Source organism: Arthrobacter sp. SLBN-112, from assembly GCF_006715225.1.
Taxonomy (GTDB): domain Bacteria; phylum Actinomycetota; class Actinomycetes; order Actinomycetales; family Micrococcaceae; genus Arthrobacter.
In genome coordinates, this window is record NZ_VFMU01000001.1 from 3,149,631 (window position 1) to 3,264,599 (window position 114,969).

The following is a 114,969-nucleotide window of genomic DNA, read 5'->3' on the forward strand; positions in this document are numbered from 1 at the left end:
TCATCGTCTCCACGGATCTTGCCGAGTCGTCCCTCACTGTGCCCGGTGTCCGGTTGGTCATTGACTCCGGTTTGGCCCGGGAACCGCGGCGGGACGCGGGCCGGGGCATGAGCGGCCTGGTTACCGTCTCCTGTTCAAGGGCCTCCGCGGACCAACGGGCAGGGCGCGCAGCACGGCAGGGCCCGGGGACAGTGGTCCGCTGCTACTCCCAGCAGGCCTACGGTGCGGCTTCCGCCCACGTGACGCCGGAAATCAACGTGGCGGACCTGACCGGCGCTGCCCTGGTCCTTGCCTGTTGGGGCGCGCCCGGTGGAAAGGGGATCGTTTTACCGGACCCGCCGCCCCGGCAGGCCATGGACGACGCCGTCGAGGTGCTCCGGGAGCTGGGCGCCGTCTCCGATGAAGGCTTGGTGACGGCAGCCGGCCTGGCCCTCGCCCGCGTCCCCGCCGATCCACGGCTTGCGCGGGCTTTGCTCGACGGCGGCAGCTCCACCGGCCACCAGTTTGCTGCCGACGTGGTGGCCGCACTCTCCGGGGACCACCGCGCGCCCGGAGCGGACCTGCCCCGCCTGCTGGCCCAGCTCCGTACCGACACAGGCCCGGCCGGAAGGCGGTGGGCGGAGGAGTCCAGACGGCTGGCCGCACTGGCACGGCGGCAACAGGACGGCGCGGCGGTGGTTCCCGCCATTCCCGCCGCTGGAGGCGAAGCTGTTGGGGCCGTCGTCGCGCTCGCCTTTCCTGACCGCGTGGCCCGCCGGGTGCCCGGCAGCGACGGCGCTGGCCAATACCTGCTGACCTCCGGCACCAGGGCAGGCCTGCCGGCCGGCAGCACCCTGTCAGGCCACGAGTGGATCGCCGTTGCCGACGTGACCCGCGCCGAAGGCAGGGACGCGGCCGGCACCGGCGCCGTCATCCGTGCCGCTGCCCCCCTTTCCCTCGGCGTTGCAGAGACAGCGGCGTCACATTTGCTGGCCGACACCGTGGAAGCGGAATTCACCGGGGGCCGCCTCAGCGCACGCAGGACCAGGCGGCTGGGATCGATCGTGCTCTCCACAACACCGGTGCGCGCCACCGCTGAACAGGGCAGGAGGGCGGTGGCGGCCGCGCTGCAGTCCGGCGGGCTTGCAGCCCTGTCATGGTCGACGGCGGCGGCGTCCTTCCGGCGCCGCCTCGCGTTCCTGCACCGGGAGTTGGGAGCGCCTTGGCCTGATGTGTCGGACGGGTCACTGCTGGACCGGATCGAAGAGTGGCTGGGACCCGAACTGGGGGACCTTGCCGCCGGGAAACCGGTCACCTCGGTTGACCTGTCGCACCCTTTGCACCGGCTGCTGCCCTGGCCCGAGGCTGCGCGGCTGGACGAGCTTGCGCCGGAGAACCTTGAGGTCCCCAGCGGGTCCCGGGTCAGGATCGACTATCCGGAACCAGGAGACGACCCCGCAGCGCCCGTGGTGGCGGTGAAACTGCAGGAGTGCTTCGGGCTGGCTGAGTCCCCAAGACTGGTGGGCGGCCGTGTTCCGGTCCTGCTCCACCTGCTGTCCCCGGCGCGCCGGCCCCTCGCCGTGACAGATGACCTGACCTCGTTCTGGTCCGGCCCGTACCTGCAGGTGCGCGCGGAGATGCGGGGCCGCTATCCCAAGCATCCGTGGCCGGAGGACCCTTGGTCGGCCCCCGCCACCGCACACACCAAGCAGCGCAGGTAGGCGTCCTTCCCGCGCCTGGAACCGAGCGTGAAAAGTCCGATACACGGCCGAAACCTCCTGTCGACGTGCTGAAACATCGCTGGCCTAGGCTCAGTCCAACGCGGACGACGCAGTCCGCAACCACCTACGGAAGGACGCACGCCATGTTTCTCTTGAACAGCCTCAACCTCCTGCTGGACGGCCGCCGCAGCGACGCCGGTGCTTTCCGCAACAGCGACACGGGCTCATTTCCCGAAGGCAAGCTCACCTCGGCCGCCTGGGAAGGCTGGTGGCACGAGGACGCTGCCTAGCCGCCTGATCCCTGCGCTGCGATGAAGGCTGCTACGGCGGCTGCCAGGGACGCACCCACCTCATCGGTGGCCCGCTTCTTCCCCGCCACCGCGAACGAGTGGTCCCCGCCCTCCACCCACTGCAGCACGGCGTTGGACCCGATCCGGGCCACGACGTCCGCCAGGATGCCGGGCGTTGCAAAATTGTCGCGGGTTCCCTGCAGGAACAGCATCGGTGTGGTCATCCCGTACAGGTGCTCATCACGCAGTTTCTCCGGCTTTCCGGGGGCATGCAGGGGGTAGCCCAGATACACCAGGCCGGAGGCCTCCATCCCCTCGGCGACAGCCATGGAGGCCATCCTGCCGCCGAACGACTTGCCCGCCGCCCAGACCGGGCCGCTGTCACCGTTGGCATCCGCCCGGGCGCGGGCAGTATCCATGGCGGCCCGCCAGGCGGCGATGGCGGCAGGCGGGCGGTCAGGGAACTTCCGCCCTGCCTCACGGTACGGGAAGTTGAAGCGGAGGGTGGCCAGGCCCAGGCCGTTCAGGGCGTCGGTGAATCCACGGAGGAACGGGTGGTCCATCCCTGCACCCGCACCGTGTGCCACCACCACAGTGGCGGTGGGATCTGCGGGGCGGAGATAGGCTGCAGAAAACGTGGTGTCACTAACCGTAACGGTGAGCTGTTGATCGGCTGCGGGCATGGATCCATCATGCCGGAGTGCTGCCCGATCCGCCCGAGCCATGCATGATGTTCCGGTTCCTGCCCATGGCGGGGTGTACGTTGTCCCCATGGCGAGTGAACAGACCACCATCACCGTGCAGGGTCCCAACGGGCCGCGCGAGATGCGCATCTCCAGTCCCAGCCGCGTCCTCTGGCCGGATCTGGGCCTTACCAAGCTGGACCTGGTCAACTACATCTGCGACGTGGGGGAGGCGTTCATCGCCGCCAACGGCGACCGGCCCGTGGCGCTGCAGCGGTTCTCCGGCACCATCGACGGCGAGCAATTCTTCTCCAAGAATCCACCCAAGGGCACACCGGATTTCATCCGCTCCGTCAAAGTGGTGTACCCCAGCGCACGGTCCCACCCGCAACTTGTCTTCGACGAGCCCGCGGCAGCCGTTTGGGCCGCGCAGATGAACACGGTGGTGTTCCACCCCTGGCCGTCCCGGGCGGAAAACACTGACAACCCGGACCAGTTGCGCATCGATCTTGACCCGCAGCCGGGAACCGACTTCGACGACGCCGTCCCCGCCGCGCTGGTGCTCAAGGACGTCCTGGCCGAGGCGGGCCTGACCTGCTTCATCAAGACCTCCGGAAACCGCGGACTGCATGTCTACGCACCCATCGAAGCAACCCACGAGTTCCTGGACGTGCGGCATGCCGTCATTGCGGCGGCCCGGGAAGTGGAGCGCCGCATCCCGGACAAGGTGACCACGGCCTGGTGGAAGGAAGAACGCGGCCGGCGGGTGTTCCTGGACTTCAACCAGGCCAACCGCGACCGCACCATCGCCGGCGCCTACAGCCCCCGCGCCCTGCCCCACGCTCCCGTATCCTGCCCCGTCACCTGGGCGGAGCTGGAGAACGCGGATCCCAAGAACTTCACCATCCTGACGGTTCCCGACCGGTTGAAGACGGTGGGGGATCCCTGGGCGGATTTCAGCGCCCACCCGGGCACCATCGACACCCTGCTGGAGTGGTGGGACCGGGACTGCAAAGCCGGCCTGGGGGAGATGCCCTTCCCGCCGGACTACCCCAAGATGCCGGGCGAGCCGCCCCGGGTCCAGCCCAGCCGCGCCCGCAAGCAGGACTGACCCCAACAACGCTGAGCCAGCCAGGACCCACCATTGCGCTCCCAAGAAGGGGCACTTTGGCGCGGACACGCCCGGCGTCGTCGGAAATTACGACGGCGGCGCCGCCAAAGTGCCCCGGGACCGCAGGTGCGGCCCGGGTTTGCTCGAAGCAGGGTTACTCGAACCGGGATGGATCGCCCATGCCGCGCCGGACAACCTCGGCCACCCCGCTGGAGAAATCGACCACGGTGGTGGGCTCGGCGCCGCAGTCCCCGGCGTCGATCACGGCGTCCACCTGGTGGTCCAGCCGCTCCTTGATCTCCCAGCCAACGGTCAGCGGCTCTTCCTCATCCGGCAGCAGCAGCGTGCTGGACAGCAGCGGCTCGCCCAGTTCGGCCAGCAGCGCCTGGACAACGCGGTTGTCCGGGATCCGCACCCCGACAGTCTTCTTTTTGGGGTGGAGCAGGCGCTTGGGGACCTCCCTGGTGGCGGGCAGGATGAAGGTGTAGCTGCCCGGGGTGACGGCCTTGATGCTGCGGAAGACATCATTGCCGATGTTCACGAACTGGCCCAGCTGCGCGAAATCCCGGCAGACCAGGGTGAAGTGGTGCTTGTCGTCCAGGTGCCGGATGCTCCTGATTCTGTCCAGGGCCTCCCGGTTGCCCATCTGCGCCCCCAGCGCGTAGCAGGAATCCGTTGGGTAGGCGATCAGGCCGCCGTCCCGGATGATGTTCACCGCCTGCGAGATGGCGCGCGGCTGGGGGTCCTGGGGATGAACGTCAAAGAATCTGGCCATGTCCCCGAGCCTACGTTCCCGCGCGACCCGCCGCACCATATGCCGCGGGCGGGCGTCTTGAAATACGGGGTGAACAGGGGAGGCTTCCCCTACCGGGTTGCCGCAGGATGGGGCAGGATGTTGTCTGCCCACGTTCCGGCCGGCGCAGTTCCGGCCCCTGTGAAGGAGAGCTCCCGATGCCAACAATCCTCAACCCCTACATCAGTTTCAGGGACAATGCCCGTGAGGCGATGAACTTCTACCAGTCGGTGTTCGGCGGCGAGCTGACACTCAGTACTTTTGGTGACTTCCAGGCCAGCGAGGATCCGGCGGAAGCGGAAAAGATCATGCACGGCATGCTGACCACCACCCAGGGCCTGGTGATCATGGGCGCTGACACCCCCAACACTATGGAGTACCGCCCGGGTTCCGCCATTTCCATCTCCGTCAGCGGCGACGACGAGGTGGAGCTGCGCGGCTACTACCAGAAGTTGAGCGCTGATGGGGGAGCGGTGACTGTTCCCATGGAACAGTCGCCGTGGGGTGATGTCTTTGGCATGTGCACCGACCGGTACGGAGTCGCCTGGCTGGTCAACGTCAACGCAGCCCAGCCCGCGCCGGCACAGTAACCGGCACAGTAAGCGGAGGGGGCTTTGACGGCGAGTCCGGTGAGTGCCTCCCGGCCGCCCGCCTGGATCTGTGCTTTGCCTTGAGGCCGGGCCTCCGGGCTGGGAGGATTAATGCGTGAGGTTCCTCATGGAGTTCCTGTCCGACAAATGGTGGATGGTGTTTCCACTGATGGCGCTGGCCGGCCGCTGGGCGGGCGGCTGGCGGCGCGGCGCCGGGCGCCGGTACCGGCGCAGGGCTGAACTGTACAACCTCCGGAACCAGGCACGTGAAGCCGAAAGGGCGTCCGTGGCCGAGGTGCAGTTGCTGATGGACACCCACGACGCCACGAACCGGCGATGGCTTGAATATGAGCTCGACGTGGGCAAGCTCATCGATTTTCCCATGATGACGGACGTGCGGGAACCGCTCACGGTGGCCTTCCTGCGCGCCAAGCGGGAAGCCGACGGCCAGCGGCCCCCTTCCGCCGAACACCTCACATCACTGTCCGGCCTTGACGCCTACCGGCAGGCAGTGAACAACTTCGCGGTGGCCCTGGACGTGGCCGAACGTGAAGCCAGGCGGGTCAGGGACAGCAAGTTCAGCGGACCCGAACGTGAACGGCTGGCCACGGCACGGAAACTGCTGATGATCGCGGAGAACCACGCGGCCACCCCGGCCGAACGGCAGGCAGCGTACAAACGGGCACGCCGCGAACTGGACGGGCTCATCGTCCTGCCGGACGTCACCCTTGCGGCCCTTGAGGAAAAAATTGCCCCGCAACTGGATGCCGGCTCCAGGCCGCCCCAGTTCCACCAGGGCTGAAGTCCTTTTAGGTGCAGCGTGGGGCGAATGCTTTACCTGGATGTCGACGGCGTCGTTTGTCCATTCGGCCCGGATGGAACCACCGGCTGGGGGTCCGCCTGGCAGCACGCCGACGCCGGACTGCTGCCCGTCACATTCGCCGCCGAACTCGTGGCCGGGCTCAACGCCCTTGCCCTGACGCCCGGGCTGCGTTGTGTCTGGCTTACCAGCTGGGAGGAGCTGGCGCCCCAATACCTTTGCCCCGCCGTCGGACTTAACGGCAGCAGCTGGCCTTATCTTGCCGGGGACGGGGCAGCGGGCGGGACCGGCTGGTGGAAGCTTCGGGCCATCCAGGAGGACGTCGAGAAGACCGGACCCGACGCCGTCGCATGGGTGGACGACCAGCTGGGCTTCGAGGCTGAGGCGCAGTCATGGGCACGCTTCCTGGGCAGGCGCATCGTCACGGTGTCACCGCATCCGCGGCAGGGAATCACACCCGCGGAACTGGACCTGCTCCGCTCTTTCCTGTCCCGGTCCGTGTTTTGACCTCATGCCCGGGACGCGTACGATCGATAAGGTTTCCCGCCGGTTGTGCCAGTACCGCAAGTCATTCCTAAGCAAACAGCTGGTGAACTATGCTGTGCAAGGCAGCCTGGTAAGAGAAACTGCTGAACGTCGACTCTGCAGATTGGGCAACAGGTGGATATCACCTTCATGGTGGCGCTGGTCATCGCACTGGCACTATTTTTCGACTTCACGAACGGCTTCCACGACACCGCGAACGCCATGGCAACGCCCATCGCAACGGGTGCCATCAAACCGAAAACCGCGGTTGCCCTGGCAGCCGTCCTGAACCTGGTGGGCGCCTTCCTTTCCACCGAGGTGGCCAAGACGGTATCCGGCGGCATCATCCGTGAGGGGTCCGGCGGTGTCCAGATCACCCCGGACATCATCTTCGCCGGCCTGATGGGAGCCGTCCTGTGGAACATGGTCACGTGGCTGAAGGGGTTGCCATCCAGCTCGTCCCATGCGCTGTTCGGCGGATTGATCGGGGCCGCAATCGTCGGTGCGGGATTCAGCTCCGTCAATCTTGAGACGCTGCTGCAGAAGGTCATTCTGCCGGCCGTTTTCGCGCCGTTGATTGCAGGACTTGCCGCATACGTGTGCACACGCCTTGCCTACGCCCTCACCTCACGCCACGATCCCGAGACGGGAACCAAGCTCACCCAGAAGCGCGGTGGTTTCCGCACCGGCCAGATCTTCACGTCCAGCCTGGTGGCGCTGGCGCACGGAACCAATGACGCCCAGAAGACCATGGGTATCATCACGCTGGTCCTGATCGCCGCCGGAACCCAGACGCCCGGATCCGGTCCGCAGCTCTGGGTGATCACCGCCTGCGCCCTGGCCATCGCCATCGGTACTTATGCCGGCGGCTGGCGGATCATCCGCACCATGGGTTCCGGCCTGACCGAGGTCAAGCCGGCCCAGGGTTTCGCGGCCGAGTCCAGCACAGCCTCAGCCATCCTCGCCTCGTCCCACCTGGGCTTCGCCCTGTCCACCACGCAGGTGGCGTCGGGTTCCGTCATCGGTTCCGGGATGGGACGCCGCGGAACCACCGTCCGCTGGAACATGGTGGGCAAGATCGCCCTGGGCTGGCTCTTTACCCTTCCTGCCGCCGGGATCGTCGGTGCTCTAACCGCCCTGCTGGTCAAGACCGGCGTCGTGGGCGTACTCATTGCCGCCATCGCCGGCACCGGCGCAGTGCTCTTCATGTTCTTCTACTCACGCAAGTCCTCCGTGAGCCACCAGAATGCCGTCGAGGTGGAGGAAGCCGGCCAGGCCGTCCGGTTCGCCAAGAAAAAGGCCATGGCCCGCGCCCGGGCCGAAGCCAAGGCAAAAGCCAAGGCCGACGCCAAAGCCAACAACCCCAAGGAGAATCGGCGATGAAGTGGTTGGAACTCCTGGCCGTTGCCGGCTCTACCCTGGTAGCTTCCGCAACAGTGGTAACCCTCTACTCGCTCGGCGTCCGGCTGACGGCCATCGCCGCTGACGCGGAACAGACCTCTCCGGGCCTGAAGCGCTCCTTCGCCTACGTCTGCTTCGGCCTCTGCGGCCTGGCTGTCATGGTGGGGCTGTACCTGATCATTCCGTACTTCTCGAAGTAGCAAATCCGGGCCGCTTGCCGGGCAGGTGCAGGGTTGTTGACTGGGATTGGCCCCTTGGCTGGGCCGGGGCGCTTGTCTAGGCTGGGGCCATGCCGCGCATCCAATACTTTGTGGCCGCGTCCCTGGATGGGTTCATCGCCACCTCCACCGACGACCTCGGCTGGCTCCTGCAGTTCGACGGCTTCGAGGGCGGTGCAGAGAGTTACAACGGGTTCATGGCCGGTGTCGGATGCATCGTCATGGGCGGGGAAACCTACGCCTGGCTGATGGAACATGAGCCAGGCAAGTGGCCCTACACCGGGACGCCCAGCTACGTCTTCACGCACCACGAATACCGTGCCCCGGACGGGGCCGACATCACGTTCGTCCGCGGTGACATCCAGGAATTCGTCATGGACTTCCGCAGTGCTGCCGGGGACAGGAACATCTGGGTGGTGGGCGGCGGCAACCTGGCCGCCCAGTTCGCGGACGCCGGGCTGCTGGATGAGATCATCCTCTCCGTCATCCCGGTGGTGCTGGGCAGCGGGAAGCGGCTGCTGCCGATGAAGGGTCCGACGCCGCCCCTTGAGCTGGCAGCCTCCAGCACCCTGGGCAGGGGAATCGTCGAGCTGCGCTACCTGATGCCCGGAAGGACAGGCCCGCAGCCCTGACGCCGCTGCCTCAGCCGGCGTTGTCCCTGAGCATGTTGGTGATCCGTGCCGTTGACAGGCGCCGTCCCTGGCCGTCGGTCATGACAATTTCATGGGTGGCCAGCGTGCGCCCCAGATGGATCGCCGTGCAGGTACCCGTGACCAGGCCCTTCGCGATGGACCGGTGGTGGGTCGCGTTGACCTCAATGCCTACGGCGTGCCGGCCCGGGCCCGCATGCATTCCCGCCGCGAACGAGCCCAGCGTTTCTGCCAGCACCACATGCGCCCCGCCATGCAGGATCCCTGCCACCTGCGTGTTCCCCTCCACGGGCATGGTGGCAACGGTGCGTTCCGGGCTCATCTCCAGGAAATGGATGCCCATCTTGACCACCAGGGCGCCGACGCCAAACCTCCCCAGCCAGCCGTGCATGTGGTCGGGAATTCCGGCGGCTGCGAGCTCTTCAGCGAAAGCACCCGGCGTGAAATTGTCTGTCATGGCAACTAGGCTGGCACCTGTGAGTGAAACAACCAAACCGGCCCCTTTCCCGACTTCGGCCATCGAAGAGGAGGCTGCCCTGCAGCTTTCGTCCTCCACGCTCCGGCCTGCCGCAAAGGCTGCCGCCCCCGCTGCCGGCGGTTCTGTTTCAGCCACGGAAGCACCCGTCATTCCCATCACCGGCCAGCCGCGGCTGCTGGTCCTTGACGGCCACTCCATGGCCTTCCGCGCCTTCTTCGCCCTGCCCGCGGACAAGTTCTCCACCTCCAACGGCCAGCACACCAACGCCATCCACGGCTTCACCTCCATGCTGATCAACCTCATCAAGGAGCAGCAGCCCACCCACATCGCGGTGGCTTTCGACGTTTCGGACGAATCCACCCACCGGAAGACCCAGTACAGCGAGTACAAGGGCGGCCGGAACGAAACCCCCCGCGAAATGAGCGGCCAGATTGACCTCATCGGGCAGGTCATGGAGGCCTGGGGCATCAAGACCATCAAAATGCCCGGCTACGAGGCTGATGACATCCTGGCCACCCTGGCCACCATGGGTGACAAAGCCGGGTTCGAAGTGCTGCTCGTCTCCGGCGACCGGGATGCCTTCCAGCTCATCACGGACAACGTCTTTGTGCTTTACCCCCGGAAGGGCGTCAGCGACATCCCCCGGATGGACGCCGCCGCCATTGAAGCAAAGTACTTCGTCAGCCCGTCCCGCTATTCGGACCTCGCCGCCCTGGTGGGGGAGACCGCGGACAACCTCCCCGGCGTGCCGGGCGTCGGGCCCAAGACTGCTGCGAAATGGATCAACCAGTACGGCGGCCTGGAAGGCGTCCTGGAACACCTTGACTCCATCGGCGGCAAGGTAGGGGACGCCCTGCGGGAGAACGTCGACGCCGTCAAGCGCAACCGCCGGCTGAACCAGCTCCACACCGATCTTGATCTTCCCGTCACCCTGGACGACCTCTACCAGCCCCGCCCGGACCAGGCGGCCATCGAAGACCTCTTCGACCAGCTCGAGTTCAAAGCCATCCGCGGGCGGCTGTTTGCCCTTTACGGCGAGGCTGACGCGCCCGCCGCCGAGCGCGAAAGCATCGAAACCCCGGATTACACCACCCCGGCCGGCGCCGACGAGTTGGCCGCCTTCCTGGCAGCCGGTGCCGGTCAGCGGGCCGCCCTCGCCGTGGACCTCGTGCCCGGCCGGATCGGTGAGGACGCCGCCGCGCTGGCCATTGTGCGCGGCGACGCCGCAGTGTACGTCGACCTCGCCGGCCAGGACGCAGAGACCGAGAATGCGCTGGCCGCCTGGCTGCGCGACCCCGAAGCACCCAAAGTGATGCACGGCTTCAAAGCTGCGCTTAAGGCACTTACGGCCCGTGGCCTGGAGCTGGAGGGCGTAGTGGATGACACCTCCATCTCCGGCTACCTCATCCAGCCGGACCGCCGCACTTACGAACTCGCAGAACTCGCCCAGCACCACCTCAATGTGGGAATCCCGGCAGCCACCGCCAAAGCCGGGCAGCTGGAACTGTCGTTCGACGGCGACGACAACGCGGCCGCCGACGCCCTGGTCCAGGCAGGCGCAGTGGTGCTGGCCCTGAGCCGCTACTTCGAGGACGAGCTCAAGGAACGCCGGGCGGAGGAACTGCTGTCCACCCTCGAATTGCCGGTCAGCCGCGTCCTTGCGGACATGGAGCTCGCCGGCATCGCGATCGACATGGACAAAATGGACGAGCAACTTGCCGACCTGGCGCGGGTCATCGACCAGGCGCAGGAACAGGCGTTCGCGGCCATCGGCCACGAGGTCAACCTGGGCTCGCCCAAGCAGCTGCAGACCGTCCTGTTCGATGAACTGCAGCTCCCCAAGACCAAGAAGATCAAGTCCGGCTACACCACGGATGCTGCGTCCCTGAAGAACCTTTTGGAAAAGACCGGGCACGAGTTCCTGGTGCAGCTCATGGCGCACCGGGAGGCCGCCAAGCTGCGGCAGATGCTCGAGTCGCTCAAGAAGTCCGTGGCGGAAGACGGCCGGATCCACACCACCTATGCACAGAACGTGGCAGCCACGGGCCGGATCTCGTCCAACAACCCCAACCTGCAGAACATCCCCATCCGCAGCGAGGAGGGCCGGCGCGTCCGCGGCATCTTCGTGGTCAGCGATGGCTACGAATGCCTCTTGTCCGCCGACTACTCCCAGATCGAGATGCGCATCATGGCGCACCTCTCCGGGGACGCCGGCCTGATCCAGGCGTACAAGGACGGCGAGGACCTGCACCGCTTCGTCGGCTCCAATATCTTCCACGTCCCCACGGACCAGGTCACCAGCGCCATGCGCTCAAAGGTAAAGGCCATGTCCTACGGCCTTGCCTACGGATTGACCTCATTCGGCCTGTCCAAGCAGCTGGAGATCTCCGTTGACGAGGCCCGCAGCCTCATGAAGGACTACTTCGACCGCTTCGGCGCCGTCCGCGACTACCTCCGGGGCGTGGTGGACCAGGCCAGGGTGGACGGCTATACCGCAACCATCGAGGGACGCCGCCGCTACCTTCCGGACCTCACCAGCACCGACCGCCAGCTGCGCGAGAACGCAGAGCGCATTGCCCTCAACAGCCCCATCCAGGGCTCCGCAGCGGACATCATCAAGCGCGCCATGCTGGGTGTCCACGCCGAACTGCAGGCCCAGGGCCTGAAATCCCGGATGCTGCTCCAGGTCCACGACGAACTGGTCCTGGAAGTTGCCGCCGGGGAGCGGGCCGCGGTGGAGAAACTCGTCACCGAACAGATGGCCGCAGCTGCCGACCTGAGCGTGCCCCTGGAAGTCCAGATCGGCGTCGGACCCAGCTGGTACGACGCCGGGCACTAGGCTCGGCGGCGCACTCTCCCAAGAGGGGATGTTTGTGCTGGTCAGTGGCGGGATCCATTGACTAGGCTCGGGTAAATGGGTGATCTGAGCGGAAACTATGAAATCCGGCGCTTCGAACCGGCCGCCAAAGACGATCCTGCGTACGCACAAACGGTTGCCTGGATGCGGGCCGTAGCGTTCGGTTTCCACGACGCGCGCCGCACGGACGAACGGGTGGACAGGGGCATCGGAATGCAGCGTGCCGACCGGCGCGTGCTGAGCGGGGCCTACCAAACCGGGCCGGTCGCCGGGTATGCCCTGGGTGCCGACGTTCCGGTCGCGACCTTCGCTGCCTTCGATAAGACACTGAACATCGGCTTTGGGCGGATGCTTGATACCCGGCTTGTCACCGCCGTGACGGTGCGCACCTCACACCGCCGCCGGGGACTGCTGCGCCGCATGATGGTCGAGGAACTCGCGCTGGCGCGCCGGGAAGGCCTGGCGATGGCGGCGCTGACTGCCTCCGAGGCCTCGATCTATCGCCGGTTCGGATACGGGGTGGCGACGCGGGAACAGTCCATCAAGGTCGACACCACCCGGCGCTTCGTGCTGAACCACGCAGCCACGGGGTGTACCGAGGTGGCCGACCCCAAGGTTCTCCTTGAGCTGGCCCCCAAGGTCTTTGAAAAGCTGCACCGCCAAACCCCCGGTTCGGTCGGCCGGCACGAGTTCTACCGCCAGCTCGCCTCCGGATCCATCAGCCGTGCCGAGGACGACGATCCAAAGGTGAAGGTTGCGCTGCACTACGGCACCGACGGCGAGGTGGACGGCTACGTCTCCTACAAGTTCGCCGGCTGGGACACCGCCCCGTACACCATGGAGGTTGTCGACTTGGTGGCCGCCTCCCGGGAGGCCTATCTCGAACTGTGGCAGTACCTTGGCGCCATCGACCTTGTTGAGCGTGTCACGTGGGAAGAAGCGCCGGTGGATGACCCGCTGCCGTGGGCACTTGAGGACCCCCGCTGCGTGGAAGCCTCCGAACCCCGCGACATGCTGTGGCTTCGGATCCTGGATGTCCCGCAGGCCTTGTCGGCGCGGCACTACCCGGCCGACGGCCGGCTGGTCCTCGACGTGGCGGACCCGCTGGGCCTCACGGCAGGAACTTTCGCCTTGGATGTCAAAGGCGGCCAGGCCGCCGTCGAACCTGTGGCCGCGGGGGAGAAGGCCGACCTGGCTCTGGACGTCTCGGCGCTGTCCTCGATCTACCTCGGCGGAATCAGCCCCGTAACGCTCAAGGCGGCAGGCAAGGTCGGCGAGGCAACTCCCGGCGCAGCGTTCAAGGCGCAGCAGATGTTCACGGTGGAACGGGCAACACACTGCCTGACCCACTTCTGATCTCCCCACGCGTCCCTGACACCCGCTTTGACCCGAATTGCGGGCAGCGACTAGAATAAACGGGCGTGTACCACGTGCACGCACTTGCGGTCCCTTGAGGGCTGCATTGAAAGCAATCCACAAAATCAGGATGACCCGGAGGATCCGTCGGATCCACCGCGAATCGCGCCTGCGTTCCATAACGCGGGCGTGCCGGTTTGCCTGACCGACTAACTATCCACAACGGAGCCCCTACTACATGACCATCACCTCCACCGAGAAGCCCGGTACCCCCGTAGTCGCGATTAACGACATCGGTACCGCTGAGGACTTCCTCGCAGCTGTCGACGCCACCATCAAGTACTTCAACGACGGAGACCTCGTCGAAGGTACCGTCGTCAAGGTCGACCGCGACGAAGTCCTGCTCGACATCGGTTACAAGACCGAAGGTGTCATCCCCTCCCGCGAGCTTTCCATCAAGCACGACGTTGACCCCGGGGACGTTGTCTCCGTTGGCGATCAGGTCGAAGCCCTGGTGCTCACCAAGGAAGACAAAGAAGGCCGTCTGATCCTCTCCAAGAAGCGCGCGCAGTACGAGCGTGCCTGGGGCGACATCGAGAAGGTCAAGGAAGAAGACGGTGTCGTCACCGGTACCGTCATCGAGGTTGTCAAGGGTGGTCTTATCCTCGACATCGGCCTGCGCGGCTTCCTGCCCGCATCCCTCGTCGAGATGCGCCGTGTGCGCGACCTGGCTCCGTACATCGGTCAGCAGATCGAAGCCAAGATCATCGAGCTGGACAAGAACCGCAACAACGTGGTCCTGTCCCGCCGTGCATGGCTCGAGCAGACCCAGTCCGAGGTCCGCTCCACCTTCCTCAACAAGCTGGAAAAGGGCCAGGTCCGTCCCGGCGTTGTTTCCTCCATCGTCAACTTCGGTGCATTCGTGGACCTGGGCGGCGTAGACGGCCTGGTTCACGTTTCCGAGCTGTCCTGGAAGCACATCGACCACCCCTCCGAGGTTGTCGAAGTTGGCCAGGAAGTCACCGTCGAGGTTCTCGAGGTCGACCTGGACCGCGAGCGTGTTTCCCTGTCGCTCAAGGCTACGCAGGAAGATCCGTGGCAGACCTTCGCCCGCACCCACGCCCTCGGCCAGGTTGTTCCGGGTAAGGTCACCAAGCTGGTTCCGTTCGGCGCATTCGTTCGCGTTGAAGACGGCATCGAAGGCCTGGTCCACATCTCCGAGCTGGCAGTCCGCCACGTGGAGCTGGCCGAGCAGGTTGTCTCCGTTGGCGACGAACTGTTCGTCAAGGTCATCGACATCGACCTGGAACGCCGCCGCATCTCGCTGTCCCTCAAGCAGGCCAACGAGGGCGTCGACGCAGACAGCACCGAATTCGATCCGGCTCTGTACGGCATGGCCGCAGAGTACGACGAAGAGGGCAACTACAAGTACCCCGAGGGCTTCGATCCCGAGTCCAACGAGTGGCTTGAAGGCTACGAGAACCAGCGCGCGGCCTGGGAGCAGCAGTACGCTGACGCCCAGACCCGCTGGGAAGCCCACAAGAAGCAGGTTGCCCAGCACGCTGCCGACGACGCTGCTGCTGCAACGTCCGGTGACAGCGATTCCGGCACCACCAGCTACTCCTCGGAGCCTGCTGCCACCGACACCGGTGCCGGCACCCTGGCTTCGGACGAGGCACTTGCTGCCCTGCGCGAGAAGCTGACCGGCAACTAATTGCCGCCGGCCCGGATTCCGGGCCAACGCAACAGACCCCCTGCCAACGGCAGGGGGTCTGTTGCGTTTAATGCGGTGCGCCGGCTTCCTGTTGCAGCCAGCCTGTCCTTAGAGTTCGACGACGGCGCGAACTGTCCCGTCGCCGTCGAACATAAGGTGGGCGCCGGCTGAGGCAAGAAGGCGCCGGGCACCGGCATTGCCCGCCAAAGTGCGGGCGGTCACCCGGGACAGGCCAGCCCTGCGGGCCTCTTCGAGCACCAGATGCAAGGCTGCACCTCCGATCCCCTGCGACCGGAAACTCCGGCCAAGCCAGATGCCCGTCTCGGCCGACGGGGTGCCCGCACTGGTGTCGCGCTTGAGGCGCACCGAGCCGGCAATCCGGTCGCCGCTGAAGACGGCCCAGGATTTCTCCGCGGCGGGTCCATCCAGCCCGCCGGCGGCGGCGTGATGGTAGCTGTAGAACCAGGCGGTGCGCTCCAGGTTCCAGCTGGGACCGCCCAGCGGGGGCGCCACCTCATCCGGGGAGGCGTCGCGTTTGGCCAGCCGAAGCAGCTGGTCCGCTACAGTTTCGTCAACGTCCACCAGGGTCACATCAGGTGAGGGGTTCATCGATCCATTCCGTTCCATCGGCAGTGAGGCCGGCGGAGCCCGCCGTCAGCTGCAGGATGCGGTCGCTTGCGGCGGCAATCGCGTCAGCATGGTCCGGCACGGCAATGCGCAGCACCGTGTGCCGGTCCTGGTAACTGGTCTCGGCCATGACGGTGCCGGCGTCGCGCAGTTCGTTCTCCAGCCGGCCCGCGGCCGCGTGTGGTACGGCGGCGGAACAGATCCGGAGCCTGCTGCGGCGCACCAGGGGTGCCAGGTCCAGGGCTGCGGAGACCGACTCGGAATAGGCCCGGACCAGGCCTCCGGCGCCGAGCAGGACACCGCCGAAATAACGCACGACGACGGCACTGACGTCACTGAGGTCGCTCACCCCGGGCGTCGTTTCACGCTTCAGCAGGGCCTCGAGCATGGGGATGCCGGCGGTCCCGGCGGGTTCCCCGTCATCGCTGGAACGCTGGATGCTGCGGTCCGGCCCGATGACGAACGCCGAGCAGTGATGGCGGGCATCGTGGAACCCGCGGCGGAGGACCGCCACCAGGTCACGGGCCTCCTCCTCGGTCCCGGCCCTGCGCAGGACGGTGATGAACCGGGAGCGCTTAATTTCGAGTTCGTGCCGGAAGTCCCCGCCGGACGCCAGCGTGGTGTACGAGGTGGCCCGGCTGTCTTGCTCTTGCATCCGCCCCAGTCTAGGCCCACCCGCACACTGTCCCTCCTTCACTGAACACGGCTGCCCGGGCTAGTAGGCTGGCGGCGTGCTGAAAATTGGACTGACGGGCGGGATCGCATCAGGTAAATCGGTGGTGGCCGCGCGGCTGCGGGAACGCGGCGCCGTGCTGGTGGACGCGGATGCCCTGGCACGGGAAGTGGTTGAGCCCGGAACCGAAGGGCTGCGCCGGATCGTGGAGGAGTTTGGCGCGGACATGCTCGACGGCGCCGGGCGGCTTGACCGGGCACGGCTCGGCGCGGCGGTGTTCGGCAACCAGGAGCGGCTGTCTGCGCTGAACGCCATCGTCCACCCCCTGGTCCGCGCCCGCGCAGCGGCCATCACGGCAGCAGCGCCGGACGATGCGATCGTGGTCCAGGACATCCCCCTGCTGGTGGAGACGGGGCAGGGGAGTGCCTTCCACCTGGTGCTGGTGGTGGATGCCCCGGATGACGTGCGGCTGCAGCGCATGCAGGAGCTGCGCGGCATGACCGCGGACGCGGCGCGTTCACGGATGGCCGCACAGGCCACGCGCGAGGCACGGCTGGCCGCTGCCGACGTCGTCCTGGACAACTCAGGGACAGTGCAGCAGCTGCTTGACCAGGTGGACAGGCTTTGGGACGGGCGGCTGGTGCCTTTTGCCCGCAACCTGGCGGCAGGGACCCGCGCCCCGCGGAACGGGGGACCGGTGCTGGAGCCGTACCGTGCGGAATGGGCTCAGCAGGCCGCGAGGATCGCGGCCCGGCTGGCGGCGTCCGCACCCGGACTCATCCTGGCCGTGGACCACATCGGCTCCACCTCCGTTCCCGGCCTGGCGGCCAAGGATGTCATTGACCTGCAGGTGGCGGTGCCGGACCTGGAGGCAGCGGCCAGGATCGCACCGCACCTGGCTGCTGCCGGTTTCCCGGCGGTGCGGGGGATCGAAGCCGACACTCCGAAACCCAGCGCGGCAGATCAGTCCGAATGGCTGAAGCGGTTCCACGCCAACGCGGACCCGTGCCGTGCCGTGAACGTGCATGTCCGGGCGGCCGGCTCGGCCGGATGGCGTTACGCCCTGATGTTCCGGGACTGGCTGCGGAGCGATCCCTCCGCGCTCAAGCTTTACGCGGCACACAAGGCCGGGCTGGCAGCGCGCTTTGCCGGCGCGGACACCACCAGCGGATACGCCGAAGCCAAGGAACCCTGGTTCTCGGACGTGGCGTGGCCGCGGATGTCGGCCTGGGCGGAGGCAACGGGGTGGGTGCCGCCGTCGTACGCCTCGTGAGGCAGGAACCCGGACGGGCGGCTGTTCGCCTGTAACGGACGGGCCCACCCACTGTCGGTGCCCGGTTGTAGATTAGATCCATGAGCCTTGCGCAGGAGATCAACCGTGTTGTCGCGCCCTTTGAAGTCATCAGCGAATTCAAGCCCGCGGGCGATCAGCCGGCCGCCATCGCCGAGCTGACGGAGCGCATCAACAACGGTGAGAAGGACGTGGTCCTGCTCGGTGCCACGGGTACCGGCAAGAGTGCCACCACCGCCTGGCTCATCGAACAGGTGCAGCGCCCCACCCTGGTGATGGTCCAGAACAAGACCCTCGCCGCCCAGCTGGCCAACGAGTTCCGCGAGCTCATGCCCAACAACGCCGTGGAATACTTCGTCTCCTACTACGACTACTACCAGCCCGAAGCGTACGTGGCACAGACGGACACCTTCATCGAGAAGGACTCCTCCATCAACGAGGAAGTCGAACGGCTCCGCCACTCTGCCACCAACGCGCTGCTGACGCGCCGCGACGTGATCGTGGTGGCCACCGTTTCCTGCATCTACGGCCTGGGAACCCCCGAGGAATACATCGCGGGAATGGTGACCCTGCGAAAAGGCGCCGAGATGAACCGGGACCACCTCCTCCGCAAGTTCGTCGCCATGCAGTATGCCCGCAATGACATGGACTTCCACCGCGGTACCTTCCGGGTCCGCGGCGACACCGTGGAAATCATTCCCATGTATGAGGAACTGGCTATCCGGATTGAGTTCTTCGGGGACGAAATCGAGAACATCCAGACCCTCCATCCGCTGACTGGCGAAGTCATCCGGGATGAAGAGGAGATGTACGTGTTCCCGGCCTCGCACTACGTCGCCGGGCCGGAACGGATGGCACGGGCCATCAAGCGGATTGAGGATGAACTGGCCGACCGGCTGAAGGTGCTGGAAAGCCAGAACAAGCTGGTGGAGGCCCAGCGGCTGCGCATGCGCACCACCTACGACCTCGAGATGATGCAGCAGATGGGTTTCTGCAACGGCATCGAGAACTACTCGTCCCACATTGATGGCCGCGGGCCTGGCACCGCGCCCCATTGCCTCCTGGACTACTTCCCGGACGACTTCCTGCTGGTGGTGGACGAGTCCCACGTGACCATCCCCCAGATCGGCGCCATGTACGAAGGCGACATGTCCCGCAAGCGGAACCTGGTGGACTTTGGTTTCCGCCTGCCGTCCGCCATGGACAACCGGCCGCTGAAGTGGGACGAGTTCCTGGAACGGGTGGGACAGACCGTCTACCTTTCCGCCACGCCCGGCAAGTACGAGTTGGGCAAGGCGGACGGGTTTGTCCAGCAGATCATCCGCCCCACCGGCCTGGTCGATCCGGAGGTGGTGGTGAAGCCCACCAAGGGCCAGATCGACGATTTGCTCGGTGAAATCAAGATCCGGGTGGAGAAGGATGAGCGGGTCCTGGTGACCACGCTGACCAAACGCATGGCCGAGGACCTCACGGACTACCTGCTGGGCCACGGCGTCAAGGTTGAATACCTGCACTCGGACGTGGACACGCTGCGGCGGGTGGAGCTCCTGCGCGAACTGCGCATGGGTTCCTTCGACGTCTTGGTAGGCATCAACCTTCTCCGCGAGGGCCTCGATCTTCCTGAGGTGTCCCTGGTCAGCATCCTGGACGCGGACAAGGAAGGCTTCCTGCGCTCGTCCACGTCGCTCATCCAGACCATCGGGCGTGCCGCCCGCAACGTGTCCGGCCAGGTGCACATGTATGCGGACCGCATTACCGACTCCATGGCCAACGCCATCGACGAGACCAACCGGCGGCGCGCCATCCAGGTGGCATACAACAAGGAACACGGAGTGGACCCCCAGCCGCTGCGGAAGAAGATCGCGGACATCACGGACCAGCTGGCCAAGGAAGACGCCGACACCCAGGAACTGCTGAAAAACAACCGCCTGGCCAAGGGTGCCAAACGCGCCAAGTCCGGCGCGAAGGGCGGCGCGCAGGTACGTGCGGACGGCCTCGCCGCTGCACCGGCCGAGGACCTGGTGGGCCTGATCGAGCAGCTGACGGAACAGATGCATGGCGCCGCGGCGGAACTGCAGTTTGAGGTGGCAGCCCGGATCCGCGACGAAGTCAGCGACTTGAAGAAAGAGCTGCGCCAGATGCAGGCCGCAGGCCACGCGTAGGGGCGGTGCCCTTTCCACGCAAGCTCCGCCTGGCAAAACGGCGGGCACCCACCCGGGTGCCCGCCGTCATGCTATTCCCTACTCTGCTGCGGCCTTTACTTCCTGGCCGAATCGATCATTCCCTTTGCTTCCTGCATCAGGCCCTTGGCTGCCTCAGCGGGGGATTTACGGTCGAACAGGACATCAGTGCTGTACCGCTGGATCAGCGCCTGCACCCCGGAGGAACCGGTGGGAGGCACCGGCGGACCGCTCTTCAGGTCCGGCTTGATGTCCTTCAGGAACGCCGCTGCCGCCTTGTCCGCGGGTGTAAGCAGCGGGTCAATTGCGGTCTGGACTTCAGAGTTGGTGGGGAAACCGCGCTCGGTCAGGATGGTCTTGGCCGCATCCAGGTTGTTGAGCATGTAGTTGACCACTTCGGCAGCTTCCTTCGGGTGCTTGCTGCGCGAGGATACTGACCAGAACATGGACGGCTTGTAGGACATGCCGTTCTCCTTGGCGCTGCCGGTGGAGCTGGGGGCGCGGAGGATCTTTACGTCCGTCTTCAATGCTGACTGGAGGGCATTCACCTGGTTGGTCCACCACCAGGACATGGCCGTCTTGCCGGTGGCGAACAGGGTCTGTTCCACGGGGGCGCTGATGTCCTCGGTGGCAATGTTGGCCGGAGGGGCCGCACTTTGGTTGCGCAGGTTCAGCACGTTCTGGAAGAAGGACGTGGCGGTGTCTTCCTTGAAGCCCAGTCCTCCGTCTTCCGAGTACAGCGACTCGCCGTGCTGCATGGCCCAGGTGTTCAGGTCGGAGTCGGTCAGAGAGTAGGAACTGCCGTAATTTGTCTGTCCGGCCTTGCCCGCGGCCGCTGCGATCTGGGCGGCGGTCTTTGTGTAGTCGTCCCAGGTCCAGGTCATGTCGTCCGGGATGGGAACTCCGTAGTCCTGGAACATCTTGGTGTTGACCATTACGGCCTTGGCGTTCTGGCCGGTGCTCAGGCCGTACTGTTTGCCGCTGACCTGACCGGATTTGAGGGCGTCCTGGTCAATTTTGGACGTGTCGATGTTTTCCTGCTTGGACAGGTCCAGCAGTGCGCCGCGGCCACCATACTCGGCGATGTAGGCCTGGTCCATCTGGATCACGTCGGGCGAATCGTTGGCCGCCGTGGTGGTGGCCAGTTTGTCCCAGTAGCTGGTCCACACGCCAGGCTCAGCCTGGATCTTGATGTTGGGGTGCGACGCCTGGAATGCATCGATCACCTGTTGTGTCTGTTTGTTCCGCAGGTCGTTCCCCCACCAGGTGAAGCGGACGGTGACGTTTCCTCCGCTGTCGCCCGAGGGCGACGGGGAGGATGAGCAGCCGCTGGCCAGCATGGCCAGCGCGGCGGCGGTGGCGAGGGCTTTGACCACCATGCCAGTGCGATGAGGAGTCTTCATTGACCAACCTTGACTTTCTGGGACGGACACCGGGGAGGGTGAGAAAGCGTTTTCTCACCCGGAAGAGATTATTTCAACCGCTTGTGCGGGCGTCAACGGTTTGGCGGAAAACGTTATCCAAGCGATCCGGGTCGGCTGTCTGCCGGGCCTCCAGGCGCGCGCCGTCACCTGGCTGGGGTACAGTTATAGGCACGTAGGGGAGTATCCCAAGCGCTACGATCGTCAACACGCAGGGCATAGTTGCCCCGCCGGGCGTAGCGGGCCGCCACATCAGCACCAAGTGCACAGGCTGGCCGGAGAGACTTACACCATTCTTGTGTACCCTGCGAAAGGCTGCCCTGTGCTTGATTTGCCCGTTTGGTTCGAGGTTGGCTCGTTTGTCGTCCTCGGCCTGATTCTCCTGATCGATCTCCTCCTGGTGGTCCGGCGGCCGCACGAACCGTCCATGAAGGAAGCCGGTTTGTGGGTGGCCTTCTACGTCACCTTGGCCCTGGCCTTCGCCGGTGCCATGTTTGCTTTCACCGGTCCGGAGTTCGGCAGCCAGTTCGTGGCCGGCTGGGTGACGGAATACAGCCTCAGCATCGACAACCTGTTCGTATTCATCATCATCATGGCCAGGTTCTCGGTCCCGCGGAAATACCAGCAGGAAGTGCTGATGGTGGGAATCATCATCGCCCTGATCCTGCGCGGCATCTTCATCATGCTCGGCGCCATCGTCATCGAACAGTTCAGCTGGGTGTTCTACATCTTCGGTGCGTTCCTGCTGTGGACGGCCTGGAAGCAGGCCCAGGACGAAGGCGAGGAGGAAGAGGACCGGGAGAACCCGCTGATCGCCAAGATCCGCAAGGTCATCCCCATGTCGGAGAAGTTCGACGGCGGCAAGCTGCGTACAACGGTCAACGGCAAGAAGGTCTTCACCCCGATGGTGATCGTCTTCATCACCATCGGCCTTACGGACCTGCTGTTCGCGGTTGACTCCATTCCCGCCATCTTCGGCCTGACCCAGAGCCCCTTCATTGTCTTCACGGCCAACCTGTTCGCCCTGATGGGCCTGCGGCAGCTGTACTTCCTGCTCGGCGGCCTGATGAACCGGCTGATCTACCTGAAACACGCGCTGTCCTTCATCCTCGCGTTCATCGGCGTCAAGCTTGTCCTGCACGCAATGCACGTCAACGAACTGCCCTTCATCAACGGCGGACAGCACATCGAATGGGCTCCGGAGATCCCCACCTTTGTCTCCCTGGCCGTGATCGTGGGCACCATCATCATTGCCGTGGTCGCCAGCCTGCTCAGCTCCAAGGCCCAGGTTGCCATGATCGATCCCCGGCTTGAGGAAGACGCGCGCAAGAGCCACAGCGACGCCGAGTAGCGCCCGCCCACTCATTCAATCCGGGGGATCCCGGCCGCCTGCGCGGCCGGGATCCTGCCTCTTAAACCCCTCCTGGAGGAAGCGGACCAAAACCCCTGTGGCGCCCGCCGCCACGGGACTATGCTCTGAACATGGCCCGCACCCTTGTGATGGAGCAGGACGTGCGCCACGTGCAGCGGCGCACTGTCGTGCTTTTGAGCGTGGCCCAGGTCTTCAGTGGACTCGGGACTGGATCAACCGTGTCCATCGGCTCAATCCTGGCCGTAGAGCTTTCCGGTTCCAGTGCGTGGGCCGGTGCCGTGGCGACGGTCATGACCCTTGGGGCCTCCGCCGCGGCGCTGCCCCTGGCATCGCTTGCGGAGCGGCGTGGACGCCGGGCCGGGCAGGTGGCCGGTCTCTCGGCGGCTTTGGCAGGCGCCGTGCTGATGGTGCTGGCCGTTGTCTCCGGCCTCTTCGTCCTGTTGCTCCTGGGATCCGCGGGCATCGGCGTGGGCACGGCCGCCAGCCTGCAGGCAAGGTTTGCCGCCGTCGACCTTGCCGCCGCCGAGCACCGCGGGCGGGCATTGTCCACCGTCGTCTGGGCGGTAACTGTGGGCGCGGTGGCCGGGCCCAACCTGATCCAGCCGGGTGCAGCCGTGGGAGCAGCGCTGGGGCTGCCGCCGGTCGCGGGCCCGTTCGTGATTTCGGGCGCCGGACTCCTCATTGCCACGGTGATCCTGTTCACGGGCCTTCGCCCGGACCCGCTGCTGCTGGCCCGTCAACGTGCCGCCGCCAACGCTGCCGGAGTTTTCCCGCTTGCAGGAGGAGCCCCGGCAGGAGGAGCGCCCGCCGGGGCCGCCCCTGCCACTGACGCCGTGCCCGCAGTGGCGGCTGCCCGGGGCTCGCTCAGCCGCGGGTTGCGCGCCATCCGGGGCTCACGGACAGCCCTGCTGGCGGTGGCCGGCGTCGTGGCCGCGCATGCGGTGATGGTCGGCGTGATGTCGATGACGCCGCTGCACCTCCAGCACCTGGTGGAAGGACCCGGACCACATGCAGGGCATGTTGCCGAGGGGGACGTGCTGGTCATCATCGGCTTCACCATCTCGCTGCACATCGCCGGGATGTTTGCGCTCTCCCCGGTCATGGGCTGGCTGACCGACTGGGCCGGCAGGATGGAGACCATCATGATTGGTTTCGCGGTGCTGATCGCGGCCGTAGCTGTTGCCGGGTTCGGCCAGTCCTCCACCGCGGCAGTGGCCGTGGGGCTGGTCCTGCTGGGCATGGGCTGGTCCGCGGCGACGATCTCGGGCTCCACACTGCTGGCGGAGAGCGTGGGGCAGGAAGCCCGGGTGGCGGTCCAGGGTGTCTCCGACATGCTGATGGGCGCCGCCGGTGCCGTGGGCGGTGCCCTGTCCGGGCTGGTCCTGGGCTTCGCCGGCTATCTTGGCCTGAACCTGTTGGGCGGAGCCATCGGGGCGGCAGTCCTGGCCGCGGCGGTCGTCACCCGGCTGTCAGACCGGCAGTCAGCGCCCGCCTGACCGCACCATGCCCAGCAGGCGCGCGAAGATCCTTTCGCCGTCGTCGGCGATTCCGTCGTGATGGAAGTCGGCCGTCTCCCAGACCTGCAGCCCGCGCACCGCTGCTGCAGTCCGCAGGGAAAGGTCCCGGTCCACGTAGATGTCGTCTGAGTACACCGCCGCTGCCACGGGAACTGTGTTCGCGGCCAATGCCCCAGCGCTGTACAGCGGCGTCCAGTCCTGCTTGGCGGCCAGCAGTTCCGCCACGTCCCGCAGCGGCCGGAGGGCGGGGTCCTGCTCGAAGTACCACGGGTAGACCATCTCGCCGGTAAGCAGCAGGGGATCGGCGTCCGGCCGGAACCACGGGTTCTCGCCGAGCATCCGCCAGGCGGACCAATTGGTTGCCTCCCCCTGGCCGTAGATGGATTCGTGCATCAACGCGTACAGCGGGTTGGAGCGGCGGGAAACCACGCTTTGGAGCTGTTCCAGGAACGCATCGGAGAGCCGGGGTCCGGCGGCGGTTTCCACAAAGGCGTCCTCGAGCAGGTAGTGGAGGCCGTCCACGCGTGTGTTGCCGCCCAGGAACGCCCCGGCCATCTGGAACCGCTCCACGGTGAGGGGCCCGCCGTCGGGCAGGAATTCCGGTGTGGAGCGCAGGTGGCGGGCGATTCGCTCCACAACCTCCCTGTCCTCCGGATACCAGCGGAAGTACTCGTCGTTGCGGGCAGCCACCCGCTGGTACGTGGCCCGGTACACGTCATCCGCGCTGCCGGTGAGCGGGGCAAGCCCGCCCGTGATCAGGACTTCGCGCAGGCCCTCAGGTGCGAAGGACAGGTAGGTGAGCGCACAGAAGCCCCCGTAGCTCTGGCCGTAGATGGTCCAGGGCGGTGAGTCCAGCACCTGGCGGATCAGTTCCGCGTCCGCCACGATCGAGTCGGCCCTGAAGTGCTGCAGGTAGGCGGCCTGCTCCACTGCGGTTCCGCGGGCGGGCAGGGTGGTCCGGTCAAGGGGTGTGGAGAGCCCGGTGCCGCGCTGGTCAAGCATCAGGATGCGGAAGTCCTGTGCTGCGGCCTTGCCCCATCCGCCCAGGGAACCCCATCTGTTGCCGCGGCCGCCGGGGCCGCCCTGCAGGAAGAGGAGCCACGGCAGCTGCGACGCGGCCTCCTCGCTGTGCGCGGCTGAGACATACTCCCGGGCAAAAACGGTGATGGTTTCCGCGGAGCCGTCCATTGAAGCGAAATGGTCCAGGGGGACCGTGAAGTAGTGCTCCACGGTGCGCATGCCACGGAACTCATGCCGGGCCCTGATCTCATGCCCGGCCGCGATGGCCTGGCCCTGCCGCGCGTCAGCCACGGGAGGAAGCGGGAAGGGACGTGCGGGACGGTGCCCGGCCGAACTGGTCCAGCGCTTCTCCAGTCAGCCTGAAGGTGGACCAGCCCTCCATGGGACGGGCTCCGAGGCGGCGGTAGAAATTGATGGAAGGCTCGTTCCAGTCCAGCACGCTCCATTCCACCCGTGCGTAGCCGTTTTCGACGGCGATGGCTGCAAGGTGCTGGAGCAGGGCCTTGCCGTGTCCTTCGCCGCGGGCTTCAGGACTGACGTACAGGTCTTCGAGGTAGATCCCGTGCACGCCCTCCCAGGTGGAGTAGTTCAGGAACCACAGTGCGAAGCCCTGCACCTCGCCCGCCGCGTTCTCGGCCATGGCCGCGAAGACGCGGGGGTTCCCGCCGAAGAGCACCTGCTCCAGCCGTTCGGGGGTGTTCCGGACGGCATCGGGTTCCTTCTCGTAATGGGCCAGTTCATGGATCATTCGGAGGATGGCGGGCACGTCATAAGGGGTTGCGGGGCGGATTACACTCATTGTTCGAGCTTACCGCCGGCGTCAGAGCCGGTTGACGTCCGTCACCCTGACCACCGCTGTTCCGGTGGCATCGGACGCGGCAAGATCCACCTCCGCCGAGATGCCCCAGTCATGGTTGGCCGCCGGGTCGTCGAAAATCTGGCGGACCTTCCAGGTGCCGGGTTCTTCGGTGATGATAAGCAGGCCCGGCCCGCGGGCATCCGGCCCTGTCCCAATGTCATCGTGTTCGTCGAAGTAGTCGTCCAACGCGTCTTCCCAGCGTTCTGCACCCCAGCCGGAACCGGCGTCGAGCTCTCCCAGCGCGGCGGCGTCCTCATCCGCGAAAAGTTCCACGCGCCGGAACATCTCGTTGCGTACCATCACCCGGAACGCGCGGATATTGGAGGTGAGCGACGGCGGTGGAGGCGGCGGTGCGTCGTGCGGCGTCGGCGCCGCCCCGGATGCCAGTTCCTCCCATTCGTCCAGGAGGCTGGAGTCCACCTGCCGCACCAGCTCACCCAGCCAGGCCGTCAGGTCCGCCAGGTCCTCGCGGAGCATGTCCTGCGGAACTGTCTGTCGCAGCGCCTTGAAGGCATCGGCCAGGTACCGCAGCACGATTCCTTCGGACCGGGCCAGGCCGTAGAACTGGACGAATTCACCAAAGTTCATGGCCCGCTCGTACATGTCCCGGACCACCGACTTGGGTGCCAGCTCGAAGTCTCCCACCCACGGCGCGGCCTTCCGGTACACCTCGAACGCTTCGCCCAGGATCTCGGCGAGCGGCTGGGGGTAGGTGACCTCGTCCAGCATGGCCATCCGCTGGTCGTAGTCGATGCCGTCGGCCTTCATGGCCGCTACCGCCTCGCCGCGCGCCTTCTTCTGCTGGGCGGACAGGATCTGCCGCGGTTTCTCCAGGGTCGCCTCGATCACGGAGACCACGTCCAGGGCGTACGACGGCGACTCCGGGTCAAGGAGTTCCAGTGCGGCAAGTGCGAAGGGGGAGAGCGGCTGGTTCAGGGCGAAGTTCGGCTGCAGGTGGACGGTCAGCCGGACGGAGCGGCCATCGGCGCCCTGTTCCTCCGGCGGGATCCGTTCGATGACCTCGGCGGCCAGCAGTTCCCGGTAAATGCCCAGGGCCTTCTTCATCAGCCGCAGCTGGGAGGAACGCGGCTCGTGGTTTTCGGTGAGCAGCCGCCGGGCCGCCGCGAACGGGTCGCCCGGCCGTTCCATCAGATTCATCAGCATGGCGTGCGTCACCGTGAAGCTGGACGTCAACGGGTCCGGCACCGATTCCACCAGTCGCTTGAATGTCGGCTCTCCCCAGGAAACAAAACCCTCGGGCGGCTTCTTCTTCACCACCTGGCGCAGCTTCTTTTGATCGTCCCCGAACTTGGCGGTGGCCTTGGCCATCGCCTTGACGTTCTCGATCACATGCTCGGGTGCCTGAACCACCACGGTCCCGGCGGTGTCGTAGCCCGCCCGCCCGGCCCGGCCCGCAATCTGGTGGAATTCGCGTGAGTTGAGCAGGCGGGTGCGGACGCCGTCGTACTTGCTCAACGCCGTGAGCAGCACAGTGCGGATGGGGACGTTGATGCCAACCCCCAGCGTGTCCGTGCCGCAGATAACCTTCAGCAGCCCCGCCTGCGCCAGCTGCTCCACCAGCCGGCGGTACTTGGGCAGCATTCCCGCGTGGTGCACGCCGATCCCGTGGCGCACCAGCCGGTTCAGCGTCTTCCCGAACCCGGCAGCGAAGCGGAAGTTGGCAATCAGCTCCGCGATCTTGTCCTTTTCCTCCCGGGTACAGACGTTGATGCTCATCAGGTTCTGGGCGCGGTCGATGGCTTCGAGCTGGCTGAAATGCACCACGTAGACGGGCACCTGCCGGGTGGACAACAACTCCTCCAGCGTCTCGTGGACGGGAGTCTGGTGGTAGTAGTAGTGCAGCGGAATGGGCCGTTCGGCGGAGCTGACGGTGGTGGTGGCGCGGCCGGTCAGGTCTGTGAGCCCCGTTTCAAACCGGGTGACATCGCCCAGGGTGGCGGACATCAGCAGGAACTGCGCCTGTGGAAGCTCCAGCAGGGGGACCTGCCAGGCCCAGCCCCGCTGCGGGTCGGAGTAGAAGTGGAACTCGTCCATGATCACGGCGCCGAGTTCGGCTGCCGAACCTTCGCGCAGCGCGATGTTGGCCAGGATCTCTGCGGTGCAGCAGATGATGGGGGCATCCTGGTTCACCCCGGAGTCACCGGTGATCATGCCGACGTTCTCTGCGCCGAAGATCTCACAGAGCGCGAAGAATTTTTCGGACACCAGGGCTTTGATCGGAGCTGTGTAGTAGCTTCGCCGGCCTTGGGCCATTGCCTGGAAGTGCGCCGCAATGGCCACCAGGGATTTCCCGGACCCGGTGGGTGTGGCCAGAATGACGTTCGCCCCCGTTGCCAGCTCCATGATGGCCTCGTCCTGCGCCGGGTAGAGCGACAGGCCGCGGCTTTCCGTCCACTCCACAAACCGGGTGTAAAGGGCGTCGGGGTCCACGGCGGCGGATTGGACGGGGGCGGACAGATCGCTCAGCTGGTCAACGAGTTTCATTGACTTCAACCTTAGTGCCACGTTGCGGGCGGATCGGGAGTCCGTTGGGGGTTAGGCTACGCCTTGCCCGTGTGTGCGTCAGAACCTGGAGAATTTCATGAAATGGGACCCCGCAAAGTACGTCCAGTTCGGCGACTACCGGAACCGGCCGTTCTTCGATCTCACAGCCCGGATCCAGGCCGACGGGCCCGCCCGGGTGGCCGACCTTGGCTGCGGACCGGGGAACCTCACGGCCACCCTGGCTGAACGCTGGCCCGGCGCCATGGTCCTGGGCGTGGATTCCTCCGCGGAAATGCTGGCAAAGGCGGCACCCCTGGTGGAGGAAGGTTCCTCCCTTCAGTTCGAGCAGGCGGACATCGCCGACTGGATGCCGGCTCCGGATACGGACGTTGTGGTCACCAATGCAGCCCTGCAGTGGGTTCCGGGCCACCAGGACATGATGCGGAAATGGCTGGAGGTTCTCCGGCCGGGGGCCTGGTTCGCCATGCAGGTGCCCGGAAACTTCGATGCCCCCTCGCACTCGCTCATGCGGGAGCTCGCGGGGTCGGACCGGTGGGCGGCGAAGCTGGACGGGGTGCTGCGGGGCGGCGAGTCAGTGGGGGAACCGGGGGACTACCTGGGGATCCTGCTCGAGGCCGGCTGTGCGGCGGACGCGTGGGAAACCACCTACCAGCAGGTCCTGCCCGGGCCGGACCCGGTGTTGGAATGGGTCCGGGGCACGGCACTGCGGCCGGTCCTGGCCGTCCTCGATGATGACGACGCCGTGCGTTTCGAAGCCGAATACGCGGCCGCCCTGCGGGATGCCTACCCCGGCGGTGTCCATGGCACCATATTCCCGTTCCGCCGGATCTTCGCCGTGGGCCGCAAAGCGGGCTGACTCCGCGCCCGCCGGATGGTTTTCCGCCCGGTCACAGGCTGTGACAGCAGTGGAAAGTGATCTGGCTTACAATGACGACTGTGGTGTAGGGGTCAAGCCGCCGGCCCCCTCTCGGCCCAGGCATTTACAGGGGGTATTTTGCTGGTCGGACTCATGAGGCGGCAGCTTGCCGGTCAATACGCGTACGTTGGGGCGATCGTTCTCCTCCAGCTGGTCCAGGCAGCGGCAAACCTGCTGCTTCCCACGGTGAACGCGGCCATCATCGACGATGGGATCGTTGCGGGCAAACCGGAGGTGATCTCGCGCCTTGGCGTGCTCATGGCCGCCATTGCCGTAGTGCAGGCGGCATCCGCCATTGCGGCGGGCTACCTTGGTGCGGTGGTGGCCATGCGGACGGGGCACCGCCTGCGGGCCGAGGTTTTCACCCGGATCCAGTCACTGTCCTCCCAGGACGTGGCCCTGTTCGGAACACAAAGCCTGACCACCCGGGCCACCAACGATGTCCAGCAGATCCAGGCTTTCGCTGTACTTGTCTTCACCATGCTCTTTGCCGGGCCTGCCATGGGCATCGGCGGCATCGTCCTTGCCGTGCAGCAGGATGTGGTGTTGTCCCTGGTGGTAATCGTCATTGTGCCCCTGCTCTTGCTGATCATGTACCTGATCGTCCGGCGCCTGATTCCGCTCTACCGTGAGGGCCAGGACCTGCTGGACCGGTCGGGTGGGATCCTGCGCGAGCAGATCATCGGTGTGGACGTCATCCGCGCCTTTGTCCGCCAGGGCCATGAGGTCCGGCGGTTCGCGGAGACCAACGCGGGATTGACCGCCAACAACCTGCAGTCTGCGCTCCTGGTGGCGGGGATGCTGCCCATGATCATGCTGGTGGTCAATACCAGCTCTGTTGCCGTCGTATGGTTCGGCGGGCACCGGATCCAGGCTGGGCTGATGAACCTTGGCGCACTGACGGCGTTCATTGCCTACATCATGCAGATCCTGCTGGCGATCATGATGTCCATGTACGTCCTGATGACGGCGCCGCGTGCCGCAGTCTGCGCCGAACGCATCCAGGCGGTCCTGGAGACCGAGCCGTCAGTCCCCAATCCGGCCGGCCACAGCACGGCCGCGCCGGTGCAGCCCGGGACCGGCCTGCCAAAGCAGCCGGCAACGCTGGCGTTCCAAGGTGTTGCCTTCTCCTATCCGGGAGCAGAAGCGCCCGTGTTGGCGGATATCACCTTCACCGCGGCTCCCGGCACCACCACCGCAATCGTTGGCGCTACCGGAAGCGGCAAGACCACGCTGCTGAACCTGATTCCACGTTTCCTCGAGGCGACCAAAGGCAGCATCACCCTGGCCGGCCACGACATCCGGGACCTGCCCCTGGACCAACTCCGCGCTGCCATGGCCATCGTGCCCCAGCACTCCCACCTGTTTACCGGAACCATCGCAGACAACCTGAGGATGGCGGCTCCTGACGCCACGGATGAGGAACTCTGGGCCGTCCTGGAGGCGGCCCAGACCATGCGGTTCATGCGCGACCTCCCGCTTGGGCTCGCAACCCCCGTTGGCCAGGGCGGTGCCAGCCTCTCTGGCGGGCAGCGGCAGCGGCTCTGCATCGCCAGGGCCCTGTTGCGCAAGGCGCCCCTGTACCTCTTTGACGACAGCTTCTCCGCACTGGACTACGACACCGATACAAGGCTGCGGCAGGCCCTGGACCAGGCGCTCGCCGGCGCAACGGTCATCATTGTTGCCGAGCGCCTTTCCGCCGTGGAGGACGCGGACCGCATCCTGGTGCTCGACGACGGCCGGCTGGTTGCGCAGGGAACGCACCAGGAGCTGCTGGAAACGTCCGCCACCTACCGGGAAATCGCCGAATCCCAGCTCGCGCTGGACGGCACGCCGTGACGGCGGTGGAAGAAGCCGGGGAGACGGCGCACAGTTTCTGGCCGACGGCTGGCAGGCTCCTTGGCCTGCTGCGCCCCTTCCGGCTGCAGATGATGGGTGCGGTGGCGGCAACCTGCGCCTTCGCAGGACTCAACGTTGCCGCCCCGAAGTACCTGGGCGATGCCACTGACGTGGTGGTGGATGGCATCTTCCAGGGAAGCCTTGACCAGCGCCTCGGAATCCTGCTCGGCGCCGTGGCCGTCATGTACGTCTTTGCCTCCCTGTTTAACTGGATCCAGGGTGCGCTGACCGCACGCGCAGTGCAGGGACTCATGTACGGCCTGCGTGCAGCGGTCGAGGACAAGCTGCACCGCCTCCCTTCGACCTATTTCCGGCAACGCTCCCGTGGTGACGTCCTGAGCAGGGCCACCAATGACATCGACAACATTGCGCAGGCCCTGAACCAGGTCCTGACCCAGCTCATCGTGTCGGTTCTGATGCTGTGCGGTTCCCTGGCCATGATGCTGTGGATCTCGCCGTTGCTGGCGGCCATTGCCATTGCCAGCGTTCCGGTTTCCACCTGGATCACCGTCCTGGTGGCCAGGCGGTCCCAGGAGCATTTCGCCAGGCAGTGGAAGGAAACGGGCGAGCTCAACGCATACGTGGAGGAATTCATCAGCGGGCATGAAGTCATCAAAGCTTTTGGCCGGCAGGCAGAGGCGGCGGAGGTGTTCAGGCGCAGCAACGGCCGCCTTGCCCGGGCAGCCGCCAAAGCCCAATACTCAGCCGGTGTGGTCCAGCCACTGATGGTGCTGATGTCCAACCTTAACTACATTGTTGTTGCCGTGGTGGGGGCGCTGCAGGTCATCGCCGGAACCATGACCATTGGCGGCGTCCAGGCATTCATTCAGTTCAGCCGGTTGTTCACCCAGCCGGTGGGACAGATCGGCGGGCTGCTGAACGTGATGCAGTCCTGCGCCGCATCCGCAGCACGGGTTTTCGTGCTCCTGGACGCCGGCGAAGACCCGCAGGAGCCCCCGGGCAAGGCAACCGGCGGTGCTGCAGCGGGCCGCATAGCCTTTCATGACGTCACGTTCGGCTATCCGGGCTCCGTGCCGGCGGTCCGCAACCTCACCTTCATGGTGGAGCCCGGCCAGGCAGTGGCCATCGTGGGACACACCGGCGCGGGCAAGAGCACTGTGGTGAACCTGCTTATGCGGTTCCTGGAACCTTCCTCGGGGCGGATCACCATGGGCGGAAGGGACATCTCGGGCATTCCCCGCGACCAGCTGCGGGCCCGGTTCGGCGTCGTGCTTCAGGATTCCTGGCTCTTTGCGGGGACTATCAGGGAAAACATTGCCTATGGCCTGCCCGGTGCCACGGATGCTGCCATCGTTGCCGCCGCCGAAGCCACCTACGCGGACCGTTTCATCAGGTCCCTGCCGCACGGCTACGGAACACTGCTGGAGAACGGCGGGGAGCCGCTCAGCCAGGGGCAGCGCCAGCTCATCACCATCGCCAGGGCCCAGCTTGCCGGGCGCAGCGTGCTGGTCCTGGATGAAGCCACCAGCTCCGTGGATTCCAGGACGGAGCTGCTCATCAGGCAGGCGATGCAGCGGCTACGCCAGGGACGGACCAGTTTCGTGATTGCCCACCGTTTGTCCACCATCCGGAACGCTGATCTAATTCTCGTCATGGACCACGGACGCATCGTCGAGCAGGGCATGCATGGAAGCCTCCTTGCCGCCAACAGCTACTACGCCACGCTGTACAACGCGCAGTTCGCCGAACGCGACGGCCGCGCCGGCGTTCTGGAGGGCGGCCTGTGAGCGCAGATGCCGGCTTCCCCGGATCCTGGCGGCCCAACCCCGCCAGCAGCGTTGCGCTGTTTGAGCAGCTGCGGCTCCAGGTCATCCACCTGGCGGACAGCGGGGCGCTGGCACCGGGCACCAGGCTGCCTGCCGTGCGGGCCCTTGCGGAGAAGCTCGATGTCGCCCCGCACACCGTGGCCAGGGCGTACAAGGAACTGGAAGCTGCCGGCATCGTTACCACCCGCGGCCGCAACGGGACGGTGATTGCCGCACGGGATGAGCGGCTGGGAGGCCTGTCCGCCGCGGCTTCCGCCTACGCCGCCGTCGCCAAATCCCAAGGTGCCAGTTTCGCCGAGGCAGTGAAGATCCTGGCGGCCGCCTACGATGTTCCCTGACGGCGGAACCGTAAGTGTTCGAAAAAGTTTTCGATTAGCATAATGGGGTGCCTAAAGCCGTAGCTGAAGAAACCCCTGCCCCCTCCGCTTCCCCCGCTGTCCCCTCCGCTGCCGCACCGCAGCGCCCGGACCTCTCCCGCCTTGTGGTGAAGGGCGCGCGGGAGCACAACCTGCGCAACGTGGACCTCGACCTGCCGCGTGATGCCATGATCGTCTTCACGGGCCTGTCCGGATCCGGCAAGTCCTCGCTCGCGTTCGACACGATCTTCGCCGAAGGCCAGCGCCGGTATGTCGAATCGCTGTCCGCCTATGCACGGCAGTTCCTTGGCCAGGTGGACAAGCCCGACGTCGACTTCATCGAGGGCCTCTCCCCGGCGGTCTCCATCGACCAGAAATCCACCAGCAAAAACCCGCGGTCCACCGTAGGCACCATTACCGAGATCTACGACTACATGCGCCTGCTGTGGGCCCGTGTCGGCAGGCCGCACTGCCCCGTCTGTGGCGAACCAGTGTCCAAGCAGACGCCGCAGCAGATTGTGGACCAGCTCCTTGAACTCGACGAGGGCACGCGCTTCCAGGTCCTGGCGCCGGTGGTGCGCGGACGCAAGGGCGAGTTCGTTGACCTCTTCAAGGAACTCAGCGCAAAGGGATACTCCAGGGCGCGGGTGGACGGCAACCTGGTCCAGTTGAGCGATCCCCCCAAGCTGGGCAAGCAGTTCAAGCACACCATCGAAGTGGTGGTGGACCGCCTGGTGGTCAAGGAAGGCATCAGCCAGCGGCTCACCGATTCCATCGAGACAGCCCTGGGACTGGCCGAGGGCCGGGTACTGGCGGAGTTCGTCGACCTTGAGGCCGACGACCCCGGAAGGATCCGGGCGTTCTCCGAGAACCTCGCATGCCCCAACGAGCACCCGCTCGCCATCGACGAAATCGAGCCCCGGTCCTTCTCGTTCAACAACCCCTTCGGCGCCTGCGCCGCCTGCAGCGGCATCGGCACCCGCCTCGAGGTGGACGAGGAACTCATCGTTCCCAACCCGGAACTGTCCCTGTCGGAGGGCGCCATCGCCCCCTGGTCCATGGGCACCGCCACCACCGAATACTGGAACCGGCTCCTCGAAGGCCTGGCAAAGGAAATCGGCTTCTCCATGACCACGCCATGGGAGAAGCTGGGCAAGGACGTGCGCCAGACCATCCTGCACGGCAAGGACCACAAGGTAGTGGTGCAGTACCGCAACCGCTTCGGCCGCGAACGCAAATACAGCACGGGTTTTGAAGGTGCCATCCAGTACGTCCACCGCAAGCATGGCGAGACTGATTCCGACTGGGCCCGCGACCGCTACGAGGAATACATGCGGCAGGTTCCCTGCCCCGCCTGCAACGGCGCGCGGCTCAACCCGGCATCCCTGTCGGTGCTGATCAACGGCAAGTCCATCGCCGAGGTTGCGGCCCTGCCAATGCGGGACTGCGCAGAGTTCCTGAACAACCTGGTCCTGACCGGGCGTGAAGCACAGATCGCCCACCAGGTCCTCAAGGAGATCCAGGCCCGCCTGACCTTCCTGCTGGACGTGGGCCTTGAATACCTCAACCTTGAGCGCCCCTCCGCCACCCTTTCCGGCGGTGAAGCCCAGCGTATCCGGCTTGCCACCCAGATCGGTTCCGGCCTGGTGGGCGTCCTCTACGTCCTCGACGAACCCTCCATTGGCCTGCACCAGCGCGACAACCGCCGGCTCATTGAAACCCTCACCCGGCTCCGCGACATGGGCAACACCCTTATCGTGGTCGAGCACGACGAGGACACCATCCACGTGGCCGACTGGATCGTGGACATCGGGCCCGGTGCCGGCGAGCACGGCGGGCAGGTGGTCCACTCGGGGACGTACAAGGAACTGCTGGACAACAGGGAATCGCTGACCGGCGACTACCTGTCCGGCCGCAAGGCCATCGAGGTGCCCAAGAAGCGCCGCAAGTACGACAAGAAGCGCGAGATCAAAGTGGTTGGGGCGCGGGAGAACAACCTCGTGAACGTCGACGCCGCCTTCCCGCTGGGGCTCTTCACCGCGGTGACCGGCGTGAGTGGTTCGGGCAAGTCGACACTCGTCAACGAAATCCTCTACAAGGTGCTGGCGAACAAGCTCAACGGCGCCAAGCAGGTGGCCGGGCGGCACAAGACGGTACAGGGCCTGGAGCACCTGGACAAGGTGGTCCATGTGGACCAGAGCCCCATCGGCCGGACCCCCCGCTCCAACCCGGCCACCTACACGGGGGTCTTCGACAACATCCGCAAGCTTTTCGCCGAGACCACAGAGGCCAAGGTCCGCGGCTACCTTCCCGGCCGCTTCTCGTTCAACGTCAAAGGCGGCCGCTGCGAGGCATGCTCCGGCGACGGCACGCTGAAGATCGAAATGAACTTCCTGCCTGACGTCTACGTCCCCTGCGAGGTGTGCCACGGTGCCCGCTACAACCGGGAGACCCTTGAGGTGCACTACAAGGGCAAGACCATCGCCGACGTCCTCAACATGCCCATCGAAGAGGGCGCCGAGTTCTTCGCGGCGTTCTCACCCATCGCACGGCACCTGAACACCCTGGTTGACGTGGGACTCGGATATGTCCGCCTGGGACAGCCTGCAACCACCCTCTCCGGCGGTGAAGCCCAGCGCGTCAAGCTCGCGGCGGAACTCCAGAAGCGGTCCAACGGACGCAGCATCTATGTCCTGGACGAGCCCACCACGGGCCTGCACTTCGAGGACATCCGCAAGCTGCTCATGGTCCTGCAGGGGCTGGTAGACAAGGGCAATACGGTGATCACCATCGAGCACAACCTCGACGTCATCAAGAGTGCCGACTGGCTGGTTGACCTCGGGCCCGACGGCGGTTCGGGCGGCGGCCAGGTTGTCGCCGCCGGAACCCCGGAGCAGGTGGCAAAGTCCACCACCAGCCACACGGGGAAGTTCCTCGCCGAAATACTTGGCTGAGTGGGGGAAATTCCTGCGAAGTATTCCTCCGCGGGAATGCGAGTTTCAGGCACTCCTGCTGTCGTGAGAAACTAACCCGGTGACTTCAACAACAGTGCCCGTGATCTTTGACCTGGACGGCACTCTTGTCGACCCTGCAGGTGGAATAACCGAGGGGATTGCCTCAGCCCTCCGCGGACTGGGACTCCCGGTTCCCGGCCAGGACCTGCTTGATGCGATGATCGGCCCCAAGCTGAGCGATTCCCTGCTCAACGTGGCAAAGGTGCCGGCGGACCGCCTGGAAGAGGTGGTCCGCCGGTACCGCGAACACTATGTGTCCACGGGGATAGCCCAAAGCCGGCTGTACCCGGGCATCCGCGACATCCTTGAATCCTTCGCCGCAGCGGGACAGCCCGTGGCAGTAGCCACCCAAAAGCCCCAGCGGCTGGCGCATAAAGTGCTGGCACACCATGGCATCGACGCCCTCTTCCACGGCATCCACGGTTCCGCCGATGATGAAGCGGCAGTGGAAGGCGTCCCGCTGGGCAAGACCCAGATCATCGCCGCGGCCCTGCGGGACCTGGACACGCGACACGCCATCATGGTGGGGGACCGCGCGCAGGATGTGTCCGGCGCGATCGCCAACGGACTGGACTGCATCGGTGTCGCCTGGGGGTTCGCCCCGGACGGTGAACTGGAAGATGCCGGCTCTGTGGCCGTCGTCAGCACCCACGGGGAACTGGTGGCGGTCATCGAGCGGCTGCAGGCTCTCCACGCTGCGGCAATGAGCGGGGTGAGCCACGATGGAAATGTTTGATGCCGTCCGCTGGACCACACGCAACCTGATTTCCGGCACCTGCCGGCCCACCGTCGTCGGCCTGGAAAACGTCCCCTCCGACGGCCCCTTCATCGTGGCTCCCAACCACCTGTCCTTCTTCGACAGCGTGATTGTGCAGGCACTCATGCCCAGGCCGGTCGCGTTTTTTGCCAAAGCCGAATATTTCACCACCGGCGGCGTCAAGGGCAAGGTCATGAAGGCCTTCTTCGAATCCGTGGGCTCCATCCCGGTAGAGCGCGGCGAACAGGCCGCCAGTGTCCAGGCGCTCAAAACGCTCCTGGACATCCTTGAGGCAGGCCGCGGCATCGGGATCTACCCGGAGGGAACCCGTTCCCGTGACGGCATCCTCTACCGGGGACGCACCGGCGTCGGCTGGCTGGCGCTCACCACCGGGGCGCCGGTGATTCCTGTGGGCCTGATCGGCACCGAGAAGCTCCAGCGTGCCGGCGAAAAGGGAGTCAGGCCACAGCACTTCACCATGAAAGTGGGGGAGCCGCTGTACTTCGACAAGACCGGGCCCGACCATTCCCTCCCCGCCCGTAGGGAAGTCACGGACCGGATCATGGATGCGATTGCCGAGCTCAGCGGCCAGCAACGCTCCACCAGCTACAACCAGAGCAAGATCGCAGAATAGCCCCATGGCAAGCAGACCGGGTGCGACTCAGTAGACTTGATAGGTGGCAAATCCAGCAAGTTACCGGCCCAAAACCGGTGAAATCCCCACCAACCCGGGCGTTTACCGTTTCCGTGATCCGCACGGCCGGGTCATCTATGTCGGCAAAGCGAAAAGCCTCCGGTCCCGGCTGAACTCCTATTTCGCCAACCCGGCCGGACTGCTGCCCAAGACCTACGCCATGGTCCACGCGGCCAGCAGCGTCGAGTGGACCGTGGTTGGCAGCGAGCTGGAGTCGCTGCAGCTCGAATACACCTGGATCAAGGAATTCAAACCCCGTTTCAACGTGGTGTTCCGGGATGACAAAACCTATCCCTACCTTGCCGTGACCATGAGCGAGAAATACCCCCGGGTACAGGTCATGCGGGGGGACAAGCGCAAAGGGACCCGCTACTTCGGCCCCTACACTGCCGGTGCCATCCGCGAAACCATGGATACCCTGCTCCGCGTCTTCCCCGTCCGGAGCTGCAGCGCCGGCGTCTTCAAGCGCGCGGAGGCCAGCGGACGGCCCTGCCTGCTGGGATACATCGACAAGTGCTCCGCCCCGTGTGTCGGGCGGATCTCGCCGGAAGACCACCGGGCGCTGGCTGAGGATTTCTGTGCCTTCATGGGCGGCGAGGCCAAGCGTTTCATCACCAAGCTGGAAAAGCAGATGGCCGACGCCGTGGGGAAACTCGATTACGAGCACGCCGCCCGGTTGCGGGACGACATCACCGCCCTGCGCAAGGTCTTCGAGCGGAACGCAGTGGTGCTGGCCGAGGACACCGACGCCGACGTTTTTGCCCTGCATGAAGACGAACTGGAAGCCGCCGTGCAGGTATTCCATGTCCGCGGCGGCAGGATCCGGGGCCAGCGCGGCTGGGTGGTGGAAAAGGTGGAGGACTTCAGCACTCCGGATCTGGTGGAGCATCTGCTGCAGCAGGTCTACGGCGAGGACGGCGACACCCATGGCCGGCTGCCCCGCGAAGTCCTGGTCCCCGTGGCGCCCAGCAATGCGGAGGACCTTGCCCAGTGGCTGGGCGGCATCCGTGGTGCCAAGGTGGACATCCGGGTGCCGCAGCGCGGAGACAAGGCGGCGCTGATGTCCACGGTCCGCGAGAACGCCGAGCACGCGCTGAAACTCCACAAGACGCGGCGCGCCGGGGACATCACCGTCAGGTCCCAGGCCCTCCAGGAACTCCAGGAAGCGCTGGACCTGCCAGTGCCCCTGCTCCGGATTGAATGCTTCGACGTCTCCCATGTCCAGGGCACCAACGTGGTGGCATCCATGGTGGTGGTGGAGGACGGGCTGCCCAAGAAGTCCGATTACCGCAAGTTCTCCATCACCGGCCCCGCGGCGGCCGATGACACCGCGGCCATGCATGACGTCCTGACGCGGCGGTTCCGCCATTACCTGCAGGACAAGTCTGCCCAGGTGGACGAATCCGTCCTGGCCTCCGACGGCCAGGAGGCGGCACCGGGTGCGGCCGTGCTGGACACCACCACGCCTGCCCCCAAGGCAAAATTCGCCTACCCGCCCAACCTTGTGGTGGTGGACGGCGGGCAGCCGCAGGTGAACGCTGCGGCCCGTGCCCTAAGGGACCTGGGCATCGACGACGTCTATGTCGTGGGCCTGGCCAAGCGGCTGGAGGAAGTGTGGCTTCCGGACAGCGACTTCCCCGTCATCCTGCCCCGCACGTCCCAGGGGCTGTACCTGCTGCAGCGGATCCGTGACGAGGCGCACCGCTTCGCCATCACCTTCCACCGGCAAAAGCGGGGCAAGGCCATGACGGTGTCGGCACTCGACGCCGTTCCGGGCCTCGGCGCCTCCAAGCGGAAAGCCCTGCTGGCCCACTTTGGCTCGGTCAAGGGCGTCAAGGCCGCCACCGTGGAAGAGCTGGCGCAGGCAAAGGGGATTGGTCCGGCACTGGCCACTGCCATCGTGAACCACTTCGCGTCCGACGGACCCGAGGCCGTTACCGTGCCGGCGATCAACATGACCACCGGCGAAATCATCGAGACTTAGCGCCTGTCCCCGAAACTTAGCTAGGGTAAAGGACGGGCAGCGCCATCGCGGTGCCGGCGGACAACGAGGAAACGGGGCAGGCTTCATGGCAGACACGACGGCGGGATCCGGAGCGGATCAGGACGGGCTGGAGCCCGTCAAACCGCTCGAAGCGGAGCTGCTGGTGGTCACCGGAATGTCCGGCGCCGGGCGGAGCACCGCCGCGGACGCCCTGGAAGACCACGGCTGGTATGTCGTGGAAAACCTCCCGCCCCAGATGCTGGGCACGCTGGCGGAGCTCGTCTCACACGCCCCGCAATCGATTCCCCGGCTCGCAGTAGTGATCGATGTCCGCAGCAAGGGCCTCTTCGCGGACATCCGCGCGGCCCTGGGGGCTCTCGCCGCGAGCGGGGTCACCTTCCGTGTCCTGTTCCTTGATGCCAGCGACAACGTCCTGGTCCGGAGATTCGAACAGGGGCGCCGGCCGCACCCGCTGCAGGGCGGTGGACGCATCCTGGACGGCATCGCTGCTGAACGCGAGCTGCTGCAGGAACTGCGCGACAGCTCCGACGTCGTCCTGGACACCTCCAACTACAACGTCCACGGCCTGGCCACCGCCATCACTGAACTGTTCAGCGAAACCGGTCCGGTGGCCCTGCGGCTGAACGTCATGAGCTTTGGCTTCAAATACGGACTGCCGGTGGACGCGAACTACGTTGCCGACGTCAGGTTCATTCCCAACCCGCACTGGGTGCCGCAGCTGCGTCCGCAGACCGGCCTGGACAAGGACGTCAGCGACTACGTGCTGGAGGCCGAGGGCGTCAAGAACTTCGTGGACCGCTACGTCCTGGCCCTGGAACCCGTCCTGGAGGGGTACCGCCGGGAGAACAAGCACTACGCCACGATCGCCGTCGGCTGCACGGGCGGCAAACATCGCTCCGTGGCCGTTGCAGTGGAGCTGTCCAAGAAACTTGCGCAGTACCCGCGGGTCACGGTGACCACCGCGCACCGGGATCTGGGCCGCGAATAATGGCCCTGTTCACCGGAGCCCTGCCCCTGGTGCCGCCCGCCACCGGCAAGGGCTCGGGCCAGCAGGACAAGGGCCCCAACGTGGTGGCTTTGGGCGGCGGGCACGGCCTGGCGGCCTCGCTGTCCGCGCTGCGCCTGCTAACCTCCGAACTCACCGCGGTGGTCACGGTGGCGGACGACGGCGGCTCCTCCGGGCGTCTGCGCGAGGAGTACGGCGTCCTTCCGCCGGGAGACCTCCGGATGGCCCTGTCCGCGCTCTGCGACGACACCGACTGGGGCCGCACCTGGCGCGACGTCATGCAGCACCGGTTCCGCGCAGGGAAGGGACCCGGCGGTTCGCTGGACGAGCACGCCATGGGGAACCTGCTGATCGTCACCCTGTGGGAGCTGCTGGGCGATACCGTTGCCGGGCTCAAATGGGCGGGCGCCCTGCTCGGCGCCCGCGGCCAGGTCCTGCCGATGTCCACCGTCCCGCTCACCATTGAAGGTGATGTGCGGGTGACCGCCCCGGACGGCGGAACGGCACTGCAGACCATCCACGGCCAGGCGCGGTGCGCGGTGGCCGGTTCGCTCGAGGAAGTCCGGCTCCTGCCCAAAGCGGCGCCGGCCTGCACGGACGCCTTGACCGCCATTGAGCTGGCGGACTGGGTGGTCCTTGGCCCTGGGTCCTGGTACACCTCAGTCCTGCCGCACCTGCTCCTGCCGGAGATGCGCCAGGCCCTCTGCAGCACGCCCGCCAAGCGCTGCCTGACCATGAACCTCGCCACGGACACCAAGGAAACCACCGGCATGACGGCGGCGGACCACCTCCACGTCCTTCGTCGCTACGCCCCGGAGTTCAGCGTGGACGTGGTCCTGGCCGACCCCACGTCCGTACCGGACCGGCAGGAGTTCGAGAAGGCAGCCGGCATGATCGGGGCAGAGGTGGTCTTGGGTAAAGTAGGGGCGTCGGGACGCCGCCCTGTCCACGAGCCGCTGCGGCTGGCGACGGCGTACCAGGACATTTTTGGGAACAGTTAGGAAGGTGCCATGGCACTGACAGCATCAGTCAAGGAAGAACTGTCCCGTCTGGACATCAAGAAGTCATCAGTGCGCAAGGCCGAAGTCTCCGCCATGCTCCGGTTCGCCGGGGGACTGCACATTATTTCCGGCCGGATCGTGATCGAGGCGGAAGTCGACCTCGCCTCGACGGCCCGCAGGCTCCGGGCCGCGATCGCCGAGGTCTACGGACACCAGAGCGAGATCATCGTGGTGTCGGCCGGCGGACTCCGGCGCGCCAGCCGCTACGTGGTCCGCGTGGTCCGGGACGGCGAGGCGCTTGCCCGCCAGACCGGTCTCCTGGACGGCCGGGGACGCCCCGTGCGCGGCCTGCCGTCCGCCGTCGTCAACGGGTCCGCGGCAGATGCCGAAGCCGTATGGCGCGGAGCCTTCTTGGCCCACGGCTCACTCACGGAGCCTGGCCGGTCATCTTCGCTTGAGGTCACCTGCCCGGGGCCGGAATCGGCGCTGGCCCTGGTGGGCGCGGCCCGCCGGCTGGACATCCAGGCCAAGGCCCGGGAAGTCAGGGGAGTGGACCGCGTGGTCATCCGTGACGGCGACACCATTGCCGCGCTCCTGACCCGCATGGGAGCGCACGACGCGCTGATGGTGTGGGAGGAACGCCGTATGCGCAAGGAGGTCAGGGCCACCGCCAACCGGCTCGCCAACTTCGACGACGCCAACCTACGGCGTTCCGCGCAGGCAGCAGTGGCCGCAGGGGCAAGGGTGGACCGGGCGCTGGAGATCCTGGGCGATGACGTTCCGGACCACCTCAAGTACGCGGGCGAACTGCGGGTGGCGCACAAACAGGCAAGCCTGGACGAGCTGGGCCGCCTTGCCGATCCGGTCATGACCAAGGACGCAATTGCCGGCAGGATCCGCCGCTTGCTGGCCATGGCGGACAAACGCGCGCTTGACCTGGGCATTCCCGGAACGGACGCCAATGTGACGCCCGAAATGCTGGACGAGTAACCGCCCCATAGAATCAAAAATAATTCCGGGCACCAGCTGTCCGGATGCACAATCCGAGAGTTACCAACCGGGCCTGCGGGTCCACGATATTGGAGGATTTTGTGACCGAGTACGTTTTGCCGGAACTCAGCTACGACTACGCCGCCCTCGAACCGCACATCTCTGCGCGGATCATGGAACTGCACCACAGCAAGCACCACGCCACCTACGTGGCCGGCGCCAACAACGCCCTGGCCCAGCTGGCCGAGGCGCGCGAAAAGGGCGACTTCGCCAACATCAACCGCCTCTCCAAGGACCTCGCGTTCCACACCGGCGGCCACATCAACCACTCTGTGTTCTGGAAGAACCTCTCCCCGGACGGCGGCGACAAGCCCGAGGGCGAGCTCGCGGCCGCCATCGACGACGCCTTCGGCTCCTTCGATGCCTTCCGTGCACAGTTCTCCGCCGCGGCACTTGGCCTGCAGGGCTCCGGCTGGGGCTTCCTGGCCTACGAACCCATCGGCGGCAACCTGGTCATCGAGCAGCTCTACGACCAGCAGGGCAACACGGCACTGGGCACCACCCCGCTGCTGATGCTGGACATGTGGGAGCACGCCTTCTACCTGGACTACGTGAACGTGAAGGCCGACTACGTCAAGGCGTTCTGGAACATCGTCAACTGGGCGGACGTCGCCCAGCGCTTCGAGGCAGCACGCACCAACGCCACGGGCCTCATCACCCTCCCGTAGTGACCGGCGTTATGCCCCGCTGTAACAAACTTCACATTCGGACTTAAATCGGCCGGGATGTGGACGGTCCGCCCCCGCACTTGCGGGGGCGGACCCAGTTAAACGTAAGATAGGTCACGGAAGGCGGTTAGCCTTCAGCAATGAGGCTGGTCGCCCTCCGTGTTAATCATCTCTGCCCAATGGCGTGCGGGATCTGTTAGTTGGCTTGATAGCCCGCTCAACTAGTTGTGCTTCTGAAAGCACCAAGGAGACTGAAAAAGTGACGACCCGTATTGGTATCAACGGCTTTGGCCGTATTGGCCGCAACTACTTCCGCGCAGCACTCGCTCAGGGCGCGGACCTCGAGATCGTTGCAGTCAACGACCTCACCAGCCCCGAAGCTCTGGCGCACCTGTTCAAGTACGACTCCGTCGGCGGCCGCCTGAAGGAAACCATCGAGGTCAAGGACGGCAACATCGTCGTCAACGGCAACGTTGTGAAGGTCCTCGCCGAGCGGGATCCCGCCAACCTCCCGTGGGGCGAGCTCGGCGTGGACATCGTCATCGAATCCACCGGTTTCTTCACCAAGGCAGCCGACGCCCAGAAGCACATCCAGGCCGGTGCCAAGAAGGTCCTGATCTCCGCTCCGGCCTCGGACGAGGACATCACCATCGTCATGGGTGTGAACCACAACCTCTACGACAACGCCAAGCACAACATCATTTCCAACGCATCCTGCACCACCAACTGCCTCGGCCCGCTGGCCAAGGTTGTCAACGACGAATTCGGCATCGAACGCGGCCTGATGACCACCGTTCACGCCTACACCGCTGACCAGAACCTGCAGGACGGCCCGCACAAGGACCTGCGCCGCGCCCGCGCTGCCGCCATCAACATGGTCCCCACCTCCACCGGTGCCGCCAAGGCCATTGGCCTGGTCCTGCCGGAGCTCAAGGGCAAGCTGGACGGCTACGCCATCCGCGTCCCCGTGCCCACCGGCTCGGCCACCGACCTCACCGTCACGGTCTCCCGCGAGACCACCGTCGAGGAAGTCAACGCCGCCCTCAAGCGTGCGGCCGAATCCGAGGAGCTGCAGGGCTTCCTGACCTACACGGACGAGCCCATCGTGTCCTCCGACATTGTTGGTGACCCCGCGTCCTCCATCTTCGACTCCGGCCTGACCAAGGTCATCGGCAACCAGGTCAAGGTTGTTTCCTGGTATGACAACGAATGGGGCTACTCCAACCGCCTCGTAGACCTCACGGAGCTTGTGGCATCCAAGCTGGGCTAGGGTTAGACACATGACATCTCACACCCTCAACGAACTGATCGCTGAAGGTGTCCGCGGGCGGTACATTCTGGTTCGAAGTGACCTGAATGTGCCGCTCGACGGCTCTACAGTCACTGATGATGGCCGTATCAAGGCCTCCCTGCCAGTGCTGCAAAAGCTCACGGACGCCGGTGCCCGCGTGCTGGTTACAGCCCACCTCGGACGCCCCAAGGGCGCCCCGGAAGACAAGTACTCCCTCCGCCCCGCAGTGGACCGCCTCGCCGAACTGGCGGGCTTCAAGGTCACCCTGGCTGCCGACACCGTCGGCGATGCCGCCAAGGCGGCCGCCGCAACCCTGCAGGACGGCGAGGCCCTTGTCCTCGAGAACGTCCGCTTCGACGCCCGCGAGACCAGCAAGGATGACGCTGAACGCGGAACCTTCGCGGATGAACTCGTGGCATTGACCGGCGGCAACGGCGCCTACGTGGACGACGCCTTCGGTGCCGTCCACCGCAAGCATGCCAGTGTCTACGACGTCGCCACCCGGCTCCCGTCATACCAGGGCGACCTGGTGCACACCGAGGTGGAAGTCCTCCGGAAGCTGACCACTGACACCCAGCGTCCCTACGTGGTGGTGCTCGGCGGGTCCAAGGTCTCGGACAAGCTTGCAGTGATCGACAACCTGATCGGCAAGGCTGACACCATCCTGGTGGGCGGCGGCATGCTCTTCACGTTCCTGGCGGCAGCCGGCCACAAGGTTGGCTCGAGCCTCCTTGAGGAGGACCAGATCCCTGTCGTCAAGGACTACCTGAAGCGCGCAGCCGACGCCGGAACCGAATTCGTGGTGCCCACGGACGTGGTGGTGGCAGAGAAGTTCGCTGCCGACGCCAAGCACGAAACCGTGGCGGCAGACGCGATTGAAGGCAGCAGCTTCGGCGCCCAGGGCATCGGCCTGGACATTGGGCCCGATACCGCGGCTGCCTTTTCCGAACGGATCAAGGGCGCGCGGACGGTCTTCTGGAACGGTCCCATGGGCGTCTTCGAGTTCGCCGCGTTCTCGGCAGGTACCCGTGCCATCGCGCAGGCCCTGACCGAAACTGAGGGATTCACCGTGGTGGGCGGCGGCGATTCTGCTGCCGCAGTGCGGACACTGGGATTCAGTGATGACCAGTTCGGCCATATTTCCACCGGCGGCGGTGCCAGCCTTGAGTACCTTGAAGGCAAGGAACTGCCCGGCCTGAGCGTCCTGGACCGCTAGAAGCAGGCCGGTAAGACCACCGCTGCTGACCACAAGCAACCGGACTTCACAGTCCTCCGGCCGGCAGGTTGCCCGCGGCAGCCTGCCGGCCGCACCCATATCAAGAACTTTTTGGAGATTACGTGACTACGTCAACGAACGGCGCTTTTGACCGCAAGCCCTTCATCGCGGGCAACTGGAAAATGAACATGGACCACGTGCAGGGCATCACGCTCCTGCAGAAGCTGGCCTGGACCCTCTCCGACGCCAAGCACGACTACAGCCGCGTTGAGGTGGCCGTCTTCCCGCCGTTCACGGACCTCCGCGGTGTCCAGACCCTGGTCCAGGGCGACGACCTGCAGGTCGCCTACGGTGGCCAGGACCTGTCGCAGTTCGACTCGGGAGCCTACACCGGTGACATCTCGGGGCAGTTCCTGAACAAGCTCGGCTGCAAGTACGTCCTGGTAGGCCACAGCGAACGCCGGACCATCCACAACGAATCCGACGAGGTCCTCAACGCCAAGGTCAAAGCTGCCTTCAAGCACAACCTGGTTCCCGTGCTCTGCGTCGGCGAAGGCCTGGAGATCCGCCAGGCCGGAACGCACGTGGACCACACGCTGCAGCAGCTCCGCGCCGGCGTGGCCGGGCTCACCAACGAGCAGGCCGCCGAACTGGTGGTAGCCTACGAACCCGTTTGGGCGATCGGCACCGGCGAAGTGGCAGGACCGGAGGACGCCCAGGAAATGTGCGCCGCCATCCGCGCCGAGCTGGAGTCGCTGTTCGGAGCGGAAACGGCCGGCAAAACCCGCCTGCTCTACGGCGGCTCGGTGAAGGCCAACAACGCGGCCGCGATCCTTCAGGAACGCGACGTGGACGGTCTGCTGGTGGGCGGCGCAAGCCTGGACCCGGCCGAGTTTGCTAATATTGTCAGGTTCGAGAGCCACCTGGTCACGGACTAGTCCGTAGCCAGCCAATACTCCCGCAATCCCAACTTCTGAAAGGCCGTCGTGGACGTTCTTCATGTCATTCTGCAGATCCTCTTGGGGATCACCAGCCTCCTTCTGACGCTGCTGATCCTCCTGCACAAGGGACGCGGCGGCGGGTTGTCCGATATGTTCGGCGGCGGCATGAGCTCGGGCCTCAGCTCTTCAGGTGTGGCAGAACGAAACCTCAATCGCTTCACCATCATCCTGGGCGTCACCTGGGGCGTGGTGATCATTGCCCTCGGCCTGATCATGCGGTTCAGCGGGACCGGGGATTCCTGACCCCTGCTGGACAAGGTCCTTTAGGCCCTGCCGGTCATTAGGCCTGCGAATTAGACTGTGGCTGTCGGTTTACCCGGCAGCCACAGTCTTGTTTAAGCTGCAGGTCCGCCGGCGCTCCCTTCGAGGCAGGAGTCGTTATGGTCCACCCATCATCCGGGTTCCGGGGCACCCGCGCCGGCGTGACGGCAGGGTCCGGTTCGAGCCTGCAGTCCACCGACGCCTCGCCGTCACGTCCGCTTCCGCGGATCCGCGTGTCCTATTGGTGCGCCAAGGGGCACGAGACGCAGCCCGTGTTCCTGAAGATGCCGGAGGACCAGATTCCCACGATGTGGGACTGCAGGCGCTGCGGTGCTCCTGCTTCCCGGGACGGCCGTGCCGCGGCAGCTGACGACCCCTTCGACGACGGCTACAAAAGCCACCTGGAATACGTTAAAGAACGGCGCTCCGGCCAGGACGCCGAAGCTGTCCTGGCCGGAGCGCTGGAAAAATTACGCGCCCGCGGCGTCCTTCCGGACCAACTGCTGCGGGACCCGTGAGGCGGCGTTCTCGTCGATCAGCCACAGGGTACGGGACGTTCCCCGGGGACCGGAGGCCGGTACCTGAACCGGGTTGGCTCCAGCCAGTGCCAGTCCCACCGCACCTGCCTTGTCTTCCCCGGCCACAACCATCCATACCTCCGCCGCCGTATTAATGGCAGGCAGGGTAAGGGAGATCCGCAGCGGCGGCGGCTTGGGCGAGTTCCTGACGCCCACCACCGTGCGCTCCTTTTCACGGATGCCGGCCTGTTCCGGGAACAGTGATGCAATATGTGCGTCAGGTCCTACGCCGAGCAGCACCACATCCAGCCGGGGGAGTGCGGAGGGTTCCTCCGGCCGGTCGTCGGACATGTCAGCCGCATGCTCGGCTGCAGCAGCTTCCCGCAACCGGCGTGCGTAGTCCTCGGCGGCTTCTTCCGGGGTGTCGAAATCATCTGCGGAACCAGGGGAGTGCACCCGGTCCGGGTCCACGGGAATGTGGGACAGCAACGCGTCGAACGCCTGCCTGGTGTTCCGCTCAGGATCGGCGGACCCCACGAAACGTTCGTCACCCCACCAGAAGTTGACCTTGGACCAGTCGACGGCGGGCGCTGCCGGCGAATCCGCAACAGCCTTCAACGTGCCAATCCCCACGGTTCCCCCGGTTAGCACCACGGTGGCTTCGCCGTACTTGTCCTGTACATCAACGAGCTTGGTGATCAGGCGTGCCGCGATGGCGGCCATGAGGACTGACGAATCCGGATGGATGCTTACTCGTGGGTCAACGCTCACTGGGTCGGACGCTCCTTAGATTGGTACGTGGCAGTCCAATAGTAATCACTTCCCCAAAGACTTCGTCCGGGTCGAGGCGGCGGAGTTCTTCGGCGAGGCAGTCGCGGAGGCTGCGCCGTGGCAGCGAGATGCGCTGGGCGGGCTGGCCTGGTTGGGTCAGCTCCGCCACGGAGAGTCCGGGGCGGAAGAGCTGGACGTCACCGCCGGGGCGGGTGAGCCGGACGCGGCGGATGCCGGTTCCGGCGGGGTCCGCGACGATGGTGACTGGGGCATCCAGGGTCAGGGTGAGCCACGCTGCGAGCAGGATGGTGGACGGTGAGTCCGAGGCGCCTTCGACCGCGACGGCCGTGACCGGGGAGGAGTCCACCCCATCCAGGGCCGCAGCGAGCTGGATCCGCCAGTTGGTCAGCCGGGTCCAGGCGAGGTCGGTGTCGCCGGCCTTGTAGGTGCCGTGGATCCGTTCCAATGCCGCCTGGGGGTCCGGTTCGTTGGCGGAGTCGGTGATCCTGCGGTGCGCGATCGCACCGATGGAGGTTTCGCAGGCGTTCTCCGGGGCACCGTGCGGCCACCAGGCCACGATCGGGGCGTCCGGAAGCAGCAGCGCGGCCACCAGGGACTCGGACTCGTGGGCCAGCTGGCCGTAGCCGCGCAGGACGATGACTTCCGAGGCGCCGGCGTCCCCGCCGACCCGGATCTGGGCGTCGAGCCGGTCCTCGCTATCTTTCCCGGCGTCGGCCAGGACGATGATCCGGCAGGGGTGTTCCCGGCTGGCGTCGTTCGCGGCCTCGATTGCTTCTTCCTCAAGGCCGGACTTGGTCACCACCACCAGGGTCAGGACCCGGCCCAGGGCAATCACGCCGCCCTGCTCGCGCAGGGCCATGAGTTTCTTGGACACCTTCGATGTGGTGGTGTCGGGCAGGTTAACGATCATGGCCTTCTCCAGGTTCGTCCGTCACGGGCCAGCAGCTCGTCAGCAGAGGCCGGCCCCCAGGAGCCGGGGGCGTAGGGCTCGGGCTGTTCTGCCAGGGAGGCCCAGTATTCCTCGAACGGGTCGAGGATCTTCCAGGACAGCTCCACTTCCTCATGCCGCGGGAACAGCGGCGGCTCGCCCAGGAGCACGTCCAGGATCAGCCGCTCGTAGGCCTCGGGCGAGGACTCGGTGAAGGAGTGGCCGTAGCCGAAGTCCATGGTGACATCCCGGACTTCCATCTGGGTGCCGGGGACCTTGGAACCGAACCGTATCGTCACACCCTCGTCAGGCTGGACCCGGATTACTACCGCGTTCTGCCCGAAATCGTCCTCGCCGTGGTCACGGAACAGCAGGTTGGGGGCGCGCTTGAAGACGACGGCGATTTCCGTCACCCGCCGCCCCAGGCGCTTGCCCGCACGGAGGTAGAAGGGGACTCCGGACCAGCGGCGGGTGTGGATGTCCACGCGGACCGCAGCGTAGGTCTCGGTAGTGGAATCGGCCGGGATGCCTTCTTCCTCCAGGTAGCCCTGGACCTGCTCGCCGCCCTGCCAGCCGCCGGTGAATTGTCCGCGCGCGGAGTGCGTGGACAGGTCCTCCGGAAGCTTGACCGCGGCGAGGACCTTTTCCTTCTCGGCCCGCAGGTCATCGGCGTTGAACGAGATCGGCTCCTCCATCGCCGTGAGCGCCAGCAGCTGCAGCAGGTGGTTCTGGATCACGTCGCGGGCCGCACCCACGCCGTCGTAATACCCCGCCCGGCCGCCGGTGCCGATGTCCTCCGCCATGGTGATCTGGACGTGGTCCACGTAGTTGGCGTTCCACAACGGTTCGAACAACTGGTTAGCGAAACGCAGTGCCAGGATGTTCTGCACCGTTTCCTTGCCCAGGTAGTGGTCGATCCGGAACACCGCGTCCGGCGGGAACACCGACTCGACGATGTCGTTCAGCTTCCGGGCCGACTCCAGGTCGTGCCCGAACGGCTTTTCGATCACCACGCGCCGCCACTTATCCCCGTCGGCCTGCGCCAGGCCGTGCTTGGACAACTGCCGGCAGACCTGCTCGAACGCCTTGGGCGGGATCGACAGATAGAACGCATGGTTCCCGCGGGTGCCGCGGACATCGTCGAGTTCCTTGATCGTCTCACCCAACCGCTCAAAGGCGGCATCGTCGTCGAACTCGCCCTGGACAAACCGGATGCCCTCTGACAACTGGTTCCAGACGGCCTCATCAAAGGGCGTACGGGCGTGCGCCTGCACGGAAGCCTTCACCTCGGCGGCGAAATCCTCCTTGTCCCACTCCCGGCGGGCAAAACCCACCAACGCGAAACTCGGCGGCAACAGCCCGCGGTTGGCAAGGTCGTACACAGCCGGCATCAACTTCTTCCGGGCAAGGTCACCCGTCACCCCAAAGAGGACCAACGACGACGGACCGGCAATCCGGTTCAAACGGCGGTCACGGGGGTCACGCAGCGGATTACGACCGCGGCCCGCGCCCTTCCTGCCGTATTCAGTTTCTGGCATGGTTGCTTCTGTGCCTTAGCTTTCGGTGGCGGACGCGCGGGTGGACAGGGCAGCAGCAATGTCCTGCAGCTGCGCCACGCCGGCGGCACGGTCGGTGAGGTGGAGGCGCAGCACGGGGCGGCCGTGACCAGCCAGGACCTGGGCGTCGCCTGCAGCCTGCGCGGCGATGAGCTCGCCGAAGCTGAAGGGCCGGTCCGGGATCCCCAGGTCCTCGGCGGGCGTCGCCGTGACCTGCAGGAAGACGCCAATGGCGGGTCCACCCTTGTGGAATTGGCCGGTGGAGTGCAGGAAGCGCGGGCCCCAGCCGAACGTCACCGGACGGCCGGTGGCGGCGGCCAGTTCGTCCCGGATGCCCTCCAGGTTGGCGAAGGCCAGCCGGTCAAAGTACGCCTGGACGCTCAGGTAGCTGTCAGCCGCCAGGGTGCCCAGCAGGGCCTTGACAGCGCCCTCCGCGGTGGCAGCGTTTCCGAGCCAGTCCCCGCCGCGCACCTCAATGGCGCCGTCGACGAACGCTGCAGGCGTGGGCTCGGGCTGGGCGTCCAGGAGTCCGCGCGCTGCCACCTTGGCGGCCTCAACGTCAGGCTGGTCGAAGGGGTTGATGCCCAGGAGCCGCCCGGCAACGGCCGTGGCGAATTCCCAGACCATCATCTGGGTGGCAAGGCCGCCGGCAATGGCCACCTGGTTGTCGCCGGGTTCGACGTCGGCATCCGCGGCCACGAGCCGGACCACCAGGACGTCGGGGGCGCCAGAGGTTACCTCCGGGGCATCCGGACCCGCGACGACCGGCAGGATGCCGGTTCCCAGCTTGCCGGTGGATTCAGCGATGAGCTGTTCAGCCCAATCGGCGAAACCAACAATGCCGGAGCCGTCCTCGGCAATGACGATCTTGTTCCGCAAGGGGCTGGTTCCGCCCAGCGCGGCGCCCAGGGCCAGCCCGATGTTTTCGGGGGCGTCATCGTTCAGGATTTCGGCAGCTTCCTCAGCCTCGTCCAGGAACGCCTGGATATCCACGCCGGCCAGGCCCGAAGGAACCAGGCCGAACGCCGTGAGCGCGGAGTAGCGGCCGCCGACATTGGGGTCGGCGTTGAAGACAGCGCGGTAGCCCGCTTCCCGGGAGGCCTTGTCCAGCGGGGAGCCCGGGTCCGTCACGATGATGGTCCGGCTCTTGGCGTCCAAGCCGGCCTGGGTGAAGGCCTGCTCGAAAATCCGGCGCTGCGAGTCGGTTTCCAGGGTGGAGCCGGACTTGGACGAGACAACGATCGCGGTCTGCGCCAGCCGGTCAGCCAGGGCAGCACGGACCTGGTCCGGGTCCGTGCTGTCCAGCACTGTCAGCTCGACGCCGGCGGTGCCAGCGATAACCTCGGGGGCCAGCGAGGATCCGCCCATGCCGCAAAGCACAATCCTGCTGACGCCCTCGGCGCGCAGGGCGTCCCGGAGTTCCAGGATGTCCTTGACCAAAGGCTGCGAGACTGTTGCCGCCTCCACCCATCCGAGGCGGATTGCCGACTCGGATTCGGCGTCGGGACCCCACAGGGTGTGGTCCTTCGCGAAGATCCGGGTGGCGACCCGCTCCTCGACGAGGGCGGGAAGGTGCTGGTCAAGCGCCTGCTGGGCAGCGCCGGTGGCGTCGAAGCTGAGAGTGCTCATGGGTGTTAGGAAGCCTTCCGTGCAGAGGCGAGGGCGCCTTCGACGTCCGCCAGCAGTTCCTTCCAGCTGGCCACGAACTTGTCCAGGCCTTCGGTTTCAAGGAGTGCTACGACGTCGTTGTAGGAGATCCCCAGCTTTTCCAGGGCGTCGAGGGTGGCGTTTGCTTCGTCATAGGTGCCGGTGACCGTGTCACCGGTAACCACGCCGTGGTCGAAGGTGGCATCCAGGGTCTTCTCCGGCATGGTGTTCACCACGCCGGGGGCAACGAGCTCGGTGACGTAGAGGGTGTCCGGGTAGGCCGGGTCCTTCACGCCGGTGGAAGCCCACAGGGGGCGCTGGGGGAGTGCCCCTGCGTCAGCAAGCAGGGCCCAGCGTTCGGTGGCGAAGAGCTCTTCGTAGACCTGGTAGGCCAGGCGGGCGTTGGCCAGGCCGGCCTTGCCCTTGAGCGCCTTTGCCTCGTCGGTGCCGATCTTGTCCAGGCGCTTGTCGATTTCGCTGTCCACGCGGGAGACGAAGAAGGAGGCCACGGAGTGGATCTTCGAGAGGTCGTGGCCGTTTTCCCTGGCCTGCTCCAGGCCGGACTGGAAGGCGTTGATGACCGCACGGTAGCGCTCCAGCGAGAAGATCAGGGTCACGTTGACGCTGATGCCCTCGGCCAGGGTTGCCGTGATGGCCTCGAGGCCTTCGATCGTTGCCGGGATTTTGATGTGGACGTTGTCCTTGTTGACACGCTGGGAGAGGTGCTTGGCCTCCGCGATGGTTCCTGCGGTGTCCCAGGCCAGGCGCGGGTCAACTTCGATGGAGACGCGGCCGTCAACGCCCCTGGTGGCGGCGGCCACCGGTGCGAACAGGTCGCAGGCGTCGGCGACGTCGGTGGTGGTGATCTCGAAGATCGTGTCCTCCACGCTGGCACCTTCTGCTGCCTTGCGGGCAATGATGTGGTCGTAGTCAGTGCCGGAGGTGATGGCGGCGTGGAAGATGGACGGGTTGGTGGTCACACCAACCACGTTCTTCTCTTCGATGAGCTTGCGGAGGGTGCCGGTCTGCAGGCGTCCGCGGGAAAGGTCATCGAGCCAGATGGAGACTCCGGCGTCGGAGAGCTGCTGGGTGGGAGTAGTCATTTTTCGTATCTCCTAAAAGTTTGGGTTTCAGGCCTGGAGGCTGGAGAGGGAGTCCTTGGCGGCGGCAGCAACGGCTTCTGCCGTAATGCCGAACTCCTGGAACAGCCGCTTGTAGTCGGCGGAAGCGCCGTAGTGCTCAAGGCTCACGGAACGGCCGGCATCGCCGACGAATTCACGCCAGGTCAGGGCCAATCCGGCTTCCACCGACACGCGTGCCTTGACGGCGGCGGGCAGGACGGATTCGCGGTAGGAGCTGTCCTGCTTCTTGAACCACTCCACGCACGGCATGGAAACCACCCGGGCTGCAATGCCTTCGGCCTGGAGGGCTTCGCGGGCCTGGACGGCCAGCTGGACCTCGGAGCCGGTGGCAATGAGGATCACGTCGGCCGGTACCGTGGCGCCGTCCTTCGATGCCTCGGCCAGGACGTAGCCGCCCTTTGCCACACCCGCGGTGGAGGCGAAGGTGTCGCCGTCGGCGTCGCCCTCGCCGCGTTCCCAGGTGGGAATGTTCTGGCGGGTGAGGACGATGCCTGCCGGGTTGGCGTGGTTTTCCAGCATGGTCTTCCAGGCAGCGGCCACTTCGTTGGCGTCACCGGGACGGACCACGTCCAGGCCCACGATCGCCCGGAGCGAGGCGAGCTGCTCCACCGGCTGGTGGGTGGGGCCGTCCTCGCCCAGGCCGATGGAGTCGTGCGTCCAGACATACAGCGACGGAACACCCATCAGGGCACCCAAGCGGATGGCCGGACGCTGGTAGTCGCTGAAGATCAGGAAGGTTCCGGAGAACGCACGGGTGTTGCCCGCCAGGCTGATGCCGTTCACGATTGACGCCGCGGCGTGCTCGCGGATGCCGAAGTGCAGCACCCGGCCATAGGGGTTTCCGGACCAGGCGCCGGTCTGCTTGGAAGCCGGCACGAAGGACGGGGAGCCTTCAATGGTGGTGTTGTTGGACTCTGCAAGGTCGGCGGAGCCGCCCCAGAGTTCGGGCATGACCGGGCCCAGGGCGTTGAGGACCTTGCCCGATGCTGCGCGGGTGGAAACGTCCTTGCCGGCCGGGAAGACCGGAAGGGCTGCGTCGATGCCCTCCGGAAGTTCCTGCGCTTCGATGCGCTGCAGGAGTGCTGCGCCCTCCGGGTTGGCTGCTTGCCAGGCATTGAAGGACTCTTCCCATTCCTTGCGCTCGGACGCGCCGCGCTCCACCACCTGGCGGGCGTGGTCAAGGACTTCCTGGTCCACCTGGAAGGACTTGGCGGTGTCGAAGCCCAGGACCTCCTTCAATGCGGCCACCTCGTCGGCACCGAGGGCGGAACCGTGGATCTTCCCGGTGTTCTGCTTCTTGGGTGCGGGGTAACCGATGATGGTGCGCAACGAAATGATGGACGGCTTGGAGGTTTCGGCCTTGGCGGCGAGCAGGGCGCTGTAGAGCTCCTGGACGTCTTCCTTGTATTCGCCGGTCCGGGTCCAGTCCACCCGCTGCGTGTGCCAGCCGTACGCTTCGTAACGCTTCAGGACGTCTTCGGTGAAGGCGATGTCGGTGTCGTCCTCGATGGAGATGTGGTTCTCGTCGTAGATGACCACGAGGTTGCCGAGTTCCTGGTGGCCGGCCAGCGAGGAAGCCTCGGCCGTGACGCCTTCCTGGAGGTCGCCGTCGGAAGCGATGACCCAAATGGTGTGGTCAAACGGCGATTCGCCGGCGGGGGCGTCGGCGTCGAACAGGCCGCGCTGGCGGCGCTGCGAGTAAGCGAAGCCCACGGAGGATGCAAGGCCCTGGCCCAGCGGGCCGGTGGTGATCTCAACGCCGGCGGTGTGCTTGTACTCGGGGTGTCCCGGGGTCAGCGAACCCCAGGTGCGGAGCGCCTCCAGGTCCTTCAGCTCCAGGCCGTAGCCGGAGAGGAACAGCTGGATGTAGAGGGTGAGCGAGGTGTGGCCGGGGGACAGCACGAAGCGGTCGCGGCCCAGCCACTGCGGATCGCGCGGGTCATGGCGCATCAGCTTCTGGAAAAGCAGGTAGGCGGCCGGCGCAAGGCTCATGGCGGTTCCTGGGTGGCCGTTGCCCACCTTCTCCACGGCGTCTGCAGCCAGGACGCGGATGGTATCCACGGCGCGCTGGTCCAAGCTGGTCCATGACAGTTCTTGCTTATCCAAATGTGGCACGAAAACCGGGCCCCTCTCTGTGCTGATGGCGGCGGTACACCGGCTCCGTTTAAGGGCGCACTGTGTGGCGCCCGCTGCGGTGTGTACCAGCCGTTCACCATCGAAACGTTGATCCTTGCATTCAGTCACGGACAGCAGCGGGAATGCGTTTTCCACCGCTTTCTTGCTGCGTGCTGATCTGGTGACAGCTTAGCTCGTATCCATTCTCCGGGCGGGCCATATCTCACGTTTTGGACGCAATTTCCCCTTTTGTGAATCAGCATTCCGACCGGTTGAGTTAATCTGCTCGAATGGGCCCGTGAGCAATCAATTGCGCATATGGAAGGGCCGGGACGGGGCCTGCGGCGCGGTATGATATTCGGAGGCCAACGCCGGATGGGCATCGCTATCGCCGCCGGGGTTTCCCGACTGTTGCACGCTCTTGGAGCATTTCCTCCCTTTGTGCCGTGCCCGGGTCCGGGCCGCACGACCGGAGCTGCATTGCCAGCCTCAACTGCCACACAGAACGGGTGACTGCCACCGTGAGCACTACAGATACGCCGCTGAACGCATCCCGGGCCTCCGGCGCCGGGTTTGCCCGTAAGGCCAAGGCGTATCTCGCCCTCACCAAGCCACGCGTGATCGAACTGCTCCTGGTCAGCACCCTGCCCACGATGATCTATGCCGAACGGGGCTTCCCGTCCATCGGGTTGATCCTGGCCACGCTGGTTGGCGGCGCCTTTGCAGCCGGCAGCGCAGGCGCGTTCAACTGCTACATCGACCGCGACATCGACAAGCTGATGCACCGTACGGAAAACCGGCCCCTGGTCACCGGCGAAGTCACCCCGCGGGAGGCCCTGGTCTTCTCCTGGCTGCTGGGCGCGGCCTCGATCGTGATCCTTTGGTTCGGCGCCAATCCTCTCTCGGCCTGGCTTGGGCTGGCCGCCATCTTCTTCTACGTTGTCATCTACACGATGATCCTCAAGCGGCGCACTGCGCAGAACATCGTCTGGGGCGGTGCCGCCGGCTGCTTCCCGGTGCTGATTGCGTGGGCTGCCGTCACCAACTCCGTCGAGTGGCCGGCGGTCATCCTGTTCATGGTGATCTTCCTGTGGACCCCGCCGCACTACTGGCCCCTGTCCATGCGCTACGGCGAGGACTACCGGAACGCCAACGTCCCCATGCTCGGAGCCATCGCCGGCGCCAAGGTGGTGTCCGTCCAGGTGGTCCTGTACGCCTGGGCCATGGTGGCCTGCTCGCTGCTGATGATTCCGGGCGGAGGTGCCGGTTGGGTCTACACCGTCACCGCCATCCTTGCCGGTGCATGGTTCCTTTACGAATCACACGCCCTTTACGCCCGCGCCCAGCGCGAGGACATCCAGGACAAGCGCGCCATGAAGGTGTTCCACGGTTCCATCAGCTACCTCACCCTGCTGTTCATCGCCCTGGCGGTGGACCCGTTCGTCGGGCATGCAATCATCGCCGGTTAGGCCAAGGCAACAGCCATGGCGGCTCCCACCTCATGGTGGAGGCCGCCGTTTGCTTTAACTACATGCCGCCCGCGTTGGTTTGACCTTCTTGTCATATCCGTCACTTTAGCTGTCATCGCCAATGACAAGATGCTTACGGTGGACGGGAACCTTCCCTCGACCCAAGGAGATTCCCATGGAAGCCCGTCCCTCCGCAGTCCCCGCGCCCAGCCACAGCCCGCCGGGAGGGAAAGGAGACCGCGGCCGCTTCAGATTCCCCCGGCCGCCGTTTGCCGCCCATCTTGGTGCCGACGTACCGGCATCCCTGGTGGTGTTCCTGGTGGCCCTCCCGCTCTCGCTCGGCATCGCAGCCGCGTCGGGAGCACCCATCATGGCCGGACTCATTGCCGCAGCCGTTGGCGGAATCGTGGCGGGAAGCCTTGGTGGCTCACCGCTGCAGGTGAGCGGACCCGCAGCGGGCCTTACCGTCGTCGTTGCCGGCCTGGTCCAGGAGTTCGGCTGGCAGGTGACCTGCGCAATCACCGCAGCCGCCGGCGTCGTGCAGCTCCTGTTGGGCATCAGCCGCGTGGGCAGGGCCGCCCTGGCGGTTTCGCCGGTAGTTGTCAAGGCAATGCTCGCCGGCATCGGCGTCACCATCATCCTGCAGCAGCTCCACGTACTCCTCGGGGCAAAGCCGGCAGGCTCGGCCCTCGAGAACCTCGCGGCACTGCCGGCAGCCATCACCAGCCTGGAACTGCACGCGGCCCTGCTGGGGCTCGCCGTCGTGGCAATCCTCCTGTGCTGGAAGTTCATGCCCGCCGCGGTCCGGCGAATTCCCGGGCCGCTGGCCGCCGTCGCCGCAGGCACGTCACTGGCCGTGGCCTTTGCACCCGGTGTCGAACGCATCTCCCTGGACGGCTCAATCTTCGATGCGATCGCCCTCCCGCAACTCCCCGACAGCAACTGGCGCGCCTTCGCCTTCGCCGTCCTGACCATGGCACTGATCGCCAGCATCGAATCCCTCCTGTCCGCCGTCGCCGTGGACAAGATGCAAACCGGTCCGCGCACCAACCTGAACAGGGAGCTCATCGGCCAGGGCACGGCCAACATCGTTTCCGGTTCACTGGGCGGACTGCCCGTCACGGGGGTTATTGTCCGCAGCGCCACGAATGTGGAGGCGGGTGCGGCCACCCGGGCCTCTGCCGTGCTGCATGGTGTTTGGGTCCTTGCGTTTTCTGCCCTCTTTGCGGGGCTGATCCAGCTGATTCCGCTGGCCGTCCTGGCCGGACTGCTGGTAGTCATCGGCGCGCGCCTGATCAAGGTGGCAGACATCCGGACCAGCCTGCGCACCGGGGATCTGCCGATTTATGCCGTGACCCTCATTTGCGTGGTGTTCCTGAACCTGCTTGAGGGCGTCATGATCGGCCTGGCCCTCGCAGCTGCCAGCGTGCTGTGGCGCGTGCTGCGGGCCCCCATCCACGCACACCGTCCCGCCGCGCCATCGTCGCTCTGGCGCGTGACCATCGCCGGCTCGTGCAGCTTCTTCGCGCTGCCAAAACTCAACGGAGTCCTGCAGTCCGTCCCCGCTGCCGCGGACGTTGTAGTGGAGCTCAACGCCGACTACGTTGACCATTCCTTCCGGGAAGCCCTGCTCGCCTGGCAGCGCCAGCACCAGGCTGAGGGCGGCACCGTGAATCTTGAGGAGCACGGCAACACGGTGTTCCAGGACGCTGCGCACCAGGCGCCCAGGCGCGCAGAAGCCACCGAGCTGCCCCTGCCACCGCGGACGGAGCCGTTGCTGCAGGGCATCAACAAATACCACCGCCGGTTTGCCCATCAGGTCCGTCCGCTGGTGCATGATCTGACAGAGGGGCAAAGTCCGGACAGCCTTTTCGTGGCCTGCGTCGACTCCCGCGTCAATCCGAACCTGATCACCAGCAGTGGCCCGGGAGACCTGCTCACGCTGCGGAACATTGGCAACGTGGTGTGCAGCCACGGCCAGGACGCTTCGATCGACTCGGCCCTGTCCTTCGCCGTCAAGGGACTGGGGGTGCAGTCGCTGGTCATCTGCGGACACTCGAACTGCGGTGCCATGAAGGCGCTGCTCGCAGAAGCCGACGGCGGCGACCACAGTTCCCTTGACCCGGCGTTCGGGCAATGGCTGGAGCACGCCCGGCCGAGTTACACGCAACTGCTTGCCGGGCATCCGGTGGGCAGACAGGCCGCGGCAGCCGGTTACAGCACTGTTGACCAGCTGGCGATGGTCAATGTGGCCGTGCAGCTGGCAAAGCTGCAGAACCATGCGGTGGCGGGCCCGGTGCTGGCGGACGGGAAGGTGCAGGCCACGGGCCTGTTCTATGACATTGCCACGGCGCAGGTCCTCCAGATCACAGCCGATGGCATCGAGAACCTTGACCCCGCCTGCGACGCCGCGTTTCAGGTCAAGGCTTTCGCGGAACGGTAATGTCCCTGGCCTCTTAAAGGAGCCCGAAACCGGCAGGCGCCCCGGTCCCATCCGGGGCCGGGGCGCCTGCCGCGCTTTTATCGGGGAGCGTTCGCCTAATTCGCTGCCCTGGAGGAGTCCAGGGGACTGGAGTGGGCGATGTCCCAGGCGTTCGTTGACGCCGTCATCAGCAGGGCGGCGCCGAGCATGTGGGCCGCCACCAGCAGCGCCGGAATGCCGTTGTAGTACTGCGTGAAGCCGATGATGGCCTGGAGCACGGTGACGCCCAGGAGTGCCAGGACTGCCGTCCGGAAGGGCCCCTTGATGCCGCGCCTGAAAACCAGCACCAGGGCCACCAGGGTTCCGGCGGTGACCAAGTAGGCCGGCACGGCATGGATGTGGGAGAACAGATCCCAGTCCAGGTCGTTGCGCGGAGCATCAGCGTCACCGGCGTGCGGACCCGCACCCGTAACCACCACGCCGAGCATCACGGCGACGGCGGAGAAAAGGGCGACGGCGGCCGTCACCGGGCGCAGGGCAGCGGGCAGCGCGGCGGGCCGGGAGGCAAGGAAGCGGCCGGTCCGTCCGAAGGCCCGGTTGACCAGCAGCGTGGCGAATACCACCAGCGCCATGGAAACCAGGAAGTGCAGCCCAACAACCCAAGGGTTGAGGTTGGTGAGGACGGTGACGCCGCCAATCACTGCCTGGGCGGGAATGCTGGCCAGCAGGCCCAGGGCCAGGAGGAAGAGGTCCCTCCGTTCCTTCCGCAGGTTCCACAGATACACCAGCATCAGGGCAGCAACGGCGGCCAGCGCGAACGTCAGGAGCCGGTTGCCGAATTCGATGAAGCCGTGGATGCCCATCTCCGGTGTGTTCACCAGCGAGTCCGTGGTGCACCGGGGCCAGGTGGGGCAGCCAAGGCCCGATGCCGTCAGGCGAACTGCGCCGCCGGTGACCACCAGGAGCGTCTGGCCGATCAGGGAGGCGACGGCGAGGCGGCGGATCCTGGCGTCCACGGTGCGTGGGAGCCGCGATGCCAGGCGGCCGGCGAGTTGGGGGAGGCGTGAAGCCGTGGTCACGATTATCTCAATTCCACTTGAACCAACGGATGGCTGCGGCTCCGGCGATAACCGTCCAGAGCAACAGGATGAGGGCAGCGCCGCCATTTACGGCGCCAGCCAGGAAGGCGGCCCGCATCGATTCGCCCAGGGCGCCGGACGGCAGGTAGTGCACAACGGCCTGCGCCGCGGCAGGGAGTCTTTCGGCGGGGATCACGATGCCGCCCAGGGAGCCGAGGAGGATCCACAGCAGGTTGGTGATGGCCAGCGTGGCCTCCGGCCGGACTGTTCCGGCCACCAGCAGCCCCAGTGCGGTGAAAGCCGCCGCGCCCAGCGCGAGCAGTGCCAGCCCCGGCAGCCAGCCCGCCGCCGTCGGCTGCCATCCCAGCGCCAGGGCTACCAGCCCCACCACCACCACCTGCAGGCACAGCACGGCCAGGACCGAAAGGACCTTGCCGGCGATAAGGCCGCCACGGCCCAGCGGCGTGGTGGACAGGAACCGGAGCACGCCGTAGCGGCGGTCGAAGCCGGTGGCGATGCCCTGGCCGGTGAACGCCGTGGACATCGCGCACAGGGCGAGGATTCCCGGAACCGCCACATTGATGCGGCTGGAGCCCATTCCGTCCAGGAAAGGGGTCACCGTCAGGCCGACCAGCGCCAGCAGCGGCAGCACCACTGCAAGGATCAGCTGTTCGCCGTTCCGCAGCATCGTCAGCGCCTCGTATTTGCCCTGCAACATGACGCGGCGCAACAGGGGGGCCGGCTGCTGCGTCTCCCGCATTGCTGCCGTGCTCATCGGATGTCCTTTCCCGAAATGTCCAGAAAGACGTCTTCAAGGCTACGCGCCTGGAGGCTCATTGAAGCGGGCATGACGCCCTTCGCTTCCCACCACTGCGCCAGGGCGGAGAGGTGGCGCGGGGTCAGGGCGCCGGTGACGGTGTAGCTTCCGGCGCGGGATTCGGAAACGTCCACGTCGTCCGGCAGTGCCGCAGCCAGGTCCAGGCCGGCCGGGGCCTCGAACACCAGCGTTCGGATGTGCTCGCCGCCCTGGGCGGCGGCCGGGCTGCGCTGCAGCAGCTCCTGCACTGTCCCTTCGGCAACGTTGCGGCCGCCGTCGATAATGTATACGTAGTCCGCCAGGCGCTGGGCGTCGTCCATGAGGTGGGTGGTGAGGATGATCCCCATCCCGCTGTCCCGCAGCTCGGCGATCAGGTCGAAGACCAGCTGCCGGGACTGCGGGTCCAGTCCGGCGCTCGGCTCGTCAAGGAAGAGGACTTCCGGCCTGCCGATGAGGGCGGCGGCGAGAGCCAGGCGCTGTTTCTGGCCGCCGGACAGCCTGCGGACGCTGGTACGGCTGAAGGCGTCGATGCCCAGCCTGCCCACCAGGTCCTCCAGGGGCCACGGGCGGGCATACAGCCCTGCGATGTGCCGCAGCAGTGGCAGGGGCCGTGCCGACGGCGGGAGGCCACCGTCCTGCAGCATCACACCGACGCGGGAACGCAGTTCAGCGCCTGCCGCCGCAGGGTCCTGACCCAGCAGTGAGATGCTGCCGCCGTTGCGTTTCTGCAGGCCCTGGGCGCATTCGAGTGTGGTGGTCTTTCCGGCGCCGTTCGCGCCCAGGAGCGCGGTTACCTGTCCGCGCTCCGCGATCAGTGAAACGCCGCTGACAACCCTGAGCATCTTTCCATCGAGACTGGAAAGGGGGCCAACGTCCTTGATGAGCCCATGGATGGACAGGACGGGGGACTGGGGGAATCGCACCACAGTATTCTACGGGATGTAGTATTTCCCGATGTCCGCACCGGCTGCGCGGCTGGGGCAGCCAAGGTCAGCCTGCCCTTACTGGAGTGCGGGACGAAATTACGACATGATTGTGTTGTGTATTCCATGACCAACGCTACTGCTGTGCCTGTGGCCGGTGCCGCGGCATCCAGTCCTGTGGCTGATGCCGACGAGCGCACCCGGGACCGGGTCCTCGCTGCCGTCCTGGAACACGGACCTGTCAGCGCGGCCGAGCTCGGAGACATGCTGGGGTTCACCCCGGCCGCTGTCCGGCGCCACCTGGACCACCTCTCCCGTGCCGGAGTCATTGAGGTCAAGAAGGTGGCCAAGCCCGGAGCAGGTGCCGGCCGTCCCGCCCGCCGCTACGTCCTGAGCTCCCAGGGCCAGTCCAGCCTGGGCAACGACTACCTGGACATCGCCGCCCTTGCGCTCCAGCAGCTGCAAAAGGTGGCCGGCCCGGATGCGGTGCGCGCCTTCGCCGAGGAGCGTTTTGCGGATATGGAGCGCCGCTACGCACCCGAAATCGAGCAGGCCGGGCCGGACATCCGGGACCGTGCAAATGCACTCGCAGCCGCCCTGACCCGCGACAACTTCGTCGCCTCCGCCGCGTCCATCGAGGCAAAGGCACCGCTGCCCGCCGCACTCTCGAGCGTGCAGCTCTGCCAGGGCCACTGCCCCATCCAGCAGCTGGCGGCCCGCTTCCCTGTATTCTGCGACGTCGAAACCGAAGTTTTCTCAAGGCTGGTGGGCGTTGACGTCCGACGCCTCTCCACCCTGGCGCGCGGCGGCCACGTCTGCACCACCCACATTCCTACAGGCAGGCTGTCTGCCAAGCCGGCCACTGCGCCGGCCGCAGCCCCCGCCAGCCTGGACGAAGTAACCAACCATTAGTAAGAAAGGCCGTGATGACGGACCAACTATCAGAGAAAGCAGTAGCCGAAAACACTGTGATCTCGGAGATTCTGGAAAAGAATCCCGAGCTCCACGGCATCGGCAACTACGAGTACGGGTGGGCTGACAAGAACGACGTCGGCGCCAACGCACGCCGTGGGCTCAGCGAAGAAGTCGTCCGGGACATTTCGGCCAAGAAGAGCGAGCCGGAGTGGATGCTTGACCTGCGCCTCAAGGGCCTGAAGTACTTCGACCGCAAGCCCATGCCCACGTGGGGTGCGGACCTGTCGGGTATCGACTTCGACAACATCAAGTACTTCGTCCGTTCCACCGAGAAGCAGGCTGCCTCCTGGGACGACCTCCCCGAAGACATCAAGAACACCTACGACAAGCTGGGCATCCCCGAGGCCGAGAAGCAGCGCCTGGTTTCCGGCGTCGCCGCCCAGTACGAGTCCGAGGTTGTCTACCACCAGCTGCGCGAGGACCTTGAGCGGCAGGGCGTCATCTTCCTGGACACCGACACCGCGTTGAAGGAACATCCGGAGATCTTCCAGGAGTACTTCGGCACCGTCATCCCCGTGGGCGACAACAAGTTCGCCTCGCTGAACACCTCTGTCTGGTCCGGCGGCTCCTTTGTCTATGTTCCCAAGGGCGTCCACGTGGACATCCCCCTGCAGGCATACTTCCGCATCAACACCGAAAACATGGGCCAGTTCGAGCGGACCCTGATCATCGCGGACGAGGATTCCTACGTCCACTACATTGAGGGCTGCACGGCTCCCATTTACACGTCGGATTCCCTGCACTCCGCAGTGGTGGAAATCATCGTGAAGAAGGGCGCCCGGGTCCGCTACACCACCATCCAGAACTGGTCCAACAACGTGTACAACCTGGTGACCAAGCGTGCCATCTGCGAAGAAGGCGCCACCATGGAATGGGTCGACGGCAACATCGGCTCCAAGGTCACCATGAAGTACCCGGCCGTGTACCTGGTGGGCGAGCACGCCAAGGGTGAGACCCTGTCCATCGCGTTCGCCGGCGAAGGCCAGCACCAGGACACCGGCTCCAAGATGGTGCACATTGCGCCGAACACCAAGAGCTCGATCATCTCCAAGTCCGTGGCGCGCGGCGGCGGACGCGCAGCATACCGCGGCCTGGTCCAGGTCCGTGAAGGCGCCAAGCACTCCGCCAACACCGTCCGCTGTGACGCGCTGCTCGTTGACACCATCAGCCGCTCGGACACCTACCCGTACATCGACATCCGTGAGGACGACGTTGTGATGGGCCATGAGGCAACTGTTTCCCGGGTCAGCGAAGAGCAGCTCTTCTACCTGATGTCCCGCGGCATGCGCGAAGACGAAGCCATGGCGATGATCGTGCGCGGCTTCATCGAGCCGATTGCCCGCGAGCTCCCCATGGAGTACGCACTTGAGCTGAACCGCCTCATTGAACTGCAGATGGAAGGGTCCGTCGGATAACGATGACTGAAATCACTACTGAAAAGGCACGCATCGGCGCGCCCTCAGCCCAGCCGTTCATTGACGGCTTCACCGAAGAGGGCGAGAGCCTCTCACCGATCAACGCCAACGGCAAGGCCCCGCTTGCGGGCGCTTCAGCCAAGAGCCACTCCCACGGCGGCGGCGTCGGCGTACCGGACAGCTCACGTGCCGGCCGGCTGACGTCCTACAAGCTCGCTGACTTCAAGCCGCTCACCGGCATGGAGGAGGACTGGCGCTTCACCCCGCTCAAGCGCCTCCGCGGCCTTCACTCGGAGGTCCTGTCCGGCGCGGCTCCCACCGTGATCGTCAAGGGCCCGGAGGGCGTTGTTGTCGAGGGCGTCGGCCGCGACGACCAGCGGATCGGTACCGCCGGTATCCCCGAGGACCGTGTCTCCGCCAACGCCTGGGAGAACTTCGCCCAGGCCACGGTGGTGACCATCCCCGCGGAGTTCGAAGCCTTGACGGAGATCACCGTCGACATCGAAGGCACGTCCCTCGACGCTGCCGCGCAGCACCTGGTGATCGTCGCCGAAAAGTTCTCCAAGGCTGTTGTGGTCCTGAACCACAAGGGCTCCGCCGTGGTCTCGGAAAACGTTGAAATCATCGTCGAAGACGGTGCCAACCTCACGGTTGTCTCGCTCCAGGAATGGAACGACGACGCTGTCCATGCCTCCTCCCAGCAGGCAAAGATCGGCCGCGACGCCAAGCTCAAGCACGTCATGGTGAGCCTTGGTGGGGACCTGGTGCGCGTCACGCCGTCGGCCCGCTTCACCGCCCCCGGTGGCGAGGCCGAACTGTTCGGCCTGTACTTCGCCGACGCCGGCCAGCACCTTGAGCAGCGTCTCTTCGTTGACCACGCGGTACCCAACTGCAAGTCCAACGTCCTCTACAAGGGTGCCCTGCAGGGCCGCAACGCCCACGCTGTCTGGGTTGGTGACGTCCTGATCCGCAAGGAAGCAGAAGGCACCGACACCTACGAGGCCAACCGCAACCTGCTGCTCACCGACGGTGCCCGCGCCGACTCGGTGCCCAACCTCGAAATCGAGACAGGGCTGATCGAGGGTGCAGGCCACGCCAGCGCCACCGGCCGGATGGATGACGAGCACCTGTTCTACCTGATGGCCCGCGGCATCCCCGAGGATGTTGCCCGCCGACTGGTGGTCCGGGGCTTCCTGAACGAAATCATCCAGCAGATCAAGGTCCCCTCCATCGAGGAGCGGCTGAGCGAGGCTGTTGAGCACGAACTCGCACTGACGGACAACTAGAAGCTACGGAGCACGGTTTTCAGATGACTGACCAGCCAAAGGGCGAGCTTGTCTGCAAGGTGGACGAAATCCAGGTGAAGCAGGCGCTGCGGATCCTGATCGACGACTACCCTGTGGCGATCGTCAAGGATTCCATGGGGGAGATCCACGCGATCGGCGACACCTGCTCGCACGCGGACATTTCACTGGCCGAAGGTGACGTGGAGGGCTGCACCATCGAATGCTGGGGCCATGGCTCGCAGTTCGACCTCCGCAGCGGCCAGCCGCTGCAGCTGCCCGCCTACGATCCCGTCCCGGTATTCGCCGTCGAGATCGCAGGGGATGAGGTCTACGTGGACGTCACCAACGTCCTCAACGGCGCCGAAGCTCCGAACTTCAGCTAGCACCACAGAATTACGAACCACACTTCCAGACACAGAGCGCACCGCAGCCGGCAGGCGCGGCGCAGAGGAGAGAACAAGACATATGTCTACTCTTGAGATCAAGGACCTGCACGTCAGCATTGAGACGGAACAGGGCACCAAGGAAATCCTGAAGGGCGTCAGCCTGACCATCCGCACCGGCGAAACCCACGCCATCATGGGCCCGAACGGTTCCGGCAAGTCGACCCTGGCCTCCACTATCGCCGGGCATCCCCGCTACAACGTGACCAGCGGCTCCATCACCCTGGACGGCGAGGACGTGCTGGAGATGAGCGTGGACGAGCGTGCCCGCGCCGGCGTCTTCCTGGCCATGCAGTATCCGGTGGAGGTCCCCGGTGTCAGCATGACCAACTTCCTGCGTACCGCGAAGACCGCCATCGACGGCGAAGCCCCCAAGCTGCGCACCTGGACCAAGGACGTCAAGGCTGCCATGGAGCAGCTGCGCATCGACGCTGACTTCGCCCAGCGCAACGTCAACGAAGGCTTCTCCGGCGGTGAGAAGAAGCGCGTGGAGATCCTGCAGCTCGAGCTCTTCAAGCCCAAGTTCGCGGTCCTTGACGAGACCGACTCCGGCCTGGACGTTGACGCCCTGAAGGTCGTTTCCGAAGGCGTCAACCGCGCCCACGCCGACGGCAACATGGGCACGCTGCTCATCACCCACTACACGCGGATCCTGCGCTACATCAAGCCTGACTTTGTGCACGTGTTCGTGGACGGCCAGGTTGTGGAGGAAGGCGGCCCCGAGCTGGCCGACCGCCTCGAGGAAGAAGGCTACGACCGCTACGCCAAGGGCGCCGGCGCTGCCACCATTGCCGCTGAAGCCGCAGTACAGGCCTAGTTAGGACTTGTCATGACCGAAATCAAGCCGGGCCGTACGGCCCTGGAGGACGTCGAAGAGGCGCTCAAGGACGTCATCGATCCTGAGCTCGGCGTGAACGTCGTGGACCTTGGGCTGTTGTACGGCCTGAAGTACTCCGACGACGACGGTGCGCTCCTGATCGACATGACCCTCACCACCGCTGCCTGCCCGCTCACCGATGTGCTCGAGGAGCAGGTAGGCCAGGCGCTGGATGGCGTCGTGGACGATTGGCGCCTCAACTGGGTATGGATGCCGCCATGGGGTCCCGAGCGGATCACCGACGATGGCAAGGACCAGATGAGGGCCCTCGGCTTCAACATCTAGTCCCCACGGCTTTAGTACGACGACGGCGGGTCACCTTCCTAGGGGAAGGTGACCCGCCGTCGTCGTTCCCCACTCCCTCCCCAATCTCGCAAGCTCGATTGGGGCCCCTCGGGAGCGTGGGCCCACCCACCACCAATCGATTGCTCCATAACTGTCGTTATCACGCGTGAAAACGGCAGGTATGTGGGCCCACGCCGGCAGGGTTCCCTGGCCGAGCTTGCGAGGCTAGGGGCCGGTGGGGAGCAATCGATGGGGTTAGAGGGTGGCGGCGCTGAAGGTGTCGCACTGCTTCATGTCGCCGGACTGGTAGCCCCGGGTGAACCAGCGCTGGCGTTCTTCACTGGAACCATGCGTCCAGCCCTCAGGAGAGACCCGGCCGGTGGCTGCTTTCTGGATCCGGTCATCGCCCACCGATGCGGCGGCGGACAACGCATCGTTCACATCCTGCTCGGTGAGCGGTTCCAGGTACGGCTGTCCGGTGGCGGGATCCGGGGTGGTGGACGCGTACTTGGCCCATAGGCCTGCGTAGCAGTCGGCCTGCAGTTCGGTGCGGACGGAACCGGACTCCGGTCCCTGCGGATCCTGCTGCGCCCGCCCCAGGTCGCCGAGGACGTTCTGGATGTGGTGGCCGAATTCGTGGGCCACCACGTACTCCTGGGCCAGGGGGCCGCCGGAGGAACCAAAGCGGTCCACCAGTTCCTGGAAGAAACCGGGATCGAAGTAGGCGGTGGTGTCCGTGGGGCAGTAGAAGGGGCCCACATCGGACGTTGCGGATCCGCAACCGGTGTTGGTGCCGCCGCTGAAGATCACTGCCTCCGGGCGGGGGTACTGCACGTTGTACTGCTTCAGGTAGCCGGGCCAGAACGCGTTTAGGCTGTTGACGGTGCCGGTGATCCGGCAGTCAAGCCGCGCATCGGCGTCCGCCCCGGTGTTGCAGGCCGGCGCCGTGCCTTGGGACTGTCCGGCGGTTCCGCCGTCAGTCAGGCCTCCGAGCATGTTCGGGTTGATGCCCAGCAGGAGCGCAACGAGCAGCACCAGGCCGCCACCGATTCCGCCACCGATTTTCACGCCGGTGCCCATGCCCCGCCGGTCCTGGACCTGGGAGGGATCAAGCTGCACGTTGTCATTGAAACTCATATCGTCACAATACCCGCGGGCCGGGGGCTCAACCCACGACGGCCGGTAAAGTTGGTTCGTGCCTTTCCTCGACAAGATCCAGCTCTGGGCTGGGCAACGGCCGCACGACACCGCCGTGGTCATCGCCGGGCGGCGCCTGGCCTGGGCGGAGCTGCTGGAGTCCGCCGCTGGACTGGTGCCGGAAACGAAGTCAGTCACCACCTTGTGCGAGTCCAACTCCGTGGACTTCGCCGTGAAGTTCGCTGCCGCCGTGGCCGGAGGCCGCCAATGCGCGGTCCTGGATCCGTCCTGGCCCGCACCCCTGCAGGAGGACATTGTCCAGCGGGTGGAGGCCTGCGCCGTTCCGGCCCCGGTCTCCCCGGATGATGGCCTGGCTGATGGCCCGCCTGACGCCAGCTTCCTCATCGGCCTGACCTCCGGAACCACGTCTGTGCCCAAGGCATTCACGCGTTCCCGGCGGTCGTGGCAGCAGTCCTTCGACGCCTCGATCGAGTTTTTCGGGCTTCGGCAGGATGACGTCACGCTGGCGCCCGGCCCGCTGGCCGCCAGCCTGAACCTTTACGCCCTGGCCGAATGCCTCTACGCCGGGTCCGAGTTCCAGACGCTGGAAACGTTCGACGTCGGCGACGTCCACGCTGCCATCACGCATGACAGGGTGACGCGCCTGGTCCTGGTGCCCACCATGCTGCGGATGCTCAGCGAACGCGGGATGACGGGGTGCGTGGACGCTTCCGGAATCCGCACCATCATCTGTGCCGGCTCCAAGCTCGACGCCCGCACCCTTGAAGCGGCCCGTCGCTGGGCCCCGAACGCCACCATTTACGAGTACTACGGCGCCTCCGAGCTGAGCTTCGTCTCCGGCCTTGGCCTGGCCCCAGGGCAGGACGCCGCCGCGGGCGGCACCGGAATCGGGCGGCCCTTTCCCGGCGTCGACGTCCGGATCCTGGACGACGACGCCTCCGTGGTTCCGGCCGGTGGCTACGGCAACATCTGCGTCCGCAGCGGCATGGTGAGCAACGGCTACCTGTGGGGCGATGACGGCGAGGCGCTGCGGTCCTTTGGCGACTGGTACACGGTGGGGGACCAGGGCTACCTTCTTGACGGGGAGCTGCACATCCTTGGCCGCCGCGCCGATATGATCCTTACCGCCGGACGGAACGTCTACCCGCACGAGGTGGAATTGGCCCTGGCCGCAGTCCCCGGCGTTGCGGCAGCGGTGGCCGCCGGCATGCCGGACGATCTGCGGGGCCAGCGGATAGTGGCGGGAGTGGTGGCGTCCCATGGCGGGCTTACGGCAACGCAGCTGCGGGCCGGGCTGGAGGACATCCTGTCCCGGCACAAGCGGCCCCTGCAGTACTACCTCCTGCCGGAACTTCCCACCACAGACCGCGGAAAGGTCAGCCGGAGCCTCCTGATGGAGTGGATCAGTGCCCGGGACCCCAGGGCACGGGCCCTTGGTGGCTGAGATTCTGCCGGCCGGGCTCCTGCCGGCGGACCGCCAGCCCGTGATCATCGCCGCACGCCGGACGCCGGTGTGCCCCGTCAACGGAGCCCTTCGGACCCTTCGGGCACATGAACTGCTGGCGCCGGTCCTGCGCGGCCTGGTCGCCGAACTGTCATTGGATCCGGAGTCTGTTGCCGACGTCGTGATCGGCAACGCAGTGGGCGGCGGTGGAAACGTGGCCAGGCTCGCCCTGCTGGAGGCAGGACTGCCCGTCACCGTGCCCGGGATCACCGTGGACCGGCAATGCGGTTCAGGCCTGGACGCCATCGTCCTCGCCGCCCGGCTCGTTGCGGCCGGTGGCAGCCCGCTCTTTCTGGCAGGGGGAGTGGAGAGCACCAGTACCGCGCCCCTGCGCGCCCACCGGAAGGACGACGGCGGCCCGGAGTTCTACCGCCGCGCCCAGTTTGTGCCGGCGGGCTTTGGCGATCCGGACATGGGCGTCGCGGCGGAAACAGTGGCGGAGCAATACGGCGTGGGCAGGGACCGCCAGGATGCCTTTGCGCTGGCCAGCCACCGGAAAGCCCTGGCGGCGGTCAGGGAGGGGCGGTTTGCCGACGAAATAGTGCCGCTGGACACCGCTGCGGGGACCGTTTCCTCCGATGGCGGACCGCGCGCCGGCCTCAGCCCCGCCATTATGGCGCGGTTCGCTGCCGCCTTCGTGCCGGGGGGAACCGTCACTGCCGGAAACTCCTGCTTCGACGCAGACGCCGCATCCGCCGTCGTCATTACCTCCCTTGAGCGCGCGCGCCAACTGGGGGCACACGATGGCCTGCTGGTGCGCGGCACAAGCACCGCGGGTGTGGCCCCGCAGGTGCTGGGGATTGGTGCTGCCCCCGCGGCCCGGGAGGTGCTGGCCGGAGCCGGCGTATCAGCAGGGGAGGTGGACCTGGTGGAATTCAATGAGGCCTTCGCATCCCAGACACTTGCCTGCCTGGACCAGTTGGGCATTGATGCCGGGCGGGTGAACCTGGACGGCGGCGCGCTGGCGCTGGGACATGCCTATGGCGCGTCCGGCGCGGTCCTGGTGACGCGGCTGCTGGCCCAGGCGCGGAGAGCCGGCCGTCCAGGAATGTTGGGGCTGGCGATGATCAGCATGGCCGGTGGAATGGGGACCGCGGCACTGCTTGAGTACTGCGTGCCGGCACAAGCCTGACCTTCAGGTTGGCTGGTCCTCGGCCTCGCCCAGGCCGCGGGCGGCAAGCGCTTCGCCGGTTTGGCGGGCGTAGGCCACGGAGGTGATGAAGACCGGCAGCACCAGTGCCCGGGGGTTGCGTTCCAGGCCCCTGGCCCGGGCCGAGTCCCGGACGTCGGCGAACGTACCGGCGATGAACGGGATGCTGCGAAGCATGATACCAATGGTCAGGGCGAAGCGTTCCGGATCGGCACCCAGCCTCTTGAAGGGACTCGCCGCCCGGACAACGCCGTCCAGGAGCCGTTGAATTGGAGTGGTGGCGGTAAGCAGGGACGCTGCCACGACGCAGACCAGGATGTTCAGCACGATCCGCGTCGCGGTGGGCCCGCCCAGCTGCCACCACTGGAAGAGGCCGATGGCCAGCAGCACCGGGGCGAGCGGCCGGACGGCACCCCACAGCCGCTTCACGCCGGTGCCGGCCGCCAGGAACAGGCCGGTGAGAACGGCCAGCACCGCTGCCGAAATACGCCAGTCCACGATGATGAAGGACGCCAGCCCGCAGGCGAAGACCAGCGCAAACTTCAGCGCCAGTGGCGTCCGGTGCAGGAGGGAATTGCCCGGCACATAGTTGGCCAGGAGGAATCCGTGGCCCCTCATTGCGCCTCCCGTCCTGCCGGGTGGAGGGTCTGCAGGCACCACGAACGGTAGGCTGCCACGGCTTCGGCGGGGGCGCCGTCGAATGCCACGCGGCCCGCTTCGATGACCAGGACGCGGTCCATCTCCAAGGCCAGGTCAAGGTCATGGGTGGACATAATGATCTGCTGGTCCAGGGTGGCCAGTGTCCTACGAAGCAGCTCGCGGTTGCGCAGGTCAAGCAGGGTGGAGGGTTCGTCAAGGACCAGCACCGCCGGATCCACGGCGAGCACGGCGGCGAGCGCCATCAGTTGCCGTTCGCCGCCGGATAGCTCGTAGATGCTCTGGTCCGCCAAGTGAAGGAGTCCCAGCCGGCCAAGCGCTGCCTCAGCCTGGCGGCACCGTTCCGGGCCGTTCTTCACGGAGCGCCGCAGGGACAGTTCCACGTCCTCCCTGCCGGTGGGCATCACCAGCTGGGAGAGGGGATCGGTGAAGACGAAGCCGACGTTCCGCCTGACTTTCCGCACGGCACGCACTGTGTCGTCGCCGTCGACCGCCACCCTGCCGTGGGTTGGCTGGATGAGCCCGTTGACCAGGCGCAACAGCGTGGATTTGCCGGAGCCGTTGGCGCCGATGATGCCCACGCGTGCTTCCTCGAGCCGGAGGGTCACTGCGTCGAGGAGGACTTTGGGTTGCGGGGAGTTCTCCGTTTCGACGGCGACGGACACCTGGTCAAAGGTCACTACGGGCATGGCGATGGGTCCTAGGCGCTTTCGGTTGCCAGGGCACGGCGGCGCACGCGGCGCACCAGGACGTCGGGGAAGGCCCGGTGAAGCGCTACGGCGATTACGGCCGCGAGGACATTCTTGATGATGTCCCCCGGGTAGAAGATGAGGTCGCTCAGGAAGGCCTGCTCGAGGGTTGCCTTGGAGTTCAGGGCGATGCCCACGATGCCCAGCGAGTGCACCACCACGATGCTGGTGACCGTGGCGGACAGGAAGAACCAGAGGGCGCGAGCCTTGGTGGTGCGCTTGATCACTACAGTGGCCAGCCATCCCACGATGCCCGCGGCGATGGGGAAGGCGATGATGTAGCCGGCGGAGGGCACGGCAAGGATGCCCAGGCCGCTGCGGCCCTGGCTGAAGATGGGGAGGCCGGCGAGCCCAAGGAGGGTGTACAGGCCGACGGCGGCGAAACCGCGCGCCGGGCCCAGCACCAGTCCGGTGAGCATGACAGCCAGCGTCTGGAAGGTGATGGGGACGCCGAAGCCGTTCAGGGCCAGTCCCGGCACCAGGGCCGCGCCGGCGACGAGGGCGGCAAAAACGGCGATGAGCCCCAGGTCGGTGCCGTTCCAGCGGCGGCGCTCCGTCCGCGGGCTGTTCTTCGGGGTGGTATCGGTGTTGCTCATGGTGGTCCTGTCGAGGTTGTACAAGCGGAATCTAATGTACAGCCGACGCTACCGGGGTGGAACGGGGCTCATTTTGTAGGGGATCTACTAAACAGGGGACCCGGGGCTTTGGGCCGGGCACAAGGACCCTCCAAATATGTGGACTTCGGAGCTTTGGCGGTGTTTGTTGCCTGCGCTCTTTGCCGCCAATCGCCAATAACGAGTGTGCTGGCGGCTGCTTCGATCACGTCGTCGGTGATGTTTTCGAGCTGGTTGGTCTTCAGTACACGGGTGATCCGAGGGAAGAGTCGTTCAAGCAGCCGGAAGTTGCCGCGAGTGATCCGCTCGATCGCGGCGATTGCCTGGGCGTCGGTGAAGTCGTCCGGATCGAGTGGCCTGCCGACTCGTTTCCAGTGCCGTTCGAGGGCGAACAGGAGCTCGTCGCGACCCAGGGCCCGGTAGCGGTGGATGCATCGAGCTGGAGCTTCGCGTCCTGCCCCGATGTTACCGACGCGTAGATACCCAAGGTGTCCCAACCGGTCATCGTGCCTCAGCAACCCTCAGCCAGCACCGGCCTGAGACGATTCGCGGTGAGACATTTTTCCAAGACACGGTGCGGCCCGGCAGGACGCGTTCCTCTGCCCCTCTGCGAGACGCGACGCCGGTGTCTCGACAAGCTGTTGCTTTTCGGTACGCTGCCTTCACTTAGCCGCGTATCCCAACTCACCCGGGGCCCGCGGCGCCTGCCAAGTACGGAGGATGACGAGGTAACCGTGGGCTCTCTGGCCGTTCTGTCAAGATGAGGTGACCAACGGTCCACTCGGTGCTTGACGTACTCAACCCCATCAGGGATCCCTACTTTCGCCGCGATCTCGTGGAGTATAGGAGCACCAGCACGGGAATGGGCAACAGATAGAGTGCAGACACGATGGCGTCTCCCCACCGGGGGATCCCGTAGAAAAGAACAAACACCAAGAATCCCAACACCAGAGCGATCATAGATCCGATCACGACGATCAGAGCTCGTTTGCGTCCATTCAGCATTCGAAAATTCCTCTCCAAACACCGGCAGCAGCGCCAAATATTGCTCCCCCGGTGGCGGCTGTACCCCAGGCGAGTGTCCCTCCCGGCCCGGCGAAGTTTGCCCACCAAGCTGCACCCCCGGCCATTATTGCTCCCGAACCAGCGTTGATGCCCATCAGTTGCCCGTAGCATTGCTGCACAGGATTCGGGCCAGTCGCCGCACCGCAAGCATTCCAGGAATAGCAACCGGATGTGGGGGAGTCGATAGTACAAACCCCGTAAGCGTCGCACCAGTCCAGACCCGTCGGGTCGGTGTTGTTGATGGGATTAGCGCCCGCATAGAGGTAAACATTGATTTCTTGGCCTGAGGGGTCGGGTTGGGTGAAGCGGCCGCGGGCGGGATGGTAGTAGCGGGCTCCGAATTTCATGCGGTTGCTGGTCGTGTCGTTGTAGCCGCCAGCGTAAGTCCAGGGGTTGGTGGCGGCACTGGTTCCGGTGGTGCCGGTGTCGTCTCCCCAGGAGTCGTAGCTGTAGGTGGCGGCTTTGGCCTGGGTGCTGTCGGTGAGCAGGATGGTCGAGCCGAGCGCGTCGGTGGTGTAGTAGTAGCTTGCCCCGCCGTTTGTGCGCATGCTGATGAGCGTACCTCCGGGGTCTCGGATGAACGAGGTTGTTCCGCTGGTCTTGGTCTGTTGGGTGACGCCGAGGGAGCCGTTGAGGAACGAGGATGAGCCGGCGGTGAGGCGTTCGTCGTTGCGGGTGCCGGCGTAGGTGTAGTTCGTGGTGGTGGTGCCGTTGGTGCCGGCGGTGAATTGGTTGAAGACGTTGTAGGTCACGTTTGAGGCGGAGCCGCCGTCGATGAAGTTGCCGTTCGCGTCGTAGGTGTATTTGGTGGCTCCTGTGGTCGGTGTGGAGCAGTTCCCGTTGGTGGGGCCGTACCAGCAGAGCTGGTCCGCGGCGTTGTAGGTGGAATAGCTGGTGGCGGTCCCGGTCTTGGCTGCGCTGAGCCGGTTGCTGTTGGCGTCATAGGTCCAGGATTCCGTGACCGTGCCCGTGACGGCGGAGGTGAGTCGGTTGAGTTTGTCGTATCCGTAGGTGGTGACCGCGCCGGTGTCCGTGGTCATGGTCTTCCGCTGGGCGCCGTCCTTGGCCCCGTTCAGGGTGTAGGTGTACGCGCGTTTGGCCAGGACCGTGTTGCCGGTGTTGGTCGCGGTGATGGCCGTGATCTTGCCCGCCCCGTCGTAGGTGGTGGTGTTCTTCACCCCGTTGGGGTACTTGGTGGCGGTGCGGCGGTTGGCGTTGTCGTAGTCGAAGCCGGTGCATTTGGTGCTGTTCGGGAACACTAGGGTGGCTGGGCAGGAGCCGCCGGGTTCGGCCAGGGCTGTCAGCCGGTTCGCCCCGTCATACCGGTACGTCACTGTCCCGAGCGGGTCGACGTAGGTGAGGATGTTGGACGCCCCGTCGTAGGTGACGCTGGTGGTGACCCCGCCGATGGTTTTGCCTGTGGGCCGGTTCTGGGCGTCCCAGGTGTAGGTGGTGGTTCCGGCTGCATCGACCCTGGTGGTGAGGTTCCCGGCGGTGTCATAGGTGTAGGCGACGCAGGTCGCCGGTACGCAGGTGGCGGCGTAGCGGATTTGGGTGATGCGGTCGTTGTTGTCGTAGGTGTACGTCGCGGTCTGGTTCTTGCCGTCCTTAGCTGTGGCGACCCTGCCTGCCGCGTCGTAGGTGTACGTCGTGGCCCCTAGCTGCGTGGGCGGGGTGACGGTGGCCGGGTTTCCGGCCGCGTCGTAGGTGTAGGTCGTTTGGTTGCCGTTGCCGTCGGTTGAGCGGCACAGCGACCCGGACTTGGCGCCACAGCTCGTGCCGGCGGCGTCCCCCTGGTAGTACTTCCGGGATGTGCCGCCGAGGTTGTCAGGGGTCAGGATCGCTGACGGGTTTTTGGTGTTCGGGTCGTACTGGATGGTGCTGGTGTTGCCCTCACTGGTCGTGGAGGTGTCGGGGCGGTAGTTCAGCAGTGGGTCCCCGACCGCTGTGGGGTAGGTGAAGGATACGTCCCCGGCGGTGCCCGTGGAACCGGCCAGCGGGGAGGTGATCTTTGTCAGGGAATTGGTGGCGTTGTACGCCGCCGTGGTGGTCTGGCCCAGACCGTTGGTGGTGGTCAGCCGGTTGTCGTGGCCGTCAAAGGTGGCCGATGAATTGTTCCCGTTCGGGTCGGTGCTCGTCAGGACGCCGGTCTTGCTTGCGTCCAGGGTGTAGGTGGTTTGTTTGCTGTTCGGGTCGGTCAGGTAGGCCAGGCTGCCGTCCGTGTTGTGCGTCAGGGTCCAGGTCGCGGCCGCGGTCGAGCCCTGGCCGTAGGTGATAGTGTTCGCCCACCCATCTGTCGCGTAGGCGAGGGCGGTGACGTTGGTGCGCCCGTCGGTGAAGGAGCTCAGTTTCCCGTTGGCGTAGGCGAAGGTGGTTATGGCGCCGGTGGCGTCGGTGATCTTGGACATCCGCCCTTCACCGCCGCCGTATTCGATGCTCACGGTCCGGTTCAGTGAGTTGTCCGTGACCGCGGAGGGCTGGTTCAGGTTCCTCGTGTCGTTATAGACGTACGAGACAGTCCGGCCCTGGGTATCAGTGGTCTGCGTCAGGCGGCCATTACCGTAGGCGTAGGTCACGGTGTTCGGGTTGGTGGTGTTCGCATCGACGGACCGGACCAGGGCGAAATTGGTCCCGTCGTCCTGGTAGACGTTGGTGATCCCGGTGTCGTTGAACCGCAGCCAATATTCCGTGGTGGAGATCTTGGTCAACGAGGCGTTTAGTTCCGGGGCCATGGTGAAGGCACCCGCGGTGTTGATGAAGGTGTACCAGCCACCGTCCGGGGCGGTGTAGATCATGTTCCCGGTCATCGGGTCGATCCGCAGGGCTGTTTCCAGTCGGCCCATGGACAGGGTCGGTCGGTGGTCGTACCTGGAGTTGTAGCGCCAGGCGACGTTCACGTCCTGCCCGATCCCGCGGACATTGAACAACCGGCCCGTGAGCACGGCATTCCCGTTCGTCGGGTTCAGCGCGAGTTTCGCTGTGTCGGTCAGGGTGTGTGAAACCATCGAGGCCTTGCCTCTTGACCCGGATTCTGCGCCGTTGACGGTCACTGGTGGCAACAGGTTCGGGTTGCTGAACCAGCCCTGCGAATCAAGGATGACGTCAACGGAACTGGCGCCTTCGTTATAGATCTTGATCGTTCCTGTGGTGGCGCTGGGCCGCACGACGACGGTGTTGGACACCGAGTCCGCCGTGTAGTTGACCATGCTGACATCTGATTCGGGCTCGTCGGAAGGCCATAACCGCAAAAAGCCGAACCCGGAGCTGAGGGGCGTGACGTTCATGACCACACCTGCCAGGTTCGTTGACGCTGCAGGAAGGCCACCCACCCCGGCAATCTGTACCTCAACCCTGCCACCGGCCGGGATCGGGGTATGAGCCGCCGGGGTGTCATAGATCCTTGATTCAACAGTGGTGAAGGAACTGTTGGAAACCTGCCCGTCAAAATAGCCCTGTATGTCGATGACTACCTGAAGGCCAACAGCCGAGGCGATGTGCTTGATATCCACCACGCCCGCCGCGTTGAGGTTCAGTACCGCGGCAACGGCCGTAATGTCATTTCCCCTGTAATTCAGGGATGTTCCCGAGCCTCCACCGGCGTCGAACCCGCCACCGGGACGCGCTTCAAGGATTGGATTGGGAGCATCGGTGCTGATGACGGTGATGTTCGCAAAGACCGCCGTCGCCGTGTCCGGCACGCCGCCCTTCCCCTTCAACGTCAGGCTTTTTATCCCCGTACCGGTCCAGGCGCCTGCCGGGTAGCCGATGCCAACGCGGGTATCGACGACCCGGCTGGCTGGTACGGATACGAATCCGCCGGGAGCGGGAGTGTCTCCTGCCGTGAAGTAGCCTTGCACATCGACCATGTACTGCTGGGATGTGCTGGCAATCAGTGCAAGCTTGCCGTCGCTGCCGACGGCAACGATTGCTGAGTTGGACGCCGTGTCACCAATCCCGGAGAACAGCACAGTCGTCTCCCGCTGCCGTGCAGTGTTCGGGACGACCTGGGCGGCACTGGCGCCGGTACTGCCTGCAACGGTCAACGTCACCATCACCGAATCGACGTTAGTGGTGGGAACCCCGGCCATACCCAGGATTTGGAAGGGATACCAGGTGTCCGGTGTCAACGGGCCCGTGATCCCGCCAAGTCCCTCCCGTGTATCCACCACCCTGCCGGGGGTGGGAACGAAAACCCCCGACTGCACCGAAGGAGTCGACTGCATCGGAACCACCGAGGGAGCCTGCACAGACGCCGGAGCAACAGGGGCAGAACCCGCAATCTCAGGAACGGCGAAAGCGGGTGCACTCAGCCCAGCGATCGTAATGCCGAAAGCAACAACAGCGGTGATGACAGCCCTGATGGCCAGAAAACCAGCCGGGACAGGCCGAAAAATGGCAGGACGAATCGAGCCCTGAACAGTAGACATCCCCCACGAACTTTCTACGAACAGATCCGCGGCAATCCCCAGTTACCGAAAGCCCGACCCCCCCAACCGCGTGATGCCCCGACGCTAAACCTCCACTCGCCGGCCAGCAACTATCTTAATCAAAACCTTGGACAAACCCGCGCGAATCCCAGCACTGACTCCCCGGAGGTACCTTTGGCGGGGCTCGGGGGTCGGACACGGGCCAGGCTCCCACTATGAGGCCTCCGGGCATTCTCCTGCTTGGCATCGTCGTGGTTGTCGGAGCGTTGGCACTGCCCACCCTGACAGGGCACATGCTTTCCACGGGCAGGCCCTGCCCAGCGGTAGGTTATGCCTACACAGGTGACGTGGAGTTGGCCTTTTCAGGGCCACCGGGGTCAGTAGCTGCATGTTTCGGGGATGGCTGCATTCCTCAAGAAGTGGCAGGTAACGCTGGGGAAAAATGGCTGGTTCCTCAGTCCCCGCCCTATTTGAACCCCCCTGTCAGCGTCACGTCGATTTACGTAGAAGCCGCGGATCTGTCGGGCCACCGCATATTCCGCAACCTGCCAATACAAACAGAATCAACCGGCGAACATCCCTTTGGGCCCGGGTGTGGAGGCCCTTTCAGGTTCAAGCCCGTACAGGTGAATTTCGACTGAAACCTTTCTACTGCAATGGGGCCGCGCCAACCCCCAAGCGTGGGACGCTTTCGAAGCCGGCCGGCGCGCTGGGGAGTAGGGGCATTAATTAGGGGGAGCCCGGGATTGTTTTGGATGCCTGGAGCAACAACACTGAACGAACTGGGAATTGCGGTGGCATTAAACTCGGGGGGGCTAAATTGTTCAATTATCCGTATTTCGGCGGGCGCGGGCGTGGTACCAGTGCCCGGGCTTTCTTTCTTTTCGTGATTCGGGGTGTTGATCGTTTGGCTGGCCCCCGCCGGCGCCGGTGGTCGCATCTCCGGTTCCACGGACTCTTGACAGCGATGTTCGTTGCGTTCTGTGCCGTGGTGGTACCGATCCCGGCGTCGGCCGACACGGGTGACGTTGGCGTTGCGGGTCCCTCGCATTCCGGCACGGGCACGCCCACGGGCACCAAGCGCGCCACGAGCGTGTTGTGGTTCAACGACGGATCCTGGTGGGGGAACCTGTGGGACTCTGCCACCTCCGATTTCCACATCTTCCGGTTCAACGCCGGGACCAGTTCCTGGGTGGATACCGGCATGGCCACGGATGGACGGGCGGACACCCATCATGACGTGTTGTGGGACGGGAAGACGCTGTACGTCGCAAGCTACAAGTTCGTGGATGACGAGCTGCCGGCTGAGCCCAATTTCCCCAGCACGATGCGCCGGTACAGCTACGACTCTGATACCGGGAAGTACACGTTGCTCGGTTCCAGCCAGATCAACAACTCCAAAGTTGAAGTCTTGACCATTGACAAGGACTCCACTGGCAGGGTCTGGTCCAGCTGGCAGGAGGACAACAGGATTTACCTTAACGTGACGGCCACAGACGGCAAGACGTGGGGCACGCCCTTCCAGGTTCCCGGATCAATGAGCAACGTCTCCGTGGACGATACATCGGCCGTGATTGCCTTTGACGGGAAGATCGGTGTGATGTGGAGCCGGCAGGTGGGGGACTCCACCGACGGCATGTACTGGAGCTACCACGTGGATGGGGCGTCAAATACTGCCTGGAGCACTCCTGAGGCGGCTGTGTCCGGGCAGCGCAGCAGCGATGACCACATGAACCTGAAGTGGCTGGACTCCTCGGGCGGCCGGGTGTTCGCGGCCATCAAGACGTCGTACACGTCCGCGTCGCAGCCGCTGATCCAGCTGCTGGCCCTCAGCGGCACCACATGGTCCGCGCACACGATCGCCACCGTGGCGGAGTGCCCCAACCGGGTGATTGTCATGATTGACGAGAGCACCCAAAAGCTGCGTACCTTCGCCACCTATCCAAAGCCGTCCGGCACTGCCGACGCCGGTGTCTGCACCAGCTCCGGCGGTGCGGTTTACGAAAAGTCCACACCGCTGGACAAGATCAGCTTTACCACCACCAAGACTGCCCGCATCGTCGATGCCGACCAGTTTGTTCACAACGTGACGTCGACGAAGCAGAACGTCAACAGTGCGGCGTGGGGCACGGTGGACAGCGGCCTGTTGCTGCTTGCAGACGTTAACGCCACAAGCCAGTACTGGCACTACTACGATCCCACGGGCGGGGGAAGTGACATCACGGCTCCGACCGTGACCGCCACGTCACCCGCTGCCGGTGCCACCGGTGTAGCGGTGACGGCCAATGTAACAGGGACGTTCTCGGAGGGCATTGACGCCTCCACGGTCACATCGGGCACCTTTACGCTGACCAACGGGACGACGCCCGTGACAGCGACCGTGTCCTACGGCGTCTCTGGCAAAGTTGCAGCCCTCGACCCTGGTGCGGACCTTGCAGCGGCTACCGAGTACACAGCGACGATCAAGGGCGGTACCAGTGGTGTGAAGGATATTGCCGGCAACGCCCTGGCCGCGGACAAGACCTGGACCTTCACCACGGCCGCGCCTCCGCCCGCGCAGACTCCCATCGCTGAGAAGGCAGCCTCACTGAACGGCGCTCTTGGTTCAGCCACCACGGCAGAGGTGTACGGCCTGAAGGACAACGGCGCGTACCAGTGTTTTGAACGCGGTTGCATTCTCTGGTCGCCGGCAACAGGGGCGCATGTTTCAACTGGCCCGATCCGTGGGTTGTGGGCGGCTACAGGGTATGAAAACGGCAGGCTCGGATACCCGGTCACCGACGTGGTTGGCGGGCTCCGGGACGGCGGATCGTTCCAGAACTACCAGGGCGGTGCGATCATCTGGTCCCCGGCAACAGGGGCGCATGTTTCAACTGGCCCGATCCGGGGTTCGTGGGCGGCCACAGGGTATGAAAACGGCAGGCTCGGATACCCGGTCACCGATGAGATTGGCGGGCTCCGGGACGGCGGATCGTTCCAGAACTACCAGGGCGGTGCGATCATCTGGTCCCCGGCAACAGGGGCGCATGTTTCAACTGGCCCGATCCGGGGTTCGTGGGCGGCCACAGGGTATGAAAACGGCAGGCTCGGATACCCGGTCACCGATGAGATTGGCGGGCTCAAGGACGGCGGTTCGTTCCAGAACTACCAGGGCGGCGCAATCATGTGGTCGCCGGCAACAGGGGCCCACATCTCCGTCGGGGCCATCCGAACAATCTGGGCCTCCACAGGCTTTGAATCAGGTCGGCTTGGCTACCCCACAAGTGATGAATACAAGACGGGGAACGACGGAAGCGTGGCCCAGAACTATCAAGGTGGCATCATCCACGTGAGCCCGGGCGGCGCCTATATCTCCTGGTCGTAGGGACCAGACTCCAGTGACTTGGTAACGTGTGCCGCATGCCCATCAAACTGGAGAACATCGGCATTGCTGTCCGGGACCTGGAAGCGGCCATAGCGTTCTTTGCCGACCTCGGTCTCACTGTCCTGGGCCGCCAGACCGTCAGTGGAGAGTGGGCCGACACGGCCGTAGGCCTCGATGGCAACCATGCCAAAATCGCCATGCTTCAGACACCGGACGGCCAGGGCCGGCTCGAGCTGTTCGAGTACATCCACCCCGAAGCGATCGAAACTCTGCCCACCCTGCCCAATGAGATCGGCATGCACCGCGTTGCCTTCTCTGTGGACGACATCGACGCCGCACTGGAAATTGCGGCCAGGCACGGTTGCCACCCCCTGCGCGGGGTGGCGACCTACGAAGACGTCTACAAGCTCACCTACGTCCGGGGACCGAGCGGAATTATTGTCATGCTTGCCGAGGAACTGAAGAAGGGCTGACCGCCTGCTGCAATATACTCCGAACATGCCCAAGAAGCACCCAGCCCTTAATGCCCATCGGTCCGTTGCTGTACTGTGCGGAGGCCAACTGTGAGCGGCGGTCTCGTTGCCCTGCTCGACGACGTTGCGGCTCTGGCCCGCATCGCGGCAGCATCAGTCGACGACGTCGCCGCCGGCGCCGCCAAGGCAGGGGCCAAGGCCGCCGGCGTAGTCATCGACGACGCCGCTGTTACCCCGCAGTATGTGTCCGGCTCGGACCCGTCCCGTGAACTGCCGATGATCAAGAAGATCTTCTGGGGCTCCATCCGGAACAAGCTGCTGATTATCCTGCCGGCGCTGTTGCTCATCAGCACGTTCGTCCCCTGGGTAATCCCGTTCATCCTCATGCTGGGCGGCACCTACCTCTGCTACGAGGGCGCCGAGAAGGTCTGGCACAAGCTCCGCGGCAGTCACCATGAGGACGAGGACTCCCCGGCGGTGGAACGCGGACACGATGCAGAGGCCAAGGTGGTCAAAGGCGCCATCACCACAGACTTCATCCTGTCCTGCGAAATCATGGTCATCTCCATGAACGAGGTGGCCACCGAGTCGATCTGGGTCCGTGCGTTCATCCTGGTCCTGGTGGCCTTCGCCATTACTGTGCTCGTGTACGGGGCCGTCGCCCTGATCGTCAAGATGGACGACATCGGCCTGCACCTGGCCGCGAAGGACTCTCCGCGTGCCAAGCGCTTCGGGCATCTGCTGGTCAGGGGAATGCCCGCCGTGCTTGCTGCGATTACCTTCGTAGGAACTGTCGCCATGCTTTGGGTCGGCGGCCACATCATGGTGCAGGGGGTGCACGACCTGGGCTGGCACGCACCCTATGACCTGATCCATGCACTCGAGCACCCGGTAGCCGGCGTGGCGGTTGTCGGCGGCTTCCTGGCCTGGCTCGTCGACACCCTGTGCTCCGCAGTTATCGGGCTCGCCTGGGGGCTCGTCGTCCTGGCCATCGTGGGCCCGCTGCTGAAAGTGCTGCCGTTCGGCAAGGCGAACGGCGGACACAAAGAGGCCACCGCTCCGGCCGGGAACGCCGGTCACGGGCCCGACGAGCACACAGACTGAGACGTGGCATCCGCTGCGCGTTTCAGAACGCGTAGCGGATGCGGCAGTAGGGAGCAATGTCCTGGATGAGCCCCGTCAACTGCCGCACGTAGCCCGCCTTGGCACGTGACCGGTAGCGGACGTTGTTGAAACCATTGGACGAGGTCTTCGACTCCTGAAGATCGGGACGCCACAGGACGTTTTCGGCCTGCGGATGCCAGCCCAGGTTGACCTGGTGCAGTTGCTCGTTGTGCGTCAGGAAAATGACCTCCGCGGCCAGCTGTGCCTTGGCTGCCGGCGTCAGGGTTGCGTCGAGCTGGCGCAGCAGTTGCTCCCAGTCCGCGAGCCAGGTGTCCGTGACAATGACGGGGGAGAAGTTCACATGCACCTGGTACCCGCCGGCAACGAAGTCGTTGATGGCTGCCATTCGTTCCGCCACCGGTGAGGTCCGGACGTCGACGGACTTCGCCAGGTCTGCGGGCATCAGCGAAAATCGGATCCGGGTATGCCCGCCATGATTCCAGCGCAGCATTGCCGGGTTGACGAACTTGGTGGCAAAGGACAGCCTGGCGTTGGGTAGTTCGCGGAAGAGCGTGACGAGATCCTCCACGTTGTCGCTGATCAGCGCATCAACCGAACAGTCGCTGTTCTCGCCGATGTCGTAGACCCACAGCTCCGGGTCGCACTGATTGGGCTCCAGCTTCAGCCCCTGGCGGGTGGCGTGCCGCTCGAGCGTCGCGGCGATCTGGTCGATATTGGCGAACACGGTAACGGGGTTGCTGTACCCTTTGTGCCGCGGCACGTAGCAGTAGGCACACGCCATGGCGCACCCGTTCGCCGTGGAGGGCGCGATGAAGTCCGCTGACCGGCCGTTCGGCTTGACGGACAGGGACTTCTTGACGCCGAGAACCAGCGCCTCCGTTTTGATCCGTGACCAGCGCGGGACGTTGGCTTCATCACCATGGACGTCTGGGATGTTCCAATGGTTTTCAACCAGTACGACGTCGGCATCCGGCCAGCGTGCCACAACCTCCTGGCCCCTGGGCAGCTCCAAGGCGGCCGCCTGGGCGTAGATGCGCCGGATTTGGAACAGCCGATCGAACTCCATGACGACATTCTCCATGACCCTCCTGAGCAGCAGGCCGCGTTAAGCCCACGGCATCAGCAGGAAACCTCGCGCCGCATGCTGTTGTTGAAAATTGGCTGCCCTGCCGGACGGTAGACTGGATTGTGCCGTTCTCCGGCCACTCTGCCCTGGCGTCCCTTCGTACTATGTGCGCGGACCGTGGCGTTCCCTGTTGTGAAAGGCCTTACCTGCTGTGATTACTGTCCAGGATCTCGAACTGCGTGCCGGTGCCCGGCTCCTGATGGACCAGGTGAGCTTCCGCATCGATAAAGGGGACAAGATCGGCCTGGTGGGCCGCAACGGCGCGGGCAAGACTACCCTGACGCGTGTCCTTGCAGGCGAGGGCCTTCCCGCCGCCGGCAAGGTGACCCGCAGCGGAGAAATCGGCTACCTGCCGCAGGACCCCCGCACGCCGGACATGGAGCAGCTGGCACGCGACCGGATCCTCTCCGCCCGCGGCCTGGACATCGTCGTCGGGAAGCTCCGGAAAGCGCATGACGAAATGGCCAGCGAAGATGCGGACGTCCAGCGCAAGGCCATGAACCGGTACGACCGGCTGGAGTCCGAATTCCTCGCAGCCGGCGGGTATGCCGCCGAGGCCGAGGCTGCCTCAATCTGTTCCAACCTGGCCCTCCCTGACCGCCTGTTGAACCAGCCGCTCAAAACGCTGTCAGGCGGCCAGCGGCGCCGCGTGGAGCTCGCCCGCATCCTCTATTCCGATGCGGAAACGATGCTCCTGGACGAACCCACCAACCACCTGGACGCCGATTCCATCGCCTGGCTGCGTGACTTCCTGAAGAATCACCAGGGCGGCCTCATCGTCATCAGCCACGACACCGACCTGCTGGAAGCCACCGTCAACAAGGTATTCCTGCTGGACGCCAACCGCGCCCAGATCGACTTTTACAACATGGACTGGAAGCGGTACCTCCTGCAGCGGGAGACGGACGAGCGGGCCCGGAAGCGTGAACGCGCCAACGCGGAGAAGAAGGCACAGGTCCTCATGGACCAGGCCAACAAGATGAGGGCGAAGGCCACCAAGGCCGTCGCCGCGCAGAACATGGCCAAGCGTGCCGAGCGTCTGCTCAGCGGCCTGGAAGCCGTCCGTGAGCAGGACCGCGTGGCGGCGCTGCGGTTCCCCGATCCGTCACCCTGCGGCAAGACCCCGCTTACCGCGGACGGGCTCAGCAAGTCGTACGGCTCACTGGAAATCTTCACCGACGTGGACCTGGCCATCGACCGCGGTTCCAAGGTGGTCATCCTGGGCCTCAACGGTGCCGGCAAGACCACGCTGCTGCGCATGCTCGCCGGCGTGGACGCCCCGGACACCGGCGAGGTCATCCCCGGCCACGGCCTGAAGGTGGGCTACTACGCCCAGGAACACGAAACCCTGGACCACGACCGTACGGTTCTCGAGAACATGCGCTCCGCGGCGCCGGACATGAAGGACGCTGAGGTGCGCGGCATCCTGGGCTCATTCCTGTTCTCGGGTGACGACGTCGACAAGCCCGCCGGCGTTCTCTCCGGCGGCGAGAAGACGCGCCTGGCCCTGGCCACCATCGTGGCCTCCAGCGCCAACGTCCTCCTCCTCGACGAGCCCACCAACAACCTCGACCCCGCCAGCCGCGCCGAGATCCTTGGCGCCCTGCGCAACTACACCGGCGCCGTGGTCCTGGTCAGCCACGACGAAGGCGCTGTTGAAGCGCTGAACCCCGAACGCGTGGTCATGCTTCCCGACGGCGTTGAGGACCTCTGGAACGAGGACTACCTGGACCTGATCACCCTGGCCTAGCCTGCACAGACTGTCAGCAGCGGTTCCGTCGCGAACTGTCAGAGGCGCTCGAAGACCATCGTTGCCTGGATGCGGTCACCGCCGCCGATCATTCCCAGGGCTGGAGCTCTCCTGTGGGCCTGGGCAGGAGGATTTGAGGGTATCGGCCTACCGCCTTCCGTTCAGCGCACCTTCAGTTCCAGAGCCCCGGTAATCCGGAGCAGGGCCTGGTAGGTGATGCTGAACATTGCTGTGTGCTCTCCCGCTCCGGCCCAGAGGAGTTCGTGGTCCTGGAGGCTCAAGTCCAGCAGTGTCCTGATCTTTCTCGGGTGCCCGACCGGCGCGACGCCGCCTACCTGCTGGCCTGTATGTTCGAGGACGAAGTCGGGGGAGGCGCGGCGGATCCTGCCGCGACCCAACTGCCCAGCCACCAGCTTGGTGTCCACGCGGGCTGCGCCGCTGGCGAGGATCAACAAAGGCTCGCCGCTGAGATCGAAGACCAGGCTGTTGGTGATTGCGGCAAGGTCACATGCCAGCGCCTCCGAAGCCGCGGATGCCGTGGGTACACCGTCAGGGAAGATGCGTACCGTATCGCCAACGCCGGCCTCCAGCAGGGCTGAGCGTACCAACGCGACCGGGCCGCCGTCGTACTCCATGCCCTAGTACCCCTGCGCGTCCAGGAGGGCGTCTTCTTCTTCCTCCGCTGTCGCCTTCTTCCGCTTGCGCGGCGGGGCGGACCGACGGCGGGCGGCAGGGACGGCTGAATGGACGGCGCCGTCCGGCAGCGTTTCCTCTTCGTCCTCTGCGTCGATCGCTGCATTCCGGGCCTGCTGACGGGCCGCGTAGCCGAAGCCGACGAACATGAGCACACCGAACGCGAACCACTGCAGCGAATAGGACAGGTGCGTCCCCTCGTCGGTGGACGGCTTGGGGAACGCCACGGGCATGTCGGCGGACGGAGGCGTTTCCGACGCAAGCTGGCCGTAGGCGCCCGTAAGCAGCGGATAGCCCAGCTGGGCGGCGTAGGTGGGCAGGTCAATGGACGCGAGCTGGCCTTCGGGCGCCCCGCGCTGAAGTTCCGGCTCGCCATGCTTCAGGCGGACGACGGCGGTGACCTCACCGGAGGGGGGTGCCGGCACCGAATCCGGGCTCCCCGGATTCCTGTTTCCGATGGGCAGCCAGCCGCGGTCGATGACCACCGTTTCGCCGGTGGTGAGGCGGAAGGGGACCACCACCTCGTACCCGGGCTGGCCGTTCAGGGGCCGGTTGCGGACAACCCGCTGGCCAGCCGCATCGTAGGAGCCCTTCAGCTCAACCTGGGTCCACTCCTTGGCCGGGTCAAGCTGGTTGAACTGGTCCCGTGCCTGGGCAAAGGGGATGGGGGTGGCCGAGTAATTGCTGACCACCCGGTTGATCTCGGCCAGCGTCTCCGCACGCCGGTCCATCTGCCAGCGGCCCAAAAATACGCACGCGGCGGCAAAGATCGCGGCCAGCAGGAGATAGCCCAGCCATTTGCTGGAAAAGAGGAACCGGTACATTCAGATGTCCTGCGCCAAGGCACCGGATACCCGGCTGTCCCCGAGCGGCACGGTTTCCTTCCATAGGCCACGTGTTTGAAGGTAATCCTCAAGCCACTCGCGATGGTCTCCGCACGCAAGCCAGGTCTTGCGGCGCTCGGGGGTATGGATCTTCGGGTTGTTCCACAGAAGCTGCCACGAGGCCTGCGACCGGCACGCCTTGCGGGAGCAGACAGCAGCAGATTCGCTCATCGTGGAGCCGGTTCCCGCGGCGAAGTCGAAAATACTCATGATGCCTTCCGCTCCTGCCCGGTTGGTGTTTCGTCGTCCTCGTTGATGAGCTCGCCCTGCAGGACCTCGTTGCCGTGCTCATCGGCGGGAGGAGTGGGCGGGCTCTCTAGCTCCGCCAGCGGCGCGGAGTCCAGCAGCAGGTCGCTGTGCCCCTCCGCCTTGTCGCTGCCGTTCGCGATGACCACCGCTATCCACGGCAGGAAGACCGCCCCGGCAACCATCAAAATCTTGAGCCAGCCATCCACCACGAAGATCATGATCAGGCACACCATGCGGATGCCCATGGCCAGCGCGTACTTGATCATGCGCTGGCGCATGTCCTCGGAATGCGCTTCAGCAGCATCCGTGATGCTGTGGACTTCCGAGTCGCCGGAGAACCGGCCTGGTTGTCCAGGCGCGGATTGTCCCGCATGGTTTTCAAGGGTCACGGTGAATGATCACGCTCCAAAGGCTTGCATCAATTCTCTCACCATCGGCAGTGGCGCCCAAACCCTTGCCGGGGCGGGACGCTAAGATCAAAGTCAGCCAAAACACCCTCTTCTACCGCGGTGCACCGTGCCGCAGAATACCGGAGCCTCTACATGACTGAAGCAGCCACCGCCCCCCGCAGCGTCCTGATCACCGGTGGAAACCGCGGCATCGGGCTTGCGATTGCTGAAGCGTTCCAGGCCAATGGCGACAAGGTGGCCGTGACGTACCGCAGCGAATCGAAGCTGCCGGAGGGAATCCTGGGCGTCAAGGCCGATGTCACTGACGAGGCTTCCGTGGATGCCGCGTTCAAGGAAGTGGAAGCCGCCCATGGGCCTGTGGAAGTCCTCATCGCCAACGCCGGAATCACCAAGGACACGCTGCTCCTGCGCATGAGTGAAGACGACTTCACCTCAGTCATCGACACCAACCTCACCGGCGCCTTCCGTGTCATCAAGCGCGCGTCCAAGGGCATGATCCGCCTCCGCAAGGGCCGCGTTGTCCTCATTTCCTCGGTCTCCGGCCTCTACGGCGCACCGGGCCAGATCAACTACTCCGCATCCAAGGCCGGCCTGGTGGGCATCGCCCGTTCGCTGACCCGCGAGCTGGGTTCGCGCGGCATCACCGCCAATGTGGTGGCGCCGGGCTTCATCAATACGGACATGACAGCAGAGCTTCCGGAAGCCACCCAGAAGGACTACCTGGCCAGCATCCCCGCCCGCCGTTTTGCCGAAGCTTCCGAAGTCGCGAACGTCGTCCGCTGGATTTCCAGTGATGAGGCCGCCTACATCTCGGGCGCTGTCATCCCCGTGGACGGCGGCCTGGGCATGGGCCACTGACCTTCTCAGCACACCGGGTGCGGGGGTTCTTTGTGGGAGTCACACAAGAGAATCACCAACACCCACTGGCATGATGGACTCCAGACCATCAGGGATTTAGACGTTTCGAACAAAGGGAGCTCATATGGGACTGCTCGACAACAAGACTGCCATCGTTACCGGATCATCACGGGGCATCGGCGCTGACGTGGCGAGGATCCTCGCCGGCCAGGGCGCCGCCGTCGTAGTGAACTACCGTCAGAAGGCGCCGCGCGCCAACAAGGTTGTCCAAGGCATCGAGGCCGCCGGCGGCCGTGCCGTGGCCGTCGGCGCGGACCTCACCACCCAGGAAGGCGTGCAGGCCCTGGCCTCCGCCGCCATGGAGAACTTCGGTTCGCTGGACATCCTGGTGTTGAACGCCTCGGGCGGCATGGAAACCGGCATGGGCGCGGACTACGCACTCAAGCTGAACCGCGACGCCCAGGTGAACATGCTCAACGCCGCTGTGCCGCTGATGCAGGAAGGCTCCCGCGTGGTGTTCGTCACCAGCCACCAGGCCCACTTCATCAACACGGTGCCCACCATGGAGGCCTACGAGCCGGTGGCCCGCAGCAAGCGTGCCGGTGAGGACGCGCTGCGCGAACTGATCCCCAACCTGGCCGAGAAGGGCATCTCCCTGGTAGTGGTGTCCGGCGACATGATCGAGGGAACCGTCACCGCCACGCTCCTGGACCGCTCCACCCCGGGCGCCATCGAGGCCCGCCGTGCGGAAGCCGGCAAGCTGTACTCCGTGGAGGAGTTCGCGGAGGTTGTGGCAAGCATGGCAACGGCCGACGTCGAGTCCGGCCATACCGAGTACGCCGGCGGAGCAGATTACTTCGGCAAGGGTGCCCAGCCCGCCAGCTAGGCTGCCCACTCCACGAGATGGCAGTTCGCGGCGATGTTCACTCCGAACACCGCCGCGAACTGCCATCTCGCGGTTAAGCGTCAGGAAGGTCAGACCCCGGCGACGTGGCGGACAGCGTCCAGGTACGGCATGTTGAGGGCGGCGTCGGCCACGGCGCGCACGGCAGGTTTGGCGTTAAACGCGACGCCGATCCCGGCGGCACCGAGCATGTCCAGGTCGTTGGCGCCGTCGCCGACCGCGATGGTGTGCTCGAGGGCGACGCCTTCGGCCGCCGCCCACTCGCGCAGGTATTTCTCCTTCGCCGCCCTGTCCACCACGGCGCCCAGCACCTTGCCGGTCAACGCGCCGTCGACGATTTCCAGTTCATTGGCCTGCCAGTAGTCCAGGCCCAGGTCGGCCGCGATCGGTTCGAGGATCTGGTTGAAGCCGCCGGACACCACTGCCACCGTGTGGCCGGCCGCCTTGAAAGCGGCCACCAGCTCGCGCGCGCCTTCACTGAGCTTCACTTCGTTGCGGACGGAATGGACGACGTCGGCGGGCAGCCCTGCGAGCACGGCCACCCGGGCGTGCAGGCTCTGGGCGAAATCCAGTTCCCCACGCATGGCCGCTTCCGTGACGGCTGCGACTTCCTCCCGCTTGCCGGCGTAGGCGGCCAGGAGCTCGATGACCTCCTGCTGGATCAGCGTGGAATCCACATCCATGATCAGCAGCTTCCGGGCAGCGGAGCGAAGGCCGGCCGGAACAACGGCAGTATCGAAATCGCCGGTCGCGGACTCCGCTACGGACCGGCGCAGCGCTGCGAGCCCGGCCTCGGTCGCATCCGGAAGGGCCAGGTCAAGGATGTGGACCTGGTACCGGTCGCCTGCCGGGGAGGATTCGGACAGTACCTGGGCGCCGTGCGACCCGAGGACGGAACGCAGCTGCTCCAGCCCGGTGGGGGTCACATTGAGGCCATAGCTGACAGCAGTCACGTTCGAAGTCATGCCTGCAATCTTAGCCAGCGCCGGCGGGACCGCTGGAATTCGTTGCGGGCCCGCCACCGCCAAGCATTCAGGGGCCTTCGCACCGGTTATCAGTCATCTTCTTTTTTGTCCTAGTGTCTACTCCTATGAGTGATGTTCTGGAACTGGACTCCGTCAGCGTTGTCCGAGGCAAAAAGACCCTGCTGGACAATGTCGACTGGCAGGTCAACGAAGGCGAGCGGTGGGTCATCCTCGGCCCCAACGGCGCCGGCAAGACGACGCTTCTCCAGATCGCAGCGGCCCGGCTCCACCCGAGCAGCGGCACCGCAGGCATCCTCGACGAAGTTCTGGGCCGCGTTGACGTCTTCGAACTCCGGCCGCGCATCGGCCTTTCCTCTGCCGCCCTTGCCACCCAGATTCCGGAACACGAGAACGTCCTCAACGTCGTGGTCACCGCTGCATACGGCGTCACCGGCCGCTGGCGCGAAGGCTACGAGCGCGACGACGAACGGCGCGCGTTCCGGCTGCTGAACGACTGGGGCATGGGGCCACTCCTCAACAGGACCTTCGCCACGCTGTCCGAAGGCGAGCGCAAGCGCGTCCAGATCGCCCGCGCCCTCATGACGGACCCGGAACTGTTGCTCCTGGATGAGCCGGGCGCCGGGCTGGACCTGGGCGGCCGCGAAGAGCTGGTCCACAAGCTGGGCGAACTCGCCAGCGACGAGGCAGCCCCCGCCATGGTCCTGGTCACGCACCACCTTGAGGAAGTCCCGCCCGGCTTCACGCATGCCATGCTGCTGCGCGACGGCAGCGTGGTGGCGGCCGGCCCCATCACCGAAGTCCTGACTGAAGAGCACCTGAGCACCACCTTCGGCCTGCCGCTTGCAGTCACCGAGAACGCGGGACGCTATACCGCCACCGCACGCCGCTAGAAGAGGCCTGCGCTACTGCCTTGGAACTCTTCAGCAGCATCATTGTGTTCATCGCCGGCCTGTGGGCCGGCACCATCAACGCGGTAGTGGGCTCCGGCACCCTGGTCACGTTCCCGGTGCTCATCGCCCTGGGCGTGGCCCCGGTGGTGGCGTCCATGAGCAACGCCATGGGCCTGGTGGCCGGCACCGCGGCCGGGGCTTTCGGCTACCGGCGTGAACTGGCCGGCCGGGGGCGGCAGGTGCTTCGCCTGCTGCCGGCGTCGGTCCTGGGCGGCGTGTCCGGCGCCTGGCTGCTGCTGCACCTGCCCGAGAAGGTGTTCCACTACGTTGCGCCGGTCCTGCTGGTCCTGGCGCTGCTGATGGTGGTGTTCCAGCCAAAGCTCCAGGACTGGGTGCGCAACCGCGAGGCCAATCCGGAGCACGCCGTCCGGGACAAACGCCACGGCATCCTCCTGGTGGTCCTCGTCTACCTCGCCGGTGTCTACGGCGGCTACTTCGTTGCGGCCCAGGGGATCCTGCTGGTCGGAATCCTGGGTGTGTTCCTTACGGGGACCATCCAGAACGCCAACGCCATGAAGAACATCCTGGTGCTCGGCGTCAACATGGTGGCCGCCATTTCCTACCTGCTCTTCGCCTTCGACCGGATCAACTGGCTGGTGGTGCTGCTCATCGCGGTCAGCTCCACGATCGGCGGGATCCTGGGCTCCAAGGTGGGCCGCAAGCTCTCGCCGCGCGTCCTCCGGGCCGTGATCTTCAGCCTGGGCATCGTGGCCCTGGCCGTCATGATCGCCAACCTGCTGAAATAATCTTCCGGTGACCTTCCACTACCTCGAATCCGCTGACGACCCGCGCGTCAGCGACTACACCACCCTGACCGACGTGCACCTTCGCAAGCTCCGTGAACCGGCCGAGGGGATGTACATCGCCGAGTCGTCGCGGGTCCTGCGCCGGGCGCTGGCAGCGGGCCACCGGCCGCGTTCGTTCTTCCTGGCCGAAAAGTGGATGGCGGACCTCGACGACGTCTTCCGGGCGTATCCCGACGTTCCGGCCTTCATCGGCTCGGCAGACCTGCTCGAGGAGATCACGGGTTTCCACCTGCACCGCGGCGCCATGGCCGCCATGCAGCGCCCCGCGCCGGTGCCACTGCCGGAACTCCTGGCCGGCGCCCGCCGCGTGGCCGTGCTGGAGGACATCGTGGACCATACCAACGTGGGCGCCATCTTCCGCTCCGCCGCAGCGCTGGACATCGACGCCGTCCTGGTCACCCCGCGCTGCGGTGATCCCCTCTACCGGCGCAGCGTCAGGGTCAGCATGGGCACGGTGTTCCAGGTTCCCTGGGCGCGACTGGGGGACTGGCCGGGCGACCTGCAGGTGCTGAAGGACCACGGCTTCACCGTCGCGGCATTGGAACTGACACCGGACGCGGAGGACGTCGACGCCGTCGCGTCCCGCAACCTGGACAGGCTCGCCCTGGTGCTGGGCACCGAGGGCGCCGGCATGAGCCCGGAGACGCTGGCCGCCGTCGACATCGCCGTCAAAATCCCCATGCGCAATGGCGTGGATTCGCTCAACGTGGCCGCTGCGTCGGCCGTGGCGTTCTGGGAGCTGCGCGCGCGGTAAGGGCGGGCAGAACGGGTTCGTCAGCCCCTCCCGCATCGGCTATGATGGATAGCTGGTTGTCCTGCTTTTTCAGCTTCCGCTGATGCAACAGATCCCAGCCATCCCATTCATACCTGGCAGCTGGCAAAATCCAGTTGCGCGAACAAAGGTCCCATTATGAAGTCTGATACCCACCCGAAGTACGAAGCTGTTGTCTTCAACGACCTGGCCTCCGGCACCAAGTTCCTGACCCGCTCCACCGTGTCTTCCAACAAGACCATCGAGTGGGAAGACGGCAACACCTACCCGGTCATCGACGTCGAAATCTCTTCCGAGTCCCACCCGTTCTACACGGGCAAGCAGCGCATCATGGACTCTGCAGGCCGCGTCGAGCGCTTCAACGCTCGCTTCAAGGGCTTCGGCGGCAAGAAGTAATCTTCTTCCCCAAGGTCTGATGGAAAGCCCGCACCGGCAACGGCGCGGGCTTTCTGCTTTTAACCGTGCACCTGTTTTCTGGGGCAGGATGGAAAGCATGACCCCGCCACGTAGCCCTGCCCATGATGCCCCCGGCAACCACCGCCTGCACGGCGAGTACAAGGTTCCGGGCGGAAAACTCGTGGTGGTGGACCTGGCCGTGGCGGACGGCGCCCTGGCCGACGTTTCCGTCAGCGGCGACTTCTTCCTGGAGCCGGACGAGGCACTGGAGGACATCAACCGCGCCCTGACCGGCCTTCCGGACACCACACCCGCCAAGGACCTGGCAGCCGCAGTCACCGCCGCCCTGCCGGCCGGAGCCGTGCTGTTCGGCTTCTCCGCTGACGCCGTGGCCGTGACCGTCCGGCGTGCCCTGGCCAAGGCAACGTCCTGGGGCGACCACGAGTGGAACGTCATTGCGCCCACCGTGCTGCCCACCGAAATCAACGTTGCCCTTGACGAGGTGCTCACCGAGGCCGTTGGCGCCGGGGCACGCACGCCCACCCTGCGTTTCTGGGACTGGCAGGAGCCGTCGGTGGTGATCGGGAGCTTTCAGTCCGTGCAGAACGAGGTGGACCCCGAGGGCGTCGCCAGGCACGGCATCAATGTGGTCCGCCGGATCAGCGGCGGGGGAGCGATGTTCATGGAGGCCGGCAACTGCATTACCTACTCGCTCTACCTGCCGCAGACCCTGGTGGACGGGCTCAGCTTCGCCGATTCCTACCCCTTCCTGGACGCTTGGGTCATGGCGGCACTGGAACGGCTTGGCATCAACGCCTTCTACATCCCGTTGAACGACATCGCCACCGACCAGGGGAAGATTGGCGGTGCCGCGCAGAAACGGCTGGCCAACGGCGGCATGCTGCACCACGTCACCATGAGCTACGACATCGACGCCGACAAAATGGTGGAGGTCCTCCGGATCGGCAAGGAAAAGCTGTCCGACAAGGGCACCCGCAGCGCCAAGAAGCGGGTGGACCCGCTGCGGCGCCAAACCGGCCTGGCGCGCACGGCGATCATTGAGGCGATGATCGGGGTCTTCAGCGAGCGTTACGGTGCAACCCCGTCAGAGCTGGCGGGACACGAGCTGGCGGCAGCCGAGGAACGGGTGGCCACCAAGTTCGGCACCAGGGAATGGCTCCACCGCGTCCCCTAGACCCATCGACTGCTGAGTATTTGTCGTTTTGGGCAGGGAAAACGGCAGTTACGGAGCAATCGACGGGTGGTGGGCGGCCCACGCCGGCAGGGTTCCCTGGCCGAGCGCAGCGAGGTTAGGGGGCCGGTGGGGAACGACGGCGGCCTGCGCGGTGAGAGCGCGCAGCAGGTGGCTGCGCTGCTCAATGATGATGCGGCGCAAGGCCTGCGGCGCGTCGGGGTTGGCGGCCAGCCAGTCATCCGTCCGCCGGACCACCGGGTGGTCCCCGGGGCGGGTGCCGTCCGCCAGGTCCTGTGCGGCGGGATAGAGTCCGCGGACAATCCGGCTGGCGATTTCGATGCTGCGCTCATCCCAGACAGTCAGCAGGCAGTCAAAGTAGGGCTCCACGTACGGCTCCAACAACGCCGGTGGCGCGGTGCTGAATCCGCTGATGGTGGCGGTGAGGAGCTGGTTGGAGAGCTCGTTACCGTGGACGGCGGCCTCCCAGGCTGCGACCTTGACCTCCGGGTCCGGGCGGGATGCCATGGCGGTTGCGTGTCCGGCGCGGCCGGATGCCGTGGTGTCGCGCGCCAGCTCTGCGTCGAGCTCCGCCGCGCTGGCCTGCCCGTTGGCGGCGAGGGCATGCCACAGCTGCCAGCGCAGCTCAGCGTCCACGGACAGGCCCGCCACCGTTGCCGTGCCGTCCAGCAGGCCTCGGAGCCGGGGGAGGGCTGCCGCATCATGCCGGCTGAGGGTGGCAAGGGTGCGGGCCCAGGCAAGCTGTGCGTCAGAACCGGGGGCGGCCCGGTCCAGCTCGCCGGCTGCGGCCTCGATGAAGGAAGCACGGACACTCGCGCGGATGCCCGCCGGTGTGTAACGTTCGACGGCGGTGGTTGCGTTGTCCAGGATGTTCAGCAGGACCCCGATTCCGCTTTCAGACGGACCGAAGGCCGTCACCGCGTCCACGTACCGGCTCGCCGGACTCACGCCGTCGCGGGCGGAGTTCCAGAGCGCAGTCCAGCACAGGGCACGCGCCATGGGGTCCGTGATCCGGTCCAGGGAGGCGCGGACGGTTGCTTCTGATACTGGGTCCAGCCGGACTTTGGCGTAGGTCAGGTCCTCATCGTTGACCAGCAGGAGCGCCGGCCGCTGCTGCCCGGCGAGTTGGGGGAGCTCCGTCCGCGGTCCGGCCACGTCGGTTTCGATGCTCCCGGTCCGTACCAGGGAGCCGCCGGCGTCGAAGTCATAGGAACCCACCCGGAGCCGGTGCGGGCGCAGCTCCTCGCGTCCTGTCACGGGATCCACCGCTTCCTGGACGATTGCCACCCGGCCCGGCGCGCCGTCGTCGTCCGTTGCACTGGAAGCTGCGAACTCCAGGGACAAGCTGGAAATGCCGGAGGTCTGCAGCCACTGCCGGGCCCACCCGGACAGGTCCCGCCCCGAGGCCGCCGCCAGGGAAGCCAGGAGGTCAGCGAGCGACGTGTTGCCGTAGGCATGCTTCCGGAAGTACTCCCGCGACCCGGCGATGAACGCGTCAAAGCCCACGTAGGCCACCAGCTGCTTCAGCTGAGGCGCCCTTGGCGTAGGTGATGCCGTCGAAGTTTTGCTTTGCCGCTTCAAGGTCCGGGATGTCGGCCACGATGGGATGGGTGGTGGGGAGCTGGTCCTGGACGTAGGCCCAGGCTTTGCGCTTGTTGGCGAAGTTGACCCAGGCCGTGTCCCAGTCCGTGGCCCGGTCAACACCGAGGGTTCCCATGTAGTCGGCGAAGGACTCCTTCAGCCACAGGTCGTCCCACCACTGCATGGTCACCAGGTCGCCGAACCACATGTGCGCCATCTCGTGCATCAGGGTGTTGGCGCGGGCCTGGTACTGGGCGTCCGTGGCCCGCGAGGTGAACACGTAGCTTTCCGTGAACGTGACCAGCCCCGGGTTCTCCATGGCGCCGAGGTTGTATTCGGGAACGAACGCCTGGTCGTACTTGCCCCAGGGGTAGGGGAAGTCGAAAAGGCGGTTGAAGAAGTCCAGGCCCTTTTCCGTCAGGCTGAAGAGCTCCTCCGTGTCGAAGGAGTCCGCCATGGATGCGCGGCAGTAGAGGGCGAGCGGGACGTCCAGGTGGGTGCCGTCGTCGAGCGTCGCCTGCCAGCGGTCCGTGGCCTTGAAGTACGGCCCGGCCAGGACGGTGGTGATGTAGGTGGACATCGGCAGGGTGGTGGCGAAATCCCAGCACGCCGTGGCGGGGTCGCTGGTCAGCAGGGTGCGGTTGACCTCGGCGCCGTTGGACGCCACGTGCCAGTCGGCGGGGGCCATCACGTGGAAGGTGTAGGTCGCCTTCAGGTCGGGCTGCTCAAAGTTCGCGAAGACCCGGCGGGCATCAGCAGGCTCGTACTGCGTGTACAGGTAGCATCGGCCGTCCGCCGGGTCCACGAACCGGTGCATGCCCTCTCCGGAACGGCTGTACAGCGCCGTTCCGGTGACCGTGACCTGGTTTTCGGCCCGCAGGTTGTCCAGCCGGATCCGTGCGCCGTCCACCACGTCCTCCACCTGCAGGCCCTTGCCGTTGAGGAACACGCTGTGCACGTCACCGCCGATGAAGTCGAGGAATGTGCCGGCACCGGGTTCGGCGGTGAAGGTGATGACACTGCGGCTCGTGTAACCGGGGACCGCTGGATCTGCTGCCTGCCGCACATCCAGGGAAATGTCGTAGCTGGTGGTGCTGATCCGGGCTGAACGTTCGGCGGCTTCGCGGCGCTGCAGATTCTCATGTGACACCCGGCTATCTAATCACGGTGCCGATTCATTGGTTCAGCCGGCGATCAGGAAGGCCGCAGCCAGGCCCAGCACGGCAATCAGAAGCCAGGAGGCGAGTGCCACCAGGAGTGCCGGTCCTCCGGTGTGGAGCAGGGTGCGGATGCGGACCGCGGAGCCAAGGCCGAACAGGGCCGCGCCCAGCAGGATGTCCTGCAGGGCGGCCCCCAGGTCGAGCCAGCCCGCGGACAGCCAGCCGGTTGAGCGCAGCACCACCATGGCAACGAAGCCTGCGACGAACAGCGGCACCAGCGGCGGCATTTTCTCGGCCACGCCATCCTCGGCGCCCAAGGCACGCACCCCGTTTCGGTGGTGCACACCCGCCAGCGCGGCGACGGGGGCCAGCAGCAGCACGCGGGTGAGCTTGACGACGACGGCGACCGCCAGGGCAGCGGTCCCGGCGGTTTGCGCCGTGGCCACCACCTGGCCCACATCGTGGACCGACGCGCCGGTCCAGGCTCCGAACACTGTGGCCGTGAGCCCCAAGGGTTGCGCAAGGAGGGGGAGGACGCCGATGGCGAGCGTGCCGCACAGGGTGACCAGGGCCACGGGCAGGACGGTTTCCGCGTGCCGGATGCGGCGGACGGCGGCCATGGCGCCAATGGCGGAGGCACCGCAGATGGAAAATCCCGTGGCCACCAGCAGTGAGGTCACAGGCGGAAGGCGGAACAAGCGCGAAATCGCGTAGGTCCCGCCGAAACTGGCTGCCACCACGCCCACAATCAGGACCAGGGCCAGCCAGCCGAGGCCAAGAACGTCCATGACGCTGACCTTCAGGCCCAGGAGTACGATTCCGCCGCGCATCAGGTGCTTGCCGGCGAAGTCCAGCCCCGGCCGTGCCCGGCCTCCCGTCCACGTGCCGGCGCCGGGCAGGTTGGCGGCCAGAACGCCCAAGACCACAGCGAGGGTCATAGCCGGCAGGGCTGGCAGCAGTCCATGCACCAGGAAGGCCGCCGCAACGGCGGCAGCGGCGGTCAGCAGCCCCGGAACCAGGCGGGCAATCCGCGGCCCGGAACGGCCGTTGCCCGGCGCTGGGAGGCTTCTGCTGTCTGGCACTCACCTACTGTGCCCGACGGGGCCCGTAAAGTACCAACCGGGCCATTGGCGCCAACACGCCACAATGGATGGCAGTAATGAATTCGAAACAAAAAGATGGTTGGCTATTGGACATGTCAGACCTATTCCAGGATTACTCGGAGGCCGCGGGCCGCACCGGAGCCTATGACGAGATGTTCGCCCCGGGTCAACAGGCCAGGGACTCGTACGGTCAGGTGGCGGACGCACTCCGGAAGCTCTCCCTGGCAGACGTCACCGCACGCGCGGACTCGATGGCGCGCACCTTCCTGGACCGCGGGGTGACCTTCGACTACGCGGGCGAGGAGCGGCCCTTCCCGCTCGATATCGTGCCCAGGGTTATCCCCGCCGCCGAGTGGGACGTTCTGGAAAAGGGGGTCGCCCAGCGGGTCCGTGCCCTGGAAGCCTTCCTGAACGACGTCTACGACAAAATGACCGTGGTGTCCGACGGTGTGATCCCGCGCCAACTGGTGACCACCAGCGCCCATTTCCACCGGCAGGTCCACGGCTTCGAACCGGCAGGCGGGGTCCGCGTCCACATTTCCGGCATCGACGTCGTCCGCGACGCCGCCGGGACTTTCCGCGTCCTCGAGGACAACGTCCGCGTGCCCTCCGGGGTGAGCTACGTCCTGGAGAACCGGCGTGCCATGGCCAAGGGCCTGCCGGAGGCCTTCGGCCAGCAGCTCATCCGGCCCGTCGAGGAATATCCCCGCCGGCTGCTCTCGGCCCTGCGCAAGACCGCACCGGCCGGCGTCGACGATCCCACCGTCGTCGTCCTGACCCCGGGCGTGTTCAACAGCGCCTACTTCGAGCACACTCTCCTGGCCGGCCTGATGGGCGTTGAGCTGGTGGAGGGCCGTGACCTGATCTGCCGCGGTAACCGCGTCTACATGCGCACCACCGCCGGTGAACAGCGCGTGGACGTCATCTACAAACGGATCGACGACGACTTCCTTGACCCCCTCCAGTTCCGGTCCGACTCCATGCTCGGCTGCCCCGGCCTGGTCAACGCCGCCCGCGCCGGCGGTGTCACGATTGCCAACGCGGTGGGCAATGGGGTTGCCGACGACAAACTGGTTTACAGTTACGTGCCTGACCTGATCCGCTACTACCTCAGCGAGGAGCCCATCATCGCCAACGTGGACACCTTCCGCCTCGAGGAAAAGGAAGCCAGGGAGTACACCCTGGACAACCTCGCGGAACTGGTGGTCAAGCCCGTGGACGGTTCCGGCGGCAAGGGCCTGGTCATCGGCCCCGACGCCTCCAGGGATGAACTGGACGCCCTCCGCCAGCGGATCATCGCTGACCCCCGCGGCTGGATAGCCCAGCCGGTGCTGCAGCTCTCCACCGTCCCCACATTGAGTGGAGACAAGTTCGGCCCCCGGCACGTGGACCTCAGGCCCTTTGCCGTGAACGACGGCGATGACGTCTGGGTCCTTCCGGGCGGCCTGACCCGCGTGGCCCTCAAGGAAGGGTCCCTGATCGTCAACTCCAGCCAGGGCGGCGGATCCAAGGACACCTGGGTCCTTGCAGATTCACCCCAGATGCCGGTGGAAACCGTTCCCCGCCAGGCCGTCACGGTCCGTGAACGGGTCTCCGTATGGCCTGTGGAAAGCAACTGGCGCGACCGCCAGTCGGAGCAGCAGCAGTGAGCCGCGCCGCCGTCGGGCATTTCTTTTACACCGTTCCGGGCGCGCAGGAGGTAGCCGCGAATGCTTAGCCGAATTGCCGAGTCCCTGTTTTGGATCGGCCGCTATGTGGAACGGGCGGACGGTACCGCCCGCATCCTTGACGTCCACCTGGAGCGCCTCAACCACCTCCCCATGGACGAGCGCAGGAGCGTCGCCCAGGAACTGCTGGCGGTCATGGGCGCCCGGCCCCAGAGCGAGGATTTCGGCCTGCCCGAACTGCTCCACGCCCTGGCCTATGACAAGACCAGCGCCACGTCCATCGCCGGCTCCCTGGGCGCTGCCCGCGAGAATGCCCGCCGGGCGCGTGAGACCGTGTCCTCGGGCCTATGGGAGAGCCTGAACACCACCTACTACGGCCTGAGCCAGCACCGCAAGGACGTGGTGGGCACCTACCGCTTCTGCAATTGGACCCTTGAACGCACCGCCATGGTCAGCGGCCTTGCCGACACCACGGTGAGCCATGACGAAAGCTGGCTCTTCCTGGTCCTGGGCCGGTCCCTGGAACGTGCGGACATGACGGCCCGGATGCTGTCCACCCGCGATGTGCTCTCCGCCGGCATGTCCTGGGTGAACATGCTGCGCTGCGCCGGCGCCTACGAGTCATTCCTGCGCACCCGCCGCGCCGCGTTCGGTGACCAGCACGCCGCAGAATTCCTGCTGCTGGACCGGCTCTTCCCCCGCTCCATCGTCTACGCGCTGCGGGACGCCGACGAGTGCCTGGCCAAGCTGGACCCGTCCGCGCAGCGGGTGGGTTTCATCAATGATGCCCGCCGCATCGTGGGGCAGGCCAGGACCTTCCTTGAGTTTCACCGGACGGACGACCTCATGTCCGAGCTGCCCGAGCACATGGAACGGGTCCAGAAGGCAGTGTCCCAGGCCTCGGACGCCATTTCCCGTAAGTACTTCAATCAGGCGGACGAACTGGCCTGGGTGGGAGAAGTGTCATGACCCGGTTGAGCATCGTCCACAGGACGGCCTACAAGTACAACAAGCGCGTCACCCTGTCCTACAACGAGGCCCGGATGACGCCGCTGACGGATTCGCAGCAGGTGGTGCTCGAGTCCGTGGTGAAGGTGTCCCCGTCCCAGGCGGCGGTCAGCACGTACCGCGACTACTGGGGGACCAGGGTCACGGCCTTCGACATGCAGATGCCGCACGAGAACCTCGAGGTGGTCTCCAACATCACGGTGGAGGTGCACCGGGCCGGGAAGATTCCTGCAGAAGCGGACATCGTGGGCTGGGACGTCCTGGCCGCACCGGAAACACTGGACACCTTCAGTGACTGGCTGCCACAGTCCCGGCTGAGCGGGCCGGGCGACGAAGTGCTGGGCATCATCCCGGACGTCGTGGCGGGGAAGAACCCGCACGAAGCTGCCATGGCCGTCTTCGCCTGGATGCGGGGGGAGATGACGTACATGTCCGGCTCCACCGCTGTCACCACCAATGCGGAGGAGGCCTGGGGCCAGCGCCAGGGGGTGTGCCAGGACCTGGCGCACCTGGCGATCGGTGCGCTGCGCAGCTGCGGCATTCCGGCACGCTACGTCTCCGGCTACCTGCACCCGCGGTCCAGCGCCGGAATCGGCGAGACGGTGGCAGGACAGTCGCATGCCTGGCTGGAATGGTGGGACGGTGACTGGCGCAGCTGGGACCCCACCAACCACAAGCCTGCCGGGGACTTCCACGTCACGGTGGCACGCGGCCGGGATTACCGGGACGTGCCCCCGCTCAAGGGCATCCTGTCCGGCGGCGGCGGGTCCGCCCTGAACGTCAGCGTGGAGATCACCCAGCTCGCCTGAGGCGCCAGGTTCCCCGGCCGTAGCGGCCCGGGAACCTGATGTCACGGCTCTATTCCGGTGCCGTCCTGGCGGCGCTGCTGATCTGGGTCCACCACGTCATGGGATCGGTGACCTGGAAGCGGCGGCCGGTGACCGAATCCGGGGTGATGCGGACGAACGCGTCCTTCCGCCCCGACTGCCACGGAAAGAGGTACAGGCGGGAGGTTTCCAGTACATCCTCCGTGCTCTTGACCAGGGCGGCGGTGCCCTTGATCACCACGCTCCAGGCCAGGCCCGTTTCGGGATCCACGCCGTCCGCCTCCACGGCCACGGGGGCATCGCCGGACGCTGCCGACAGCTTGGTTCCCTGGCTGGTCCGGAAGACCAGCGTGCCGCTGTCCACCGTGTAGTTGACCGGGAAGATGTCCGGGCGCCCATCCACCAGCACCGCCAGCCTGCCCACGGAGACCGTCCGCAGCAAGGCCCAGCATTCATGGTGTTCGAGGTTTTGGACTTGGCTAGATGACTCGTTGCTCATGCGGTGAGCATACGCCCTTCACCAGGGACTGGGCTTGTAATCCTTGAGGAAGACGCCGTACTGGTCCTCGCCGTTCTCGCCCATGACGATGGGATCGTAAACCCGTGCCGCGCCGTCCACCAGGTCCAGTGGCGCGTGGAACCCTTCCTCCATCAGCCGGACCTTGGTGAAGTGGGGGCGTTCGTCGGTAATCCAGCCGGTATCGACAGCGGTCATCAGGATGCCGTCAGTGTCCAGCATCTCCTGGGCGCTGGTGCGGGTCATCATGTTCAGTGCGGCCTTGGCCATGTTGGTGTGTGGATGTCCCGGCCCCTTGTAGGCCCGGGAGAACTGGCCTTCCATCGCGGAGACGTTCACGATGTACTTGCGCCGCGCGGTGGAGCGCCTCATGGCCCCTCGCAGCCGGCTGACCAGCAGGAACGGCGCGGTGACGTTGCAGAGCTGAACCTCAAGCATTTCGAGCGGATCCACTTCGTCCACCACCTGGGTCCAGCTGTTGATGGTGGCAAGGTCAGGGACCAGGCCGCCGGCGTCGATGGCGGTGCCGGAGGCGATCCGCTCCAGCGAGGCGGACCCGGTGGACAGTGCCAGTGACGTGATGGCGTCGCCAGCCAGGACCGGGTGTTCGGTGACGCTGCCGGCAAGCGCCAGCGGATGCTTGTCGTGGGCGTGGCCGAAGGTCAGCAGTTCGGGGCCGCCGTCGGCGTGCTCCAGTGCCGCGGGAAGCGGTTCGTCCTCGGCGTCCACCAGCGGCTTGTACGCGTTGCCGGAACGGCGCACGGTCTGGGCGGCGTTGTTGATGATGATGTCCAGAGGACCGGCCTCGTTGAGGGAATCGGTCAGGGCCATGACCTGGGCAGGATCGCGCAGGTCGATGCCCACGATCCGGAGCCGGTGCAGCCATTCGCCGCTGTCTTCCATGGCGGCGAAGCGGCGGGCCGCGTCCTTGGGGAAACGTGTGGTGATGGTGGTGTGCGCTCCGTCGCGCAGCAGCCGGAGGGCGATGTACATCCCGATCTTTGCGCGGCCGCCGGTCAGCAGGGCCCGCCGTCCGGTCAGGTCGGTCCGGGCATCCCGCTTGCTGTGGCTGAAGGCCGCGCATTCCGGGCAGAGCTGGTGGTAGAAGGCGTCCACCTGGGTGTAGTGCTGCTTGCAGATATAGCAGGGGCGGGACCGGATGAGGTGGCCCGCGATCGTGCCGGTGGCCGACGGTGCCAACTTGTTGCCGCGGGTCTCGTCGTCGATCCGGTCCGGCGCGGCGGTGGCCGTCTGGGCAATGACGGCGCGGTCGGCGTCGGCGATGGAATCCCGCTTGGTGACCCTGCGGTGGCGCTTGACCGCCTTGAACATCTTGCCGGTGGCGCGGCGCACCGAGATGTAGTCCGGGTGCTCCTCGTCGTACGCGTGGATGGTGTTCAGGACCTTGAGGCAGGCCTGGATGTCCTCAGGGGTCAGATCGGGGGAGCTCATTGGGAAAATTTTACAGCGTACGCCGCAGGCCGGGACACCATCAGTGGTGTCCCGGCCTGCAGGCGCCTTGGGGAATTCGGAGTCCGGGTCAGGAAACCCGGGCGCCGGGCGCTGCCTTCGCGGCCGCGGCTGCGTGCGTGCCGGCCACCTTGTCGGCGGCTTCGCGCATGTCGGGGTACTGGTCCGCGGCCGCCTTCACGGCGCTGGGCAGCTGGCTGAGGTGCCGCGCAGCGAGCCGGCGTTCCTCATCGCCCGGTTCCGGGACTTCCTGGCCCTTGGCCAGGACGGTGATGCCGGAATCAGTGACCTTGAAGCCGCGTGCGCGGTCCAGCTCATGGTCCAGTCCGATGGCGGCGCCGGCAGGGACCTTGACGTTCTTGTCCAGGATGGCGCGGTTGATGACCGCCCCTTCGCCCACCTGAACCTTGTCCATGAGGACCGAGTCGATGACCCGGCCGCTGGTGGCCACATAGACGTCGTTGGACAGCACCGAGCCTTCCACCACGCCGCCGGAGATCACCACGCCGCTGGAGACGATCGAGTCCAGGGCCGCGCCCACGGTGTTGTTCTGGCCCCGGACGAACTTGGCCGGCGGGGAAATGCTCTGCCGGGTGTAGATGGGCCATTCGGAGTTGTAGAGGTTGAACACGGGCAGCGGGGAGATGAGGTCCATGTGGGCGTCGTAGAAGGAATCGATGGTGCCAACGTCGCGCCAGTAGGTGCGGTCGCGTTCGGTGGAGCCGGGGATGTCGTTGAGCGTGAAGTCGTAGACACCCGCCTCGCCCTGGTTCACGAAGTACGGGATGATGTCCCCGCCCATGTCGTGCTTGGTGTCCAGGCGCTCGGCATCGACGTGCAGCGCGGCCACCAGGGCGTCGGCGTCGAACACGTAGTTGCCCATGGAGGCCAGGAACTGGGAGGGATCTGCGGCAAGCCCGGGGGTGCTGGCGGGCTTTTCCACGAAGGCGGCAATCTTCTGGGGATCGTTCTGGTCCACTTCGATAACGCCGAACTGGTCGGCCATGTGCAGCGGCTGCCGTACGGCCGCCACCGTGGCTTTGGCTCCGCTGTTCACGTGCTGGGCCACCATCTGGGCGAAGTCCATCCGGTACACGTGGTCCGCCCCGACCACCACCACGATGTCCGGGCTGGCATCGTGGATGAGGTTCAGGGACTGGTAGATGGCGTTGGCGCTGCCCAGGAACCAGCTCTTGCCCACGCGCTGCTGCGCCGGAACCGAGGCGATGTAGTTGCCCAGCTGGGTGGACATCCGCCAGGTCTCCGAGATGTGCCGGTCGAGGCTGTGCGACTTGTACTGGGTGAGTACCACGATCTGGAGGTACCGGGAATTGACCAGGTTGGACAGCGCGAAGTCAATCAGGCGGTAGCTGCCGGCGAAGGGCACAGCGGGCTTGGCCCGGTCTGCCGTCAGTGGCATCAGCCTGTTTCCCTCGCCACCTGCGAGGACAATCGCCAGGACTTTTTTCGTTAACGGCATGATGGTCGCTCCTGTACGCCTTCGTAACTCCCCAAGACAGTCCGGTAGGCCCGGACTCCTTCACACTAGAACAGTTATGCGTGAAGGACTACCTTGGGTCTTGTGCGAATAGACATTGTGACTAAAGAGTTCCCGCCCGAGATCTACGGTGGCGCCGGGGTGCATGTCGCCGAATTGAGCAGGGTGCTTAGCAAGCACGTTGACCTGCAGGTTCGTGCGTTTGGTGCTCCACGCGACGCCGATTACCATGGCGCGGCGGTGACGTCGTACCAGGTCCCGGAGGACCTCGGAGGGGCGAACGCGGCGGTGCAGACCCTGGGCGTGGACCTGCGCATTGTGCCGGATGTCCAAGGCGCGGACGTGGTCCATTCGCATACCTGGTACGCCAACATGGCGGGGCATCTCGCGTCCCTGCTGCACGGAATTCCGCACGTTCTCAGCGCCCACAGCCTCGAGCCGCTGCGGCCCTGGAAGGCCGAGCAGCTTGGCGGCGGCTACGCCCTTTCTTCCTGGGTGGAAAAGACGGCCTATGAAGCGGCAGCAGCCATCATCGCCGTGTCCGAGGGCATGCGCCAGGACATCCTGCGCAGCTACCCCAACGTGGATCCGGCAAAGGTCCGGGTGGTCCACAACGGCATCGATGTGGAACTGTGGCAGCGTGACGAAAACGACGACGCCGTCCGTGCCCTGGGCATCGACCCCGCCACGCCAAGCGTCGTCTTTGTGGGAAGAAACACAAGGCAGAAGGGCGTTCCTTACCTCCTGCGGGCGGCGGCGAAACTTCCGGCCGACGTCCAGCTGGTCCTGTGCCTGGGCGCAGCGGACACCCGGGAACTGGCAGCCGAAACCGCTGCCCTCATCGAGGACCTGCAGAAGCAGCGCACGGGCGTTGTCCTGATCGAACGGATGCTGCCGCGCCACGAGCTGATCCAGGTGCTCAGCCACGCCACAGCCTTCGCCTGCCCCTCCATCTACGAGCCGCTGGGCATCGTCAACCTCGAAGCCATGGCCTGCGGCGCTGCAGTCGTAGCCAGCGCCACGGGCGGCATCCCCGAGGTGGTTGAGCACGGCCGGACCGGACTGCTGGTGGACCTGGAACAGGTCACCGACGGCACCGGCACCCCCCTGGACCCGGAAAAGTTCGTCAAGGAGTTCGCTGCCGCCCTCACCGAGGTGGTGTCCGATCCCGAACGCGCCCGCGCCATGGGCCAGGCCGGCCGGGAGCGGGCCGAAAAGCACTTCTCCTGGGAGTCGATTACGGAAACCACCCTCGAGGTGTACCGCTCGGTGCTGCCGGCACAGAGCTGACCCGCCTGAAGCATTAACGCCGACGGCGCCGCCCACCTTGCGAGGTGGGCGGCGCCGTCGTCGTTGCTGCTGTTGCGGGACGGCTACTTCCGGTTCCCGGCTGTGCGCGCCAGCAGGACCTTTTCGTCCACGGGCGACTGCCCGCTGGCCCGCTCGGCCCGGAAGTGGGCCCGCGCCTCGTCCTGCCGGGTCTTCTCGGCGCCGGTGGCGATGGCGGCCCGCACATGGTCCTCGCCGTAGCCAAAGGCGTCCACCAGGTCCAGGGCATGCGGCCGGATCCTCTCCAGCAGCCGGTTGATGTACCCTCCCACGGTGCGGGCCCGCTGCATGGAGAGCCGGCCGTTCATGAGGTACCAGGACAGGTTCTTCTCGATCAGCGACAAGCCGAAGAGGTCCCGCAACCAGGTCAGGACCTTCCTGGTTCCGGGGTCCGCCACCTGCTGGAGGGCGTCCGTAAAGGCCTCCCACTGCAGCAGTTCCGCGTGCGCCTGGGCGGCGTCGATCAGTTCGTTCTGGTGCCGGTTGAACAGGGCGGCGCCTTTGTCCTGCGCAAGCCGCTTGCTGCCCTTCAGCGCGGCTCCTGCCTCGGCCACCATGGTTTGCACCCTGTCCGTAAGGAGAGCGCGCTGGGCTTCCTCGTCCCGGAGCGCGATTGCAGCCTTTTGGACCGACCCGGTATCAGCCACGAACTGGGCCACCTGGCGAAGTCCGGTGCGGTGGACAGCTGCGCCGGCAGCCTGGTTCACCACGTACCGGGCCAGGACGCCGAAGTCCACGTTGCGGAATTCCTTGGCGTAATCGGCCAGCAGGCGCTTGGCCACCAACTGGAGCAGCACCGTGTTGTCGCCCTCGAAGGTGGCATACACATCCAGGTCGGCGCGCAGTGAAGCGAACCGGTTTTCGATCAGGAAGCCGGCGCCGCCGCACGCTTCCCGGCATTCCTGCAGGGTGTCCAAGGCGTGCCAGGTGCTCAGGGGCTTCAGTGCCGCAGCCAGGGTCTCCAGGTCCTGGCGGTCCGCGTCGGTGTCGTGGGCGCCGGAAAAGACGTCGTCGAACTTCTGCAGCAGCTGCTCGTGTGCAAAGCCGGCCGCGTAGGTGGTGGCAAGCCGGGTGAACAAGCGCCGCTGGTGCCGCTGGTAGTCCAGCAGGACCTCTTCCTCCGTGTGCGAGGAGGCGTTGAACTGGCGGCGTTCCGTGGCGTACTGGATGGCGGCCTTCAGGGCCACCTTGGAGGCTGCGACGGCGGCGCCGTCCAGCGACACCCGGCCCTGGACCAGCGTGCCCAGCATGGTGAAGAAGCGCCGGCCGGGACTGGCGATCGGCGAGGTGTAGGTTCCGTCGGCATCGACGTTGCCGTACCGGTTCAGGAGGTTTGTCCGGGGAATGCGGACGTTGGTGAAGTGCAGCCGGCCGTTGTCGATGCCGTTCAGGCCGCCCTTGATGCCGTCGTCTTCCCCGCCGATTCCGGGCAGGAATTCCTTGGTGGCCGGGTCCCGCAGGTCGACGTAGAAGGCGTGCACCCCGTGGTTGACCCCGCGGGTGACCAGCTGGGCAAAGACAACAGCGCCCAGGCCGTCGATGGCGGCGTTGCCGATGTAGTCCTTCCATGCCGCGCGGAACGGGGTGTGGATGACGAACTCTTCGGTGGCGGGGTCATAGGTTGCGGTGGTGGCAATGCTGGCCACGTCCGAGCCATGGCCGGTTTCGGTCATGGCGAAGCAGCCGGGTATTTCCAGGTTCATGATTCCGGGCAGCCACTTGGTGTGGTGTTCTGCGGTGCCCAGGTGCATCACCGCGGATCCAAAGAGTCCCCACTGGACGCCGGCCTTGATCTGCAGCGAAGGGTCAGCCACCACCAGTTCCTCGAACCCCGCGATGTTTCCGCCGTGGTCGTCGGCGCCGCCCAGCTCTGCGGGGAAGGCACGGTGCACGGCTTCATGGTCCACGAGGTATTTCAACTGGCCGAACACCCGGGCGCGGTGCTCCGTATGCGTCAGGCCCTCGATCTTGTGCAGTTCCGGCCTGGCAGCCAGCTCCCTTGCCTGGTGCCGCACGTCGGCCCACTTGCCGAGGAGTTGCCGCCCCAGTGCCTCGACGTCGACGGCGGGGGCAGGGCCATTGCCCATAGGGGTGGCTGCAGGGGTTGCCGAAGGCCGAAGCCCCTTGCGGGCAGGGCGGTCCACTACGTCAGTCATGTCACAGTCCTTCTTTGGCGGATAACTTGGTGGTCGATGGGGCGGGAGTGAGTTCGGGGGCTATGCCGACGCACAGCCACGCTGTGATCTGGCGGGCCATCGTTTCCTGGGTTGGCTTGGCGGGGGAGTCCGGGGTGCTGAGCCATTGCTCACCGGCGTTCCGCACCAGGCCGATTGCCGCCTTGGGCCAATAGCCGATAACGATTTCCCCGACGTCGCCAAGGTGCGACCGCATGGGGGTGGCGATCATGTCGGCGATGGCGTCGAAGAAGTGGCCAAGCGGGCCCCCCGGGGCGGCCGGATGTGGCGGGTTGGAAGGGTCGGCAGGGGCATAGCTGGTGACGAACGCGTAGACGTTGGGGCTGGTGTCCGCCATTTGCAGATAGGCCGACACCATGGCCAGCAGGCCTTCCCGGGGAGTGACGGCGCTTTGGGCTGCTTCCTGGATGCGGTGCTGCATTTGGCTGAGGACGACTTCGCCCACGGCCTGCTGCAGCCCGGCCTTGTCCCCGAAATACCGGTAGAAGACCGATTTAGAGGTACCGGCAGCCGTTGCAATGTCCTCCATGGAGGCATCACTGCCCAGTGCGTGCACCGCACGGCGGGCCTGCTTGATCAATTCGCGGCGCCGCTTCTCCCGGTGGCTCTGCCAGCGGGAGGACCGTCCGTCAGGGGCTGCGGAAGACGGAGGCTCCATGGCCGCGGGGAGAGTTGTGTCCGGGAAGTTCACGATACCCAGCGTATCAGGTACGCTGGGTATCGGTAACCACTCGTGACCAGAGGAGCCATCCATGTCCATAGACGGACAGTCCACCCCCGCACCAGAGGGATCACCCCGGGTCTCGGTCCCGGCAACCCGCAGGGCGGTGATCGTCGGAGCCAACCGTATTCCGTTCGCCCGCGCCGGCGGCGCTTACGCCAAATCCTCCAACCAGGACATGCTGACAGCCGCCCTGGACGGCCTGATCGCACGCTTCGGCCTCCAGGATGAACGGATCGGCCAGGTGGCGGCCGGCGCGGTGCTCAAGCACTCCAGGGACTTTAATCTCACCCGTGAGGCCGTCCTGGGCTCGGCACTTTCCGCCGAGACTCCTGTCTACGACCTCCAGCAGGCGTGCGCCACGGGTCTTGAAACCGTGGTTGGCCTGGCCAACAAGATCAAACTCGGGCAGATCGATTCGGCCATTGCCGGTGGAGTGGACTCCGCCTCTGACGCGCCGGTGGTGGTCAGTGAGGGACTGCGCGAGGTGGTCCTGGACCTTCACCGGGCCAAGACACTTCCCCAGCGGCTGCAGATCCTGGGCCGGCTGCGGCCCAAGGACCTGGCACCCCTGGCGCCCGGCACGGCCGAGCCCCGCACCGGACTGAGCATGGGCGAGCACCAGGCCCTCACCACAGCGCAATGGAAGATCCCGCGGGAAGCGCAGGATGAACTCGCACTGAACAGCCACCACAACCTTGCTGCCGCCTACGAGTCCGGCTTCTTCGATGACCTCATGACCCCCTACCGGGGACTGACGCGGGACGGCAATCTGCGGGCCGACACGTCCCTTGAGAAGCTCGCGTCCCTGAAACCGGTGTTTGGCCGGAACCTCGGGGCAGATGCAACCATGACGGCAGGCAATTCAACACCACTCACCGATGGTGCCTCCACCGTCCTGCTGGCATCCGATGAATGGGCAGACACCCGGGACCTGCCCAAGCTGGCAGCAGTGGTGGACGCCGAAGCTGCTGCGGTGGACTTCGTCCACGGCAAGGACGGGTTGCTGATGGCCCCCGTGTTCGCAGTGCCCAGGCTCCTGGCCCGCCAAAACCTGACGCTGGCGGACTTCGACTACTTCGAAATCCACGAAGCATTCGCCGCCACCGTCCTCAGCACCCTGGCCGCATGGGAGGACGAAGACTTCGGCCGCGACCGCCTCGGCCTGGACGGTGCTTTTGGCAGCATCGACCGCTCGCGCCTCAACGTCAACGGGTCCTCGCTCGCAGCAGGCCACCCGTTTGCGGCGACCGGTGGCCGCATCGTTGGCACACTTGCCAAGATGCTCCACGCCAAGGCGGCTTCCACCGGACGTCCTGCCCGCGGCCTGGTATCCGTCTGCGCAGCCGGCGGCCAGGGCGTCGTGGCGATCCTGGAATCTTTGTAGGGGGACAGCATGACTGATACATACGCCCAACTGGTCAACAGCGGCCCGGGCCGCAACCTCGCCAGGAAACTCGGCCTTCCACAGCCCGCTGTCCTGCGCCGCTACGAACCCGGCCAGCCCCTGGTCACGGGGCCCGTCATTGTCCTGGGCGACACTGCCGGCGCAGACAAACTTGCCGCTGAGCTGCTGTCATGGGACCTGGACGTCAGGAGGCACGCCGTTCCTGCCGAAAAGCTGGCTGCCATTATCCTGGTACTCGATGACCTTACGCACCCGGCGGACCTGGAAAAGCCCGTTCTGGCGGCAGCGGGATCCCTCCGGGACCTGAAGGCCGGCGGCCGGATCGTAACCTTGTCCCGGCCCGCGGCGGAAGCGTCTGCGCCCGAAGCTGCGGCAGCACGGCAGGGGGTGGATGGCTTCCTGCGCTCCCTGGCCAAGGAACTCCGGGCGGGAGCAACGGGTAACGGCGTGCTCCTTGCTGATGGCACCGCCTCCACCAGCCCCAGCGCGCTGGGCGCCATCAGGTTCTTCCTCTCAGCCCGTTCGGCGTTCGTGGACGGACAGTTCCTGACGGTCTCAACCGAAGACGGCACGCTGCCCGCGGACGCGGAGCGGCCACTTGCCGGAAAAGTGGCCGTAGTAACCGGTGCAGCCCGTGGCATCGGCGCCCAGATTGCCCGGACGCTGCACCGCGATGGCGCCACTCTGGTCCTGGTGGACATTCCGGCAGCGGGAGACCAACTGGCGGCAGTGGCAAACGAGGTACGGGGCACTGCACTGCAGCTGGACATCACCGCTGCCGAGGCGGGCCGTCGGATCATAGACCACGCCGTGCAGCGACACGGACGGCTGGACATCGTGGTGCACAATGCCGGGGTCACGCGGGACAAACTGCTGGCCAACATGGACCAGGCACGATGGAACCAGGTCATCAACATCAACATCGCCGCCCAGCTCCGGATCAACGAGGCGCTGCTGGCCTCCGAGCACTTCCACACTTCGCCGCGTATCGTTTCTGTTGCCTCCACCAGCGGTATCGCCGGGAACCGGGGGCAAACAAATTACGCAGCGTCCAAGGGGGGAGTCATGGGCATGGTCCGTGCCAGCGCCCCGCTGCTCGCGTCCCGCGGCGGTACCATCAATGCCGTGGCCCCCGGATTCATCGAAACCGACATGACCGCACGCATTCCCTTTGCCGTCCGGGAGGTGGCACGCCGGTTGAACTCGCTGCAGCAGGGCGGCCTGCCCTCCGATGTCGCCGAGGCCATAGCATTCCTGGCAAGCGATGCTGCAGGCGGAATCAACGGGGAGGTGCTGCGGGTGTGCGGGCAAAACCTGGTGGGGGCATGACCCTCGCACAGCCGGTCATCCTGGCCGAGATGCCGTCATTGTCCAAGCTCTACGTCAATGCCGCCGCCCAGGCGGCAAGGCGCAGGCTCCTGGGAACCCACGATTCCGCCGTCCTTCCAGCCGAGACCCATGAGGTCAGGGGAGTGAGGGTGGGGGTCGAAAACCTTACCGCCTACCAGCACCTCATCGGTGAGACGGCCAGTGACGTCCTGCCCGCCGGTTTCATCCACGCCATCGCATTCCCGCTGGCCATGAGCGTCCTGAACCGCGATGACTTCCCGCTGCCCCTGCTGGGCATGATCCACCTGCACAACAGCGTTGAGCAACGGTCGCCACTGGTCTTCACGGATGTTCTGGACATGACCGCCCGGGTGGAAAACCTCCAAGGCCACCGTTCCGGGACGCAGGTGGACGTCGTGGCGGAAGTGCGCCGCACGGGTTCGGCGGAAGTGTATTGGCGGGGTGTCTCCACCTACCTCGCCAAGGGGGTGTTCCTGCCAGGGATCGACAAACCCGGCGCCGTTCCACCCAGGACCGACTTCCGGCCCCCGGACCCGACGGCGCTGTGGCACCTCGGCGTCGATACGGGG

General features: G+C 65.7%; 96 protein-coding genes and 2 pseudogenes (2 of these 98 running past the window's edge). 61 read left to right on the plus strand and 37 right to left on the minus strand.

Going from position 1 to position 114,969, the window contains the following annotated elements; all coding sequences use genetic code 11:
* Together hrpB and FBY33_RS20545 are read left to right on the plus strand one after the other, a co-directional pair.
* A protein-coding gene (hrpB, locus tag FBY33_RS14500) for an ATP-dependent helicase HrpB (RefSeq protein ID WP_142031164.1) crosses the window boundary here: on the plus strand, nt 1–1,700 show its 3' portion. Its footprint begins 922 nt before the window's first position; only the last 1,700 of its 2,622 coding nucleotides appear in the window; the start codon falls outside the window, past its left edge; the stop codon is at nt 1,698–1,700.
* A gap of 143 nt (nt 1,701–1,843) precedes the next feature.
* Complete coding sequence (locus tag FBY33_RS20545; protein WP_200830528.1) at nt 1,844–1,990, plus strand: hypothetical protein; 147 nt, start codon at nt 1,844–1,846, stop codon at nt 1,988–1,990.
* Here FBY33_RS20545 and FBY33_RS14505 read toward each other — a convergent pair.
* The gene (locus FBY33_RS14505; RefSeq protein ID WP_142031165.1) at nt 1,987–2,673 is read right to left on the minus strand and encodes an alpha/beta hydrolase family protein; all 687 of its coding nucleotides are present in this window, start codon (nt 2,671–2,673) and stop codon (nt 1,987–1,989) included. The two genes, FBY33_RS20545 and FBY33_RS14505, sit on opposite strands and share 4 nt — an antisense overlap.
* 88 nt (nt 2,674–2,761) lie before the next feature.
* Here FBY33_RS14505 and ligD point away from each other — a divergent pair, with 88 nt between their 5' ends.
* Nucleotides 2,762–3,784, plus strand: coding sequence for a non-homologous end-joining DNA ligase (ligD, locus tag FBY33_RS14510; protein ID WP_200831391.1), 1,023 nt, complete (start codon nt 2,762–2,764; stop codon nt 3,782–3,784).
* Between the two features lie 154 nt (nt 3,785–3,938).
* On the opposite strand, the gene FBY33_RS14515 is transcribed toward ligD, so the two are convergent.
* Complete coding sequence (locus FBY33_RS14515; RefSeq protein ID WP_056333608.1) at nt 3,939–4,559, minus strand: L-threonylcarbamoyladenylate synthase; 621 nt, start codon at nt 4,557–4,559, stop codon at nt 3,939–3,941.
* Nucleotides 4,560–4,735: 176 nt separating this feature from the next.
* On the opposite strand from FBY33_RS14515, the gene FBY33_RS14520 reads away from it, so the two are divergent.
* From FBY33_RS14520 to FBY33_RS14545, 6 genes are all read left to right on the plus strand, one after another.
* Nucleotides 4,736–5,167, plus strand: a complete 432-nt coding sequence (locus FBY33_RS14520; RefSeq protein ID WP_142031166.1) for a VOC family protein — start codon at nt 4,736–4,738, stop codon at nt 5,165–5,167.
* Between the two features lie 127 nt (nt 5,168–5,294).
* On the plus strand, nt 5,295–5,969 hold the full coding sequence (locus FBY33_RS14525; RefSeq protein WP_200831463.1) for a hypothetical protein: 675 nt from the start codon (nt 5,295–5,297) through the stop codon (nt 5,967–5,969).
* Between the two features lie 27 nt (nt 5,970–5,996).
* The gene (locus tag FBY33_RS14530; protein WP_142032903.1) at nt 5,997–6,494 is read left to right on the plus strand and encodes an HAD domain-containing protein; all 498 of its coding nucleotides are present in this window, start codon (nt 5,997–5,999) and stop codon (nt 6,492–6,494) included.
* Nucleotides 6,495–6,647: 153 nt separating this feature from the next.
* Nucleotides 6,648–7,895, plus strand: a complete 1,248-nt coding sequence (locus tag FBY33_RS14535) for an inorganic phosphate transporter (RefSeq protein ID WP_142031168.1) — start codon at nt 6,648–6,650, stop codon at nt 7,893–7,895.
* Nucleotides 7,892–8,113, plus strand: a complete 222-nt coding sequence (locus tag FBY33_RS14540) for a hypothetical protein (RefSeq protein WP_142031169.1) — start codon at nt 7,892–7,894, stop codon at nt 8,111–8,113. The genes FBY33_RS14535 and FBY33_RS14540 overlap by 4 nt, the downstream gene beginning before the upstream one ends.
* Nucleotides 8,114–8,202: 89 nt before the next feature.
* Nucleotides 8,203–8,763 carry a dihydrofolate reductase family protein gene (locus tag FBY33_RS14545; RefSeq protein ID WP_142031170.1) on the plus strand — a complete coding sequence of 187 codons (561 nt, stop codon included), beginning with the start codon at nt 8,203–8,205 and terminating at the stop codon, nt 8,761–8,763.
* 10 nt (nt 8,764–8,773) lie between these two features.
* Here FBY33_RS14545 and FBY33_RS14550 read toward each other — a convergent pair whose 3' ends face one another.
* A complete protein-coding gene (locus FBY33_RS14550) occupies nt 8,774–9,238 on the minus strand; it encodes a hotdog fold thioesterase (protein WP_142031171.1) in 465 nt (154 codons plus the stop codon).
* Nucleotides 9,239–9,455: 217 nt separating this feature from the next.
* On the opposite strand from FBY33_RS14550, the gene polA reads away from it, so the two are divergent.
* From polA to rpsA, 3 genes are all read left to right on the plus strand, one after another.
* The gene (polA, locus tag FBY33_RS14555; RefSeq protein WP_235010658.1) at nt 9,456–12,098 is read left to right on the plus strand and encodes a DNA polymerase I; all 2,643 of its coding nucleotides are present in this window, start codon (nt 9,456–9,458) and stop codon (nt 12,096–12,098) included.
* A 75-nt stretch (nt 12,099–12,173) separates the two neighbouring features.
* A complete protein-coding gene (locus tag FBY33_RS14560) occupies nt 12,174–13,472 on the plus strand; it encodes a GNAT family N-acetyltransferase (RefSeq protein ID WP_200831392.1) in 1,299 nt (432 codons plus the stop codon).
* A gap of 238 nt (nt 13,473–13,710) precedes the next feature.
* A complete protein-coding gene (gene rpsA / locus FBY33_RS14565; RefSeq protein ID WP_142031173.1) occupies nt 13,711–15,186 on the plus strand; it encodes a 30S ribosomal protein S1 in 1,476 nt (491 codons plus the stop codon).
* Nucleotides 15,187–15,294: 108 nt separating this feature from the next.
* On the opposite strand, the gene FBY33_RS14570 is transcribed toward rpsA, so the two are convergent.
* Together FBY33_RS14570 and FBY33_RS14575 are read right to left on the minus strand one after the other, a co-directional pair.
* On the minus strand, nt 15,295–15,795 hold the full coding sequence (locus FBY33_RS14570; RefSeq protein WP_142031174.1) for a GNAT family N-acetyltransferase: 501 nt from the start codon (nt 15,793–15,795) through the stop codon (nt 15,295–15,297).
* Nucleotides 15,779–16,468, minus strand: coding sequence for an IMPACT family protein (locus FBY33_RS14575; RefSeq protein WP_142031175.1), 690 nt, complete (start codon nt 16,466–16,468; stop codon nt 15,779–15,781). Before FBY33_RS14575 ends, FBY33_RS14570 begins: the two co-directional genes overlap by 17 nt.
* A 76-nt stretch (nt 16,469–16,544) precedes the next feature.
* Between FBY33_RS14575 and coaE the strand changes: the two genes are divergently transcribed.
* Nucleotides 16,545–17,759: a dephospho-CoA kinase gene (coaE, locus tag FBY33_RS14580; RefSeq protein ID WP_142031176.1), complete on the plus strand. Its 1,215-nt coding sequence runs from the start codon at nt 16,545–16,547 to the stop codon at nt 17,757–17,759.
* An 80-nt stretch (nt 17,760–17,839) separates the two neighbouring features.
* Complete coding sequence (uvrB, locus tag FBY33_RS14585; RefSeq protein WP_142031177.1) at nt 17,840–19,939, plus strand: excinuclease ABC subunit UvrB; 2,100 nt, start codon at nt 17,840–17,842, stop codon at nt 19,937–19,939.
* A gap of 95 nt (nt 19,940–20,034) precedes the next feature.
* Here the strand turns inward: uvrB and FBY33_RS14590 are convergent, their stop codons facing one another.
* Nucleotides 20,035–21,360 (minus strand): ABC transporter substrate-binding protein, encoded by a 1,326-nt coding sequence (locus FBY33_RS14590; protein ID WP_235010583.1) that lies wholly within the window; start codon nt 21,358–21,360, stop codon nt 20,035–20,037.
* A gap of 340 nt (nt 21,361–21,700) precedes the next feature.
* Here FBY33_RS14590 and FBY33_RS14595 point away from each other — a divergent pair, with 340 nt between their 5' ends.
* The gene (locus tag FBY33_RS14595; protein WP_142031178.1) at nt 21,701–22,729 is read left to right on the plus strand and encodes a TerC family protein; all 1,029 of its coding nucleotides are present in this window, start codon (nt 21,701–21,703) and stop codon (nt 22,727–22,729) included.
* Nucleotides 22,730–22,860: 131 nt separating this feature from the next.
* Nucleotides 22,861–24,246 carry an MFS transporter gene (locus FBY33_RS14600; protein ID WP_142031179.1) on the plus strand — a complete coding sequence of 462 codons (1,386 nt, stop codon included), beginning with the start codon at nt 22,861–22,863 and terminating at the stop codon, nt 24,244–24,246.
* Here FBY33_RS14600 and FBY33_RS14605 read toward each other — a convergent pair.
* The 3 genes from FBY33_RS14605 to FBY33_RS14615 form a co-directional block, all read right to left on the minus strand.
* The gene (locus FBY33_RS14605) at nt 24,232–25,506 is read right to left on the minus strand and encodes an alpha/beta fold hydrolase (RefSeq protein ID WP_235010659.1); all 1,275 of its coding nucleotides are present in this window, start codon (nt 25,504–25,506) and stop codon (nt 24,232–24,234) included. The two genes, FBY33_RS14600 and FBY33_RS14605, sit on opposite strands and share 15 nt — an antisense overlap.
* Nucleotides 25,507–25,570: 64 nt before the next feature.
* A complete protein-coding gene (locus FBY33_RS14610; protein WP_142031181.1) occupies nt 25,571–26,086 on the minus strand; it encodes a GNAT family N-acetyltransferase in 516 nt (171 codons plus the stop codon).
* Between the two features lie 21 nt (nt 26,087–26,107).
* Entirely contained in the window at nt 26,108–28,651 is a 2,544-nt protein-coding gene (locus FBY33_RS14615) for a DEAD/DEAH box helicase (RefSeq protein WP_142031182.1), read from the minus strand.
* Between the two features lie 97 nt (nt 28,652–28,748).
* On the opposite strand from FBY33_RS14615, the gene FBY33_RS14620 reads away from it, so the two are divergent.
* From FBY33_RS14620 to FBY33_RS14700, 17 genes are all read left to right on the plus strand, one after another.
* Nucleotides 28,749–29,528 carry a trans-aconitate 2-methyltransferase gene (locus FBY33_RS14620; RefSeq protein ID WP_142031183.1) on the plus strand — a complete coding sequence of 260 codons (780 nt, stop codon included), beginning with the start codon at nt 28,749–28,751 and terminating at the stop codon, nt 29,526–29,528.
* A 153-nt stretch (nt 29,529–29,681) separates the two neighbouring features.
* Nucleotides 29,682–31,427: an ABC transporter ATP-binding protein gene (locus FBY33_RS14625; RefSeq protein ID WP_235010584.1), complete on the plus strand. Its 1,746-nt coding sequence runs from the start codon at nt 29,682–29,684 to the stop codon at nt 31,425–31,427.
* Nucleotides 31,424–33,235 carry an ABC transporter ATP-binding protein gene (locus FBY33_RS14630; RefSeq protein WP_142031185.1) on the plus strand — a complete coding sequence of 604 codons (1,812 nt, stop codon included), beginning with the start codon at nt 31,424–31,426 and terminating at the stop codon, nt 33,233–33,235. The genes FBY33_RS14625 and FBY33_RS14630 overlap by 4 nt, the downstream gene beginning before the upstream one ends.
* Complete coding sequence (locus FBY33_RS14635) at nt 33,232–33,612, plus strand: GntR family transcriptional regulator (protein WP_142031186.1); 381 nt, start codon at nt 33,232–33,234, stop codon at nt 33,610–33,612. Before FBY33_RS14630 ends, FBY33_RS14635 begins: the two co-directional genes overlap by 4 nt.
* Before the next feature lie 47 nt (nt 33,613–33,659).
* A complete protein-coding gene (gene uvrA, locus FBY33_RS14640) occupies nt 33,660–36,584 on the plus strand; it encodes an excinuclease ABC subunit UvrA (protein ID WP_142031187.1) in 2,925 nt (974 codons plus the stop codon).
* 79 nt (nt 36,585–36,663) lie between these two features.
* Nucleotides 36,664–37,380 carry an HAD hydrolase-like protein gene (locus FBY33_RS14645; protein WP_142031188.1) on the plus strand — a complete coding sequence of 239 codons (717 nt, stop codon included), beginning with the start codon at nt 36,664–36,666 and terminating at the stop codon, nt 37,378–37,380.
* Nucleotides 37,367–38,035: a lysophospholipid acyltransferase family protein gene (locus tag FBY33_RS14650; protein WP_142031189.1), complete on the plus strand. Its 669-nt coding sequence runs from the start codon at nt 37,367–37,369 to the stop codon at nt 38,033–38,035. The genes FBY33_RS14645 and FBY33_RS14650 overlap by 14 nt, the downstream gene beginning before the upstream one ends.
* Nucleotides 38,036–38,078: 43 nt before the next feature.
* Nucleotides 38,079–40,079 (plus strand): excinuclease ABC subunit UvrC, encoded by a 2,001-nt coding sequence (gene uvrC / locus FBY33_RS14655; RefSeq protein ID WP_142031190.1) that lies wholly within the window; start codon nt 38,079–38,081, stop codon nt 40,077–40,079.
* Nucleotides 40,080–40,164: 85 nt separating this feature from the next.
* Nucleotides 40,165–41,088 (plus strand): RNase adapter RapZ, encoded by a 924-nt coding sequence (rapZ, locus tag FBY33_RS14660; RefSeq protein WP_142031191.1) that lies wholly within the window; start codon nt 40,165–40,167, stop codon nt 41,086–41,088.
* Nucleotides 41,088–42,107: a gluconeogenesis factor YvcK family protein gene (locus FBY33_RS14665; protein WP_142031192.1), complete on the plus strand. Its 1,020-nt coding sequence runs from the start codon at nt 41,088–41,090 to the stop codon at nt 42,105–42,107. The genes rapZ and FBY33_RS14665 overlap by 1 nt, the downstream gene beginning before the upstream one ends.
* A gap of 9 nt (nt 42,108–42,116) precedes the next feature.
* Nucleotides 42,117–43,097 (plus strand): DNA-binding protein WhiA, encoded by a 981-nt coding sequence (whiA, locus tag FBY33_RS14670; protein ID WP_015937022.1) that lies wholly within the window; start codon nt 42,117–42,119, stop codon nt 43,095–43,097.
* Nucleotides 43,098–43,198: 101 nt separating this feature from the next.
* A complete protein-coding gene (locus FBY33_RS14675; RefSeq protein ID WP_056333700.1) occupies nt 43,199–43,825 on the plus strand; it encodes a superoxide dismutase in 627 nt (208 codons plus the stop codon).
* Between the two features lie 259 nt (nt 43,826–44,084).
* Nucleotides 44,085–45,095 (plus strand): type I glyceraldehyde-3-phosphate dehydrogenase, encoded by a 1,011-nt coding sequence (gap, locus tag FBY33_RS14680; protein ID WP_142031193.1) that lies wholly within the window; start codon nt 44,085–44,087, stop codon nt 45,093–45,095.
* Nucleotides 45,096–45,105: 10 nt separating this feature from the next.
* Nucleotides 45,106–46,332, plus strand: a complete 1,227-nt coding sequence (locus FBY33_RS14685; protein ID WP_142031194.1) for a phosphoglycerate kinase — start codon at nt 45,106–45,108, stop codon at nt 46,330–46,332.
* Between the two features lie 122 nt (nt 46,333–46,454).
* Nucleotides 46,455–47,270, plus strand: coding sequence for a triose-phosphate isomerase (gene tpiA / locus FBY33_RS14690; protein WP_056333709.1), 816 nt, complete (start codon nt 46,455–46,457; stop codon nt 47,268–47,270).
* 48 nt (nt 47,271–47,318) lie between these two features.
* A complete protein-coding gene (gene secG / locus FBY33_RS14695; protein WP_018771976.1) occupies nt 47,319–47,576 on the plus strand; it encodes a preprotein translocase subunit SecG in 258 nt (85 codons plus the stop codon).
* Between the two features lie 137 nt (nt 47,577–47,713).
* Nucleotides 47,714–48,112, plus strand: a complete 399-nt coding sequence (locus FBY33_RS14700; RefSeq protein WP_142031195.1) for an RNA polymerase-binding protein RbpA — start codon at nt 47,714–47,716, stop codon at nt 48,110–48,112.
* Here the strand turns inward: FBY33_RS14700 and pgl are convergent.
* From pgl to tkt, 6 genes are read right to left on the minus strand one after another with little or no spacing between them, the layout of a single operon-like run.
* Nucleotides 48,065–48,883, minus strand: a complete 819-nt coding sequence (pgl, locus tag FBY33_RS14705; protein WP_142031196.1) for a 6-phosphogluconolactonase — start codon at nt 48,881–48,883, stop codon at nt 48,065–48,067. The genes FBY33_RS14700 and pgl overlap by 48 nt on opposite strands.
* Nucleotides 48,873–49,814 carry a glucose-6-phosphate dehydrogenase assembly protein OpcA gene (locus FBY33_RS14710; RefSeq protein WP_142031197.1) on the minus strand — a complete coding sequence of 314 codons (942 nt, stop codon included), beginning with the start codon at nt 49,812–49,814 and terminating at the stop codon, nt 48,873–48,875. The genes pgl and FBY33_RS14710 overlap by 11 nt, the downstream gene beginning before the upstream one ends.
* Nucleotides 49,811–51,370, minus strand: a complete 1,560-nt coding sequence (gene zwf, locus FBY33_RS14715; protein WP_142031198.1) for a glucose-6-phosphate dehydrogenase — start codon at nt 51,368–51,370, stop codon at nt 49,811–49,813. The genes FBY33_RS14710 and zwf overlap by 4 nt, the downstream gene beginning before the upstream one ends.
* A 15-nt stretch (nt 51,371–51,385) precedes the next feature.
* Complete coding sequence (locus tag FBY33_RS14720) at nt 51,386–53,017, minus strand: glucose-6-phosphate isomerase (RefSeq protein ID WP_142031199.1); 1,632 nt, start codon at nt 53,015–53,017, stop codon at nt 51,386–51,388.
* Between the two features lie 5 nt (nt 53,018–53,022).
* Nucleotides 53,023–54,138, minus strand: a complete 1,116-nt coding sequence (tal, locus tag FBY33_RS14725; RefSeq protein ID WP_142031200.1) for a transaldolase — start codon at nt 54,136–54,138, stop codon at nt 53,023–53,025.
* A gap of 27 nt (nt 54,139–54,165) precedes the next feature.
* The gene (gene tkt / locus FBY33_RS14730) at nt 54,166–56,283 is read right to left on the minus strand and encodes a transketolase (protein ID WP_142031201.1); all 2,118 of its coding nucleotides are present in this window, start codon (nt 56,281–56,283) and stop codon (nt 54,166–54,168) included.
* Between the two features lie 518 nt (nt 56,284–56,801).
* Here tkt and FBY33_RS14735 point away from each other — a divergent pair.
* A complete protein-coding gene (locus FBY33_RS14735) occupies nt 56,802–57,761 on the plus strand; it encodes a heme o synthase (protein ID WP_142031202.1) in 960 nt (319 codons plus the stop codon).
* A gap of 175 nt (nt 57,762–57,936) precedes the next feature.
* Complete coding sequence (locus FBY33_RS14740; protein WP_200831393.1) at nt 57,937–60,204, plus strand: SulP family inorganic anion transporter; 2,268 nt, start codon at nt 57,937–57,939, stop codon at nt 60,202–60,204.
* Between the two features lie 95 nt (nt 60,205–60,299).
* Here the strand turns inward: FBY33_RS14740 and FBY33_RS14745 are convergent, their stop codons facing one another.
* The 3 genes from FBY33_RS14745 to FBY33_RS14755 are packed head-to-tail and all read right to left on the minus strand — an operon-like array spanning nt 60,300 to nt 63,002.
* Nucleotides 60,300–61,262 carry a COX15/CtaA family protein gene (locus tag FBY33_RS14745; RefSeq protein WP_142031203.1) on the minus strand — a complete coding sequence of 321 codons (963 nt, stop codon included), beginning with the start codon at nt 61,260–61,262 and terminating at the stop codon, nt 60,300–60,302.
* 7 nt (nt 61,263–61,269) lie between these two features.
* Nucleotides 61,270–62,037, minus strand: a complete 768-nt coding sequence (locus FBY33_RS14750) for an ABC transporter permease (RefSeq protein WP_142031204.1) — start codon at nt 62,035–62,037, stop codon at nt 61,270–61,272.
* Nucleotides 62,034–63,002: an ABC transporter ATP-binding protein gene (locus FBY33_RS14755; protein ID WP_142031205.1), complete on the minus strand. Its 969-nt coding sequence runs from the start codon at nt 63,000–63,002 to the stop codon at nt 62,034–62,036. Before FBY33_RS14755 ends, FBY33_RS14750 begins: the two co-directional genes overlap by 4 nt.
* 126 nt (nt 63,003–63,128) lie before the next feature.
* On the opposite strand from FBY33_RS14755, the gene FBY33_RS14760 reads away from it, so the two are divergent.
* From FBY33_RS14760 to FBY33_RS14785, 6 genes are all read left to right on the plus strand, one after another.
* On the plus strand, nt 63,129–63,914 hold the full coding sequence (locus FBY33_RS14760) for a helix-turn-helix transcriptional regulator (protein WP_235010585.1): 786 nt from the start codon (nt 63,129–63,131) through the stop codon (nt 63,912–63,914).
* Nucleotides 63,915–63,928: 14 nt separating this feature from the next.
* Entirely contained in the window at nt 63,929–65,392 is a 1,464-nt protein-coding gene (sufB, locus tag FBY33_RS14765) for a Fe-S cluster assembly protein SufB (protein ID WP_142031207.1), read from the plus strand.
* A gap of 2 nt (nt 65,393–65,394) precedes the next feature.
* Entirely contained in the window at nt 65,395–66,678 is a 1,284-nt protein-coding gene (sufD, locus tag FBY33_RS14770) for a Fe-S cluster assembly protein SufD (protein ID WP_142031208.1), read from the plus strand.
* A 23-nt stretch (nt 66,679–66,701) separates the two neighbouring features.
* A complete protein-coding gene (locus tag FBY33_RS14775; protein WP_142031209.1) occupies nt 66,702–67,061 on the plus strand; it encodes a non-heme iron oxygenase ferredoxin subunit in 360 nt (119 codons plus the stop codon).
* Between the two features lie 82 nt (nt 67,062–67,143).
* Entirely contained in the window at nt 67,144–67,938 is a 795-nt protein-coding gene (gene sufC / locus FBY33_RS14780) for a Fe-S cluster assembly ATPase SufC (protein WP_142031210.1), read from the plus strand.
* A gap of 12 nt (nt 67,939–67,950) precedes the next feature.
* Nucleotides 67,951–68,283: a metal-sulfur cluster assembly factor gene (locus FBY33_RS14785; protein WP_018761278.1), complete on the plus strand. Its 333-nt coding sequence runs from the start codon at nt 67,951–67,953 to the stop codon at nt 68,281–68,283.
* A 255-nt stretch (nt 68,284–68,538) separates the two neighbouring features.
* Here FBY33_RS14785 and ypfJ read toward each other — a convergent pair whose 3' ends face one another.
* A complete protein-coding gene (gene ypfJ / locus FBY33_RS14790) occupies nt 68,539–69,420 on the minus strand; it encodes a KPN_02809 family neutral zinc metallopeptidase (RefSeq protein WP_142031211.1) in 882 nt (293 codons plus the stop codon).
* 58 nt (nt 69,421–69,478) lie between these two features.
* On the opposite strand from ypfJ, the gene FBY33_RS14795 reads away from it, so the two are divergent.
* Nucleotides 69,479–70,885: a class I adenylate-forming enzyme family protein gene (locus FBY33_RS14795; RefSeq protein ID WP_142031212.1), complete on the plus strand. Its 1,407-nt coding sequence runs from the start codon at nt 69,479–69,481 to the stop codon at nt 70,883–70,885.
* A 4-nt stretch (nt 70,886–70,889) separates the two neighbouring features.
* A complete protein-coding gene (locus tag FBY33_RS14800) occupies nt 70,890–72,077 on the plus strand; it encodes a thiolase family protein (protein WP_142032910.1) in 1,188 nt (395 codons plus the stop codon).
* A gap of 3 nt (nt 72,078–72,080) precedes the next feature.
* Here the strand turns inward: FBY33_RS14800 and FBY33_RS14805 are convergent, their stop codons facing one another.
* The 5 genes and pseudogenes from FBY33_RS14805 to FBY33_RS20375 all read right to left on the minus strand — a co-directional run bounded on the left by FBY33_RS14805 (nt 72,081) and on the right by FBY33_RS20375 (nt 79,403).
* The gene (locus FBY33_RS14805) at nt 72,081–72,713 is read right to left on the minus strand and encodes an energy-coupling factor transporter transmembrane component T family protein (RefSeq protein WP_142031213.1); all 633 of its coding nucleotides are present in this window, start codon (nt 72,711–72,713) and stop codon (nt 72,081–72,083) included.
* A complete protein-coding gene (locus FBY33_RS14810) occupies nt 72,710–73,441 on the minus strand; it encodes an energy-coupling factor ABC transporter ATP-binding protein (protein WP_142031214.1) in 732 nt (243 codons plus the stop codon). Before FBY33_RS14810 ends, FBY33_RS14805 begins: the two co-directional genes overlap by 4 nt.
* Before the next feature lie 11 nt (nt 73,442–73,452).
* Nucleotides 73,453–74,097 (minus strand): biotin transporter BioY, encoded by a 645-nt coding sequence (locus FBY33_RS14815; protein WP_142031215.1) that lies wholly within the window; start codon nt 74,095–74,097, stop codon nt 73,453–73,455.
* 191 nt (nt 74,098–74,288) lie between these two features.
* Nucleotides 74,289–74,543, minus strand: a pseudogene (locus tag FBY33_RS20745) (AAA family ATPase); the annotation flags it as partial.
* Between the two features lie 570 nt (nt 74,544–75,113).
* Nucleotides 75,114–79,403: an RHS repeat domain-containing protein gene (locus FBY33_RS20375; protein ID WP_160141965.1), complete on the minus strand. Its 4,290-nt coding sequence runs from the start codon at nt 79,401–79,403 to the stop codon at nt 75,114–75,116.
* Between the two features lie 1,171 nt (nt 79,404–80,574).
* Between FBY33_RS20375 and FBY33_RS14850 the strand changes: the two genes are divergently transcribed.
* The 3 genes from FBY33_RS14850 (at nt 80,575) to FBY33_RS14860 (ending at nt 84,548) form a co-directional block, all read left to right on the plus strand.
* Nucleotides 80,575–82,971: an Ig-like domain-containing protein gene (locus FBY33_RS14850; RefSeq protein ID WP_160141966.1), complete on the plus strand. Its 2,397-nt coding sequence runs from the start codon at nt 80,575–80,577 to the stop codon at nt 82,969–82,971.
* A 35-nt stretch (nt 82,972–83,006) separates the two neighbouring features.
* Nucleotides 83,007–83,444 carry a VOC family protein gene (locus tag FBY33_RS14855; RefSeq protein WP_142031216.1) on the plus strand — a complete coding sequence of 146 codons (438 nt, stop codon included), beginning with the start codon at nt 83,007–83,009 and terminating at the stop codon, nt 83,442–83,444.
* Between the two features lie 90 nt (nt 83,445–83,534).
* A complete protein-coding gene (locus FBY33_RS14860) occupies nt 83,535–84,548 on the plus strand; it encodes a DUF808 domain-containing protein (RefSeq protein WP_142031217.1) in 1,014 nt (337 codons plus the stop codon).
* A gap of 22 nt (nt 84,549–84,570) precedes the next feature.
* Here the strand turns inward: FBY33_RS14860 and FBY33_RS14865 are convergent, their stop codons facing one another.
* Nucleotides 84,571–85,635 (minus strand): spore photoproduct lyase family protein, encoded by a 1,065-nt coding sequence (locus FBY33_RS14865; protein ID WP_142032912.1) that lies wholly within the window; start codon nt 85,633–85,635, stop codon nt 84,571–84,573.
* A 211-nt stretch (nt 85,636–85,846) separates the two neighbouring features.
* On the opposite strand from FBY33_RS14865, the gene FBY33_RS14870 reads away from it, so the two are divergent.
* On the plus strand, nt 85,847–87,445 hold the full coding sequence (locus tag FBY33_RS14870; protein WP_056333766.1) for an ABC-F family ATP-binding cassette domain-containing protein: 1,599 nt from the start codon (nt 85,847–85,849) through the stop codon (nt 87,443–87,445).
* A 161-nt stretch (nt 87,446–87,606) separates the two neighbouring features.
* Here FBY33_RS14870 and FBY33_RS14875 read toward each other — a convergent pair whose 3' ends face one another.
* The 4 genes from FBY33_RS14875 to FBY33_RS14890 are packed head-to-tail and all read right to left on the minus strand — an operon-like array spanning nt 87,607 to nt 89,660.
* Nucleotides 87,607–88,080 (minus strand): YbaK/EbsC family protein, encoded by a 474-nt coding sequence (locus FBY33_RS14875; protein WP_142031218.1) that lies wholly within the window; start codon nt 88,078–88,080, stop codon nt 87,607–87,609.
* Between the two features lie 3 nt (nt 88,081–88,083).
* Nucleotides 88,084–88,962 (minus strand): SURF1 family cytochrome oxidase biogenesis protein, encoded by an 879-nt coding sequence (locus tag FBY33_RS14880; RefSeq protein WP_142031219.1) that lies wholly within the window; start codon nt 88,960–88,962, stop codon nt 88,084–88,086.
* Nucleotides 88,963–89,232, minus strand: coding sequence for a hypothetical protein (locus tag FBY33_RS14885; protein ID WP_142031220.1), 270 nt, complete (start codon nt 89,230–89,232; stop codon nt 88,963–88,965).
* Nucleotides 89,229–89,660 carry a DUF3099 domain-containing protein gene (locus FBY33_RS14890; RefSeq protein WP_142031221.1) on the minus strand — a complete coding sequence of 144 codons (432 nt, stop codon included), beginning with the start codon at nt 89,658–89,660 and terminating at the stop codon, nt 89,229–89,231. Before FBY33_RS14890 ends, FBY33_RS14885 begins: the two co-directional genes overlap by 4 nt.
* 153 nt (nt 89,661–89,813) lie before the next feature.
* On the opposite strand from FBY33_RS14890, the gene FBY33_RS14895 reads away from it, so the two are divergent.
* Nucleotides 89,814–90,539, plus strand: a complete 726-nt coding sequence (locus FBY33_RS14895) for a beta-ketoacyl-ACP reductase (protein WP_142031222.1) — start codon at nt 89,814–89,816, stop codon at nt 90,537–90,539.
* A 124-nt stretch (nt 90,540–90,663) separates the two neighbouring features.
* On the plus strand, nt 90,664–91,425 hold the full coding sequence (locus FBY33_RS14900; RefSeq protein ID WP_142031223.1) for an SDR family oxidoreductase: 762 nt from the start codon (nt 90,664–90,666) through the stop codon (nt 91,423–91,425).
* Nucleotides 91,426–91,514: 89 nt separating this feature from the next.
* Here the strand turns inward: FBY33_RS14900 and serB are convergent, their stop codons facing one another.
* Nucleotides 91,515–92,408, minus strand: a complete 894-nt coding sequence (gene serB, locus FBY33_RS14905; RefSeq protein ID WP_142031224.1) for a phosphoserine phosphatase SerB — start codon at nt 92,406–92,408, stop codon at nt 91,515–91,517.
* Nucleotides 92,409–92,533: 125 nt separating this feature from the next.
* Between serB and FBY33_RS14910 the strand changes: the two genes are divergently transcribed.
* The 5 genes from FBY33_RS14910 (at nt 92,534) to FBY33_RS14930 (ending at nt 96,548) form a co-directional block, all read left to right on the plus strand.
* Nucleotides 92,534–93,319, plus strand: a complete 786-nt coding sequence (locus tag FBY33_RS14910; protein WP_142031225.1) for an ABC transporter ATP-binding protein — start codon at nt 92,534–92,536, stop codon at nt 93,317–93,319.
* 20 nt (nt 93,320–93,339) lie between these two features.
* A complete protein-coding gene (locus FBY33_RS14915; protein ID WP_142031226.1) occupies nt 93,340–94,125 on the plus strand; it encodes a sulfite exporter TauE/SafE family protein in 786 nt (261 codons plus the stop codon).
* Between the two features lie 7 nt (nt 94,126–94,132).
* On the plus strand, nt 94,133–94,939 hold the full coding sequence (locus tag FBY33_RS14920) for a TrmH family RNA methyltransferase (protein ID WP_142031227.1): 807 nt from the start codon (nt 94,133–94,135) through the stop codon (nt 94,937–94,939).
* A 156-nt stretch (nt 94,940–95,095) separates the two neighbouring features.
* The gene (locus FBY33_RS14925) at nt 95,096–95,353 is read left to right on the plus strand and encodes a type B 50S ribosomal protein L31 (protein WP_018771158.1); all 258 of its coding nucleotides are present in this window, start codon (nt 95,096–95,098) and stop codon (nt 95,351–95,353) included.
* Nucleotides 95,354–95,450: 97 nt separating this feature from the next.
* Nucleotides 95,451–96,548 carry a lipoate--protein ligase family protein gene (locus tag FBY33_RS14930; RefSeq protein ID WP_142031228.1) on the plus strand — a complete coding sequence of 366 codons (1,098 nt, stop codon included), beginning with the start codon at nt 95,451–95,453 and terminating at the stop codon, nt 96,546–96,548.
* A gap of 48 nt (nt 96,549–96,596) precedes the next feature.
* Here FBY33_RS14930 and pepN read toward each other — a convergent pair.
* A pseudogene (pepN, locus tag FBY33_RS14935) lies at nt 96,597–99,297 on the minus strand (aminopeptidase N).
* A 33-nt stretch (nt 99,298–99,330) separates the two neighbouring features.
* Nucleotides 99,331–100,389, minus strand: coding sequence for a YeiH family protein (locus FBY33_RS14940; RefSeq protein ID WP_142031229.1), 1,059 nt, complete (start codon nt 100,387–100,389; stop codon nt 99,331–99,333).
* A 113-nt stretch (nt 100,390–100,502) separates the two neighbouring features.
* Between FBY33_RS14940 and FBY33_RS14945 the strand changes: the two genes are divergently transcribed.
* Genes FBY33_RS14945 through FBY33_RS14955 form a run of 3 tightly spaced genes read left to right on the plus strand, consistent with a single transcriptional unit; the run spans nt 100,503 to nt 103,894 of the window.
* Nucleotides 100,503–102,059, plus strand: a complete 1,557-nt coding sequence (locus FBY33_RS14945; RefSeq protein ID WP_142031230.1) for a circularly permuted type 2 ATP-grasp protein — start codon at nt 100,503–100,505, stop codon at nt 102,057–102,059.
* A gap of 60 nt (nt 102,060–102,119) precedes the next feature.
* Nucleotides 102,120–103,046, plus strand: coding sequence for an alpha-E domain-containing protein (locus tag FBY33_RS14950; RefSeq protein WP_142031231.1), 927 nt, complete (start codon nt 102,120–102,122; stop codon nt 103,044–103,046).
* Nucleotides 103,043–103,894, plus strand: coding sequence for a transglutaminase family protein (locus FBY33_RS14955; protein WP_142031232.1), 852 nt, complete (start codon nt 103,043–103,045; stop codon nt 103,892–103,894). Before FBY33_RS14950 ends, FBY33_RS14955 begins: the two co-directional genes overlap by 4 nt.
* Before the next feature lie 49 nt (nt 103,895–103,943).
* Here the strand turns inward: FBY33_RS14955 and FBY33_RS14960 are convergent, their stop codons facing one another.
* From FBY33_RS14960 to glgC, 3 genes are all read right to left on the minus strand, one after another.
* On the minus strand, nt 103,944–104,411 hold the full coding sequence (locus FBY33_RS14960) for a pyridoxamine 5'-phosphate oxidase family protein (protein WP_142031233.1): 468 nt from the start codon (nt 104,409–104,411) through the stop codon (nt 103,944–103,946).
* An 18-nt stretch (nt 104,412–104,429) separates the two neighbouring features.
* Nucleotides 104,430–105,881, minus strand: coding sequence for an SDR family NAD(P)-dependent oxidoreductase (locus FBY33_RS14965; protein WP_142031234.1), 1,452 nt, complete (start codon nt 105,879–105,881; stop codon nt 104,430–104,432).
* A gap of 88 nt (nt 105,882–105,969) precedes the next feature.
* Nucleotides 105,970–107,379: a glucose-1-phosphate adenylyltransferase gene (glgC, locus tag FBY33_RS14970; RefSeq protein ID WP_142031235.1), complete on the minus strand. Its 1,410-nt coding sequence runs from the start codon at nt 107,377–107,379 to the stop codon at nt 105,970–105,972.
* Between the two features lie 102 nt (nt 107,380–107,481).
* On the opposite strand from glgC, the gene glgA reads away from it, so the two are divergent.
* Nucleotides 107,482–108,687 (plus strand): glycogen synthase, encoded by a 1,206-nt coding sequence (gene glgA / locus FBY33_RS14975; protein WP_142031236.1) that lies wholly within the window; start codon nt 107,482–107,484, stop codon nt 108,685–108,687.
* Between the two features lie 83 nt (nt 108,688–108,770).
* Here glgA and FBY33_RS14980 read toward each other — a convergent pair whose 3' ends face one another.
* Both FBY33_RS14980 and FBY33_RS14985 read right to left on the minus strand, forming a co-directional pair.
* The gene (locus FBY33_RS14980; protein WP_142031237.1) at nt 108,771–110,882 is read right to left on the minus strand and encodes an acyl-CoA dehydrogenase family protein; all 2,112 of its coding nucleotides are present in this window, start codon (nt 110,880–110,882) and stop codon (nt 108,771–108,773) included.
* 1 nt (nt 110,883) lies between these two features.
* Complete coding sequence (locus tag FBY33_RS14985; RefSeq protein ID WP_442858351.1) at nt 110,884–111,579, minus strand: TetR/AcrR family transcriptional regulator; 696 nt, start codon at nt 111,577–111,579, stop codon at nt 110,884–110,886.
* 94 nt (nt 111,580–111,673) lie between these two features.
* Between FBY33_RS14985 and FBY33_RS14990 the strand changes: the two genes are divergently transcribed.
* The 3 genes in view from FBY33_RS14990 to FBY33_RS15000 are tightly spaced (at most 9 nt apart) and all read left to right on the plus strand, a layout consistent with a single transcriptional unit that may run on beyond the window.
* Entirely contained in the window at nt 111,674–113,029 is a 1,356-nt protein-coding gene (locus FBY33_RS14990; RefSeq protein ID WP_142031239.1) for an acetyl-CoA C-acetyltransferase, read from the plus strand.
* 9 nt (nt 113,030–113,038) lie between these two features.
* Complete coding sequence (locus FBY33_RS14995; protein WP_142031240.1) at nt 113,039–114,379, plus strand: 3-oxoacyl-ACP reductase; 1,341 nt, start codon at nt 113,039–113,041, stop codon at nt 114,377–114,379.
* Nucleotides 114,376–114,969, plus strand: partial view of a MaoC/PaaZ C-terminal domain-containing protein gene (locus FBY33_RS15000; protein ID WP_142031241.1) — the 5' portion only. The gene runs 318 nt beyond the window's last position; only the first 594 of its 912 coding nucleotides appear in the window; it begins with the start codon at nt 114,376–114,378; its stop codon lies off the right edge, out of view. Before FBY33_RS14995 ends, FBY33_RS15000 begins: the two co-directional genes overlap by 4 nt.

What these genes read in the sequence shown, in the direction of transcription:
- FBY33_RS14720 (WP_142031199.1), bottom strand. Translation starts at nt 53,017, where the DNA reads ATGAGCACTCTCAGCTTCGACGCCACCGGCGCTGCCCAGCAGGCGCTT.
- FBY33_RS14925 (WP_018771158.1), top strand. Translation starts at nt 95,096, where the DNA reads ATGAAGTCTGATACCCACCCGAAGTACGAAGCTGTTGTCTTCAACGAC.
- zwf (WP_142031198.1), bottom strand. Translation starts at nt 51,370, where the DNA reads ATGCCAGAAACTGAATACGGCAGGAAGGGCGCGGGCCGCGGTCGTAAT.
- FBY33_RS14610 (WP_142031181.1), bottom strand. Translation starts at nt 26,086, where the DNA reads ATGAGTGTAATCCGCCCCGCAACCCCTTATGACGTGCCCGCCATCCTC.
- FBY33_RS14900 (WP_142031223.1), top strand. Translation starts at nt 90,664, where the DNA reads ATGGGACTGCTCGACAACAAGACTGCCATCGTTACCGGATCATCACGG.
- FBY33_RS14945 (WP_142031230.1), top strand. Translation starts at nt 100,503, where the DNA reads ATGTCAGACCTATTCCAGGATTACTCGGAGGCCGCGGGCCGCACCGGA.
- FBY33_RS14785 (WP_018761278.1), top strand. Translation starts at nt 67,951, where the DNA reads ATGACCGAAATCAAGCCGGGCCGTACGGCCCTGGAGGACGTCGAAGAG.
- FBY33_RS14540 (WP_142031169.1), top strand. Translation starts at nt 7,892, where the DNA reads ATGAAGTGGTTGGAACTCCTGGCCGTTGCCGGCTCTACCCTGGTAGCT.
- FBY33_RS14955 (WP_142031232.1), top strand. Translation starts at nt 103,043, where the DNA reads ATGACCCGGTTGAGCATCGTCCACAGGACGGCCTACAAGTACAACAAG.
- FBY33_RS14930 (WP_142031228.1), top strand. Translation starts at nt 95,451, where the DNA reads ATGACCCCGCCACGTAGCCCTGCCCATGATGCCCCCGGCAACCACCGC.
- FBY33_RS14685 (WP_142031194.1), top strand. Translation starts at nt 45,106, where the DNA reads ATGACATCTCACACCCTCAACGAACTGATCGCTGAAGGTGTCCGCGGG.
- FBY33_RS14880 (WP_142031219.1), bottom strand. Translation starts at nt 88,962, where the DNA reads ATGTACCGGTTCCTCTTTTCCAGCAAATGGCTGGGCTATCTCCTGCTG.
- serB (WP_142031224.1), bottom strand. Translation starts at nt 92,408, where the DNA reads ATGACTTCGAACGTGACTGCTGTCAGCTATGGCCTCAATGTGACCCCC.
- FBY33_RS14615 (WP_142031182.1), bottom strand. Translation starts at nt 28,651, where the DNA reads ATGAAACTCGTTGACCAGCTGAGCGATCTGTCCGCCCCCGTCCAATCC.
- FBY33_RS20375 (WP_160141965.1), bottom strand. Translation starts at nt 79,403, where the DNA reads ATGCAGTCGACTCCTTCGGTGCAGTCGGGGGTTTTCGTTCCCACCCCC.
- FBY33_RS14775 (WP_142031209.1), top strand. Translation starts at nt 66,702, where the DNA reads ATGACTGACCAGCCAAAGGGCGAGCTTGTCTGCAAGGTGGACGAAATC.
- whiA (WP_015937022.1), top strand. Translation starts at nt 42,117, where the DNA reads ATGGCACTGACAGCATCAGTCAAGGAAGAACTGTCCCGTCTGGACATC.
- FBY33_RS14625 (WP_235010584.1), top strand. Translation starts at nt 29,682, where the DNA reads ATGAGGCGGCAGCTTGCCGGTCAATACGCGTACGTTGGGGCGATCGTT.
- FBY33_RS14850 (WP_160141966.1), top strand. Translation starts at nt 80,575, where the DNA reads ATGTTCGTTGCGTTCTGTGCCGTGGTGGTACCGATCCCGGCGTCGGCC.
- FBY33_RS14960 (WP_142031233.1), bottom strand. Translation starts at nt 104,411, where the DNA reads ATGAGCAACGAGTCATCTAGCCAAGTCCAAAACCTCGAACACCATGAA.
- FBY33_RS14650 (WP_142031189.1), top strand. Translation starts at nt 37,367, where the DNA reads ATGGAAATGTTTGATGCCGTCCGCTGGACCACACGCAACCTGATTTCC.
- FBY33_RS14865 (WP_142032912.1), bottom strand. Translation starts at nt 85,635, where the DNA reads ATGGAGTTCGATCGGCTGTTCCAAATCCGGCGCATCTACGCCCAGGCG.
- FBY33_RS14950 (WP_142031231.1), top strand. Translation starts at nt 102,120, where the DNA reads ATGCTTAGCCGAATTGCCGAGTCCCTGTTTTGGATCGGCCGCTATGTG.
- glgC (WP_142031235.1), bottom strand. Translation starts at nt 107,379, where the DNA reads ATGCCGTTAACGAAAAAAGTCCTGGCGATTGTCCTCGCAGGTGGCGAG.
- FBY33_RS14570 (WP_142031174.1), bottom strand. Translation starts at nt 15,795, where the DNA reads ATGAACCCCTCACCTGATGTGACCCTGGTGGACGTTGACGAAACTGTA.
- FBY33_RS14700 (WP_142031195.1), top strand. Translation starts at nt 47,714, where the DNA reads ATGGTCCACCCATCATCCGGGTTCCGGGGCACCCGCGCCGGCGTGACG.
- FBY33_RS14965 (WP_142031234.1), bottom strand. Translation starts at nt 105,881, where the DNA reads ATGAGCTCCCCCGATCTGACCCCTGAGGACATCCAGGCCTGCCTCAAG.
- FBY33_RS14855 (WP_142031216.1), top strand. Translation starts at nt 83,007, where the DNA reads ATGCCCATCAAACTGGAGAACATCGGCATTGCTGTCCGGGACCTGGAA.
- FBY33_RS14815 (WP_142031215.1), bottom strand. Translation starts at nt 74,097, where the DNA reads ATGAGCAACACCGATACCACCCCGAAGAACAGCCCGCGGACGGAGCGC.
- FBY33_RS14515 (WP_056333608.1), bottom strand. Translation starts at nt 4,559, where the DNA reads ATGGCCAGATTCTTTGACGTTCATCCCCAGGACCCCCAGCCGCGCGCC.
- FBY33_RS14985 (WP_442858351.1), bottom strand. Translation starts at nt 111,579, where the DNA reads ATGGAGCCTCCGTCTTCCGCAGCCCCTGACGGACGGTCCTCCCGCTGG.
- FBY33_RS14620 (WP_142031183.1), top strand. Translation starts at nt 28,749, where the DNA reads ATGAAATGGGACCCCGCAAAGTACGTCCAGTTCGGCGACTACCGGAAC.
- FBY33_RS14560 (WP_200831392.1), top strand. Translation starts at nt 12,174, where the DNA reads ATGGGTGATCTGAGCGGAAACTATGAAATCCGGCGCTTCGAACCGGCC.
- FBY33_RS14590 (WP_235010583.1), bottom strand. Translation starts at nt 21,360, where the DNA reads ATGAAGACTCCTCATCGCACTGGCATGGTGGTCAAAGCCCTCGCCACC.
- FBY33_RS14885 (WP_142031220.1), bottom strand. Translation starts at nt 89,232, where the DNA reads ATGAGTATTTTCGACTTCGCCGCGGGAACCGGCTCCACGATGAGCGAA.
- sufD (WP_142031208.1), top strand. Translation starts at nt 65,395, where the DNA reads ATGACTGAAATCACTACTGAAAAGGCACGCATCGGCGCGCCCTCAGCC.
- FBY33_RS14990 (WP_142031239.1), top strand. Translation starts at nt 111,674, where the DNA reads ATGTCCATAGACGGACAGTCCACCCCCGCACCAGAGGGATCACCCCGG.
- FBY33_RS14665 (WP_142031192.1), top strand. Translation starts at nt 41,088, where the DNA reads ATGGCCCTGTTCACCGGAGCCCTGCCCCTGGTGCCGCCCGCCACCGGC.
- FBY33_RS14980 (WP_142031237.1), bottom strand. Translation starts at nt 110,882, where the DNA reads ATGACTGACGTAGTGGACCGCCCTGCCCGCAAGGGGCTTCGGCCTTCG.
- FBY33_RS14750 (WP_142031204.1), bottom strand. Translation starts at nt 62,037, where the DNA reads ATGAGCACGGCAGCAATGCGGGAGACGCAGCAGCCGGCCCCCCTGTTG.
- rapZ (WP_142031191.1), top strand. Translation starts at nt 40,165, where the DNA reads ATGGCAGACACGACGGCGGGATCCGGAGCGGATCAGGACGGGCTGGAG.
- FBY33_RS20545 (WP_200830528.1), top strand. Translation starts at nt 1,844, where the DNA reads ATGTTTCTCTTGAACAGCCTCAACCTCCTGCTGGACGGCCGCCGCAGC.
- tal (WP_142031200.1), bottom strand. Translation starts at nt 54,138, where the DNA reads ATGACTACTCCCACCCAGCAGCTCTCCGACGCCGGAGTCTCCATCTGG.
- FBY33_RS14525 (WP_200831463.1), top strand. Translation starts at nt 5,295, where the DNA reads ATGGAGTTCCTGTCCGACAAATGGTGGATGGTGTTTCCACTGATGGCG.
- FBY33_RS14740 (WP_200831393.1), top strand. Translation starts at nt 57,937, where the DNA reads ATGGAAGCCCGTCCCTCCGCAGTCCCCGCGCCCAGCCACAGCCCGCCG.
- ligD (WP_200831391.1), top strand. Translation starts at nt 2,762, where the DNA reads ATGGCGAGTGAACAGACCACCATCACCGTGCAGGGTCCCAACGGGCCG.
- FBY33_RS14520 (WP_142031166.1), top strand. Translation starts at nt 4,736, where the DNA reads ATGCCAACAATCCTCAACCCCTACATCAGTTTCAGGGACAATGCCCGT.
- FBY33_RS14575 (WP_142031175.1), bottom strand. Translation starts at nt 16,468, where the DNA reads ATGCAAGAGCAAGACAGCCGGGCCACCTCGTACACCACGCTGGCGTCC.
- FBY33_RS14760 (WP_235010585.1), top strand. Translation starts at nt 63,129, where the DNA reads ATGACCAACGCTACTGCTGTGCCTGTGGCCGGTGCCGCGGCATCCAGT.
- sufB (WP_142031207.1), top strand. Translation starts at nt 63,929, where the DNA reads ATGACGGACCAACTATCAGAGAAAGCAGTAGCCGAAAACACTGTGATC.
- ypfJ (WP_142031211.1), bottom strand. Translation starts at nt 69,420, where the DNA reads ATGAGTTTCAATGACAACGTGCAGCTTGATCCCTCCCAGGTCCAGGAC.
- FBY33_RS14505 (WP_142031165.1), bottom strand. Translation starts at nt 2,673, where the DNA reads ATGCCCGCAGCCGATCAACAGCTCACCGTTACGGTTAGTGACACCACG.
- rpsA (WP_142031173.1), top strand. Translation starts at nt 13,711, where the DNA reads ATGACCATCACCTCCACCGAGAAGCCCGGTACCCCCGTAGTCGCGATT.
- sufC (WP_142031210.1), top strand. Translation starts at nt 67,144, where the DNA reads ATGTCTACTCTTGAGATCAAGGACCTGCACGTCAGCATTGAGACGGAA.
- uvrB (WP_142031177.1), top strand. Translation starts at nt 17,840, where the DNA reads ATGAGCCTTGCGCAGGAGATCAACCGTGTTGTCGCGCCCTTTGAAGTC.
- FBY33_RS14810 (WP_142031214.1), bottom strand. Translation starts at nt 73,441, where the DNA reads ATGCCCGTAGTGACCTTTGACCAGGTGTCCGTCGCCGTCGAAACGGAG.
- FBY33_RS14875 (WP_142031218.1), bottom strand. Translation starts at nt 88,080, where the DNA reads ATGGAGTACGACGGCGGCCCGGTCGCGTTGGTACGCTCAGCCCTGCTG.
- FBY33_RS14600 (WP_142031179.1), top strand. Translation starts at nt 22,861, where the DNA reads ATGGCCCGCACCCTTGTGATGGAGCAGGACGTGCGCCACGTGCAGCGG.
- FBY33_RS14995 (WP_142031240.1), top strand. Translation starts at nt 113,039, where the DNA reads ATGACTGATACATACGCCCAACTGGTCAACAGCGGCCCGGGCCGCAAC.
- FBY33_RS14805 (WP_142031213.1), bottom strand. Translation starts at nt 72,713, where the DNA reads ATGAGGGGCCACGGATTCCTCCTGGCCAACTATGTGCCGGGCAATTCC.
- FBY33_RS14710 (WP_142031197.1), bottom strand. Translation starts at nt 49,814, where the DNA reads ATGATCGTTAACCTGCCCGACACCACCACATCGAAGGTGTCCAAGAAA.
- FBY33_RS14530 (WP_142032903.1), top strand. Translation starts at nt 5,997, where the DNA reads ATGCTTTACCTGGATGTCGACGGCGTCGTTTGTCCATTCGGCCCGGAT.
- FBY33_RS14605 (WP_235010659.1), bottom strand. Translation starts at nt 25,506, where the DNA reads ATGCGCACCGTGGAGCACTACTTCACGGTCCCCCTGGACCATTTCGCT.
- polA (WP_235010658.1), top strand. Translation starts at nt 9,456, where the DNA reads ATGGCCTTCCGCGCCTTCTTCGCCCTGCCCGCGGACAAGTTCTCCACC.
- FBY33_RS14545 (WP_142031170.1), top strand. Translation starts at nt 8,203, where the DNA reads ATGCCGCGCATCCAATACTTTGTGGCCGCGTCCCTGGATGGGTTCATC.
- FBY33_RS14550 (WP_142031171.1), bottom strand. Translation starts at nt 9,238, where the DNA reads ATGACAGACAATTTCACGCCGGGTGCTTTCGCTGAAGAGCTCGCAGCC.
- FBY33_RS14895 (WP_142031222.1), top strand. Translation starts at nt 89,814, where the DNA reads ATGACTGAAGCAGCCACCGCCCCCCGCAGCGTCCTGATCACCGGTGGA.
- FBY33_RS14910 (WP_142031225.1), top strand. Translation starts at nt 92,534, where the DNA reads ATGAGTGATGTTCTGGAACTGGACTCCGTCAGCGTTGTCCGAGGCAAA.